The sequence below is a fragment of the Pseudomonas sp. YQ_5 genome (assembly GCF_043103305.1).
Taxonomy (GTDB): Bacteria; Pseudomonadota; Gammaproteobacteria; order Pseudomonadales; family Pseudomonadaceae; genus Aquipseudomonas; species Aquipseudomonas putida_Y.
The window spans coordinates 1-113,829 of record NZ_JBICJS010000097.1 but is presented as its reverse complement, the minus strand read 5'-3'; the positions used below and the strand labels follow the sequence as shown (position 1 = coordinate 113,829).

General features: G+C 63.1%; 101 protein-coding genes and 2 pseudogenes (1 of these 103 only partly in view). 36 read left to right on the top strand and 67 right to left on the bottom strand.

Translation table 11 applies throughout. The features are described from left to right. The 6 genes and pseudogenes from ACF8EA_RS23370 to ACF8EA_RS23345 all read right to left on the bottom strand — a co-directional run. Positions 1–110, bottom strand: the beginning of a protein-coding gene (locus ACF8EA_RS23370) for a DUF6691 family protein (RefSeq protein WP_392523430.1). It extends 310 nt beyond the left edge of the window; 110 of the gene's 420 nt are visible here — the first part of the coding sequence; the start codon lies at positions 108–110; its stop codon lies beyond the left edge, outside the window. Further along, positions 107–547 carry a YeeE/YedE family protein gene (locus ACF8EA_RS23365; protein ID WP_392523428.1) on the bottom strand — a complete coding sequence of 147 codons (441 nt, stop codon included), beginning with the start codon at positions 545–547 and terminating at the stop codon, positions 107–109. The genes ACF8EA_RS23370 and ACF8EA_RS23365 overlap by 4 nt, the downstream gene beginning before the upstream one ends. Further along, positions 544–760, bottom strand: a pseudogene (locus ACF8EA_RS23360) (ArsR/SmtB family transcription factor); the annotation flags it as partial. The gene ACF8EA_RS23365 and the pseudogene ACF8EA_RS23360, both read right to left, overlap by 4 nt. Position 761: 1 nt before the next feature. Beyond that, positions 762–1,565, bottom strand: coding sequence for a sulfite exporter TauE/SafE family protein (locus ACF8EA_RS23355; RefSeq protein WP_392523427.1), 804 nt, complete (start codon positions 1,563–1,565; stop codon positions 762–764). A 27-nt stretch (positions 1,566–1,592) separates the two neighbouring features. Continuing rightward, positions 1,593–3,263, bottom strand: coding sequence for a TIGR01244 family sulfur transferase (locus tag ACF8EA_RS23350; RefSeq protein WP_392523426.1), 1,671 nt, complete (start codon positions 3,261–3,263; stop codon positions 1,593–1,595). 51 nt (positions 3,264–3,314) lie between these two features. Beyond that, entirely contained in the window at positions 3,315–4,193 is an 879-nt protein-coding gene (locus tag ACF8EA_RS23345; protein WP_014753621.1) for an MBL fold metallo-hydrolase, read from the bottom strand. A gap of 235 nt (positions 4,194–4,428) precedes the next feature. Here ACF8EA_RS23345 and ACF8EA_RS23340 point away from each other — a divergent pair, with 235 nt between their 5' ends. From ACF8EA_RS23340 to ACF8EA_RS23310, 7 genes and pseudogenes are all read left to right on the top strand, one after another. Beyond that, a complete protein-coding gene (locus ACF8EA_RS23340; protein WP_392523424.1) occupies positions 4,429–5,754 on the top strand; it encodes a sigma-54 interaction domain-containing protein in 1,326 nt (441 codons plus the stop codon). Positions 5,755–5,821: 67 nt separating this feature from the next. Beyond that, the gene (gene cydP / locus ACF8EA_RS23335; RefSeq protein WP_392523423.1) at positions 5,822–6,112 is read left to right on the top strand and encodes a cytochrome oxidase putative small subunit CydP; all 291 of its coding nucleotides are present in this window, start codon (positions 5,822–5,824) and stop codon (positions 6,110–6,112) included. Continuing rightward, positions 6,109–7,680, top strand: coding sequence for a cytochrome ubiquinol oxidase subunit I (locus ACF8EA_RS23330; RefSeq protein ID WP_014753617.1), 1,572 nt, complete (start codon positions 6,109–6,111; stop codon positions 7,678–7,680). The genes cydP and ACF8EA_RS23330 overlap by 4 nt, the downstream gene beginning before the upstream one ends. Next, complete coding sequence (gene cydB, locus ACF8EA_RS23325) at positions 7,673–8,809, top strand: cytochrome d ubiquinol oxidase subunit II (protein ID WP_014753616.1); 1,137 nt, start codon at positions 7,673–7,675, stop codon at positions 8,807–8,809. Before ACF8EA_RS23330 ends, cydB begins: the two co-directional genes overlap by 8 nt. 22 nt (positions 8,810–8,831) lie before the next feature. Continuing rightward, a complete protein-coding gene (cydX, locus tag ACF8EA_RS23320; RefSeq protein ID WP_014753615.1) occupies positions 8,832–8,954 on the top strand; it encodes a cytochrome bd-I oxidase subunit CydX in 123 nt (40 codons plus the stop codon). Further along, complete coding sequence (locus tag ACF8EA_RS23315) at positions 8,951–9,238, top strand: cyd operon YbgE family protein (protein WP_392523421.1); 288 nt, start codon at positions 8,951–8,953, stop codon at positions 9,236–9,238. The genes cydX and ACF8EA_RS23315 overlap by 4 nt, the downstream gene beginning before the upstream one ends. A 51-nt stretch (positions 9,239–9,289) precedes the next feature. Beyond that, positions 9,290–9,523: pseudogene (locus tag ACF8EA_RS23310) on the top strand (transposase); the annotation flags it as partial. Positions 9,524–9,583: 60 nt separating this feature from the next. On the opposite strand, the gene rnhA reads toward ACF8EA_RS23310, so the two are convergent. Further along, on the bottom strand, positions 9,584–10,066 hold the full coding sequence (gene rnhA / locus ACF8EA_RS23305; protein WP_392523420.1) for a ribonuclease HI: 483 nt from the start codon (positions 10,064–10,066) through the stop codon (positions 9,584–9,586). A gap of 13 nt (positions 10,067–10,079) precedes the next feature. Beyond that, positions 10,080–10,853 (bottom strand): class I SAM-dependent methyltransferase, encoded by a 774-nt coding sequence (locus ACF8EA_RS23300; RefSeq protein ID WP_392523417.1) that lies wholly within the window; start codon positions 10,851–10,853, stop codon positions 10,080–10,082. Positions 10,854–10,938: 85 nt separating this feature from the next. Here ACF8EA_RS23300 and gloB point away from each other — a divergent pair, with 85 nt between their 5' ends. From gloB to ACF8EA_RS23255, 9 genes are all read left to right on the top strand, one after another. After that, positions 10,939–11,718: a hydroxyacylglutathione hydrolase gene (gene gloB, locus ACF8EA_RS23295; RefSeq protein WP_084852343.1), complete on the top strand. Its 780-nt coding sequence runs from the start codon at positions 10,939–10,941 to the stop codon at positions 11,716–11,718. Positions 11,719–11,818: 100 nt separating this feature from the next. Continuing rightward, a complete protein-coding gene (locus tag ACF8EA_RS23290) occupies positions 11,819–13,249 on the top strand; it encodes a lytic transglycosylase domain-containing protein (RefSeq protein ID WP_021783277.1) in 1,431 nt (476 codons plus the stop codon). A gap of 219 nt (positions 13,250–13,468) precedes the next feature. Beyond that, positions 13,469–15,298 (top strand): extracellular solute-binding protein, encoded by a 1,830-nt coding sequence (locus ACF8EA_RS23285; RefSeq protein ID WP_252458635.1) that lies wholly within the window; start codon positions 13,469–13,471, stop codon positions 15,296–15,298. Then, positions 15,295–17,130, top strand: coding sequence for an extracellular solute-binding protein (locus ACF8EA_RS23280; RefSeq protein WP_021783279.1), 1,836 nt, complete (start codon positions 15,295–15,297; stop codon positions 17,128–17,130). The genes ACF8EA_RS23285 and ACF8EA_RS23280 overlap by 4 nt, the downstream gene beginning before the upstream one ends. A 1-nt stretch (position 17,131) precedes the next feature. Beyond that, entirely contained in the window at positions 17,132–18,205 is a 1,074-nt protein-coding gene (locus ACF8EA_RS23275) for a microcin C ABC transporter permease YejB (protein ID WP_021783280.1), read from the top strand. A 1-nt stretch (position 18,206) separates the two neighbouring features. Then, positions 18,207–19,226 carry an ABC transporter permease gene (locus ACF8EA_RS23270; protein WP_021783281.1) on the top strand — a complete coding sequence of 340 codons (1,020 nt, stop codon included), beginning with the start codon at positions 18,207–18,209 and terminating at the stop codon, positions 19,224–19,226. Position 19,227: 1 nt separating this feature from the next. Next, positions 19,228–20,835 carry an ABC transporter ATP-binding protein gene (locus ACF8EA_RS23265; RefSeq protein WP_392523416.1) on the top strand — a complete coding sequence of 536 codons (1,608 nt, stop codon included), beginning with the start codon at positions 19,228–19,230 and terminating at the stop codon, positions 20,833–20,835. 413 nt (positions 20,836–21,248) lie between these two features. Next, positions 21,249–24,179, top strand: coding sequence for an aminotransferase (locus ACF8EA_RS23260; protein WP_392523415.1), 2,931 nt, complete (start codon positions 21,249–21,251; stop codon positions 24,177–24,179). Between the two features lie 401 nt (positions 24,180–24,580). After that, a complete protein-coding gene (locus ACF8EA_RS23255; RefSeq protein WP_021785494.1) occupies positions 24,581–25,486 on the top strand; it encodes a LysR family transcriptional regulator in 906 nt (301 codons plus the stop codon). 58 nt (positions 25,487–25,544) lie between these two features. Here ACF8EA_RS23255 and ACF8EA_RS23250 read toward each other — a convergent pair whose 3' ends face one another. From ACF8EA_RS23250 to ACF8EA_RS23185, 14 genes are all read right to left on the bottom strand, one after another. Beyond that, entirely contained in the window at positions 25,545–26,240 is a 696-nt protein-coding gene (locus ACF8EA_RS23250) for a response regulator (RefSeq protein ID WP_021785493.1), read from the bottom strand. Continuing rightward, positions 26,237–28,891, bottom strand: a complete 2,655-nt coding sequence (locus ACF8EA_RS23245; protein WP_392523413.1) for a DUF4118 domain-containing protein — start codon at positions 28,889–28,891, stop codon at positions 26,237–26,239. Before ACF8EA_RS23245 ends, ACF8EA_RS23250 begins: the two co-directional genes overlap by 4 nt. Positions 28,892–29,039: 148 nt before the next feature. Further along, positions 29,040–29,597: a potassium-transporting ATPase subunit KdpC gene (gene kdpC / locus ACF8EA_RS23240; RefSeq protein WP_392523411.1), complete on the bottom strand. Its 558-nt coding sequence runs from the start codon at positions 29,595–29,597 to the stop codon at positions 29,040–29,042. A 10-nt stretch (positions 29,598–29,607) separates the two neighbouring features. Next, on the bottom strand, positions 29,608–31,662 hold the full coding sequence (gene kdpB, locus ACF8EA_RS23235; RefSeq protein ID WP_101196443.1) for a potassium-transporting ATPase subunit KdpB: 2,055 nt from the start codon (positions 31,660–31,662) through the stop codon (positions 29,608–29,610). A gap of 9 nt (positions 31,663–31,671) precedes the next feature. Continuing rightward, the gene (gene kdpA / locus ACF8EA_RS23230; RefSeq protein WP_392523409.1) at positions 31,672–33,366 is read right to left on the bottom strand and encodes a potassium-transporting ATPase subunit KdpA; all 1,695 of its coding nucleotides are present in this window, start codon (positions 33,364–33,366) and stop codon (positions 31,672–31,674) included. A 9-nt stretch (positions 33,367–33,375) separates the two neighbouring features. Next, a complete protein-coding gene (kdpF, locus tag ACF8EA_RS23225; protein ID WP_003251485.1) occupies positions 33,376–33,465 on the bottom strand; it encodes a K(+)-transporting ATPase subunit F in 90 nt (29 codons plus the stop codon). Between the two features lie 239 nt (positions 33,466–33,704). Continuing rightward, positions 33,705–34,757, bottom strand: coding sequence for an AI-2E family transporter (locus ACF8EA_RS23220; protein ID WP_021785488.1), 1,053 nt, complete (start codon positions 34,755–34,757; stop codon positions 33,705–33,707). A 12-nt stretch (positions 34,758–34,769) separates the two neighbouring features. After that, complete coding sequence (locus ACF8EA_RS23215; protein WP_021785487.1) at positions 34,770–35,564, bottom strand: DUF4892 domain-containing protein; 795 nt, start codon at positions 35,562–35,564, stop codon at positions 34,770–34,772. A 109-nt stretch (positions 35,565–35,673) separates the two neighbouring features. Beyond that, entirely contained in the window at positions 35,674–36,528 is an 855-nt protein-coding gene (locus ACF8EA_RS23210; RefSeq protein ID WP_176682187.1) for an alpha/beta hydrolase, read from the bottom strand. Continuing rightward, entirely contained in the window at positions 36,525–37,313 is a 789-nt protein-coding gene (locus tag ACF8EA_RS23205) for an alpha/beta fold hydrolase (RefSeq protein WP_392523407.1), read from the bottom strand. Before ACF8EA_RS23205 ends, ACF8EA_RS23210 begins: the two co-directional genes overlap by 4 nt. A 92-nt stretch (positions 37,314–37,405) precedes the next feature. After that, positions 37,406–37,780 (bottom strand): hypothetical protein, encoded by a 375-nt coding sequence (locus ACF8EA_RS23200; RefSeq protein WP_325951013.1) that lies wholly within the window; start codon positions 37,778–37,780, stop codon positions 37,406–37,408. Positions 37,781–37,942: 162 nt separating this feature from the next. After that, positions 37,943–38,401 carry a phosphohistidine phosphatase SixA gene (gene sixA / locus ACF8EA_RS23195; protein ID WP_392523405.1) on the bottom strand — a complete coding sequence of 153 codons (459 nt, stop codon included), beginning with the start codon at positions 38,399–38,401 and terminating at the stop codon, positions 37,943–37,945. Further along, entirely contained in the window at positions 38,398–38,745 is a 348-nt protein-coding gene (locus ACF8EA_RS23190) for a DUF4389 domain-containing protein (protein WP_252459068.1), read from the bottom strand. The genes sixA and ACF8EA_RS23190 overlap by 4 nt, the downstream gene beginning before the upstream one ends. A 36-nt stretch (positions 38,746–38,781) precedes the next feature. Next, a complete protein-coding gene (locus tag ACF8EA_RS23185; protein ID WP_325950587.1) occupies positions 38,782–39,807 on the bottom strand; it encodes an NAD(P)H-dependent glycerol-3-phosphate dehydrogenase in 1,026 nt (341 codons plus the stop codon). A 274-nt stretch (positions 39,808–40,081) separates the two neighbouring features. On the opposite strand from ACF8EA_RS23185, the gene ACF8EA_RS23180 reads away from it, so the two are divergent. The 5 genes from ACF8EA_RS23180 (at position 40,082) to fabB (ending at position 46,969) form a co-directional block, all read left to right on the top strand. Next, entirely contained in the window at positions 40,082–42,196 is a 2,115-nt protein-coding gene (locus ACF8EA_RS23180) for a TonB-dependent receptor domain-containing protein (protein WP_323601569.1), read from the top strand. Continuing rightward, positions 42,196–43,086: an ABC transporter substrate-binding protein gene (locus ACF8EA_RS23175; RefSeq protein WP_330509119.1), complete on the top strand. Its 891-nt coding sequence runs from the start codon at positions 42,196–42,198 to the stop codon at positions 43,084–43,086. The genes ACF8EA_RS23180 and ACF8EA_RS23175 overlap by 1 nt, the downstream gene beginning before the upstream one ends. After that, positions 43,083–45,014, top strand: coding sequence for an ATP-binding protein (locus ACF8EA_RS23170; protein ID WP_084850704.1), 1,932 nt, complete (start codon positions 43,083–43,085; stop codon positions 45,012–45,014). Before ACF8EA_RS23175 ends, ACF8EA_RS23170 begins: the two co-directional genes overlap by 4 nt. A 207-nt stretch (positions 45,015–45,221) precedes the next feature. Beyond that, the gene (gene fabA / locus ACF8EA_RS23165) at positions 45,222–45,737 is read left to right on the top strand and encodes a 3-hydroxyacyl-[acyl-carrier-protein] dehydratase FabA (RefSeq protein WP_003251509.1); all 516 of its coding nucleotides are present in this window, start codon (positions 45,222–45,224) and stop codon (positions 45,735–45,737) included. A gap of 11 nt (positions 45,738–45,748) precedes the next feature. Continuing rightward, entirely contained in the window at positions 45,749–46,969 is a 1,221-nt protein-coding gene (gene fabB, locus ACF8EA_RS23160; protein WP_021785478.1) for a beta-ketoacyl-ACP synthase I, read from the top strand. Positions 46,970–47,050: 81 nt separating this feature from the next. On the opposite strand, the gene ACF8EA_RS23155 is transcribed toward fabB, so the two are convergent. After that, positions 47,051–48,058, bottom strand: a complete 1,008-nt coding sequence (locus ACF8EA_RS23155) for an amidohydrolase family protein (RefSeq protein WP_392523402.1) — start codon at positions 48,056–48,058, stop codon at positions 47,051–47,053. Positions 48,059–48,174: 116 nt separating this feature from the next. Here ACF8EA_RS23155 and ACF8EA_RS23150 point away from each other — a divergent pair, with 116 nt between their 5' ends. After that, positions 48,175–49,038, top strand: a complete 864-nt coding sequence (locus ACF8EA_RS23150) for a pirin family protein (RefSeq protein WP_319298483.1) — start codon at positions 48,175–48,177, stop codon at positions 49,036–49,038. A gap of 29 nt (positions 49,039–49,067) precedes the next feature. Here ACF8EA_RS23150 and ACF8EA_RS23145 read toward each other — a convergent pair whose 3' ends face one another. From ACF8EA_RS23145 to ACF8EA_RS23065, 17 genes are all read right to left on the bottom strand, one after another. Further along, complete coding sequence (locus tag ACF8EA_RS23145; protein ID WP_392523401.1) at positions 49,068–49,793, bottom strand: dienelactone hydrolase family protein; 726 nt, start codon at positions 49,791–49,793, stop codon at positions 49,068–49,070. A gap of 305 nt (positions 49,794–50,098) precedes the next feature. After that, on the bottom strand, positions 50,099–50,341 hold the full coding sequence (locus ACF8EA_RS23140; RefSeq protein ID WP_392523399.1) for a DUF2274 domain-containing protein: 243 nt from the start codon (positions 50,339–50,341) through the stop codon (positions 50,099–50,101). Next, a complete protein-coding gene (locus tag ACF8EA_RS23135; protein ID WP_392523397.1) occupies positions 50,338–51,621 on the bottom strand; it encodes a TrbI/VirB10 family protein in 1,284 nt (427 codons plus the stop codon). Before ACF8EA_RS23135 ends, ACF8EA_RS23140 begins: the two co-directional genes overlap by 4 nt. Positions 51,622–51,623: 2 nt before the next feature. Then, complete coding sequence (trbG, locus tag ACF8EA_RS23130) at positions 51,624–52,628, bottom strand: P-type conjugative transfer protein TrbG (protein WP_392523395.1); 1,005 nt, start codon at positions 52,626–52,628, stop codon at positions 51,624–51,626. Further along, a complete protein-coding gene (trbF, locus tag ACF8EA_RS23125; RefSeq protein WP_031692087.1) occupies positions 52,625–53,329 on the bottom strand; it encodes a conjugal transfer protein TrbF in 705 nt (234 codons plus the stop codon). Before trbF ends, trbG begins: the two co-directional genes overlap by 4 nt. 24 nt (positions 53,330–53,353) lie before the next feature. After that, entirely contained in the window at positions 53,354–54,748 is a 1,395-nt protein-coding gene (gene trbL, locus ACF8EA_RS23120) for a P-type conjugative transfer protein TrbL (RefSeq protein WP_392523394.1), read from the bottom strand. Then, positions 54,745–55,035: a hypothetical protein gene (locus tag ACF8EA_RS23115; protein WP_392523393.1), complete on the bottom strand. Its 291-nt coding sequence runs from the start codon at positions 55,033–55,035 to the stop codon at positions 54,745–54,747. The genes trbL and ACF8EA_RS23115 overlap by 4 nt, the downstream gene beginning before the upstream one ends. Positions 55,036–55,046: 11 nt before the next feature. Continuing rightward, on the bottom strand, positions 55,047–55,775 hold the full coding sequence (trbJ, locus tag ACF8EA_RS23110; RefSeq protein WP_392523392.1) for a P-type conjugative transfer protein TrbJ: 729 nt from the start codon (positions 55,773–55,775) through the stop codon (positions 55,047–55,049). Beyond that, a complete protein-coding gene (gene trbE / locus ACF8EA_RS23105) occupies positions 55,772–58,219 on the bottom strand; it encodes a conjugal transfer protein TrbE (RefSeq protein WP_392523390.1) in 2,448 nt (815 codons plus the stop codon). The genes trbJ and trbE overlap by 4 nt, the downstream gene beginning before the upstream one ends. 12 nt (positions 58,220–58,231) lie before the next feature. Next, positions 58,232–58,504 (bottom strand): VirB3 family type IV secretion system protein, encoded by a 273-nt coding sequence (locus ACF8EA_RS23100; protein ID WP_392523388.1) that lies wholly within the window; start codon positions 58,502–58,504, stop codon positions 58,232–58,234. Then, positions 58,501–58,902 carry a TrbC/VirB2 family protein gene (locus tag ACF8EA_RS23095; protein ID WP_392523387.1) on the bottom strand — a complete coding sequence of 134 codons (402 nt, stop codon included), beginning with the start codon at positions 58,900–58,902 and terminating at the stop codon, positions 58,501–58,503. Before ACF8EA_RS23095 ends, ACF8EA_RS23100 begins: the two co-directional genes overlap by 4 nt. Then, the gene (gene trbB / locus ACF8EA_RS23090) at positions 58,899–59,945 is read right to left on the bottom strand and encodes a P-type conjugative transfer ATPase TrbB (protein ID WP_392523386.1); all 1,047 of its coding nucleotides are present in this window, start codon (positions 59,943–59,945) and stop codon (positions 58,899–58,901) included. The genes ACF8EA_RS23095 and trbB overlap by 4 nt, the downstream gene beginning before the upstream one ends. Beyond that, a complete protein-coding gene (locus tag ACF8EA_RS23085) occupies positions 59,942–60,418 on the bottom strand; it encodes a CopG family transcriptional regulator (protein WP_392523384.1) in 477 nt (158 codons plus the stop codon). The genes trbB and ACF8EA_RS23085 overlap by 4 nt, the downstream gene beginning before the upstream one ends. Further along, entirely contained in the window at positions 60,415–62,412 is a 1,998-nt protein-coding gene (locus ACF8EA_RS23080) for a conjugal transfer protein TraG (RefSeq protein WP_392523383.1), read from the bottom strand. The genes ACF8EA_RS23085 and ACF8EA_RS23080 overlap by 4 nt, the downstream gene beginning before the upstream one ends. Positions 62,413–62,647: 235 nt before the next feature. Then, on the bottom strand, positions 62,648–62,914 hold the full coding sequence (locus tag ACF8EA_RS23075; protein ID WP_392523381.1) for an EexN family lipoprotein: 267 nt from the start codon (positions 62,912–62,914) through the stop codon (positions 62,648–62,650). Further along, positions 62,911–63,855, bottom strand: coding sequence for a LysR family transcriptional regulator (locus ACF8EA_RS23070; RefSeq protein WP_115759654.1), 945 nt, complete (start codon positions 63,853–63,855; stop codon positions 62,911–62,913). The genes ACF8EA_RS23075 and ACF8EA_RS23070 overlap by 4 nt, the downstream gene beginning before the upstream one ends. Before the next feature lie 58 nt (positions 63,856–63,913). Next, entirely contained in the window at positions 63,914–64,324 is a 411-nt protein-coding gene (locus ACF8EA_RS23065) for a hypothetical protein (protein WP_115759655.1), read from the bottom strand. Positions 64,325–64,549: 225 nt separating this feature from the next. On the opposite strand from ACF8EA_RS23065, the gene ACF8EA_RS23060 reads away from it, so the two are divergent. Both ACF8EA_RS23060 and ACF8EA_RS23055 read left to right on the top strand, forming a co-directional pair. Further along, complete coding sequence (locus ACF8EA_RS23060) at positions 64,550–65,401, top strand: helix-turn-helix transcriptional regulator (protein ID WP_115759656.1); 852 nt, start codon at positions 64,550–64,552, stop codon at positions 65,399–65,401. A gap of 128 nt (positions 65,402–65,529) precedes the next feature. Continuing rightward, entirely contained in the window at positions 65,530–66,324 is a 795-nt protein-coding gene (locus tag ACF8EA_RS23055) for an SDR family NAD(P)-dependent oxidoreductase (protein WP_392523380.1), read from the top strand. 44 nt (positions 66,325–66,368) lie between these two features. Here the strand turns inward: ACF8EA_RS23055 and ACF8EA_RS23050 are convergent, their stop codons facing one another. The 4 genes from ACF8EA_RS23050 to ACF8EA_RS23035 form a co-directional block, all read right to left on the bottom strand. After that, entirely contained in the window at positions 66,369–66,938 is a 570-nt protein-coding gene (locus ACF8EA_RS23050; RefSeq protein ID WP_392523379.1) for a Fur family transcriptional regulator, read from the bottom strand. A 122-nt stretch (positions 66,939–67,060) separates the two neighbouring features. Further along, positions 67,061–68,530 (bottom strand): efflux transporter outer membrane subunit, encoded by a 1,470-nt coding sequence (locus tag ACF8EA_RS23045; RefSeq protein ID WP_392523377.1) that lies wholly within the window; start codon positions 68,528–68,530, stop codon positions 67,061–67,063. After that, on the bottom strand, positions 68,517–71,609 hold the full coding sequence (locus ACF8EA_RS23040; protein ID WP_392523376.1) for an efflux RND transporter permease subunit: 3,093 nt from the start codon (positions 71,607–71,609) through the stop codon (positions 68,517–68,519). Before ACF8EA_RS23040 ends, ACF8EA_RS23045 begins: the two co-directional genes overlap by 14 nt. A 12-nt stretch (positions 71,610–71,621) precedes the next feature. Then, a complete protein-coding gene (locus ACF8EA_RS23035; RefSeq protein ID WP_392523375.1) occupies positions 71,622–72,767 on the bottom strand; it encodes an efflux RND transporter periplasmic adaptor subunit in 1,146 nt (381 codons plus the stop codon). A gap of 352 nt (positions 72,768–73,119) precedes the next feature. Here ACF8EA_RS23035 and fhuE point away from each other — a divergent pair, with 352 nt between their 5' ends. From fhuE to ACF8EA_RS23020, 3 genes are all read left to right on the top strand, one after another. Then, entirely contained in the window at positions 73,120–75,435 is a 2,316-nt protein-coding gene (gene fhuE, locus ACF8EA_RS23030; protein WP_392523373.1) for a ferric-rhodotorulic acid/ferric-coprogen receptor FhuE, read from the top strand. A 111-nt stretch (positions 75,436–75,546) separates the two neighbouring features. Next, positions 75,547–75,960 (top strand): hypothetical protein, encoded by a 414-nt coding sequence (locus ACF8EA_RS23025; protein ID WP_392523371.1) that lies wholly within the window; start codon positions 75,547–75,549, stop codon positions 75,958–75,960. Beyond that, the gene (locus tag ACF8EA_RS23020; RefSeq protein WP_392523370.1) at positions 75,947–76,348 is read left to right on the top strand and encodes a hypothetical protein; all 402 of its coding nucleotides are present in this window, start codon (positions 75,947–75,949) and stop codon (positions 76,346–76,348) included. The genes ACF8EA_RS23025 and ACF8EA_RS23020 overlap by 14 nt, the downstream gene beginning before the upstream one ends. On the opposite strand, the gene ACF8EA_RS23015 is transcribed toward ACF8EA_RS23020, so the two are convergent. The 9 genes from ACF8EA_RS23015 to ACF8EA_RS22975 form a co-directional block, all read right to left on the bottom strand. Then, the gene (locus tag ACF8EA_RS23015) at positions 76,337–78,331 is read right to left on the bottom strand and encodes a relaxase/mobilization nuclease domain-containing protein (protein ID WP_392523368.1); all 1,995 of its coding nucleotides are present in this window, start codon (positions 78,329–78,331) and stop codon (positions 76,337–76,339) included. The two genes, ACF8EA_RS23020 and ACF8EA_RS23015, sit on opposite strands and share 12 nt — an antisense overlap. 448 nt (positions 78,332–78,779) lie before the next feature. Then, positions 78,780–79,367 carry a S26 family signal peptidase gene (locus tag ACF8EA_RS23010; RefSeq protein WP_392523367.1) on the bottom strand — a complete coding sequence of 196 codons (588 nt, stop codon included), beginning with the start codon at positions 79,365–79,367 and terminating at the stop codon, positions 78,780–78,782. Then, positions 79,364–79,921, bottom strand: coding sequence for a DUF2840 domain-containing protein (locus ACF8EA_RS23005; protein ID WP_392523365.1), 558 nt, complete (start codon positions 79,919–79,921; stop codon positions 79,364–79,366). The genes ACF8EA_RS23010 and ACF8EA_RS23005 overlap by 4 nt, the downstream gene beginning before the upstream one ends. After that, positions 79,918–80,187 carry a chromosome partitioning protein ParB gene (locus ACF8EA_RS23000; protein WP_105807197.1) on the bottom strand — a complete coding sequence of 90 codons (270 nt, stop codon included), beginning with the start codon at positions 80,185–80,187 and terminating at the stop codon, positions 79,918–79,920. The genes ACF8EA_RS23005 and ACF8EA_RS23000 overlap by 4 nt, the downstream gene beginning before the upstream one ends. Beyond that, positions 80,184–80,822 carry a ParA family partition ATPase gene (parA, locus tag ACF8EA_RS22995; protein ID WP_392523363.1) on the bottom strand — a complete coding sequence of 213 codons (639 nt, stop codon included), beginning with the start codon at positions 80,820–80,822 and terminating at the stop codon, positions 80,184–80,186. Before parA ends, ACF8EA_RS23000 begins: the two co-directional genes overlap by 4 nt. A gap of 265 nt (positions 80,823–81,087) precedes the next feature. Next, complete coding sequence (locus ACF8EA_RS22990) at positions 81,088–81,933, bottom strand: replication initiator protein A (RefSeq protein ID WP_174818321.1); 846 nt, start codon at positions 81,931–81,933, stop codon at positions 81,088–81,090. Between the two features lie 26 nt (positions 81,934–81,959). Then, complete coding sequence (locus ACF8EA_RS22985; protein WP_043291169.1) at positions 81,960–82,241, bottom strand: AlpA family transcriptional regulator; 282 nt, start codon at positions 82,239–82,241, stop codon at positions 81,960–81,962. Between the two features lie 123 nt (positions 82,242–82,364). After that, positions 82,365–83,135, bottom strand: coding sequence for a DUF2285 domain-containing protein (locus tag ACF8EA_RS22980; protein ID WP_392523360.1), 771 nt, complete (start codon positions 83,133–83,135; stop codon positions 82,365–82,367). Positions 83,136–83,504: 369 nt separating this feature from the next. Further along, entirely contained in the window at positions 83,505–83,855 is a 351-nt protein-coding gene (locus tag ACF8EA_RS22975; protein ID WP_392523434.1) for a DUF2958 domain-containing protein, read from the bottom strand. Between the two features lie 319 nt (positions 83,856–84,174). Between ACF8EA_RS22975 and ACF8EA_RS22970 the strand changes: the two genes are divergently transcribed. Continuing rightward, a complete protein-coding gene (locus tag ACF8EA_RS22970; RefSeq protein WP_392523358.1) occupies positions 84,175–84,468 on the top strand; it encodes a helix-turn-helix domain-containing protein in 294 nt (97 codons plus the stop codon). A 307-nt stretch (positions 84,469–84,775) separates the two neighbouring features. Here the strand turns inward: ACF8EA_RS22970 and ACF8EA_RS22965 are convergent, their stop codons facing one another. The 4 genes from ACF8EA_RS22965 to ACF8EA_RS22950 all read right to left on the bottom strand — a co-directional run bounded on the left by ACF8EA_RS22965 (position 84,776) and on the right by ACF8EA_RS22950 (position 89,122). After that, positions 84,776–85,090 (bottom strand): DUF736 domain-containing protein, encoded by a 315-nt coding sequence (locus tag ACF8EA_RS22965; RefSeq protein WP_392523356.1) that lies wholly within the window; start codon positions 85,088–85,090, stop codon positions 84,776–84,778. A gap of 772 nt (positions 85,091–85,862) precedes the next feature. Then, on the bottom strand, positions 85,863–86,075 hold the full coding sequence (locus tag ACF8EA_RS22960) for a hypothetical protein (protein WP_392523354.1): 213 nt from the start codon (positions 86,073–86,075) through the stop codon (positions 85,863–85,865). 63 nt (positions 86,076–86,138) lie between these two features. Further along, complete coding sequence (locus ACF8EA_RS22955; protein ID WP_392523353.1) at positions 86,139–88,214, bottom strand: ParB N-terminal domain-containing protein; 2,076 nt, start codon at positions 88,212–88,214, stop codon at positions 86,139–86,141. Between the two features lie 80 nt (positions 88,215–88,294). Further along, entirely contained in the window at positions 88,295–89,122 is an 828-nt protein-coding gene (locus ACF8EA_RS22950; protein ID WP_392523351.1) for a DUF932 domain-containing protein, read from the bottom strand. 669 nt (positions 89,123–89,791) lie between these two features. On the opposite strand from ACF8EA_RS22950, the gene ACF8EA_RS22945 reads away from it, so the two are divergent. Further along, positions 89,792–92,464 (top strand): AAA family ATPase, encoded by a 2,673-nt coding sequence (locus ACF8EA_RS22945; protein ID WP_392523349.1) that lies wholly within the window; start codon positions 89,792–89,794, stop codon positions 92,462–92,464. 282 nt (positions 92,465–92,746) lie between these two features. Here the strand turns inward: ACF8EA_RS22945 and ACF8EA_RS22940 are convergent, their stop codons facing one another. From ACF8EA_RS22940 to ACF8EA_RS22895, 10 genes are all read right to left on the bottom strand, one after another. Beyond that, a complete protein-coding gene (locus ACF8EA_RS22940; protein WP_392523347.1) occupies positions 92,747–94,624 on the bottom strand; it encodes an AAA family ATPase in 1,878 nt (625 codons plus the stop codon). After that, positions 94,621–95,115: an ABC-three component system middle component 2 gene (locus tag ACF8EA_RS22935; RefSeq protein ID WP_392523345.1), complete on the bottom strand. Its 495-nt coding sequence runs from the start codon at positions 95,113–95,115 to the stop codon at positions 94,621–94,623. The genes ACF8EA_RS22940 and ACF8EA_RS22935 overlap by 4 nt, the downstream gene beginning before the upstream one ends. After that, positions 95,112–96,200: an ABC-three component system protein gene (locus tag ACF8EA_RS22930; protein ID WP_392523343.1), complete on the bottom strand. Its 1,089-nt coding sequence runs from the start codon at positions 96,198–96,200 to the stop codon at positions 95,112–95,114. The genes ACF8EA_RS22935 and ACF8EA_RS22930 overlap by 4 nt, the downstream gene beginning before the upstream one ends. Then, entirely contained in the window at positions 96,197–97,192 is a 996-nt protein-coding gene (locus ACF8EA_RS22925) for a restriction endonuclease (RefSeq protein ID WP_392523342.1), read from the bottom strand. The genes ACF8EA_RS22930 and ACF8EA_RS22925 overlap by 4 nt, the downstream gene beginning before the upstream one ends. Before the next feature lie 57 nt (positions 97,193–97,249). Beyond that, entirely contained in the window at positions 97,250–97,588 is a 339-nt protein-coding gene (locus ACF8EA_RS22920; protein WP_392523341.1) for a HigA family addiction module antitoxin, read from the bottom strand. Positions 97,589–97,837: 249 nt separating this feature from the next. Further along, complete coding sequence (locus ACF8EA_RS22915; protein ID WP_392523339.1) at positions 97,838–98,896, bottom strand: YhcG family protein; 1,059 nt, start codon at positions 98,894–98,896, stop codon at positions 97,838–97,840. After that, positions 98,893–100,095 (bottom strand): tyrosine-type recombinase/integrase, encoded by a 1,203-nt coding sequence (locus ACF8EA_RS22910; RefSeq protein ID WP_392523337.1) that lies wholly within the window; start codon positions 100,093–100,095, stop codon positions 98,893–98,895. Before ACF8EA_RS22910 ends, ACF8EA_RS22915 begins: the two co-directional genes overlap by 4 nt. A 215-nt stretch (positions 100,096–100,310) precedes the next feature. Further along, entirely contained in the window at positions 100,311–102,218 is a 1,908-nt protein-coding gene (gene htpG / locus ACF8EA_RS22905; RefSeq protein ID WP_392523335.1) for a molecular chaperone HtpG, read from the bottom strand. 69 nt (positions 102,219–102,287) lie between these two features. Continuing rightward, entirely contained in the window at positions 102,288–102,770 is a 483-nt protein-coding gene (locus ACF8EA_RS22900; RefSeq protein WP_003251519.1) for a PaaI family thioesterase, read from the bottom strand. After that, positions 102,767–103,243 (bottom strand): PaaI family thioesterase, encoded by a 477-nt coding sequence (locus ACF8EA_RS22895; protein WP_021785473.1) that lies wholly within the window; start codon positions 103,241–103,243, stop codon positions 102,767–102,769. The genes ACF8EA_RS22900 and ACF8EA_RS22895 overlap by 4 nt, the downstream gene beginning before the upstream one ends. Positions 103,244–103,397: 154 nt before the next feature. Here ACF8EA_RS22895 and ACF8EA_RS22890 point away from each other — a divergent pair, with 154 nt between their 5' ends. From ACF8EA_RS22890 to ACF8EA_RS22860, 7 genes are all read left to right on the top strand, one after another. Continuing rightward, on the top strand, positions 103,398–103,709 hold the full coding sequence (locus tag ACF8EA_RS22890; protein WP_338444742.1) for a hypothetical protein: 312 nt from the start codon (positions 103,398–103,400) through the stop codon (positions 103,707–103,709). Between the two features lie 204 nt (positions 103,710–103,913). After that, positions 103,914–105,077 (top strand): efflux RND transporter periplasmic adaptor subunit, encoded by a 1,164-nt coding sequence (locus ACF8EA_RS22885; RefSeq protein ID WP_392523333.1) that lies wholly within the window; start codon positions 103,914–103,916, stop codon positions 105,075–105,077. Continuing rightward, the gene (locus ACF8EA_RS22880) at positions 105,078–107,048 is read left to right on the top strand and encodes a MacB family efflux pump subunit (RefSeq protein ID WP_392523331.1); all 1,971 of its coding nucleotides are present in this window, start codon (positions 105,078–105,080) and stop codon (positions 107,046–107,048) included. Then, complete coding sequence (locus ACF8EA_RS22875) at positions 107,045–108,484, top strand: efflux transporter outer membrane subunit (RefSeq protein WP_392523329.1); 1,440 nt, start codon at positions 107,045–107,047, stop codon at positions 108,482–108,484. Before ACF8EA_RS22880 ends, ACF8EA_RS22875 begins: the two co-directional genes overlap by 4 nt. A gap of 76 nt (positions 108,485–108,560) precedes the next feature. Further along, entirely contained in the window at positions 108,561–109,580 is a 1,020-nt protein-coding gene (locus tag ACF8EA_RS22870) for a GNAT family N-acetyltransferase (protein WP_392523328.1), read from the top strand. Between the two features lie 22 nt (positions 109,581–109,602). After that, positions 109,603–111,252, top strand: a complete 1,650-nt coding sequence (locus ACF8EA_RS22865) for a cyclic peptide export ABC transporter (RefSeq protein WP_028698285.1) — start codon at positions 109,603–109,605, stop codon at positions 111,250–111,252. Positions 111,253–111,416: 164 nt separating this feature from the next. Beyond that, positions 111,417–113,829 (top strand): condensation domain-containing protein (locus ACF8EA_RS22860; protein ID WP_392523326.1); only part of this gene is annotated, 2,413 nt, incomplete at its 3' end.

Below are 113,829 nucleotides of genomic sequence, written 5' to 3'. Positions count from 1 at the left end.
GCACCGGTTAAATCCAGGAAAGCCAGGACCTTGCTAGGGTTGGCCATGCCTGCCAGAAGCAGACCCAAGCCGAACAGCAGGCCAGCAATGAATGCGGTCAGTTTGATCATACCCCCCCCAAAAAAAGATGACGAAGAACAAACACTGTGGCAAAACCACTGAACATGAAACAAACAGTGGCGACCATCGATCGCGGCGAAAGGCGCGAGATGCCGCACACCCCATGGCCACTGGTGCAACCTGAACCATATCGTGTGCCGATGCCCACCAATACACCGGCGACGCTCAGCCCGAACCAGCCACCTTGGAACTCAATCTGCGGCAGCGTGGCGAACAAGCCCCATAGAAGCGGCGCGATGAGCAACCCCAGGAGAAAAAGAGCTTTCTCACTCACCCCCTCGCTCCCACGCTGTAAAAGACTGCCAATCAGACCGCTGATGCCTGCGATACGCCCGTTGGCTACGGCGAATAGACTGGCCGCCAAGCCTATCAATGCGCCGCCTGCAAGGGATGACCAGGGAGTGAAGTTGAGCCAGTCGATATTCATGGAGTTTCTCCGGCGCAAAATTGTTGATACAGGGTTAGGATGACTGCCAATGCTGGGGGACTGCTCATACGATAGAACACCTGCTTTGCGTCACGGTGAGTCTCCACCAGGCCTTCGCAGCAAAGCACAGCCAGCCGTTGAGAAAGTCGGTTACTGTATCCCCAGCAGTGACGCCAGATCGCTGACATTACGCTCACCTCGGGATAATGGGCATCTACCGAATAGCTTTTACCAGCAAGGCCACCGCAACCACTGCAGATACGATGGCAAACCCTTTTTGTAAGTTTGGCCCCGACAGCTTGGCAGCGACCAAGCGCCCGCAGATCATGCCGGCTAATGCTCCAATGGAAAATGGGATGGCAACTGCCCACTGCAAATGCCCAGTTGCCGAGCTTGCAGCAACGCCGGAAATTGAAACCAGCGCAATAACGGCTAGAGACGTTGCAAGCACTGACTGTGCTGTCAAATTGGTGTATCGCTGGAGCGCCGGCACCATCACAAAGCCGCCGCCCACGCCGAGCAAGCCAGAGAGCCCACCCGCGACAATGCCGGAAACGGTGAGTGCCCATGCACACGGCCTCGTCCAGTTAAGCTTTCCTCGGTTCACGTCCAACTGACAAGGCGGTGGTCTGGATGTGACGGGGGGCTTCGACTCCGAGGAGCATGCGAGCGATCGTTGATAGACCCGGAACGCAACGTACATCAGCACGATGGCAAACATGATCGTCAACGGACGGTTAGGCGTGCGCTGCGCCAGCCAGAGACCAAGTGGAGAACAGACGATCCCCGCACCTGCAATTAAAAGTGCCGCTTTATAGCGGACGGTGCCATTTTTGAGTCCCATCACGGCACCCAGGGTCGCGGCTAAACCGACAGCCAGTAAACCAATTGGCCCAGCCTCCGCCATGCTCAACCCCACTCCAAACACCAGCAATGGAACAGCCAGTATTCCTCCGCCTGCGCCGGTCAGCGCCAGAATAACGCCAACAGTAAGCCCGAGCAGTAAGACGATGATCATCTCAGTCTCCTTGCTTTCAGATCTGATTCACAGGTCAGCCAACTCGGGTTTCGCCATCCACTCACGGCCCTTGAGCATTCCCTTCCAGTACAGGGGAGGAAGAAGTCGCTCCTTGAGCAGCCATGCCAGCCTCGATGGCCGGGTACCGTCAATCAGCCAGGACGGGAAGCTGGGAGCGACCTTTCCACCATAGGTGAACTCAGCCAATACGATCTTGCCGCGCTCAACCGTCAGCGGGCAGGAGCCATAACCGTCGTAATGGGCGCCACCTTTCGCTTTGCCCATTGCAGCCAACACATTGTGGGCAACGACTGGCGCCTGCTTGCGGGCTGCTGCAGCGGTTTTTGCGTTGTTGGAGTTGGCGGCGTCTCCCAGCGCGTGAATATTTACCCAGGTTTTATGGCGCAGAGTGGCGGGGTCGACATCAATCCAACCAGCCGCGTCAGCTAGAGGGCTGACCCGAACGAAATCCGGCGCAATCTGCGGTGGCACTACATGAAGCAGATCGAAGTCTCGAGTAACAAGATGGGCGCTGCCATCCGGGTTGACGCAGCTGAACGTCGCAGTCCGTGCAGGCCCATTCACGCTGGTGAGGGTGTTGCCGAAATTCAGATCGATACCATAGGCCTTGATGTATTCCATCAGTGCGGGCACGTAGTCGGGAACGCCGAACAGCACCGCGCCGGCGCTGCAAAACTCGATCTCGACTTTGTCCAATACACCGGAACGTTTCCAGTGATCAGCAGAGAGGTACATGGCTTTTTGCGGCGCCCCGGCACATTTGATCGGCATGGGCGGTTGCGTGAAAATGGCTCGGCCACCCCGCAGTTGCTGCACCAGTTCCCACGTATAGGGGGCAAGCTGATACAGGTAGTTTGAAGTCACGCCGTTGCGGCCAAGGGTGTCCGACAAACCTTCGATTGCATGCCAATTGAGCTTGAGGCCAGGGCACACGATCAGTTGCTCGTATTTGACGACCCTGCACCCTTCAAGAACGACGGCATTTCTCTCGGGTTCGAAAGCGGCGACCGCCGACTTGATCCAATGCACACCGCGAGGGATGGTCGAGGCCATCGTGCGGGCAGTTTGTGGCGCATCGAAGACACCACCGCCGACAAGTGTCCAGCCAGGCTGGTAGTAGTGCACATCGGCCGGGTCGATGATGGCAACGTCGAGTCCAGGTTCTCGTGCAAGCAAACTGGAAGCAGCCGCGATACCTGCCGCACCGCCTCCGATGATGACCACGGCATGCTGCGCCTCGGCCAGTTCGACCGGCGTGCGCCCCTGATTCGCGATCCGGCGAATGACGCCTTTCATATCGAACCCGGCTTTTTTGGCCGTCTCAACGATGTATGGCAGGGGTTGTCGACCCGCTTGTGACAGTGCCCACATCGTTGTCGAGCGCATACCGGAACGGCAATAGGCCAATACCGGTTTTGGAAGCGTTTCAAAGAGCTTGCCGAAGGCAATACCTTGCTCATCGGTCACTTTGCCTGATTCAGCAGGAAGGTAGTGCGCCTCAATACCGATCGCTTGGGCCGAACGTTTGATTTCGGCAAACAAGGGCTGATCGCTGCCTTCACCATCGGGCCGGTTACATATAATGGCGCGAAAACCAGCTTCTTTCAGTTCAGCCAATTGGTCGGGAAAAATTTGCTCTGATACAAACAGTCCAGGCACAAGGCAACGAATGTCCATGAGGGTCTCCGTTATAGGTATGTTTCTTATCGGTTGTTCGGGGATGCAACGTCAGGCGACGTTGAGCGGGATTTTCAGGTAACGCGTCCCGTTCGATTCGGGCTCAGGAAAGTGCCCGGCTCGCATGTTTACCTGAACCGATGGCAGGATCAGAGTAGGCATGTCCATCGAGGCATCTCGCTTTGTGCGCATCGCCACAAACTCCTCCTCACTGATCCCGTTACGCACATGAACGTTGTGCGCGCGTTGGTCTGCAACGGTACTGACGAATTGCACCTCGCGGCCCCCCGGCTGATAGTCGTGGCACATATAGAGCAACGTATTGGCCGGCAGGCTCAGCACCTTGTTGATTGACTGGAACAGCGTGCGCGCGTTTCCACCGGGAAAGTCACAGCGTGCAGTACCGTAGTCGGGCATAAACAAGGTATCGCCAACAAATGCGGCCGTTTCGGTGCCGTCGCTGATCACATAAGTCATACAGGCCGGCGTATGGCCGGGTGTATGGAGAGCCTGGCATTGCAGCGTGCCGATGGTGAACGGTTCGTCATTGACGAACAGGTGATCGAACTGACTTCCGTCACGGGGCATCTCGCCAGCGGTATTGAACAGCGTGCCAAACACCTCCTGCACCGTCGAAATCTGGCTGCCGATCCCTATTTTCCCGCCAAGTTTCTCCTTCAGGTATGGTGCTGCCGTCAGGTGGTCTGCGTGGACGTGAGTCTCGAGAATCCAGTCGACCCTCGCACTGAGTTCTTTCACCCTTGCAATCAATTTGTCGGCAGAGGTTGTGCCGGTATGGCCGGACTTAGGGTCGTAGTCCAGTACGCTATCGATCAACGCGCAGTGGCGGGTCGCCTCATCCAACACAAGATAACTGACGGTATTGGTAGCAGGATCGAAGAATCCTTCGACGTGAAGTTTCACACTCATTGGCCTGTCTCCTTAGGGGCTTTTACCAAGCCGCTCACACTGAAGACTGACATAGCAATAAGCCTGCCAGACTCAAACAGAGCCAAGATATGGTCATATCTACTTGATTTTATTGATTTTATTTTTCAGTACGGTTTTGTTTTTTCTGTATTCACCTGGATTCACTGCCATTGGCAGTGCCTGTTGACAGAGGTGGCAGTGCCAGAACAGGATGAATGGACTGTCAGGAGCCACGATGAAGACTTACTTGCCCACCCCGACCCACCCACTCCCGCTCTCGGATCAAGTGCAATCACTGGTTTCGTTCCTTGAGCACGAACCACAGCCGATGATCGTGCTTGATCCGAACTACAACATCCTGGCTGCCAACACGGCCTATCAGCGGCAGTTTGGCAGCGCTGACAAGCCCTTTATCGGCCATAAGTGCTATCAAGTCTCACACCACTACGACGTTCCTTGTGATCAGGCGGGCGAGAACTGCCCGATGAAAAAAGCGCAGGAAATGCGCGGACCGGATCGTGTCCTGCACATTCACCACACGCCTCGCGGCCCGGAGCACGTCGACGTCGAACTACGCCCGATTCTGGACGACCACGGTGTTATCACTGCCTATGTGGAGCGTCTCACGCAGGTTCGCAGCGCCTCAGCGCGCCCCAGCAACGAAGGCCTGGTTGGCCGCTCACCGGCCTTTAACCTTGCCCTGTCGGAACTGCAGCGGGTGGCCCCATCCATGCTGCCGGTACTGCTACTGGGCGAGTCCGGTACGGGCAAAGAGCTGTTCGCCCGCGCCGTACATGAAAACAGCGATCGAGCCACGGGGCCCTTCGTCGTCGTCGATTGCTCGGGATTGCCCGAAACGCTGTTTGAGAGCGAACTATTCGGCCATGAAAAAGGGGCATTCACCGGGGCCACCACGCGCAAGCCCGGACTGGTTGAAACGGCCCAGGGCGGCACCTTGTTTCTCGATGAGATTGGTGACGTTCCACTCGCCATGCAGGTGAAACTGCTGCGCCTGATCGAATCGGGCACCTATCGCCGTGTCGGCAGTGTCGAGACCCTTCACGCCAACTTCAGGTTAATTGCCGCGACCCACAAACCCCTTGAAAAGATGATGGAGAACGGAGAATTCAGGCAGGACCTGTACTACCGCATCAGCGCCTTTCCCATTCAGTTGCCCCCCTTGCGCAACCGGGTTGAAGACATTGGTTTGCTTGCGAATTCATTTCTACAACGTGCCAGTACCGGCAAGCGCCGGCTGACAATAGAGGCGGAGGCTCTGACACAACTACAGCGGCACTCCTGGCCCGGCAATATCCGCGAATTACGCAATGTGCTGGAAAGAGCCAGTCTGTTCGCTGACGATGGAGTGATCCGCTCCACACATTTGCCCCAGGCATCGGTGGCGATATCGCCTCAGCCCCCCGCCTCAACGCCTTTCGACGGCAGCTCGCTGGCGCAGATACTGGCCACCTTCAAAGGTACCCGCAGTGAACTGGCCAGGCACATGGGTATTAGCGAACGCACGCTGTACAGACGACTGAAAGAGCAAGGTTTGGCCTGATCAATCGCCCTCACGCCCCACGACTGCCAACGACTGCCAATCGCTGCCACCCTGGCAGGTTGGCAGCGTGCTCACCCGGCAAGGCCTGCCGCACCCGCCAGAAATCACCACTAAGCCACTGTTTTTAAAAGATAAAAAAGCAAAACAACCCCTTGGCATGCCGTGTGCATATTGGCAAGTCATGACCATTTCCGACAAACGACTTCGACGCCATCTGCTCACGGCAGTAGTGATCAAACTACTGGTGCTGACAGTGCTGTGGTGGCTGTTCATCCGGGATTCGCACGTCAGTGTCGACCCGAACATTATCGGCAACCGTTTCGGAGTACCCACCTTGACTCAAGGGGCAAGCAAGTGATTTCAGAACACCTGGTAGATTTGTCTCGGCTGCAATTCGCAGCCACTGCGCTTTACCACTTTCTTTTCGTACCGCTCACGGTTGGCATGGTGTGGCTGTTGGTCATCATGGAAAGCGTCTATGTGATGACCGGCAACGTCATCTGGAAAGACATGACGCGTTTTTGGGGCAAGCTGTTCGGCATCAACTTCGCCCTGGGGGTGACAACCGGTATCACCCTGGAATTTCAGTTCGGTACCAACTGGGCGTATTACTCGCACTACGTGGGCGATATCTTCGGTGCGCCGCTGGCCATTGAAGGCCTGATGGCGTTCTTCCTTGAGTCGACCATGATCGGTCTGTTCTTCTTTGGCTGGGATCGCCTGAAGAAAGAGCACCACTTGCTGGTCACGCTGCTGATGGCCATCGGTACCAACCTGTCGGCACTGTGGATTCTGATCGCCAATGGCTGGATGCAGAACCCGGTGGGTTCAGAGTTCAGTTACATCACCATGCGCATGGAGATGGTCGATTTCTGGGCAGTGGTGTTCAACCCGGTGGCCCAGGCCAAGTTTGTCCACACGGTGTCCGCCGGTTATGTCACCGGTTCGATGTTCGTGTTGTCAATTTCCAGCTGGTACCTGCTCAAGCGTCGTGATGTCGAGTTCGCCAAGCGCAGTTTTCGGGTGGCGGCGGCTTTCGGCCTGGCCTCGGTGCTCAGCGTCATCGTGCTGGGGGATGAGTCGGGGTACACGGTGGGTGAGGCGCAGCAAACCAAGCTGGCGGCCATGGAAGCCATGTGGGAAACCAAACCCGCACCGGCAGGCTTAACCTTGCTGGCCAGCATAAATGAAGCCGAGTCCAGAAATAACTGGGAAGTCGACGTGCCATGGGTAATGGGCTTGATCGGCACGCGCTCGGTCAGCAAGCAGATCCCGGGCATTCATGACATCAAAGAGAAAAACCGCGAGCGCATTCTGCGTGGCATTACTGCCGTCAATGCGCTTGAAGCCCTGCGGGCCGATCGCACCGACAAGGCGGCGTTCGACACCTTCGAAGCCTACAAGACGGACCTGGGCTTTGGCCTGCTGCTGAAAAAGTACGTCGAGGATGTCAACCAGGCCACACCGGCGATTATCGACAAGGCAGTGAACGATACCGTACCGCGCGTGACGCCGATGTTCTGGGGATTCCGGATCATGGTCGCCCTTGGTTTTGCCATGCTCCTGCTGTTCGGGGTGGCCTTCTGGAGCACCTTGCAATCGGCCTGTACACGCCGCCGCTGGCTGCTGCGCTGGGCACTCTGCATGCTGCCTGCGCCCTGGATTGCCTGCGAGCTGGGCTGGTTCGTCGCTGAATACGGCCGTCAACCCTGGACCATCTATGGCGTACTGCCCACCCACATGAGCGTCTCCACCCTGAGCATCAATAACCTCTATGGCTCGCTGGCTGGATTCGTGGCTTTCTACACCGTGCTGCTGGTGGTTGAAATGTTCCTGATGGTCAAGTTCGCCCGTCAAGGGCCCGGCAGCCTCAGAACCGGCCGTTATGCTCACGATGCCAACCTGAAGGAACTCCACCATGCTTGATTACGTCACCCTGAAAATTATCTGGTGGGCACTGGTCGGCGTACTGCTGATCGGCTTCGCCATCATGGACGGTCATGACATGGGGGTCGGCACCTTGCTGCCCTTTGTAGGCCGCTCGGACCTGGAACGACGCGTAGCGATCAACACCGTAGGGCCGCACTGGGACGGCAACCAAGTGTGGTTCATCACTGCCGGCGGCGCACTGTTCGCCGCGTGGCCGGTGGTGTATGCCACCGCGTTCAGCGGGTTTTACTGGGCGATGATTCTGGTCCTGTGGGCCTTGTTCTTCCGCCCGGTGGGCTTCGACTATCGCAGCAAGATCCACAATGCCAAATGGCGCAGCATCTGGGATTGGGGCCTGTTCGTCGGCGGGGCCGTGCCGCCGCTGGTGTTCGGGATCGCCTTCGGCAACCTGCTGCAAGGCGTACCGTTCCACTTCAATGACATGCTGGTATCGACGTACACCGGGAGTTTCTGGCAACTGCTGAACCCCTTCGCACTGCTGACCGGTGTGGTGAGCAGTGCAATGATCACCTTGCAAGGCAGTACCTACCTGGCGCACCGCACTGAAGGCGTGATCCAGGCCCGTGCCATCAAGGGCGGGGTCGGCGCAGCGCTGGTGCTGCTGTGCACATTTATCATTGCTGGCGTGTGGTTGCAGTCGATCGAAGGCTATCGCATTACCTCGGTAGTGGACATCGCCGGGCTGCCGGACATTCTCAACAAGACCGTGGTACGCGAAGCCGGGGCCTGGATGGCCAACTATGGCCATTATCCTGCGTTGTGGCTGCTGCCCGCGCTGGGCATGGCCGGCGCCGTCGGTGCCACGCTGTTGCTGCTGATGCGTCGTACACTCGCCGCGTTTGTCGCCTCGTCGCTGGCGGTGGTCGGGGTGATCAGCACCGCCGGTGTGTCCATGTTCCCGTTCGTCATGCCGTCATCAACCGTGCCGGCGGCCAGCCTGACCGTGTGGGACAGCGTGTCCAGCCATCTGAGCCTGGCAATCATGTTCTGGGCAACGTTGATTTTCATGCCGCTGATCGTGATCTACACCTCGTGGGCCTATCGCGTCATGCGCGGCAAGGTCACCGTGGCACAGATCAAAGCCAACGAACATTCTGCCTACTAAGGCCCTCAGAGGAGCAAGGACCATGTGGTATTTCGCCTGGATGCTGGGAGTCGGTTTTGCCTTACTGCTGGCCATACTGAATGCGATGTGGGGCGAGACCGAAGCCGGTCGTGCCCAGAGCGACCGTGACGAGGCACAGCCATGATGACGCGGGTCGCCGACGCCTCGGCGTCCTCACGCCTCCACCCGCTGAGCCTGCTTATCGCAATCGCGATCATGCTCGTGTGTACGCTCTATCCGCCGCTGATGGCGTCCCCGGACGGGAAAGCTGATCACGGGCTGGCAACGGCCTTGTTCGTGGCAATGAGTGTTGCCTTCGTCAGGGGCGTGGGCTTCGTGCCGCGAGCGCGCGCGTGGCGCTGGCTGTTCTCGGGCTGGACCTGCTGTGTCGCGCTAGCACTGGCTTGCTGGGTAAAGTTTATTAATTGAGGGCTGGTGACATGTCTGCGAGCGTTTCCTGGCCGAGATGGAGCAGGTGGTGCCATGGAGGAGACGCTGTACGACATCACTTCGATGCGCCAGTTTGCGCGACTGAGGCTCAGCGTTCCTGTCCCAGAAGACACGACAATCATGAATTTTCGGCACCTGCCGGAAAAGAATCAGCTGACGTCGGGCATTCTGGAAACCATCAACAATCACCCGCGAGACAAAAGCCTGTCGTTGCGCCAGGGCACGATTGTCGACACAGCGATGCAAGATCGGGCAACTGCTACCGTATCAGTGGGGTGGGTACCTGCCTGACTCACGCAAAGTGAGTTGAGCGTGCCCTCACCATTACCCCTGGAACGCTGAATGACTACCAGAGCGAACCCCGGACTGGGCGCGCACCTCATCGACCCCACGATTGGCCAACTGGTCGGCGCGTTCGTTGCCAGGGTGGCCAATATGGCCGCGCACCCACTTCCAGGTCACCTTGTGGCGGTTGACCTGCTCATCGAGCTGCTGCCACAGGTCGGCGTTCTTCACCGGCTCCTTGGCCGCCGTCTTCCAGCCGCGCTTCTTCCAGTTGACCATCCACTCGTTGATACCCTTCATCACGTATTGCGAGTCGGTGGTCAGCACCACTTCGCATTCGCGCTTCAGCGCCATCAGCCCCTGGATGGCAGCCATCAGTTCCATGCGGTTGTTGGTGGTTTCGCGTTCACCACCCCACAGTTCCTTTTCGACGCCCTTGTAGATCATCAGGACGCCCCAGCCACCCGGGCCGGGGTTGCCCTTGCAGGCGCCATCGGTAAACATTTCGATGCTTTCGCTCATGTACCACTCATGTTCAGTGCTTTTCGGTATCAGGGTTGGCCGCCGTGCGATTGACCTTGGCCAGCGGCAGCGGCAGTAGCTTGCCCATTGGCTCGCGGCGTTCCGGTCGCAATGGCCGCAGGCCCACCACCATCTTGCGCGCCACCAGCAGGTACACCCCGCCACCGAAGCCCTGCCAGCCGCCGGCCAGTCGTTCCCAGCCTTCAAGGCGTTGCTGCCAGGCCGGTGAGGCAAGCGGCGGACGATAGCACCCGAAGCGGCGTTTCTCCAGCGCGAAGCCCAGCAGGTTGAGCCAGTCGCCCACCCGTGACGGCGAGATGCAGCGCGCCTTGCGCAGAGCATCGTGACTGAAGAAATGGCGCATGCCCCAGCTGCTCCACGGGTTGATCCCCACGATCAGCAGGTGCCCGCCCGGGCGCACGGCACTGGCGGCCTCGCGCAGCAGGCCATGGGGCGACAGACAGAAGTCCAGCCCATGCTGCAGCACCACCACATCGGCAGCGTGCTCGCTCAACGGCCAGGCCTGCTCTTCGCAGACAATCTCCACCCCCGGCAACGGCGCACCAAGGCGCACGTTACGCTGCACCTGGGGGGCTCTGGGCGGTGGCTCGGCGCAAGGCCCGTAATGTACGAGATAACCGCCAAAGAAGCGCCCGAGCTCTTCTTCCAGCAGTTTGTCCTCCTCCATGAGCATCAGTTGGCCGAGTGGGCCATTGAACCACTCACGGGCCAGGCTGATCAGCTCGACCCAGTCCGGGTCGGCCTGAGCAAAGGCTTGGTCGGTCATTGCGCTCTCCCTCGAAGGTTCTCCCACCGCGCCATCGCGGCTAAGATGCCCTCATGTGCCACGCTAGGCGAATCGGATCCGCACCATGATACAGATCGATGCTCTCCCCGCTTTCTCCGACAACTACATCTGGTTGTTACAGGATACTGCCAAACGCCGTTGTGCGGTGGTCGACCCGGGCGATGCCGGCCCGGTGGAACGCTGGCTGGCTGCCAACCCCGAGTGGGTGCTGAGCGACATCCTAGTCACCCACCACCACAATGACCACGTCGGCGGGGTGGAACGGCTCAGGCAATTGACCGGTGCACGGGTCTGTGGCCCGGCCAACGAGCGCATTCCCGGCCGCGACCTGGCACTGGACGAAGGCGACAGGGTCGACGTGCTGGGTGTGACATTCCAGGTACTGGCAGTACCCGGCCACACCCTGGGGCATATCGCCTTCTTCAGCGACCAGCCAGCAACGCCCGTCCTGTTCAGTGGCGACACCCTGTTCGCCGCCGGTTGCGGACGCATGTTCGAGGGTACACCCGAACAGATGCAGCCCGCCCTCGCCCGCCTGGCGGCCCTGCCAGCGCAAACAGAAGTGTACTGCGCCCATGAATACACCCTCAGCAACCTGCGCTTCGCCAAAGCTGTAGAGCCGAGCAACCCGCACGTTCAGCAACGGTTTGAGGACGTTACCCGTTTACGCGCCGAAAATCGCATCAGCCTGCCCTCAACGATTGGCCTGGAGCGCCTGACCAACCCCTTTCTGCGTACCTCTGAAACATTAGTTAAACAAAAAGCAGACGAATGGAAGGGACATTCAAACACCTCGCATGTCGCTGTTTTTGCTGCCTTGAGGTCTTGGAAGGACAGCTTCTGATAACCGCAAGATATATCGCAAGTGAGGGTCAAAGGTTGACCGGGGCCGGAGCGGTTTCTAGAATCGCCGAAATTTTTCGCCCGGATACCTGTGTCAGCCGATGTCTTCCCGTAGCCGCAGAACCTCTCATTCCGTCGCCCTGACGCGCCTGGCCCAAATCAGTGCGCTGGCCTTGGCAGCCACGCTGGTGGGCTGCCAGAGCACCCGTCAGCTCGACGAATCCGATAGCGTTCGCGCGCACAACTACCAGGCGCGGATCAAACACAAACCTTCCCCGCTGCTGGTCAAACCGGCCGAGCAGGCACCGCAGGATGTCTGGGAGCGCATGCGCCAGGGCTTCGCCCTGCAGGACAGCATCGATGTCAACCCACGCATCGAGCAGCAGCGTTTGTGGTTCGCCAGCAACCCGTCCTTCATAGAAAGCGCCGGGGAACGTGGCAGCCTCTATCTGCACTACATCGTCGAACGCCTTGAAGAACGCGACATGCCGCTGGAGCTGGCCCTGCTGCCCGCCATCGAAAGCGCCTACAACCCCATGGCCTACTCACGCGCCAGCGCTGCCGGCATGTGGCAGTTCATGCCGGCTACCGGTCGTCACTTCAACCTGCGCCAGACCAATTTCTATGACGGCCGCCGCGATGTCACCGCGTCGACCAACGCCGCGCTGGATTACCTGACCCGCCTGCACGACATGTTCAACGGCGACTGGCTGTTGGCCCTGGCGGCCTACAATGCCGGCGAAGGCACCGTCAGCCGAGCCATCGAGCGCAACGAAAAGCTCGGCCTGCCGACCGACTACTGGAACCTGCCGCTGCCACAGGAAACCCGCGACTACGTGCCCAAGTTGCTGGCGCTGTCGCAGGTGGTGTCCACGCCAGAAGCCTATGGCATCAATCTCACCCCGATCGCCAACGAACCGTACTTCGAAGCGGTGGCGATCAAAGATCGCCTGGACCTTACCCGGGTCGCGGCCTTCGCCAACATCGACGAGGACGAGCTGATCCAGCTCAACCCGGCATTCAAGAAGCGCATGACCGTCGATGGCCCGAAACAGCTGCTGGTGCCCACCGCCAAGGCGCAGTTGCTCAGTGCCAGCCTGTCCAACCTCAACCCCGAGCAGCTGGTCAGCCTGCAACCACCGAAAGCAGCGTTTGCCCGAGCTGTGGCTGAAGCCAAGGCACCGGTGGCGGCACGCAGCTACCGGGTCAAGCGTGGCGATAACCTGAGCGTCATCGCCAGGGCCAACCGCGTATCGGTCAAGGACATCAAGCGCTGGAACCGCTTGTCCGGCAACAGTCTGCGCGCTGGCCAGGTTCTGGCCCTGCGTGGTGGCAGTGCTCCGAGCGCCGCCGGCAACCGGGTCGCAGCATCCGGAAAGCGCTCCACCAAATACAAGGTGCGCAAGGGCGACTCCCTGTACCTGGTGGCCAAGCGCTTCAATGTGGAAATGAAGCACCTCAAGCGCTGGAACCCACGCAGCGGCCACGCCCTCAAGCCAGGCCAGACACTGACCGTCTACGTCGGGCATTGAGTCGTTACAGGGGCTGCTTTGCAGCCATTCGCGGGCACGCCCGCTCCCACAGGTTTTTCACAGCCCTGAAAGCCAGTGCCGTACCTGTGGGAGCGGGCGTGCCCGCGAATGGGCCTGAAAACCCAGCCACTGGAAAACCCCAGCCCCTCTCTTTTTCCAATCCCACCAAGCTGTTACTGTACTCGATCAAAGCCCAACGCCTCTGGATCGGATGCCGACTTGATACGTCCCCTCCTGCTGTCACTCAGCCTGGCCTTGAGCTTTCCCGCAGCCGCGATGGTGAGCGAAAGCCACGGATACGCGCAGTTCGGCACGCTCAAGTACCCAGCCACCTTCACCCACTTCGACTGGGTCAACCCGCAAGCGCCCAAGGGCGGCACATTGCGGGCCATGGCTTTTGGCACCTTCGACACACTCAACCCCTACACCTTCAAGGGGTCGAGCCCGATTACCACGCCCAACTTCCAGCAGTACGGCATCAGCGAGCTGAACGAGCCACTGATGGTAGGCACCGGCCAATACGACCCGTCTGGTGACGAGCCGACCTCCAGCTACGGCCTGATCGCCCGCTCGGTGGAATACAGCGAGGACCGCAGCTGGGTGGTGTTCAACCTGCGCCCGGAGGCCCGCTGGCATGACGGCCAGCCGATCACCTCGGCTGACGTGGCCTTCTCCTACCGCACGCTGCTCAAGGATGGCCACCCGATCTACCGCACCAACCTGCAGGAAGTGCAGCGGGTAGATATCCTCGGCCCGCTACGCATCCGCTTCGTGTTCAAACGCGCCGGCAACCCGCTGCTGATTCTGCGTCTGGGCGAAATGCCTGTGCTGCCTAAACACTACTGGCAGAAGCGCGACTTCAAGGCCACCACCTTCGAGCCCCCGTTGGGCAGCGGCCCCTACCGCATCACCCAGGTACAACCCGGGCGACGCCTGGTGTTCGAACGGGTGAAGAACTACTGGGGCAAAGACCTGGCGGTCAACCGTGGCAAGTACAATTTCAATCGGGTGGAATACGAGTTCTATCGCGACGCCACGGTGGCCTTCGAAGCATTCAAGGCCGGCGAGTTCGACATCTATATCGAGCACCAGGCAAAAAACTGGGCCAACGGTTACAACTTCCCTGCCGTGCGCCGGGGTGAAGTGATCAAGGCACAAATCCCGCACAGCATCCCCACGCAAACACAGGGCCTGTTCATGAACAGCCGCCGGGCCGCGTTCAGCGACCCGCGGGTACGCCAGGCACTGGGGCTGATGCTGGACTTCGAGTGGACCAACCGCGCGCTGTTCAGCAGCGCCTACCGCCGCTCGACCAGCTACTACCCCAACAGCGAGTTCGCCGCCAGCGGCCTGCCCACCGGCAAGGAGTGGCTGCTGCTGGCGCCGTTCCGTGACCAGTTGCCCGCCAAGCTGTTCAGCGAACCCTACAAGGTCAGCCACACCGATGGCCGGGGTATCAGCCGCCAGACCCTGCGCCAGGCCCTGGGCCTGCTCGCCGAGGCCGGCTGGAAGCTGCACGGCCAGCGCCTGGTCAACAGCAAGGGCCAGCAATTACGCATGGAACTGCTGCTGGTAAACCCCAACCTTGAACGCATCCTGCAACCTTATGTCGAAAACCTGTCCAGCATCGGCATCGATGCGCGCTTGCGTACCGTGGACCGCGCCCAGTACAAACAACGCCTGGACCAGTTCGATTTCGACATGATTCTGATGACACTGAACCAGACCCTGAGCCCCGGCCTCGAACAGTGGCTTTACTTCCATTCCAGCCAGGCCGCGACAAAGGGCAGCAAGAACTATGCTGGGGTCAAGGACCCGGTAGTCGACCACCTGCTCGACACCCTGCTCGCCGCCCGTACCCGCGATGACCAGGTCGCCGCTGCCCGCGCCCTGGACCGCGTGCTTTCATGGCACTACTACATGATCCCCAACTGGTACCTCGACAACCATCGCCTGGCCTACCGCAACCGGTTCGCCTTCGTCACCACGCCGCCCTACACCCTTGGGCTGAACAGCTGGTGGATCAAGACTTCGGAGAAAGCCCAATGACGCCAACGCACCGTCTGCGCCGGCTGGCAGGCAGCCTGTTGCTCGCCTGCCTGAGCCTTCCCGCGCTGGCCGCACCGCAGCACGCGCTCACCCTTTACGATGAGCCACCCAAGTACCCCGCCGACTTCAAGCACTTCGACTACGTCAACCCGGATGCGCCCAAGGGGGGCACCTTCCGCCAGTCCAGCTTCGGCGGCTTCGACAGCCTCAACCCGTTCATCAACAAAGGCGTGGCGGCCGAGAACATCGGCATTATCTACGACACCCTGATGCGCCAGAGCCAGGATGAACCGTTCACCGAATATGGCCTGGTTGCCGGCAAGATCGAAAAGGCCCCGGACAACAGCTGGGTGCGCTTCTACCTGCGCCCCGAAGCGCGTTTTCATGACGGCCACCCCATGCGCGCCGACGACGTGGTGTTCACGTTCAACGCCCTGATCAAGGACGGCGCCCCGCTGTACCGCCAGTACTACGCCGACGTTGCCGAAGTGGTTGCCGAAGACCCGCTGAAGGTGCTGTTCAAGTTCAAGCACACCAACAACCGCGAACTGCCGCTGATTCTCGGCCAGTTGCCGGTATTGCCCAAGCACTGGTACGAAAACCGCGAATTCAACCGCGGCAACCTGGAGATCCCGCTGGGCAGCGGCCCGTACAAGGTCGCCAAGGTCAAGGCCGGGCGCTCGGTGCGCTACGAGCGGGTCAAGGACTACTGGGCCAAGGACCTGCCGATCAACCGGGGCTTCTACAACTTCGATGTCATGACCTTCGACTCCTACCGCGACACCACCGTCGCCCTTCAAGCACTCAAGGCCGGGGCGTTCGACTATGCCCTGGAAGTCAGCGCAAAGAACTGGGCCACCGCCTACGACGTGCCCGCCGTGCGCGAGGGTCGCCTGATCAAGGAGGAGCTGCCCAACGGCAACCCCACCGGCATGCAGGGTTTCATCTTCAACATCCGCCGCCCGGTGTTCCAGGATGTTCGCGTGCGCCAGGCACTGAGCCTGCTGCTGGACTACGAGTGGACCAACAAACAGCTGTTCAACGGCGCCTATACCCGCACCAGCAGCTACTTCGACAACTCGGAAATGGCCGCCCACGGACTGCCCAGCCCCAACGAGCTCAAAATCCTCGAACCACTGCGCGGCAAAGTGCCCGAGCAAGTGTTTACCGAGGTCTTCCACAACCCGGTCAGTGACGGCAGCGGCATGATCCGCGAGCAACAGCGCCAGGCCTACAAGTTGTTGCAGGACGCGGGCTGGAAAATCGTCGACGACAAGATGGTCGACGCCCAAGGCAAGCCGGTAAGCATCGAATTCCTGCTGGCGCAGACCGAGTTCGAGCGCATCCTGCTGCCCTTCAAACGCAACCTTGCCGACCTCGGTATCGAGCTGAACATCCGCCGGGTCGACGTTTCGCAATACATCACCCGCCTGCGTTCTCGGGACTACGACATGATCGTCGGCGGTTATCCGCAGTCCAATTCGCCGGGCAACGAACAGCGCGAGTTCTGGTCCAGTGCCGCCGCCGACAACCCCGGCAGCCGCAACTTCATAGGCCTGCGCGACCCGGCCATTGACCAGTTGGTGGAACAGCTGATCAACGCCGACTCGCGCCAGAGCCTGATCGACCACTGCCGCGCCCTCGACCGCGTGTTGCTGTGGGGCTACTACGTGATCCCCAACTGGCACATCAAGACCTGGCGTGTGGCCTACTGGAACCACATCGGCCACCCGAACGTGTCGCCCAAGTACGACATCGGCATCGACACCTGGTGGATCAAGCCCGAGGTAACTCCGGCGGTCAGCGAAGACCCTGTGGACGAGGCCAACTGAGATGCTGGCCTACATCCTGCGCCGCCTGCTGCTGATCATTCCGACCCTGTTCGGCATCCTCATCATCAACTTCATCATCGTCCAGGCCGCCCCCGGTGGCCCGGTCGAGCAGATGATCGCCAAGCTCGAAGGCTTCGAAGGCGCCACCAGCCGCATTGCAGGTGGCGGCGCCGAGGTTTCCGTGGCCGGCTCCAACTACCGCGGCGCCCAGGGCCTGGACCCGGCGCTGATCGCTGAAATCGAGCGCATGTACGGCTTCGACAAGTCGCCACCCGAACGCTTGTGGATCATGATCAAGAACTACGCCCGGCTGGACTTCGGCGACAGTTTCTTCCGCGATGCCAAGGTGATCGACCTGATCGCCGAGAAGATGCCGGTTTCGATCTCGCTGGGGCTGTGGAGCACGCTGATCATGTACCTGGTGTCGATCCCGCTGGGGATCGCCAAGGCCGTGCGCCACGGCAGCCACTTCGACGTGTGGACCAGCTCGGCGATCATCGTCGGCTACGCCATCCCGGCGTTCCTGTTCGCCATCCTGCTGATCGTGCTGTTCGCCGGTGGCAGCTACTTCGACTGGTTCCCCCTGCGTGGCCTCACCTCCAACAACTTCGACGAACTGAGCACCACCGGCAAGGTGCTGGACTACTTCTGGCACCTGGTACTGCCGATCACCGCACTGGTCATCGGTAACTTCGCCACCATGACCCTGCTGACCAAGAACAGCTTCCTCGACGAGATCAACAAACAGTACGTGGTCACCGCCAAGGCCAAGGGCCTGAGCCGATCACGGGTGCTGTACGGCCACGTGTTCCGCAACGCCATGCTGCTGGTGATCGCCGGCTTCCCTTCGGCGTTCATCGGCATCTTCTTCACCGGCTCCTTGCTGATCGAGGTGATCTTCAGCCTCGACGGCCTGGGCCTGATGAGTTTCGAAGCGGCCATCAACCGCGACTACCCGGTGGTCTTCGGTACCCTGTTCATCTTCACCCTGCTAGGGCTGGTGGTGAAACTGATCGGCGACCTGACCTACACCCTGGTCGATCCACGCATCGACTTTGCCAGCCGGGAGCACTGACATGGCCTTGTCCCCCCTCAACCGCCGGCGCTTCGAGCGTTTCAAGGCCAACCGCCGTGGCTGGTGGTCACTGTGGCTGTTCCTGATTCTGTTCGGGCTGAGCCTGGGCGCCGAGCTGATCGCCAACGACAAACCGATCGCCGTACGTTACGACGGCGAATGGTACTTCCCGGCGTTCAAGCGCTACCCGGAAACCACCTTCGGCGGCGAATTCCCGCTGGAAGCCAACTACAAGAGCCCCTACATCCGCGAGCTGCTGGCGAAGAAAGACAGCTTTGTGCTGTGGGCGCCCATCCCGTTCAGCTACCAGAGCATCAACTATGACCTGCGTGTCCCCGCCCCTGCCCCACCTTCGGCGGACAACTGGCTGGGCACCGACGACCAGGGCCGCGACGTGCTGGCACGGGTGATCTACGGCTTCCGCATTTCGGTTCTGTTTGCCCTCACCTTGACCGTGGCCAGCTCCATCATCGGCGTCATCGCCGGCGCCCTGCAGGGGTTCTACGGTGGCTGGGTCGACCTGACCGGGCAACGCTTTCTGGAAATCTGGTCCGGCCTGCCTGTGCTGTACCTGCTGATCATCCTGGCCAGCTTCGTGCAGCCCAACTTCTGGTGGCTGCTGGGCATCATGTTGCTGTTCTCGTGGATGAGCCTGGTGGACGTGGTACGCGCCGAGTTCCTGCGCGGACGCAACCTGGAATACGTGCGCGCCGCTCGCGCGCTGGGCATGCGCAACGGGGCGATCATGTACCGGCACATCCTGCCTAATGCCATGATCTCGACCATGACCTTCATGCCGTTCATTCTCACCGGCGCCATCGGCACCCTCACCGCCCTGGACTTCCTCGGCTTCGGCCTGCCTGCCGGTTCGCCCTCGCTGGGCGAACTGGTGGCGCAGGGCAAGTCCAACCTGCAGGCCCCGTGGCTGGGTATCAGCGCCTTTGCCGTGCTGGCGCTGATGCTGAGCTTGCTGGTGTTCATCGGCGAATCCGCCCGCGATGCCTTCGACCCGAGGAAGTGACATGAGTGAACAGAACCTGATCGAAGTGCGGGACCTGGCCGTGGAGTTCGTGACCGGGGACCAGGTCAACCGGGTGGTGGGCGGCGTCAGCTTCGATATCCGCAAAGGCGAGACACTGGCTCTGGTGGGCGAAAGTGGCTCGGGTAAATCGGTCACCGCACACTCGATTTTGCGCCTGCTGCCCTACCCCCTGGCCCGCCACCCCAGCGGCAGCATCCACTACGAAGGCAAGGACTTGCTGCAGCAGAACGAGAAGACCCTGCAACGCATTCGCGGTAACCGCATTGCGATGATCTTCCAGGAGCCGATGACCTCGCTCAACCCGCTGCATTGCATCGAGAAGCAGATCAACGAAATCCTCCTGCTGCACAAGGGCCTGACCGGCAAGGAAGCGACTGCGCGCACGCTGGAGCTGCTGGATATGGTCGGCATTCCCGAGCCGCACAAGCGCCTCAAGGCCCTGCCCCACGAATTGTCGGGCGGGCAGCGCCAGCGGGTAATGATCGCCATGGCGCTGGCCAACGAGCCCGAGCTGCTGATTGCCGACGAGCCGACCACGGCGCTGGATGTGACCGTGCAGTTGAAGATCCTCGAACTGCTCAAGGAACTGCAGGCGCGGCTGGGCATGGCCCTGTTGCTGATCAGCCATGACCTGAACCTGGTACGACGCATCGCCCATCGTGTGTGTGTGATGCAGCACGGGCAGATCGTGGAGCAGGCCGAATGCGCCACGCTGTTCAGCGCCCCGCAGCACCACTACACGCAGATGCTCATCAATGCCGAGCCCAGCGGGCTGCCGGCGCACAACCCGGTGGGCGCGCCGTTGCTGGAGGTGGATGAGCTCAAGGTCTGGTTCCCGATCAAGAAGGGGTTTCTGCAGCGCACGGTCGATCATGTGAAGGCGGTGGACGGGGTCAACTTCAGCTTGCCCCAGGGCCAGACGCTGGGCATTGTTGGCGAATCCGGGTCGGGCAAGTCCACATTGGGCCTGGCCATCTTGCGGCTGATCTCCAGCCAAGGCGGCATTCGCTTTCATGGGCAGAACCTCGAAGGGCTTAACCAGAAAGCGGTGCGCCCCCTGCGGCGCGAGATGCAGGTAGTTTTCCAGGACCCGTTTGGCAGCCTGAGCCCGCGCATGTGCGTGGCGGACATTGTGGGTGAAGGGTTGCGCATTCACGGCATTGGCACCGCGCAGGAACAGGAAGCGGCGATTATCGCGGCCCTGGAAGAAGTAGGCCTGGACCCGCGCACGCGGCATCGCTACCCCCATGAGTTCTCTGGTGGGCAGCGCCAGCGCATTGCCATTGCCCGGGCGCTGGTGTTGAAGCCAGCACTGATTCTGCTGGATGAGCCCACGTCGGCACTGGACCGCACCGTGCAGCGGCAGGTAGTGGAATTGCTGCGTAACCTGCAGCAAAAGTACAACCTGACGTACCTGTTCATCAGCCATGACCTGGCGGTGGTCAAGGCGCTGAGCCACCAGTTGATGGTGATCAAGCATGGGCAGGTGGTGGAGCAAGGGGATGCGCAGGCGATCTTCCATGCGCCGCAGCATCCGTATACCCGGCAGTTGCTGGAGGCGGCGTTTTTGGAGGTTGAGGGTTCGTAGGGAATGGGTGGGTGTTCGCCTTGATTCTTGCGGCGTTGCGTAGATCGAGCGCCGCCCGCGCGGCGCATCGCGAGCAAGCTCGCTCCTACATTTGTTTCGGGCCAGTATCGCCTGTGCCTGCGCGCGCGCGACCGCCTTGTTTGTTCCCCACGATGTCGAGTTGAGCGCCAAGGGGACGCGCGCGTCTGCCTCAGGAATAATTGGCCCGAAACAAATGTAGGAGCGAGCTTGCTCGCGATGCGCCGCGCGGGCGGCGCTCGATCTACGCAACACCACAAAAACCAAGGCAGGCGCCTTGCCGCCCTGACGCAATACAGCAGTGATCAATTTTTCTGACAATAATCGTCTTCCATCATCAGCCGGATCGGGCATAAATTCTCCACCGTCACCTCCCAGTACCGACGGTAGAGCCCATGTCCAGCCCCCAACACCAGCCCGCTTCCCCCGCCCTGGCCACCCTGATCCAGCGCTCCGGCCTGCCCAGCCCAACGCTGAGCGAAGCCCAGGCACACGCTGTGCTGCAGGCCCACTACGGCCTTGCCGGCAACCTGTCGCTACTGGGCAGCCAGCAAGACCTGAACTTTCGCGTGGTCACGCCGCAAGGTGGCTATGTGCTGAAGGCCTGCCACGGCAGCTATGCCCAGCTGGAGCTTGAAGCCCAGCACGCCGCCCTGGCCTTCCTGCGCGATCAAGGCTTGCCGGTACCCGCCGTGCGCTCAGCCCACAACGGCATGGGGCTGCTGGAACTGGACATCGACGCGCAACCACTGCGCCTGCGCCTGCTCGATTACATCGAAGGCCAACCGCTGACCCGCCTCAAGCACATGGAGCCACGCCTGATGGCCGAGCTGGGCGGGCTCTGTGCAAAGCTGGACAAGGCGCTTGCCCATTTCGACCACCCAGGCCTTGCGCGCACCTTGCAATGGGACCCGCAGCATGCCGGGGCACTGATCGATCACCTGCTACCGGTGCTGCAGGACAGTGGGCTACGCGCCCGCATCGAACACGCCACGCGACAGGCCAACGAGCGCCTGATGCCGCTGGTCGATCAACTGCCCAGTCAGGCCGTGCACCTGGACATCACCGACGACAACACCGTGTGGGCCCGTGATGCCCAGCGTCAGTGGCAACTGCAAGGCGTGATCGATTTTGGCGACCTGCTGCGCACCTGGCGTATCGCCGACCTGTCGGTGACCTGCGCTGCGCTGTTGCACCACGCCGAGGGCGACCCGCTGCGCATCCTCCCAGCCGTGCAGGCCTACCAGGCGCTCAACCCGCTGACCGAGGCCGAACTGCGCGCCCTGTGGCCGCTGGTACTGAACCGCGCTGCCGTACTGGTGCTGAGCAGCGAACAACAGCTAGCCGTCGACCCGGGCAACCAGTACACCCGCGACAACATTGCCCACGAATGGGAAATTTTCGACACGGCCACCGCCGTGCCTTTCGCCCTGATGGAGGCGGCCATTCTGCAGGCTGCGGGCCTGCAACCCGCGGCGCCGGACTTGAACGGCTGCGCCCCCCTGCTCCCCGAGCTGGCCGGGCAGGCTGTCACACGGGTGGACCTGGGGGTACTCAGCGAACACTTCGAGGCCGGTAACTGGGAACAACCCGGTTACGACCAGCAACTGCTGACCTCGCAAGCCGCACCGGCCTGCAGCCTGCACGGGCAATATCGCCTGTCGCAAACCCATATCGACCGCCCCGAAGAGCCAGCCACCTGCGCCCTTGGCGTCGAGTTGCATGTGCCCAACGGCAGCCCTGTGCAAGCGCCAGCAGCCGGCACCTGGCAGCGTCATGGCGACGGCCGTGGCTGTCTGCGCACCGTGCACTGGGCTTTGTGGCTGCAAGGCCTGGAAGACGCACCGGCAGACGGCCAGGCCGTGGAAAAAGGCCAGCCCCTGGGCAGCAGCGGCAGTATCCTCAGCGTACAACTGTGCCTGGATAACAGCATCCAGCCCCCCTTCTTCGCCACGCCGTCACAGGCTGCTGCGTGGCTGGCCCTGTGCCCGTCGCCAGCCACATTATTGGGTTTCGATTGCGATGCCGAGCCGCTACCTGATCCGCAAGCCCTGCTGGCCCGCCGCGATGCCAGCTTCGCCCGCTCGCAGAAGCACTACTACGCGCAACCGCCGCACATTGAGCGCGGCTGGCGCAACTACCTGATCGACATGCAGGGCCGTTCCTACCTGGACATGCTCAACAACGTCGCGGTGCTGGGCCATGGCCACCCACGCATGGTTGCCGAGTCGGCGCGGCAGTGGTCACTGCTGAACACCAACTCGCGCTTCCATTACGCGGCGATCACCGAGTTCTCCGAACGCCTGCTGGACCTGGCCCCCGAAGGTTTCGACCGAGTGTTCATGGTCAACAGCGGCACCGAGGCCAACGACCTGGCGATTCGCCTGGCCTGGGCCTACAGCGGCGGGCGCGACCTGCTCAGCGTGCTGGAGGCCTACCACGGCTGGTCAGTGGCTACCGATGCCATCTCCACGTCGATCGCCGACAACCCGCAAGCCCTGGAAACCCGCCCGGACTGGGTACACCCGGTCGAAGCACCGAACACCTTCCGCGGTCGTTTCCGCGGGGCCGACAGCGCCGCCGACTACCTGCAAGACGTCGACGCCAAGCTGGCAGACCTCGACGCCCGTGGCCGTCAGCTGGCGGGCATCATCTGCGAGCCGGTGTACGGCAATGCCGGCGGTATCTCGCTGCCCGCAGGCTACCTGCGCGACGCCTATGCCAAGGTCCGCGCCCGCGGCGGGGTGTGCATCGCCGACGAAGTGCAGGTGGGTTATGGCCGCCTGGGCGAGTACTTCTGGGGCTTCGAGGAACAGGGCGTGGTTCCGGACATCATTACCATGGCCAAGGGCATGGGTAACGGCCAGCCACTGGGCGTGGTCATCACCCGTCGCGAAATCGCCGAGGCGCTGGAGGCCGAGGGCTACTTCTTTTCCTCGGCCGGTGGCAGCCCGGTCAGTTGCCGCATCGGCATGGCGGTGCTGGATGTCATGCGGGAGGAAGGCCTGTGGGACAACGCCCGCGACACCGGGCGCTACTTCAAGGCACGCTTGCAGGCGCTGGTCGACAAGCATCCGCTGGCCGGTGCGGCGCATGGTTCGGGCTTCTACCTGGGGCTGGAGCTGGTGCGCGACCGCGACACCCTGGAGCCGGCCACCGAAGAGACCATGCTGCTGTGCGACCGGCTGCGGGATCTGGGTATCTTCATGCAGCCAACTGGCGACTACCTGAACATCCTCAAGATCAAACCGCCGATGTGTACCAGCCGGGCCAGCGTGGATTACTTTGTTGATTGTATTGACCGGGTGCTGGGTGAAGGGCTGTAGGGTTTTGGGTGGGGGTGTTGGGCTTTAGAGGTTCAGCGCCTGGGAGATCGAGCGCCGCCCGCGCGGCGCATCGCGAGCTTCGCTCGCTCCTACGTTTGTTTCGGGCCAATCATTCCTGGGGAATCTGCGCGCGAACGCCTTGGGGCGTGGCTTGCTATCGCGTCGTACAAACAAAACGGTCGCGCGCGCCTGCCACTGGCGTTACTGGCCAGAAACAAACGTAGGAGCGAGCGCAGCTCGCGATGCGCCGCGCGGGCGGCGCTCGATCTCACAGGCGACGCACCTCTACCGCCATACAGGCGGCGTTCGATCTCACAAACACCGAATACTTCAAACCCTACCCTTCGCAATCCCATCCATTACTATTCGCTCACAACGCCCCAACATCAGGTTCACCGAACATGGCCTTCTCCAGCGACTCCCTGGCAATTTTCCTCGCAGTGCTGGACGCCGGCTCGTTCTCCGCCGCCGCCCGCAAGCTGGGCCGTGTGCCTTCAGCCGTGAGCATGGCGATCGCCCAGCTTGAGGCCGAGCTGGACCTGCCGCTGTTCGACCGGGCCACGCGCAAGGCCCTGCCCACCAGCGCGGCCCTGGCCCTTGAACCCCAGGCCAGGCAGGTGATCTGCCAGCTCAACCTGCTCGACGCCCAGGCCCTGCAACTGCACCAAGGCCTGGAAAAACGCCTGACCATCGCCATGGCGCCCGAGTTGCAGACCGGCCCCTGGAACCAACCGCTGGAAATCCTCGCCCAGGCATTTCCCAGCCTGGAAGTCGAGGTACGTTCGGCCACCCAGACCGAGGCCATTCGCCTGCTGCATGACGGCAGTGTGCAATTGGCCCTGGTGTTCGAACGGCCCGGCATCGACGAGCGCGAGTCATTCCTCGAAGCCGGCAGCCAACTGCTGGTGGCCGTAGCGTCACCGCGCCATCCGGCCGGGCAGAACAGCGGTACGCCACTGCCGGAGGAGGCCTTTGCCGAACAACGGCAGATCATCGTGGCCTCGGGCAAGGCCACCGGATCGGACCCGCGCATGGTCCTGTCCCGGCGCATCTGGCTGACCGACAGCTACCTGGCCACGCTGGATCTGGTGCAGTCCGGGCTGGGCTGGGCCTACCTGCCGCAGCCATTGGTTGAACCGCTGATTGCCTCGGGCGCACTCGCCGAGGTGCGCTTCGACAATATGGCCAGCCGCCTGCGCTTGTGGGTAGACATTATCTGGATCAAGTCGCGCCCGTTGGGCCTGGGCGCGCGGCGCTACCTGGAAGTCATGCGCCAGCTGTTCGAGAAGGAACCACCCAGGGCCTGATATCCCTTGTGCGAGACCCTGCCCAGCAGGCGCCCGACGAACCCTTTGGGCTGTGGGATTATGCTGTCGGCGCTACCAACCTGTACCCAACCCCCGCCTCGGTAATGATGAACCGCGGCGCCGTGGGGTCATCGCCCAGTTTCTGTCGCAGATGCCCGACCACGATCCGCAGGTAGTGGGTATCCTCCGCATGGGTAGGCCCCCAGATATCCTTGAGCAGCTGCTGCTGGGTAATCACCCGCCCGGGGTGCCCGGCCAACAGCGCCAGCAACGCATACTCCTTGCGCGTCAATGCCACCTCCACACCATCGAGCGTCACCCGCCGGAAGGCAAAATCCACCGTCAGCGGCCCAAAGCAGGCCGCCACTTCCGAGCCGCCAGCTTGTGGCACCTGGCGCAGCAAAGCCCGCACGCGCGCGAGAAACTCCTGGATACCGAACGGCTTGGTCACATAGTCATTGGCGCCACCATCCAGCGCATCGACCTTCTGCACTTCACTGGCACGCACCGACAACACCATCACCGGCACTGCACTCCATTCACGCAATTCACGCAGTACCTGCTGGCCGTCCATGTCCGGCAGCCCCAGGTCGAGCACCACCAGGTCCGGCTTGCCCAGTGCCGCCTGGGCCAACCCTTCGGCACCGGTGGCGGCCTCCAGCACCTTGTAGCCTTGCGAGGCCAGGCTGATACGCAGGAACTTGCGGATCTGCGGTTCATCGTCGATGACCAACAGGGTGGCGGACTGGCTCATGGGGTTTCGCTTTCGGCTTCAGGTTGAGGAGGCAGCGGCAAGCATAAAGTGATGCTGGTGCCTTGGCCATCAATGCCTTCGCCCACCAGAATCTGCCCGCCATGGGCACCGATCATGCCCTGGCAGATAGCCAGGCCCAGCCCGGTACCCTGCCCACCGCGGTCACCACGGGCGGCGGTATAGAACATGTCGAAGATCTTCTCGCGGTCGGCCACGGGAATGCCGGGGCCCTGGTCGCTGACGGTCAGGCGCAACTGGTCGTCATGCACGGCCACCTGCAGCTCAAGCCGACCATTGGCCGGCGAAAAGCGTGCGGCGTTTTCCAGCACGTTGACCAGCGCCTGCTCGATCAACGCCGCATGCACGAACAGCAATGGCAGCTCGGCCGGCACGTCCGTGTGCACACGCAGCGGCGCCAGCACCACCCGCAAGCGGTTGAGCGCACTGCCGACGATATCCGCCGGGGCCACCCAGTCGCGGGCCAGCTTGAGGCCGCCATGGCCCAGGCGGGTCATGTCCAGCAGGTTCTGGATGTAGCGATCAAGACGCTCGGCCTCGTTGCGGGTGCCCTCCAGCAGCTCGCGGCGGTCTTCAGCCGGGATCGCATCGCCCAACGCCAGCAGGCTGTCGATGCTGCCACGCATGGCGGTCAACGGCGTGCGCAAGTCATGGGATACGGAGGCCAGCAGAGCACTGCGCAGTTGCTCGGTTTCGCCGTGCAGGCGTGCGGCTTCCAACTGTTCAGCCAAGCGTGCGCGGGCCAGGGCCTGGGCCAAGGGCTGGCCAAGAGCAGTGAGCAGGCGCCTGCGTGGGTCGCTGAGCGGCCGCCCGGTGCGCGGGCGCACGCCCAGCAACGCCAGAGGCTGCTCGTCCACCGCCAACGGCCACCACCACCAGCGGCCATCGGGCAGGGTATCGCTGCCGTGGCCAGCGGCCTGCACGTGCTGCCAGGCCCAATCGGCAGCAGCCCGTTCGGTGTCGCTGAAAGTGTGGGCTTCCCCACTGGCCACTTGCAACTGGCCTTCGGCGTTGCGCTCCAGCAAGCACACCTGGGTGTCCTGCCAGCCGTCCAGGTGCTGGCCGGCAGCCTTGAATATGGCTTGGCGGTCGGTGGCTACCGTCAACCGGCGAGACAGGTCGAGCAACTGGCTGGTCTGCGCCTGGGTCTCGCGCAGCGCCTGCAACTGGCGACGCTGACGCGCGGCCAGGTTGCCGGTAAGCGCAGCCATCAACAGAAAAAACACCAGTGTCAGCACGTCTTCTTCGCGCTGGATGGTGAACGAGAAGTTGGGCGGTATGAACAGGAAGTCATAGACCAGGAACGACAGCGCGGCGCAAGCCAGCGCAGGTCCCAGGCTACTGCGCACCGCCACCAGCAACACCGCCGCCAGGAACACCAGCGAGATATTGGGCAATGCGAGCACGCTGGACACCGCCCAGGCCAGACCCGCAGCCATCACGGTGGCCAGCAGCGCCAGCAGGTAATGACGCCACACCCACACCCGCCGCACCGCCGAACGCGGCGCTGGCGGCTGCACATCACGGTCCAGCACGTTGATTTCCAGGCCATGACTCTCGCGCAGCAGCCGCGCCGCCACACCGGTGCCGAACAAACGCCTGCGCAGGCGGTCACGGGACTGCCCGACCAGCACCAGGCTGGCCCGCCGCTCGACAGCATGCTGGATCAGCGTACGGGCCACTTCGCCAGCACGCAGCAGCACCACCTCCCCGCCCAGTCGCTCGGCCAGTTGCTGCGCGGCTTGCAAACGATGCCGTGCGGTTTCGTCACGCAGGCGGCCGTTGTCCACATGCACCAGGCTCCAGGGCAGGTGGCGGCGCTGGGCCACGCGGCTGGCATGGCGCACCAGGCGTTCGGCCTGGTCGTCACCGTCTATGCCCACCAGCAACCGGCCGCGCAAGGCCGGCGCTTCCTGGCCGCGCTGACGATAGCCGTGGGCCAGGTCGGCATCGACCTGAGCAGCGGCGGTCTGCATGGCCAGCTCGCGCAGGGCGGTGAGGTTGGTTTGCGAAAAGAACGCATCAATGGCCGCCCGAGCCTGCTCGGGCACGTACACCTTGCCTTCACGCAGGCGTTCAAGCAGCTCTCGCGGTGGCAGGTCGATCAGCACCAGCTCGAAGGCTTCCTGCAGCACCCAGTCCGGCAGGGTCTCGCGCACTTGCACGCCGGTAATGTCGCGGACCTTGTCGTTGAGGCTTTCCAGGTGCTGGACGTTGACCGTCGTGAATACATCAATGCCAGCGGCCAACAGTTCCTGTACGTCCTGCCAACGCTTGGCGTGGCGGCTGCCGGGGGCGTTCGTGTGGGCCAGTTCGTCCACCAGGGCCAAGGCCGGCGCGGCCCGCAGCAGGCCGTCGAGGTCCATTTCCTCGAGGGTGACACCGCGATACTGGCTGCGCAGCAGAGGTTGCTGTTGAAGGCCCGCGAGCAGCACCTCGGTTTCAGCGCGGCCGTGGGTTTCGACAACGCCGGCCAGCACCTTCACGCCCTGGCGTTGCTGGGCGTGGGCGGCCTGGAGCATGGCGAAGGTCTTGCCGACGCCAGGGGCGGCGCCGAGGAACACCTTCAGCCGGCCCCGGCCATTTCGCGGGAGGTTGGCCAACAGCGCATCGGCGCGGGTGGAGTCACTCATGTTTCATCCTTTGCTTTTTCCAGCAGTCGGCCAATTCAGGGAAAGCCCCCATAACTGTAGAAGCGGGTCCACCCGCGAATACGTCAGTGGCACCACCACCGCATTCGCGGGTGAACCCGCTCCTACAGGCTTCCTGCCAGCGCTTCGATTACCTGACAATGGCGAGCTTTTCCAAGGCCTGGTTCAACGCCAGCACATTGACCACCGGCGGGCCGATCAATGGGTGGAGGGTGGCCTGTTCCAGCAAGGCTTGCAAGCGCTCGACCGGCAGCTGCCGTGCCGCCGCCACCCGCGGGATCTGATAGGCCAAGGCCTCAGGTGGCAAGTGCGGGTCCAGGCCGCTGCCCGAGGTGGTCAGCAGCGCCTGCGGCACTGGCCCCTGCTGCGCCTGATACAACGTGGCCGCATCGCCCTTTACCCGCTCAGCCAGCGCCGGGTTGCTCGGCGACAGGTTGCTGGCGCCGCTGGCCACGGTCCCGTAGGCACCTGCCGAAGGCCGCGAGTGGAACCAGCCATCGCCCTGGAAGTCCTGGGCGATCAATGCCGAACCCCGCACCTGCCCTTGCGCATCGCGCACCAGGCTACCGTTGGCCTGGTTCGGGAAAGCGACCTGAGCAATACCGGTCACCGCCAGCGGATACAGGGCGCCGGTCACCAGGGTCATCAACAAAGCCAAGCTCAATGCCGGGCGCAGATAAGCAGTCATGGTGGCCTCCTCAGACCAGGTTCAGGGCATTGAGCAGCAGGTCGATCAGCTTGATCCCGGCAAACGGCACCACAATGCCACCCAGCCCGTAGATCAGCAGGTTGCGCCGCAACAGGTGCGCCGCACTGACCGCCTGCACGCGCACGCCACGCAGCGCCAGCGGGATCAGCACGATGATGATCAGCGCGTTGAACACAATGGCCGACAGGATCGCGCTCTGCGGGCTGGCCAGTTGCATCAGGTTGAGCACACCCAGTTGCGGGTAGATGGCAGCGAACAGCGCCGGCAGGATGGCGAAGTATTTGGCCACGTCGTTGGCAATGGAGAACGTTGTCAACGCACCGCGGGTGACCAGCAACTCCTTGCCGACCTGGACTACGTCCAGCAGCTTGGTCGGGTCGCTGTCCAGGTCGACCATGTTGGCGGCCTCCCGCGCAGCCTGAGTGCCGTCGTTCATGGCCATGCCTACGTCAGCCTGGGCCAGTGCCGGGGCGTCGTTGGCACCGTCGCCGCACATGGCAACCAGGCGGCCTTCATTCTGCTCCTGGCGAATGCGCGCCAGCTTCTTCTCGGGCGTGGCCTCGGCCAGCACGTCATCGACCCCCGCTTCGGCGGCGATGGCGGCCGCAGTCAAAGGGTTGTCGCCGGTTACCATGACCGTGCGAATGCCCAGCTTGCGCAGCTCGGCGAAGCGCTCGCGGATACCAGGCTTGACCACGTCCTTGAGGTGGATCACGCCAAGCAAGCGCTTGTCGACGCACACCAGCAACGGTGTGCCGCCACTCTGCGCAATGCGTTCGACTTCGCGGGCCAGCGCCGCCGGCATTTCCAGGCGTTGCATACCGACGAATGCCAGCACCGCATCGACGGCGCCCTTGCGGTAGCGGTGCTGCTGGAAGTCGATGCCCGACAGGCGTGTCTCGGCACTGAAGGCCACCGCTTCGAACTGCCCGGCAGGCGGCTCGACAAAGTCGTGCAACTGGCGCAGGTACTCGACAATCGACTTGCCTTCGGCGGTGTCGTCGGCCAGCGAAGCCAGCAAGGCGCCCTCCCCCAGTTCCTTGGTGGTAATGCCCGGTGCCGCATGCAGTGCGCTGCAGCGGCGGTTGCCGAAGGTGATGGTGCCGGTCTTGTCGAGCATCAGTGTATGCACGTCCCCGGCCGCCTCGACGGCGCGTCCCGAGCGGGCAATGACATTCAGCCGTACCAGCCTGTCCATGCCGGCGATGCCGATGGCCGACAGCAGGCCGCCGATGGTGGTGGGAATCAGCGTCACCAGCAGCGCGGCCAGGAAGATCAGCGGCAGGCTGCCACCCACGAAGTGGGCGAACGGCTGCAAGGTCACCACCACGATCAGGAAAATCAGGGTCAGGCCGATCAGCAGGATGTCGAGGGCGATTTCGTTCGGGGTCTTTTGCCGCTTGGCACCTTCGACCAGGGCGATCATGCGGTCCAGGGTCGACTCGCCCGGGTTGCTGGTGATGCGGATAAGCAGCCAGTCGGAGACCAGCCGCGTGTTGCCGGTCACCGCCGAGCGGTCGCCACCTGATTCGCGTATTACCGGCGCGGACTCACCGGTAATGGCGGCCTCGTTGACGGCCGCAATGCCTTCAAGTACCTCGCCGTCGCCGGGGATCATTTCGCCGGCGACCACGCGTACCACATCATCCTTGCGCAATGCGCTGGCAGCCACCGTCTCGTAGCTGCCATCACGCTGGCGACGCTGAGCGGTCAGGCCCTGGCTGCCGGCCTTGAGGCTGTCGGCGCGGGCCTTGCCCCGGCCCTCGGCCAACGCCTCGGCGAAGTTGGCAAACAACACGGTGAACCACAGCCATAGGGCGATCTGCACCGCAACGCCGGTGCTCACACCGCCGCCGGGCGCAAAGCACAGCACGGTGGTCAGTACTGCGGTCAGGGCCACCACCAGCATTACCGGTGAGCGCTTGAGCTGACGCGGGTCGAGCTTGACGAACGCCTGCACCAGCGCCGGGCGCCACAGCGCGGCGAAGCGGGTCTGGTCCTTGGCGCTGTGCCGGCTATTCACTTCAGGAATGGGCATGTTCATGATCGGTCCTCAAAAACCCAGGCTAAGGTGTTCGGCGATTGGCCCAAGGGCCAGGGACGGCAGGAAGGTCAGGCCACCGACCAGCAGGATGGTCACCAGCAGCAAGCCGGTGAACAGCGGGCCGTGGGTGGGGAAGCTGTTCTGCCCCAGCGGCGCGCTTTTTTTCGCCGCCAGGCTGCCGGCCAACGCCAGTATCGGCAGGATGTAGCCGAAGCGGCCGATGAGCATGGCCACGCCGATCATCAGGTTGTGATACACGGTGTTGGCACCAAAGCCGGCAAAGGCCGAGCCGTTGTTGGCCGAGCCCGAGGTATAGGCGTACAGCAACTGGCTGAAACCATGCGCCCCCGGGTTGGTGACCGCCGCGGCCGGGCCGGGCAAGCTGGCGGCGATGGCGCCAAGTACCAGCACACCGACCGGCATCACCAGCAGCGTTGCCACCAACAGTTGCACCTCTCGCGCCTGCAGTTTCTTGCCCAGGTATTCCGGCGTGCGACCAATCATCAGCCCGGCCAGAAATACCGCGATCAGCACGAACAGCAACATGCCGTACAGCCCGGCGCCAACACCGCCGAAGATCACCTCGCCGACCATCATGTTGACCATCGCCACCATGCCGGTCAGCGGGTTCAGGCTGTCGTGCATGGCGTTGACCGAACCGTTGGAGGCAGCGGTGGTGGTGACCGCCCACAGCACCGAACCAGTGGTGCCGAAGCGGCTTTCCTTGCCCTCCAGGGGGGCGGTCTGCTGCACCTGGGCGCTTTCCAGCGCTGGGTTCGGCTGGTGCTCGGACCACAATGCCGTGCTGCCTCCGATCAGGAACAGGGCAAGCATGCAGGCGAGGATGGCGCGGCTCTGGCGCAGGTCCTTCACGTAGTGACCGAAGGTGAACACCAAAGCCACCGGAATGAGGATGATCGACGCCACCTCGAACAGGTTGCTCCAGGCCGTAGGGTTTTCGAACGGGTGCGACGAGTTGACGCCGAAGAAGCCGCCGCCATTGGTACCCAGCTGCTTGATGGCGATCTGGCTGGCGGCCGGCCCTAACGGAATGGTCTGATCGCCACCTTGCAAGGTCAGCGCGTGGGCGTAGTCGGCAAAGGTCTGCGGTACGCCCTGCCAGACCAGCAGCAGCGCCAGCAGCACGCACAGCGGCAACAGGCCATAGAGGGTGGCACGGGTCATGTCGACCCAGAAGTTGCCCAGCGTCGTCGCACTGCGCCGGGCGATACCGCGGCACAGGGCAACCAGCACGGCCAGGCCGGTGGCAGGGCTGACAAAGTTCTGCACGGTCAGGCCAAGCATCTGGCTCAGGTAGCTGACCGACGCCTCACCGCTATAGGCCTGCCAGTTGGTATTGGTAACGAAACTGACGGCGGTGTTGAACGCCAGTGACCATTCCTGGCCAGGCAGGTGCTGTGGGTTGAGTGGCAGGTAGCCCTGCAACAGCAGCACGCTGAACAGCAGCAGGAAGCCGACCAGGTTGAACGCCAGCAGGGCCAGAGCGTATTGCCGCCAGTCCTGCTCCTGGTTGGCGTTCACACCTGCCAACCGGTAACAGCCCTGCTCGACCGGGCCCAGCACAGGCGTCAGCCAGGTACGCTGGCCCTCCATGACCTTGAAGAAGAACCGCCCAAGCCAGGGTGCCGGTAGCAGCACAATGGCGAAGAATGCCAGGAGCAAGGCGAAATCGTAACTGTGCATGGCCGCTCCCTAGCTGCGATCGGCGCGCAGCAGCGCCACCAGCAGATAAAACGCCAATGCCACTGCCAGCAGCAGTGACAGCCCGTCGAGCATGTTCATATGTGGTTCTCCCCGTGTTACGGCTTGGGCCGCTTTAGGGAAATTGTCCGAGGGAGGGGCGTAAAGGGGCGAGAGCGGGGTGTGGGGGTGGGTATAAAGAATGCGTAAAATCAGCGTTGTGGTCTGCCTGTAACGGCCTCTTCGCGGGCACGCCCGCTCTCCCACAGGCACTGCACAGCCTTCAAGGCCTGTGTGGTACCTGTGGGAGCGGGCAAGCCCGCGAAAGGGCCGTTACAGGCTTATTGTTGTGGCGGCTGCTGAGCCGCGTTACGGCTCCAGTCCAGCAACAGGCTGTAGCCGACCGCCAGCAAGGTCGGCCCGATGAACAGGCCAATGAAGCCAAAGGCAAGCAAGCCACCGAACACGCCCAGCAGCACGATCACCAGCGGCAGGTTGCCGCCACGGCTGATCAGGTAAGGCTTGAGCACGTTGTCCACGCCACTGATTACGAAGGTGCCCCAGACGCCCAGGAACACTGCCATGCCGTATTCGCCCTTCCACACCAGCCAAGCGGTGGCCGGGATCCAGGCCAGCGGCGGCCCCATGGGGATGAGGCTGAGCATGAAGGTCACCAACCCCAGCACGATCGCCCCGGGCACCCCCGCGATCAGGAAGCCGATCAGCGCCAGGATGGCCTGCGCGGCCGCCGTGCCGATCACCCCGTTGACCACCCGCTGCACGGTAGCGGCTACCAGCTCGAGGTAATACTCGGCGCGCTCGCCCATCAGCCGGTGCAGCAAGCGCAGCACGAATGCCGCCAAGCGTGGCCCGTCGCGGTAGAAGAAGAACACGAACACCAGGCTCAGGGTCAGTTCCAGCACGCCGCTGCCAATCTGTGCGCTGCGAGCCAGCAACCAGTTACCCACCTGCCCAAAGTAAGGCTTGATCGAGGCAAGCAAGGCTGCACCTTGCTGGTCAAGCGATTGCCAACCGTTGACCAGGCGCTCGCCAACGAAGGGTATGCCGCCCAGCCAGGCCGGCGCATCGGGCAGGCCGTCGACCTGCACATCACGCACAAACGCCGTAGCATCGCGAATGTGATCGGCCAGGTTGAACCCCAGCCACACCAGCGGCAGTGCCACAATCAGGATCCAGGCCGTGGTCAGCAGGCCCGCTGCCAGCGTCTCACGCCCCCCCAACAGGCGCGTGAGGAAGCGCATCAACGGCCAGCTGGCAAAGGCCAGGATGGCCCCCCACAGCAATGCCGATATGAACGGTGCCATCACCCACAGGCCAGCACCGAGCAACGCCACCAGCAGAATCTGGACCAGCAGGCGATCATTGTTAATCATGATGGTGCTCGTTCAACGGATCAGTTCAAGGTGCAGGCCGTCTGCAGGCGCACTGCCGACTTCAAGGCGGCGGCTGCGCACCCCGGCCTTGACCAGCGCCTCGCGCCAGGCCTCAGCCTGGGCGCCACTGAGGCTGACGCGCAAGCTGCTGTCGAGGTTCAGGCTGCGGGCCAGCAGGTTTACCCAGGTGTCTTGCGGCGCTGCAAGGTCCGGGTAGTCGAGCTTGCCGGTGTCGAGCATTTCGCGCAGCACCGTGGCAGCGGTTGGCAGCAGCTCGCCCAGCGGGCTGTCTGCGATAAACTCTTCCACATGCAGGTAGGCACGGCGGTTGCCACGGGTAACGCTGTACAGCGCGACCAGGGTGTCGGCCTCTTCTGCCGAGCGGCGTAGCAGAATGAACGCCTGCTGCTCATCGCCACCGTTGAGGCGGGCATTGGCGAATACATCATTGGCCCACAGGCTGGCCTCACCGCAATCACGCCCCTGGCACCAGAACAACGGGTAGCCACCGTCGCGTACAAGTGCTTCGCGGGCACTGGTGAAGGCCTCACGGGCAGTACGCTCGACGGGCAATTCGTAGGTCACCGAGCTGACCTGACCGCGGCTCTCGACCTTGTCATCGACCCGCAGGCGGCCACTGATCTTGCGCAACGGGCCCATCGGGTAGACCCGCTCCTGCTCGACGGCCGGGCGTTGATCGACCACCTTGGCGTCCTGCGGTACCGGCAGGCTACCAGCCCACAATACGGGGCTGGCGAGCACCAGGCAGGCTGCCAGGGCAGTGCGAATGGAAACAGGCGCGCTCATTGGCGAACCAGGCGGCGCTCAGCGCCGAATTGAAGCTCCAGGATGTCTGGCAGTTGCATGGTTGTCTCCCTGTTCAACCCGCCAAGCCTCGACACTTGTCCGGTGCAAGTCAAGCAAAGCCAAAGAAGCGATTGATACAGTCTGCGACAAGGACTGCGCCCTGCGCATCGTTCAGGTGCAGGTGATGGCCGCCGGGCAGCGTCACCTGTTCAAAGGGTAGCTGCTCCAGCAACCCCGTGTGGCGTGCCAGCATGCCGTCGGCAGCCACCACCAACAGCGCCGGGCAACTCACCCGCCGCACATAGGCCATGGCCTGGGCCTCGCTCAGGCGCACCGGCGAGGGCAGGGTCAAGCGGCTGTCGCTGCGCCAGCTGTAGCCACCGGGCACCGGCATCAGGCCACGCTGGGCCAGCAGCTCGGCCGCCTCACGGCTGACCGCGACCATGCCTTTCATTCGGGCTTGCACACCGGCTTCCAATGTCGCGTACACCGACTTGCGTTTGCCATCCAGCCGCAACTGGGCTTGCAGTGCCATCCCTAAGCGCTCGCCGGCGTCCTGCTCGGCGCCGGTCGGCGGGATGACGCCGTCGATCAACGCCAGGTGACTGACCCGATCGGGCAATGCCCCGGCCAGTTGTACCGAAATGATCGCGCCCAACGAATGCCCCAGCAGGGCGAAACGCTGCCAGCCCAGTTGCTCGGCCACTCGCAGCACGTCATGGGCATAGTCGGCCAGGGCATAACCGGCGCCGAGCGGGCGGTGCTCCGAATAGCCATGGCCGGCCAGGTCCAGGGCGACGATGCGCAGCCCTTTCAGTTGCGGAGCCAGGCGGGCAAAGCTGTTGGCGTTGTCCAGCCAGCCATGCAGGGCAATCACCGGCAGCCCGTCTTCGGGGCCGAACAGGTGTGCAGCCAGTTCGATATGGCCCAGGCTCAGGCGAATCTCCTCAACGTGCGCGCTCATGCCTGGCTCCAGCGGTCGAACAGGCCCTTGATCAGGCTGGCAGTGTCGGTCGGGCGCTCCAGCGGGAACATGTGCCCACCCGGTACACTGTGGTATTCACCTTTGGGCATGCCACGCACAGCCAAGGTGTGGTGGCGACGGATGACGTTGCTACGGTTGCCGCGCACCATGGCCAGCGGCACCTGCAACTGGCGCGCGGGGGCGGGGCTTGTATGCGGGATGCTGCGGTAGATGCTGATTTCGGTCGCAGGATCGAAGCGCAACTGTAGCCCCTGCTCCGCCGCCTGCAGGCCATGTTCCAAATAAGCGTCGAGGCAATCGGGATCGAAATGGCGGAACAGTGACTTGCCCGCGAAATAGTCCCGGGCGCTGTCGCGGTCGTTGAAGGTTTCGCGACGCCCCAGGGTGCGCCCTGCCGGTGTGATGCGGTCGATGAAACCAAAGCGCTTGGCTGTGCGCAGCAGCCACTGATCCGCGCGGGTGAGCACCGGAGAGTCGAGCATTACCAGCCCCCGGTAGTACTCGGGGCAGCGTAATGCCGCGTGCAGGTGCAACACCCCACCCAGCGAATGGCCAACGCCCCAGACTGGCTGGTCCTGCTGCGCCAGGTGATGCAACAGTTCATCGACCAGGCTTTGCCAGTTTTCGTCCACGGGAAAGCGCGGGTCATGTGCATGTTGGGCCAGGTGCTGCACCTGATAGTCCGGCGCCAGCGCTGCAAACAGCTTGCCATAGGTGGCCGATGGAAAACCGTTGGCATGGGCGAAGAAGATCTGCTGCGACATGGCGCCTGGTCCAGAGCGGAGTGATGGCCCATTGTCGGCATCAGCGGGCGGTTCGGCAATGTCCATAAAGGTCATCGGCGAGGGGGATCAGGTCATGCCGAGCGGTCGAAACTGCTCAGCGACCGCCGCAGGCAAGCCTGCATGTAGGCCACTTGGCTCTCCAGCGCCTCGCGGGCCAGACGCTGGCCCTGGTAGTCCAGTTGCAGGCGGCGCAAGGCCAGACAACTGGTTTGCAGCAGGTGCGAGACCCGCAGGCAGGCGTCCTGCAGTGTACGCAAGTCCTGTTCGCATTGTTGCCTCGCCGTGGGCTCCAGCCTGGGGTTGTCGCTCACCTTGCGCATCAGGTGGTAGAACCTGGCATCGGCCGATTCGCGCAGCAGGCTGTATTGGGCGAAATCCAGCGAAGTACCTTGGTCAACCTGTTCCAGGGTGGGTTGCAGGTCCAAGGAGCGCAACAGCTCCAGCATTTCACCCCTCATTCGCCGCTCCCTGATATTTGCCGTGGGGCAACGCTAGCAAGCGATGGTGAAGCGCGACAACTGACAAAAATGCCAGTTGCCTTATCGATCATTACCCACGCCAGCATTCAGACCCGGGCGAGACAGCGGCCTGCACAAGCCATCGCAAGTTCAAGCGGGTGAGTGGATGGCCCGAAGCGTCATCAGCCCGGCCAGCGGCCAGTCACCTTCCAGCTCCGCCAGGCTGGCAGTGCTCATGGCCGCCGGCTGTTGCTTGTGACCGTGCTCCAGCGCACCTACCAGGGTACCCACCAGCGGCTGATGGCTGACCAGCAGTACATGCTCAAGCCCCAGGCGCTCGATTTCGCCGATGACCTGCTGCACATCCCCCTCAGGCGTCAGCCAAGGCACGGTGCGCACTGGCTCGGCGAAGCCCAGGGTTTCATGTACCAGCGTGGCTGTCTGCTGGGCGCGTACGTAAGGGCTGGCGAAAATCGCCTGCAATGGCTGCCCGATCAGGCGAGCAGCACTGTGCAGCACCTGCTCGCGACCATGGGCCGTCAGCCGGCGCTCGGCGTCTGTATTGGCCCGCGGCTCAGCTTCACCGTGGCGCAGTACCCACAGCTTCACAGCTTGGGTTCCTCGTCACGCACCGGGTGGGGTGCCGGCGCCACGGCGTGCGCGGCTTCGCCTTCCGGCGCACGCGGGGCAGGCCAGTCAGCGAACGGCCATGGCTTCTGGTCGCTGTGGAAACTGCCGAAGCGGCCGATCTGTGCCAGGTACTGGCTCAGGCTGTCGCCGAAGTTCATGAGACTGGCGCTGGGTGCCCCATACACCAGTCGGTAGATCAGCTGTACCAGCACCAGGCCACCCAGCAGCACCTCGGCCAGTTGCCATACCACCAGGAACACCAGCATCCACAGCACCCGCAGGATGATCGACTCGCGCTGGGCGCGTTCGGGCGTATCGTTCATGTGTTGCTCCTTGCTCGTGTCAGAGCCGCAAAGGGCTCAGTTGAAACCGCTGATGGAAATGAAATCGACATCGGTCTTGGGCTCGGCGCGCATCAGGTGCTCGATCACCTGGTTCAGCGTGCGGCCTTCGAACAGGATGGCATGCAGGCCAGCGACCAGCGGCATGTACACCTGCACTTGCTGGGCTTTGCTCTTGAGCACCTTGAGCGTGTTGACACCCTCGGCCACTTCGCCCAGGCGGTTGACCGCCTCTTCCAGGCTTTGGCCCTGACCCAGTGCGTAGCCAACCTGATAGTTGCGGCTCTTGGGCGAGGAGCAGGTGACGATCAGGTCACCGACACCGGCCAGGCCGAGGAAGGTCATGGGGTTGGCGCCCTGGCTGACGGCGAAGCGGGTCATCTCGGCCAAGGCCCGGGTAATCAACATGCTCTTGGTGTTCTCGCCCATCCCCAAGGCCACCGCCATGCCGGCGATGATCGCGTAGACGTTCTTCAGTGCCCCGCCCAGTTCGACGCCGAAACGGTCGGCACTGGCGTAGACGCGGAAGGTGCGCCCATGCAGCACGGCCTGTACCTGCTGGCACAGTTTTTCGTGCTCACTGGCCACCACTGTGGCAGTCAGTGCATGTTCGGCGATTTCGCGCGCCAGGTTAGGCCCCGACAAAACGCCGATGCGCGCCTCGGGGGCGATTTCTTCGAGGATCTGGCTCATCAGCTTGAAGCTTTGCGCTTCGATGCCCTTGGTCAGGCTGACCAGGCCTTTGCCGCGCAGCAGTTCGGCATGGGGTGCCAATACGCTGCGCAAGGCACTCGATGGCAGGGCAACAAAGATCAGCTCACTGGCCTGCAGGGTGGCCAGCAGGTCGTTGACCGGCTCAACCCCATCGTGCAAGCGGATGCCCTTGAGGTAGCGCGGATTCTCGCGATTCACACGCATTGCCTCGGCCTGCGCCGGATCGCGCATCCATTGGCGCACCGGCACACCGTTTTCCGCCAGCAGGTTCGCCACGGCGGTGCCGAAGCTGCCGCCGCCCAGAACCGCAACAGGTTGCTGTTCAGTCATATCCAATCCATTAAAGCCAAAAGTTAGTGGCGACCCCGCCATTATACGGCTCGCCTGCCATGCGCCAAGGCTAGCAACGCAGATGACACTGTCATGGCCACATTGCAACAAATGCAGGAGCGAGCTTGCTCGCGATGCGCCGCGCGGGCGGCGTTCGATTTCCGCCCCCGTGAAAGCGTCAAGACAGGCACGCTGCAAAACCGCTGCAGATCACTGGAAAATACGCCAAGGTCAGTTACCATGCCTGTTTCAATCCTGAAACAAAGGCAGCCCCGTGTTCCCTGGCACGCCCCCTTACCCGCGCCTGCTGTTATTGACCGCCCTGCTTGGCGGTCAGGCCATGGCCGACGACCTGTTCATCGACAATACCGATCTGCCACAGGTTCTGACCGCCACACGCCTGAAACAATCCCCCGCCGCTGTACCGGGCAGCATGACCGTACTCGACAGCGAACTGATTCGCGCCAGCGGTGCCCGTGACATCCCCGAACTGCTGCGCCTGGTACCGGGCATGATGATCGGCTACGGTGCCGGTAATCAACCCACGGTCAACTACCACGGCAGCAACGTCAACGACGCACGGCGCATGCAGGTACTGATCGATGGCCGCTCGGTCTACCGCGCAGGCCTGGCCACGGTGGACTGGAGCGACATCCCTTTGGCCATGGAGGATATCGAGCGCATCGAGGTATTCCGCGGCCCGAACACAGTCAGCTATGGCGCCAACGCATTGATGGCGGTGGTCAACATCCTCACCCGCCACCCCGCTGACAGCCATGGTACGCGGCTGAAAGTGACGCGCGGCCAGGACGGCATCAACGACTTCTATGCCAGCCACGGCTTCGGTTGGGACGGCGGCGACATGCGCCTGTCGCTGTCAGGCCAACAGGACGACGGCTTCGATGAGAACCAGTTCGGCCAGGACTACCGCGACAGCCGCCGCCTTACCCGCCTCAACCTCAGCGCCAACCACAACCTGGCGGTCGACCAGACCCTGGAGTGGCAACTGGCGGCCAAGGAAGGCAGCAATCAGCGGCCCTACACCTACCAGCCAGTGTTCCAGAAGTACGAGTCCGGGAACAATGCCGACGTCAACGCCAAGGACTATGCGGGCTCGTTGCGCTGGACCAAAGACTTCAGCGCCGAACACAGCCTTTATATCCAGGGCTCAGCCCAGCATTTCGATCGCCAGCAAGTGTGGCGCGCCTGTGATGCCTTGCAGTCGTTCAGCCCCGAACTGACCCAGCTGTGGCAGTTGAACCCCGACTTTGCCGAAAAAGTGGCGCGCGGGGTTGCCTTGGGCAACCTGCCCACGACCAGCGACCCGGTGCTGAGTGCGCTCTCCGACAAAGTGCAGGCGCAATGGAAGGCCGGTGGCAGCCAGCCGGTCTGCGGCGATGTGGACCAGAGCACCCGTGAAACCCGCTATGACCTGGAAATCCAGGACACCCTGAGCCTGACCGACAGCCTGCGTCTGCTCAGTGGCATGAACTACCGCTATGACCGCGCCGACTCGCAGACCTACTTCAACGGCAGCATCGACGACCAGACCTGGCGTCTGTTCGGCCAGCTGGAATGGCGGGCCGACGAGCACTGGATACTGCAAGGTGGGGCCATGTTCGAAGACTCGCGCCTGTCTGGCAGTTCGCTGACCCCGCGCGTCGCGGTCAACTACCTGATCACCCCGCGCCACGGCCTGCGTGCGGTGTACTCCGAAGCGGTGCGCTCGCCCGACATGTTCGAGAACAACGTCAACTGGAGTTACACGGTCAAGAACCTGACCCCTAATGCATTCGGGCTGCAAAACGGTGAGTACTTCGTCAAGACCCGTGGCCCTGGCGACCTTGAACAGGAGCGCATGCGCTCGCGCGAGCTAGGCTACAACGGCTACTTCAGCGACATCGACCTGAGCCTGGATGTGAAGCTGTTCTACGACGAGATCACCGGCATGATCAGCGAGCCTCTGAGGAACAACCAGTACATCGCCAGCAACGCCAACAAGGCCCGTTTCAGCGGCAGCGAGGCGCAGATGGACTGGCGTCCCACCCTGCGCGACCGCCTGCGCCTGACCTATGCCTACGTCGATGCCTGGGCCAGCAACCCCGACGACCGCCGCCTCAGCGCCCGCAACAGCGGCTCGGCCGGGTGGATGCGCGAATGGGGTGCCGGTTGGTCGAGCGCGCTGTTCTACTACGGCGACGATGCCCTTAACCAGTACCGCTACGAGCGTCTGGACCTGCGCCTGGCAAAACGCTTTCGGGTGTATGGCAGTAACCTGGAGCTGGCGGCGCTGTGGCAGCAGCGCCTGGACGATGAACCGACCACGGCCGTGCAGAACCGCTACGACAGCCGTCACCGCCTGAGCGTGAGCGCGGAGCTGGAGTTCTGATGGCCCTGCTGCTGCGCTTGTTGCTGCTGTGCCTGTGGCCGTTGGGGCCTTTGTCCGCCAGCGAAATCCTGCTGGTGGGGGCTGAGGACCAGCCCGGTATCCGCAGCTTCATCGCCGCACTGGAAAGCCGCCGACCGCACGATCACGTGCAGTTTCAGATCACCGCCAACCTGCCACGCCCAGGCAAGCTCAAAGCCGACCAACGCCTGATCCTGCTCGACAGCGCAGCACTGGAATGGCGCCTGGGGGAAACCGCCGGCCCGCCGGCACTGGTCATGCGGGTCAGCCGGGTACAGGCTGAACAGCGCCTGGGAAAGTCGCGCCCCGCGTTCCTCACACTTTTGTGGAGCGACGCACCGTTGGGACGGCAACTGCGCCTGATACGCTACTTGTTGCCGCAGGCCAGGCGCATTGGCGTGTTGTACGGCGAGCACAGCAGTTTCCTGCTGGACGAACTGCGCCATGCTGCACGGCCGCTAGGCCTGGAGATCGTTGCCCAGGACTGGTCCGATCCGCGTGATAACCGCCCCCTGCAGCATCTGCTGGGCAACAGCGATGTCCTACTGGGCCTGGACGACCCTGACTTGTACAACTCCAAGACTGCAAAGAATCTGCTGTTGAGCAGTTATGGCCGGCAGATGGCGCTGATCGGCCCGAACGCCGGCTTCGTTCGCGCCGGCGCCCTGGCCAGTACCTACAGCGACCAGGACGACTGGTTGTGGGTGCTTGACCAGTTGCTCGATCAGCCGCCGACGCGCTGGCCGCGCAGCCTGTACCCCATGCGCTACGGCGTCAGTGGCAACCAGCAGGTGGCCCGTGCCCTGGGTCTGGAACCGATCGATCAGAACGCCGCCGCCAAGGCCCTGGCCGAGGGAGAACCTACCCCATGAGCAAACGCTTGAGCTGGGACATTCATACCCGCACGCAGATCATCAGCCTCGGCCCCGCCCTGTTACTGACCTTGCTCTTGATCAGCTTCTTTACCTTCGTACGCATCCAGGACCTGCGCCAGGAACTCAACCACACCGGGCAACTGATCGCCAACCAGTTGGCACCGGCGTCGGAGTACGGGGTGATTTCGGGCAACAACGAAGTGCTTGAAGGGCTGATGCGCGCCACCCTCAGCATCCCGCACGTGCGCTTTCTGGAAGTGCAGGACAGCCGCAACCACATCCTGGTGTACGTCGAGCAGTCCGACGAAAGCGCCAACCGCGCGCAACAGGTCGAGGTGTTCCAGGCGCCCATTCGCCTGCAACAAATCCGCCTGGACAACGACTTCCTGCAACAGGGCAAAACCACCCTCCCGGCCATCGGTGACGACTACCTGGGCCGGGTGATTGTCGGCATGTCCGATGACGCCTTCAGTCAGCGCCAGCAGGAAATCGTGATCAAGGCCGGGATCCTGGCGCTGTTCGCCCTGCTGTTCACCTTTTTGCTGGCACGCCGCCTGGCCCTGAGCCTGGCCAAGCCGATCAGCGACATGGGCCACGCGGTCAAGGCTATTCAGCAAGGCGAGTACAACACCCCCCTGCCGGTAGTCGACGACAGCGAGCTGGGCCACTTGGCCCGCCACATCAACAACCTGGCCAGCGCCCTGGAGCAGGCCAGTGATGAACAGAAGCAGGCCATTGCCGAACTGATCCAGGCGCGCGAGGAGGCCGAACAAGCCAACCGCGCCAAATCAGATTTCCTGGCGATGATGAGCCATGAGTTGCGCACGCCGATGAATGGCGTGCTGGGCATGCTGCAACTGCTGGAAACTACACCGCTGAGCAGTGAACAGGCCGATTACACGGCAGTGGCCAGCGAGTCCACCGGGCATTTGCTTAAGGTGATCAACGACATCCTCGATTTTTCGCGCATCGAACGCGCCGCGTTGCAACTGGAACACATCGACTTCAACCTCGGCGAGCTGATCACCAGCAGTGTCCAGTCGTTCCAGCACAGCGCCCAGCAACGCGGCCTGGGCCTGCACCTGCAACTGCCGGCCGGTATCGAGCAGTTGCAGGTGAACGGCGACCCCACGCGCATCCGCCAGATCCTGCTTAACCTGGTGGGCAACGCCCTGAAGTTCACCGAACGTGGCCAAGTGCAAGTCGAGGCACGCTGGCAGGTGCTCGACCGGCAGCTGATCTGGCTGACCTGCAGCGTGCGCGACACCGGCATCGGCATCGACAGCGATCGCCTGGAAATGATGTTCGTCGCCTTCCAGCAGGCCGACAGCTCGATTTCCCGTCGTTACGGCGGCACCGGGCTGGGGTTGTCGATCGCTCGTACCTTGGCCGAGCGCATGGGCGGCAAGCTACGCGGTGAAAGCCGCGAGGGCCTGGGTTCGACCTTCACCCTGGAGATGCCGCTAGCCCTCGCCACCCCTGCCCCCATTCCGCGGACGCCGCCAACAACTGCACAAACGACGGTACCGGACAATGATAAGGTACTGCTGGTGGAGGACAATCCGGTCAACCGGAGTGTCGTAGAAGCCATGCTGCGCAGTCTGGGGGTGCCAGTATGCACGGCCGAGGATGGCCTCGAAGCCGTCGAACTGGTCGGCCGCCAGCGCTTTGCTGCCGTGCTGATGGATTGCCGCCTGCCGCACCTGGACGGCTATGAAGCCACCCGACGCATCCGCCAGTTGCCCAACGGCAAGGGGCTACCGATCATCGCCCTGACCGCCAACGCCCTGCAGGGCGACCGTGAACGTTGCATGGCCGCCGGTATGGACGATTATCTCAGCAAACCCTTGCGCCGCACCGAATTGCAGCGGGTGCTGCAGCACTGGTTACCCGGTCAGACAACCGCGACTGGCGATAAATGCTAAATTGCGGCAGTCTTAAACACTGGACAGGACCTTCATCGGACCTGAAAATAGACGTTTCAGTGCACACCTGTACTTCTTTCACCAGGTGCGCTGTGACTTTCACCACAACGCAATAGTCTACCTGTAGGCTGCCGCCTCGAAGCGCTTGGTTTTCGAGCCGGCCGGGAAGATTCATCCCCTGCCGCAGGGGGTTATTGAGGAGCTCGCATGACCAAACAACACGCCTTTACTCGGGAAGACCTGCTGCGCTGCAGTCGCGGTGAGCTGTTCGGCCCAGGTAATGCGCAACTGCCCGCGCCGAACATGCTGATGGTCGATCGCATCACCCATATCAGCGAAGAAGGCGGCAAGTACGGCAAAGGTGAGTTGGTCGCCGAGCTGGATATCAACCCGGACCTGTGGTTCTTCGCCTGCCATTTCGAAGGCGATCCGGTAATGCCGGGCTGCCTGGGCCTCGACGCCATGTGGCAGCTGGTTGGCTTCTTCCTCGGCTGGCAGGGCCTGCCGGGCCGTGGCCGCGCCCTGGGTTCGGGCGAGGTGAAATTCTTTGGCCAGGTACTGCCTGAAGCCAAGAAAGTCACGTACAACATTCACATCAAGCGCGTCCTGAAAGGCAAGCTGAACATGGCCATCGCCGATGGCTCGGTCAGCGTCGACGGCCGCGAGATCTACACTGCCGAAGGCCTGCGGGTCGGCGTGTTCACCTCCACTGACAATTTCTAAGGGTTATTCGCATGCGCCGCGTCGTTATCACTGGTCTGGGCATCGTATCGTGCCTGGGCAATGACAAAGCTACCGTCACCGAAAACCTGCGCAACAGCCGTCCGGGTATCCGTTTCAACCCGGAATACAAGGAAATGGGGCTGCGTAGCCAGGTTTCCGGGTCCATCGACCTCAACCTCGAAGAACTGATCGACCGCAAGGTTTACCGCTTCGTCGGCCACGCGGCTGCCTACGCCTACCTGGCCATGCAGGACGCGATCAAGGACTCCGGCCTGACCGAAGAGCAGGTTTCCAACCCGCGTACCGGCCTGGTGGCCGGCTCCGGCGGCGCCTCGACCCTGAACCAGATGGAAGCGCTGGACACCCTGCGTGAGAAGGGCGTCAAGCGCGTCGGCCCATACCGGGTAACCCGTACCATGGGCAGCACCGTGTCGGCATGCCTGGCCACCCCGTTCAAGATCAAGGGCATCAACTACTCGATCTCGTCGGCCTGCGCCACCTCGGCTCACTGCATCGGTACCGCACTGGAGCAGATCCAGTGGGGCAAGCAGGACATCGTCTTCGCCGGCGGTGGTGAAGAAGAGCACTGGAGCCAGTCGTTCCTGTTCGATGCCATGGGCGCCCTGTCGACCAAGCGCAACGAAACCCCGGAACTGGCCTCGCGCGCCTACGACGCTGACCGCGATGGCTTCGTCATCGCTGGCGGTGGCGGCATGGTCGTGGTCGAGGAACTGGAACACGCCCTGGCCCGCGGCGCCAAGATCTACGCCGAAATCGTTGGCTACGGTGCAACTTCCGACGGCTACGACATGGTTGCTCCTAGCGGCGAAGGCGCCATCCGCTGCATGCAGCAGGCGCTGTCCACCGTCGACACCCCGATCGACTACCTGAACACCCACGGTACCTCGACCCCGGTCGGTGACGTGGCCGAGATCAAGGGCGTGCGTGCCGTGTTCGGCGACAAGGCTCCGAAGATCAGCTCTACCAAGAGCCTGTCGGGTCACTCGCTGGGCGCTGCCGGCGTGCACGAGGCGATCTACTGCCTGCTGATGATGGAAAACAACTTCATCGCCGGCTCTGCCAACATCGACGAGCTGGACCCGGAAGTCGCCGACTTGCCAATCCTGCGTAAAACCGAAGAAAACGCCAAGATCGACACGGTCATGAGCAACAGCTTCGGCTTTGGCGGCACCAACGCCACCCTGGTGCTCAAGCGCTGGGAAGGCAAGTAAGACGCTGCTGCTGTAAATGAAAACGCCCCGACTGGTTCGGGGCGTTTTTGTTTGTGTTGCCCGCGAAGAGGCCGTCACAGGCTAATGGCGCGCCTTGGGCAGCACCGCCAGAAAGTTCTCACGGGCCACCTTGTGCGCTACCGCCTCCGGCAAGGCATCCAGAAACGGTTTGAACCCGTGCATCTGCTCCCCCAGGCTGCCAAACCGCCCTACCACATCCGAACCCAGCATGAACCGCTCCGGGAAGCGCTCGACCAATGCCAGCCATTCCTCGCGCGGCTTGCCCTTCTCGTTCAGCAGATAAGGCTGCAGCACACTCCACGACAAATCGACATACAGGTTCGGATAGTCCTCCAGCAATCGCGTCAGCACTGGCAGCAGAAAGTCCATCTGCGTCTGGTGGCGGTGTATCTCCATGCTGCTGCCCGCGTGCGCCCAGATGAATCGCGTATGCGGGTGATTGCGCAGCGGCTCTTCGATCTCCGCCAGGTACAGCGGGTTGCGCTCGCGCTTGGAAGTAAGGTTGGAATGCAGGAGCACGGGCAGGTCGCGCTCGGCCGCCAGGTGGTAGATACGCGTCATGGCTTCATTGTTGGCACGTGGCGTGTCGCCACTGGTCAGCGCTGTCAGGTCATCATGGCGGGTGAACACCTCGCCGATGCCCTGCCACAGCCCTGGGTACATATCGAGCATGCGCTCGATATGACTGACAGCGTTCTTGTCCACCGGGTTGAAACCGCTCAAAAACGGGTGAAAACGTTTGCGCTGCTCGATCGGCAGCTGCTGCAGAGCCGCAGCCACGTAGGTGTCGGTGGCGCTGTACCAGTAGGCATCAGCGTCATCACCGGCGTAGTAGCGCGGGCGTTTGGGTTCGTCTTCGTGCCATTTTTTGGCCACTGGTATTCCGGAAATCATCGACTGCTCGATACCCGCAGCATCCATGGCCTCAAGCAGGGCCGGCATGCCTTCGCTTTCCTGGAAAAAGTCCACGTAATGCAAATGGGCATCGCTGTAGCGGTAGTCGCGTGCCTGGGCCGCCTGGCTTAGACAGGCAGACAACATCACGCAGGCCAGCGCTCTGGCAATCATGGGCAGGTTCCTTCTCCGAGTATGAAAACAATAGACCGGCCGGCCAACGCGACGGTTCAGCCACGGCAGGCAAACCGTTATGCTTGAAGCACTGTCACCTCGCCTGGAGCCGTCCCATGAGCAGCCCCCTGGTCATTCACCCCCGTGCCGAATCGGTCGAGGGCCAGCCGATCCTGCGCCCGCTGCCATCGGCCCAGTGCCGCAGCGTTGGCCCGTTCGTGTTTTTCGACCACATGCTCGAAACCGACTACGCCCCGGGGCATGGCATGGACATCCGCCAGCACCCGCATATCGGCCTGTCCACCCTGACCTACCTGTTCGAAGGGGCAATCCAGCACAAGGACAGCCTGGGTTCGGACCAACACGTGCTGCCCGGCGATGTCAGCTGGATGACGGCTGGCAGCGGCGTGGCCCACGTTGAGCGCACGCCTGCGGACGCCCTGGCCCATGGCTCACGTCTGCACGGCCTGCAGGTATGGCTGGCGTCGCCGCGTGAGCATGAACAAGGGCCGGCGAGCTACAGCCATCACCCTGCGGCGAGCCTGCCGGTCAGCGACAGCCTGGGGGTGCGTATCTGCATGATTGCCGGCAGCGGGTTTTGCCTGACGTCCCCGGTACCGGTGCTGTCCCCCACCCTGTATGCCCATGTCCGGATGCAGCCGGCGACTACCCTGCTGGTGCCAGAAGAGCCTGCGCAGCGTGCGCTGTACCTGCTCGACGGTGAGCTGATGATGAATGACGAGGACGTGGCGCCGTGCAGCCTGGTGGTGCTTCCGGAGGGCGAAGCGGTGACGTTGTATGCTGAAGGTGAGTGTCAGCTGGTGCTGATAGGTGGCGCACCGCTGGATGGGCCGCGGCGGATGAACTGGAATTTCGTGGCCAGCGACCCGGAACTGATCGAGCAGGCAAGGGCCAGGTGGGCTGCCGGGGATTGGCCTGTGGTGCCGGGGGAAACTTCGAGGATCGAGTTGCCTCGGTGATGGGGGCCGTTTTGCGGCCCCGTGCACGATCAGCGCTGGAACACTTCAGTCAGCAGGTTATGCATTGAGCGGAACGCCCGCTCCGAGGTCCGCCGGTCATACTGCATCTTGCCAGGTACATTGGCACTCGGGTCGGTGAACGAGTGCACCGCGCCGCCGTAACTGAGCAACTGCCAGTCCACCTTGGCTGCGTTCATCTCGTCTTCGAATGCGGGCAGTTGCTCTTTAGGCACCAATGGGTCGGAGGCACCGTGCAACACCAGCACCGAGCCCTTGATGCGCTTGGCATCTTCAGGGTTCGGCGTGTCCAGGGTCCCGTGGAACGACACTGCCGCGCGCAGATCGGCGCCGCTACGGGCCAGTTCCAGGGCGCAGCAGCCACCGAAGCAGAAGCCGAAGGTGGCCACCTTGCCAGGCTCCAGCAGCGCCTTCGACTGCCCCAGCAATTGCGCCAAGGCTTCCTGCATGCGCTTGCGCAGTTCACCACGGTCGTCCTTCAACGGCATCATCGCCGCGCCAGCCTCGTCGGCATTGGACGGGCGCACCGATTGCCCGTACAGGTCGGCGATCAGCACCACATAGCCCTTCTCGGCCACTTCTTTGGCGATGCGCTCGGCACCTTCACCAATGCCCATCCAGTTCGGCGCCATCACCAGCCCTGGGCGGCCCAGCGCACCCGGCTCATAGACCAGGCGGCTTTCGTAGGTTTTGCCGGACAGGTGATAAACCAGTGATTCGACGATTACTTTGCTCATCAAGCACTCCTTTGGCACTCGTCATAAAAAATGTCCGCTGTCAAGTCTTTGATGCTGGCAGGCAGCGGCGCGAAAGGTCTTACGGGGCAACAGGTTAGGCCAGATTTCGGCCATCGTGTGCTCTTGCTGCTTTTCTGGCTAGGTGCCGCATAGGCGCTTCGCTGTAGCAAGCCCAAGGACGGCACAGCGGGCAAGGTCGCACTGTCATCATAGCCGTGGCTTGTCGCAAGCGGCCTCTCAAAACCAAAGCGCAGCCGGTGGGCTGCGCTTTCGTTTCCTGGCGGATGGTGGATGCGACAGCATCGTCAACTCGGCTTCGGCGGCGGCACCTTGCTCGTCCCTCCCTTCCTGAATCCCCGATCGCCGGCGATAAACGCCTCCAGCATATGCGGGATCAGGGTCACGGCATCGACCGCCTCTCCATACGCCTGCGCATGCAGCGCGGCGTAGTGGTCGAGGTCGGCTTTCAGGCTGGCCGGGCAGGAAAAGGTCAGTTTCGTGGATTCCATTTTCGGTAGCGGCCCGAGCCGCAGCTTGCGCGTCGTCATCGTGAAGTCCCCTTGTTGAAGAACAACGGCTGGTAGGGCCGCAGCACCAAGTCGCGGTTGGCGATGATGCGAACCGGCAGGCCCGGCCGCTCGGTCAGCGTCGGCTGGATGTTCATGTTGCGCCGGGTCATCTCCTGGCCGACCTGATTGATGCTGTCCTGCGCGCTGTCGCGCCCGGCGATGATGATGCGATCGCCGTCTTGGCGGTTCTCCGGCGCGGCCAGCTCGGCGCCGACGCCCAGCAGCGTAGTCAACGCTGCGCCGGCGAAGATGCGGCCCCAGTGGTAGTCCACGTCGTCTTCCAGACCGGCATAGCCAGCCGGGTCGGCTCCGACCAGGTTGTCGAGCGTGAGCGAAGACGTGTCGGGCAGGATGATCCGGTTCCACACCACCTGCACGCGGCTCTGCCCGTAGCTCACCTGGCTGTTGTATTTGCCCAGGATGCGGGAACCCTGCGGGATCAGCAGGAAGCGCCCGGTAGCCGTGTCATAGACCGGCTCCGTCACCGTGGCGATCACATCGCCCGGCAAATCCGACTTGATGCCCGTCACCAGCGCAGCGGCGATGACCGTCCCGGCCATCACCTGATACGGCGAAGCCGGCAGCGTCAGGTTGCCGGAATTACGAGTTTCCGTGGTTCCGGCTTTCTGGAATGCCTCTTTCTGGTCTTGCCGGTTCTGTACCGCCGTCGGGTCGGCAGGCTGCGCCGCCGTTGAGGCTGGCCCGGCCGCCATCGGGTCGAACGCCGCATTGGCGGCGAAGCCCGGCGCGGCGGCGGCCTGCGACTGCGCCACCGGCGCGGCCTTCTGCGTGCCAGAGCGGAAGAACACGGACGATGCCGCAGCCGCTTCGGCTTCCTTGCGGAGCGCATCGTTCGAGTCGTGGCCGGGGGCCGCATAGGCGGCCGTCACCGGCTGCTGCGACTTGACGATGGCCGGGCCAAGATCGCCCGGCAGCGGCGGCCCCAGCTCGGGCACCGTGGGCGGCAAGGCTGGCGGCAGTTTGGAGTAGTCTGCCGGCAGCGCATCCAGCCCTTCCGACTTGGAGACGCGATCGACGTTGTAAAGCTCGGTCTGCTCGCCAGCACCACGCCGCTGCGGTTGCAGCGACCACATCAGCGCGCCGAGCACGGCGACCGACAGGCCGCCGGCGAGGATGGCCAGCGTGCGCCGGTTCAGGCGCGTGACCGGGCGCGGCTGGGCGCGCAGCGCCACCGCCTCGGGCGCGATCTTGCCCGCCGCCTGCGGCGCGGCGAGGTCGGGAGTGTCGTCTTGGCTCATTGTCAGTTCCTCCGCGCCACGCCGTCGGTGCGCTCGATCCGCACCACATCGCCACCATCGCCACCCAGGCGCAGTTCGGCCGCACCAAAGAGGCGATCCACGATGTAGTACGGCGAACGGAAACGGTAGTTCACCAGTTGCCCGTCGCCCTGCGCGCCGATGACGAACAAGGGGGGCAACTCGCCTTGGGCGATACCCGGCGGGAACTGGATATAGACCTTCTCGCCATCATCGAAGGCCCGCTGTGGCTTCCACGGCGGATTGCTGCCGCTGATCGCGTAGCGGAAGCGGATCTTCTCCAACGCCAGGCCGGTATCGACCGGCGCGGCGGCGCTGGCCGCCTGAGACTGGCGCTGCAAGGCCAGCATCCGGTCTTTGGGGTAATCCCAGGACACCGAGGCCATCCATGCCTTTTCCGTTGAGGTCAGTTCCAGCAAGTACGTCCGCCGGCTGGTGGTGATGACCAGATTGGTTTTCAGGCCCGAGCGGGTGGGCTTGACCAGCACATTGACGCGCAGCGCCTCGCCGCTGCCGCTGGACGTGTCGCCGACGATCCAGCGCACGGTATCGCCAGCGGCGACCGTCACGAGTTCCTCGCCGGGCTGGAGCGAAACCACGGTCACGCGCCCCGGCGCGGCATAGACCTGATACAACGCGCCGTCGCTATAAGGCCACACCTGAATCGCGTTGACGTAGCCTTCGCGGGTCGGCGCGATACGCGCATCGGCATTGGCGCGCGAGACGCGCACCTTCTCGTCGGCTGGCTCCGGCGCGGGCGTGGCCTCGTCCAGCTTCGGCAGCGGCTTCAACTGTGCCGGCAGCGCCAGCGGCTCGGGCACGGCGACGACTTCGACCGGTTTGGGCGGCTCGGGCAGCGGCTGCGCCTGCACCGGCTCATCGAGCGAGATGGACGGCGGCGGCTTGCCCTGCGAGGCGCAGCCCAGCAATGACGACGTGGTGGCCGCGAACATCAGCACGAAAGCGTAAAAGCGAAAAGGCACGTTCATGGTTTGGCTCCTTCGGAAGAATCCAGTTCGCGGCTCCACGACAGGCCGTTGACGTAGATCCCCAGCGGGTTCTTGCGCAGGCGCTGTTCGGTGCGCGGGGTTTGCAGGACGGTAGAAAGCACGGCGTTCCAGCGTTCGGTGCCAGCGGGCGCGCCATTGACGAACCGCTGTTCCGTCCAGCGGACGTTGAACGAGGCATCGCTCGCGCGCGTGACGCTGGTGATTTGCACGGTCACCGACTCGCGGCCGACACGGGCGAACGGATCGTTCTTGCTCGCGTAGTCGTTGAGCACGGCCGCGCCCTTGTCGGTGGTGTAGTCGTACGCATCAAGCCAGTTCTGCCGCACCACGATGGGGTCGATGGACAGCGAGCGCACCAGCGTCACGAAGCGCGCCAGGTGATGCGCGATCTGCGCATCGGCAGGTCGGTACGGCGTGGCGGCCTCGCCCACGGTACGCACTTGGCCGGATTGATCGACTTCGATGACGTAGGGGGTCACGATGGACTGCGCCGAGCGCCACACCAAACCGCCGGCCATCAGCAGCGCGAGCGTGAGGCAGCCGAAGGCCATCAGCCGCCAGTTCTTCGCCTGCACGCGGGCCGAGCCGATACGCTCGTCCCATACCTGGGCGGCAGCTTGATACGGAGTGGCAGGCTGCGGCGTATCGGCATAGCGCACCTGCGGTCGTTTGAATCGCATGGTCAGTTCTCCTTGTGAATTGCTTTAGTCGTCGGACCCGCGCAGGCTCGGGCCTTGCCCGGAGCCGCCGCCATCGCCGCCGCGCAACGTGTGTGCGGCAGTGGTCGCGGCATGGGTGATCTGCTGGCGGCGTTGCATCCGCTTGGCCCAGGCGGGCTGCTCTTGTCTCTGCGAGCTGGCGGCGCCATCGGCGGATTCGCCTGCGGCCGCCTGGCCGGAGTCAGCCGCACCGGACGCAGCGCCGCCACCGACCTCTGTACCGTTCCATCCAGCGCGGAAAGAGCCGGTCATCTTTTGCGCAGCGCCGGACGCGCCGGATGCGGCGCTGCGCCCGGCAGCCTGCGCGCCGGTCTTGGCGACATTGCCCAAGCCGGCCATTGCGCCCTTGGCCCCGCCGCCCGCAGCGGCGGAACCGGCCTGGAATGCCGACTTGGCGCTACCGGCCGCCGAGGTGGCGACACGCGCACCGGCGCCGGCCAGCTTCGCGGCTGCCGGTGCCATGCGTGCCCCGGCCATGACCGCACCGCCCACGCCGGTCGCGGCGGCACCGATGGCAACGGCCGTGCCAGCGGCACCAACAGCGGCACCCGCCATCGCGCCTGCGCCAAGCTGCGGCGCACCGGACACCAGACCCGTGGCGATACCCGGCCCATAGATACCCAGCGCCAGCAGCGCGAGCGAGGCCAGCATCACGACAAGGGCGTGGTCGATGGAGGGTTCGTCGGGATGAACCTGGAACTCTGCGAACAGGCCCGAGCCAATGCCCACGATGACGGCCAGCACCAAAACCTTGATGCCCGACGACACCACGTTGCCGAGCACCTTTTCGGCGAGAAACGAGGTCTTGTTCCAAAGTGCGAACGGCACCAGCACGAAGCCGGCGAGCGTGGTTAGCTTGAACTCGATCAGCGTGATGAAAAGCTGGATCGCCAGCACGAAGAAACACAAGATGACGGTGAACCAGGCTAGGAACATCACCACGATGGGGTCGATATTCACGAAGACTTCGGGGAAGCCCGCCATGTCGCCGATCTGGTCGAGGATCGGCGCCCCGGCGTCGATGCCGGTCTTAGCCAGCCGCCCCGGTTGCAGGAAGTTCTCCATCGTCATGGTCGAGCCTGTGGCCGTCAGGCCCAGCCCGGCAAACGAGCGGAAGACGATGCCGGCCAGCCAGTTGAAGTTGCCGATGATGTAGGCGAAGGCACCGACGTAGAGCACCTTGCGCAGCAGCTTGGCGATCACGTCCTCGCCCTGGCCGGTGGCGTGGCTCATGGCCCAATACAGGCCGGCGATGGTCATGTCGATGACGATGAGCGTGGCCGTCAGGAACGCCACTTCGCCTTGCAGCAAGCCGAAACCGGAGTCGATGTAGCGCGAGAACGTATCGAGGAAGCGGTCGATGATGGTCACGTCGTTCATGGCGCGTCCTCTCCGGTGGGTTCATCGAAGCTCGCCGGAATCGGCGGCAGCTCGGCCAGCGTCCGGTATTCGTCCGGCCCGGCCTGGCCGGAGAAGAAGCGCTGCCGGAAGGCTTCGGCGGCGGCGCGGCAGTCGTCTTCGCCGACGGCCTGCCGGTCGGCCGCGCACTGCGCGCGCAACGCCTTGAGCTGCACGGGATCTGCAGCCAAGGCGTCGGGCAGGCTCTCGGCCGACTGCTGGCCGCAAGCGGTCAGCAGTACGGCCAGCAGGACGGGAGCGCATCGCATGGCAGCCTCCGTCAGTTGTTGTAGAAATTGATGGACTGCGGCGTGTACGGCGTGCCGCTGCCAAGGAAGCGCCGCCGCACTTCGCGGGCGCGCTCGGTGGCCGCCGCCTGCCGCGCCAGTTCCAGCGAGGCCGCGCGGTCTTGCGTGATCTGGAGCTGCTGGGACTGGATCGACTGCTTGGCCTGCAAGGCCAGAAGCTGGTTGGTCGCCTGCTGCGCCTGCAAGGCGCCGGTGGCCGATTGGCTCTGGCTGACCAGATCGGCCAGCGCGCTTTCGTCTTGGGCCAGGTTCTGCGACACCTGTGCCTGCATCCGCATCGCGGTATGCAAACCATCGAGCGTGTTCTTCCAGCGTTCGCGGGCGTCTTGCGCCATGCGGTCGCCGCTGATGGTCGCGGCGTACTGCTCCGGGTAAAGACGGGCGAACGTGGCATCCATGCTTTGCACGTCGTAGGCCAGTCCTTGCGCCTCGGCGATCAGGCGCTCGGTGGTGGCGAGCGTCGAGCGCAGGCGGTTGACGATGTTGAAATCGAGGCTCGCCAGATTGCGGGCCTGGTTTATCAACATCTGCGCCTCGTTCTGAAGCTGGTTGATCTGGTTATTGATCTGCTCCATCGTGCGGATGGCGGTCAGCGTGTTCTGCACGAGGTTCGTGGGATCGACCACAACCCATTGCGCCTGGACAGTGGAAACGGTGCAGAGCATGGCCGCGACGGTGGCGGCGAGAAGACGCTTCTTCATGGCAGGTTCTCTTTTGGTTGGGAAAGGAAGGTGGCGGCCTTCGGCGAGGACGGCAGCAGGTCGGCGGCCCAGTCGAGGCCGCGATGGCGGAGCCACGCGCCGGCGAAGCCGGGAGCGCCGGCCTGCGTCAATACGCGGTCAATGTCGCGTTGGTCTTGCGGTGTGGATGCGCCCGCGAAGGCGAGCGCGGCCGGCCCCAGGTCGAGGTCGAACAGGCGATTGCCGAGGCGTGATTGGTAGTAGTAGTCGCGCTTGGGCTGCGCGGTGGCGACGATTTCGATTTGCCGGCTGTTGAGGCCGAAGCCCTCGTAGATCGTGCGAATCTGCGGTTCGGTCGCCTGCGGGTTGGGTAAAAAAATCCGACTCGGGCAGCTCTCGATGATCGCGGGCGCAATGCTCGAATCCTTGATATCCGCGAGCGACTGCGTGGCGAAGATCACCGACACGTTTTTCTTGCGAAGCGTCTTCAACCATTGGCGAATGCGCGCGGCGAAAGACGGCTCATCGAGGAACAGCCACGCCTCATCCAGAATCAGCAGCGTGGGCGCACCGTCAAACCGTTCATCGAAGCGTGCGAACAGGTAGCGCAGCACCGCCTGTACGGCGGCGGGGCTTTGCATCAGTTCTTCCATCTCGAAGCCCTGCACGTCACCGAATCCGAGACGATCAGTGTCCGCGTCCAGCAGCTTGCCGTGCGCGCCGCCGAGCACGTAGGGCGCGAGTGCCTGTCTCAGCGCGTTCGATTGCAGCAGTACCGAGAACCCGGTCAACGTGCGCTGCTCGACCGGAGCACCGGCCAAGCTGCCCAGCGCCGACCAGATGACCGCCTTCTCGTCCGGGCCGACCGTCACGCCCTCATGCAGCAGGCGGCCTTCCACCCATTCCCCCGCCCAGGAGCGATAGCTTTCCCGGTCGATGCGCGCGAGCGGCTGGAAGGCAATGCCGCCATCGGCACCCAAGTCGTAATGCTCGCCGCCCAGGCCCAGGATGGTGGCGCGCATCGAGCGGCCCATGTCGAAGGCGAACACGCGCGAGCCGCGATAGCGGCGGAATTGCTGCACCAGAATGGCAAGCAACACCGACTTGCCCATGCCAGTCGGGCCGGCGACCAGCGTGTGCCCCACGTCGCCGATGTGCGTCACCAGCCGGAACGGCGTGGCGCCATCGGTGCGGGTAACGATCAACGGCGGGCCGTCCAGGTGGTCGTTCTTCTCCGGCCCGGCCCATACGGCGGACAGCGGCATCATGTGCGCCAGGTTCAGCGTCGAGACGATGGGCTGGCGCACGTTGGCGTAAGCGTTGCCGGGGATGGACGACAGCCACGCATCCACGGCGTTCAGCGTTTCGGGGGTGGTCACGAAACCCCGACCCTGGATGACGCGCTCCACCATGCGCAGCTTTTCGTCGGCCGCGGCCGGATCGGCATCGAGCACCGTCACCGTTGCAGTGAAGTGACCGAAGGCCACCTGATCGCCACCCAGCTCCTGCATCGCGGCGTCCGCGTCGGCCGCCTTGTTGCTCGCATCGGTATCCAACAGCGGGCTTTCCTGCTGGAAGATGGTTTCGCGTAGCAGCGCCACCACGTTCTTGCGCTTGGCGAACCACTGGCGGCGCAGGCGGCCCAGCTCCTTTTCCGCCTCGGCCTTGTCCATGCAAAGGAAGCGCGTGCTCCAGCGATAGGCAAAGCCCAAGCGGTTGAGGTCGTCCAGCAGACCCGGCCAGGTCGAGGTCGGAAAGCCGCGCACCGACACCACGCGCAGGTGCTGGTCACCCAGGGTGGGCGCTAGGCCGCCGACCAGCGCGGAGTCGGCCAGCAGCGCGTCGATATGGAACGGCACTTCGGGTACGCCCATGCGGTAGCGCCGCGTGGACACCGTGGCGTGCAGGTAGGTCAGCGTCTCGGCGTCATCGAGCCAGGCGATTTCCGGCATCACGCCATCGAGCAAGTCGAAGACACGATCGGTTTCCGCCACGAAGGCATCGAGCCGGCCGTGCCAGTCCACGCCGTCGCCCGGCGAGTTCTCATAGAGCAGCTTGGCCGCGCGGGCGCGGGATTCCTCCGGCGGCAAGTAAGCCAGCGTCAGGTGATAGCCGCTCTCGAAGTGATGCCCCGATTCCTCGAAGGCGGCGCGGCGTTCCTCGTCCACGAGCCAGGACAGCGGTTCGGGAAAGTCGGAGTGTGGGTAGTCCGCCGCCGGCCGGCGCTCGGCCTCAATGAACAAGGCCCAGCCCGATCCCAGGCGGCGCAGCGCGTTGTTGAGCCGTGCCGACGTGGCGATCAGTTCGCCCTGCGTGGCGCTGTCGAGGTCAGGCCCGCGAAAGCGCGCCGTGCGCTGGAAACTGCCGTCCTTGTTCAAGACGACGCCCGGCGCGATCAGGCCGGCCCAGGGCAACCAATCGGCGAGCAAGGCCGGGCGCTGGCGGTATTCGGCAAGGTTCAGCATGGCGGCGTCCCCCTACACGTCCAGCAGCGGTTTGTGCTTGATGTGCCGGGCGAAGACCTGCATGAACTGCGGATCGACGCGCGCGCCCCACACCGCCAGCGAATGGCCGACGATCCAGAGCACCACACCGGGAATCCACAATTGCAGGCCCAGCCCGACGGCGGCGGCCAGCGTGCCGTTGGCGATCGCCACGGTACGCGGCGCACCGCCCAGCAGGATCGGCTCGGTCAGCGAGCGATGCAGCGGCACCTCGAAGCCCGCCGTGAAGGCATCCGGGGCACTCATACGACGGCCCCGCCGGAGAACGAGAAGAACGACAGGAAGAACGAGGACGCGGCGAACGCGATGGACAGACCGAAAACGATCTGGATCAGCTTGCGGAAGCCACCGCTGGTATCGCCGAAGGCCAGCGCCAGGCCAGTGGAAATGATGATGATGACCGCGACGATGCGCGCCACCGGCCCCTGGATGGATTCGAGGATGGAGGTCAGCGGGCCTTCCCACGGCATCGAGGAACCGGCGGCCTGCGCGGTGCCGGCCGTCATCAGCATGACGGCGGCCAGCAGCATGACGGCGGCCAGCAGCAGGCCGTGCTGCGCCGGCGCGGCCAGGCGCCGCAGGCGCGCGAAGGCCGAAGCCGGATTTACGGAAATGCGGAAAGCATGAATGTGCATCTGCGTCATGGCAGTTCTCCAGAGGGTTCAGGGGACGGGGAAGGAACTGGCGGCAGCTCGGGAAACGGCGTTTCCAGCGCATCCGCCATGCGATAGCCCACGCCGTCGAATCCGACGACGCGGGCGATGCTTTCGACGTGGCGCTTGCGGCCACGCCCGGCGATGTGGATGACAACGTTGATGGCCTCGGCGATCAACGCGCGCGGCGGATTCACTGCCACTTCAAGAATCAGTTGCTCCAGGCGCAGCAGCGCGCCCAAGGCGGAACCGGCGTGAATCGTGGCGATGCCACCGGGGTGGCCGGTGCCCCACACCTTGATGAGATCCAGCGCCTCGCCGCCGCGCACCTCACCGACGATCACGCGGTCGGGGCGCAGGCGCATCGTGGCGCGCACCAGTTCCTGCATCGACACCACGCCTGCGCGCGTGCGCAGCGGCACATGGTCGCGGGCGGCGCATTGCAGCTCGATGGTGTCTTCGAGCACGAGTACGCGGTCGCCCGTGGCCGCGATTTCCGCGAGCAAGGCATTGGCGAGCGTGGTCTTGCCGGTGCTTGTACCGCCAGCGATCAGGATGTTCTGGCGCTCGCGCACGGCGCGGCGCAGGAAGTCCGCCTGGCCGGCAGTCAGAATGCCGTCGGCCACATAGCGATCCAGGCCGATGATGCTCACGGCCCGCTTACGCAGCGCGAAGGCTGGCCCCGGTGCGGCAGGCGGCAAGATGCCCTCGAAGCGTTCGCCCGTCTCGGGCAACTCGGCGGTCAAGAGCGGTTGGCCGCGATGGACTTCCGCGCCGACGTGGGCCGCGACAAGACGAATGATGCGTTCGCCATCGGCCTCGGACAGTTCCACGCCCAGCGGCGCGCGGCCCGACGACAACCGATCGACCCATAGGGTGCGATCAGGGTTGAGCATGATTTCCACCACGTCAGGATCGGCGAGTGCGGCGGCGATGACCGGCCCCATTGCCGTGCGCAGCATCTGGATGCGGCGATCTAACGAAGCCGTGGCGGATGACAGCGGCTCGGGCGGGATTTGCGGAACGGCGCTCATGAGGCAGGTTCCGCAGTGCGTGCATGCGCTTCAGCCAGCGCCGCCGCGTCATCCATCCGCATCGGATCGGGATGCAGTTCTTCCACCACGTCGCGCACCAGGCTCCGACCGCGCAGCAGATGCCTGCTGAGCTGTTCGATGAATTGCTCGAAACGCGCCTTGCCCTGGGCACGGGCCAAGTCTTGATGCGCCTCGGGCACCGGCGTGCTGACGGTCAGGAAGTAGCGGATGAACAGCGCCAGCGTCTCGATCTGGATGTTCTGGTCGCGCTCCAGTCGTTCGGCCTGCCGCGACAGGCGATCCAGTCGCTTGGCGATAGCGGCCTCGCGCTGGTCGCCCGCGTCCGGCGACAGCCAGGACGCCAGCGCCGCCGCGACGATGCTGGATTTCGAGACGCCTTTCTTGGCGGCCAGTTCTTCCAGCCGCTTGGCATGCTCGTGTTGGATAAAAAGATTGAGGCGGTATTGGCTCATAAGTCGATTCCGTCGTTGGGGTCGAGAGAGGCCAGCCGCGCCGTGCGCTGCATGGCCGGGTCGAGCTGGCCGGGAAGCGGCAGCGGCAGGTCGTCGTCGTCATCGAGCAGCGCCAGGTCATCGGGCGCATCGAGCTCGGGGTCGTAAGCGACGGATTCGGAGAGTTCGGGTTGGCGGCGCGGGCCGCCGTCATCGGTGCCGCCCAGGGCATCGGCGGAGGCCGTGGCTGATGCGGCGGGCACGACGGGGATCGCCAGGCCGCTCCAGTCGTCGGCGCGGGCCGGTGGCACGTCCGCGTACTGCCCAGCCACCAGCGCGGGTGGTGGCAGCACGCGCTGCTTGAAATTGGCGTCGGCGTAGTAGCGCAGCTTCTTCGCCTTGATCGGTGCCACGCTGGAGACCATCACCACGGATTCATCGGGCGGGAGTTGCATCACCTCGCCCGGCGTCAGCAGCGGCCGGGCCGTCTCCTGCCGAGACACCATGAGATGCCCGAGCCACGGCGCGAGCCGGTGGCCGGCGTAGTTGCGCTGCGCGCGCAGTTCGGTCGCGGTGCCCAGCGTTTCGGAAATGCGCTTGGCGGTGCGCTCGTCGTTGGTGGCGAACGTCACCCGGACATGGCAGTTGTCCAGAATCGAATGGTTCTGGCCGTAGGCTTTGTCGATCTGGTTGAGCGACTGCGCGATGAGGAAGCTGCGGATGCCGTAGCCGGCCATGAAGGCAAGCGCCGTCTCGAAGAAGTCGAGCCGGCCTAGCGCCGGAAACTCATCGAGCATCAGCAACAGCTTGTGGCGGCGTTCGATGCCGTCGCTGCCATCGAGCGATTCGGTGAGGCGTCGCCCGATCTGGTTGAGGATCAGGCGAATGAGCGGTTTGGTGCGGCTTATGTCCGAAGGCGGCACCACCAGATACAGCGACACAGGCGATTCGGACGCGATCAGGTCGGCGATGCGCCAGTCGCAGCGCGACGTGACTTCGGCCACCGTGGGGTCGCGGTACAAGCCCAAGAAGCTCATCGCGGTGGAGAGCACTCCCGACCGCTCGTTGTCCGACTTGTTGAGCACTTCACGCGCGGCGGACGCGACAACCGGGTGCGGTGCATCGCTCAGGTGCTTCGTCGTCATCATCCGATGCAGCGTCAGCTCGAATGGGCACGCAGGGTCGCTGAGGAAGTTGGCGACGCCGCGTAGCGTCTTGTCTTCGCCCGCATAGAGCACATGCAGGATGGCGCCGACCAGCAGCGCATGGCTGGTCTTCTCCCAGTGATTGCGCTTCTCCAGCGCCCCTTCGGGATCGACCAGAATGTCCGCGATGTTCTGCACGTCGCGCACTTCATGCGCGCCGCGTCGTACTTCCAGCAGCGGGTTGTACGCAGCCGACTTCGCATCGGTGGGGTTGAACAGCAGGCAATGCGAGAAGCGCGAGCGCCAGCCGGCGGTGATCTGCCAGTTCTCGCCCTTGATGTCGTGGATCACTGCCGATGCAGGCCAGGACAGCAAGGTCGGCACGACCAGGCCCACGCCCTTGCCCGAGCGCGTGGGTGCGAAGGTCAGGACGTGTTCCGGGCCTTCATGGCGCAAGTACTGTCCGTCATGCAGGCCGAGCAAGACGCCGGCAGACTGCATCAGCCCGGCCTTGCGAATGACGGCGGTGTTGGCCCAGCGTGCCGAGCCGTAGGTCGTGACCAGACGCGATTGCCGCGAGCGCCACACCGACATGACGATGGCAACCACCACGGCCACCAGACCGCTGCTGCCGGCGATGGCGCCGCCAATGTCGAAGACATGCGGCGCGTAGGCATCGAAGAAGAACCACCACTCGAACAGCCGCCAAGGGTGATAGACCGGCGTGCCGAAGAAGTCGAACCAGGGCGAGCCAAGGCGTAGTTGGTAGGCCAGTGCGGCGGCTGTCCATTGCGTTGCACTCCACACACCGGCGATCACGATGCTGAAAACAACCGCGATCTGCCCGAACAGCACGCCCTGAGCTTGCATTGACTGGCCTCCGATTTCCTATGCGCTGATTCCTCGTTCACACGCGGCACAAGGACGTGCTGCATGACGCGAGGATCAGTGCCGGATCGGTGCCGGTCAAAGACCGTTATCGGGAGAAAGCTCTAGAAAAAAGAAAGAATTCGCGCGGCGTCGAGCCAAAGAAAAACGCCGCAAGCGAAGGCGCATTGCGGCGTGTATGGCGAGAAAACGGAGTATGTTGTTGAATCGACCGCGATCAGAACTTAGGCGGCTCCTTCGGCGGTGTGTATGGGGTCTTGCCATCGCCGTAGAACCGCTTGCGCGTAGCCTCGGCGACTCGATTGCACAGCACGTCGCCAAGCCTGGCGCGATCAGTCTTGCACTGCGGGCGCAACTCTTTCAGCCGCTCGGGATTGGATGCCAGCTCCTCAACGGTCGGCACCACGTCTTTCTTTTCCTGCGTTTCGGATGGGCCGCAGGCAGTCAATGCCACGGCCAGCAGGACCGGAATGGATTTCTTCATGATTCGGGTTCCTCCGGGGTGTCGGCATCAAGGCCCGGCGTGGTTCTGCTGCTTTCGGGTGATTCGATGGCCTGCACGCGGTCGATGAAGCGGGCGAGCATTTCCGAAGGCTCGCCTTCCGGGCGCAGCAGGTAGGTCGTCAGCAACGGTGAACGGCCTGTCAGTGGCCGTGCCACTACGCCAGGTTCCTGGCTGGCCAGGATGTGCGCGCAGCCCGTCACCCCCAGGGCGATGCCTGCGGACACCAACGCCATCATCAGGTCGCAAGACGCCACCCGTTCGGCCACCAGCGGTTCCATGTCCACACGGCGCAGCACGCGGTCAACCTGCCGTGCATGTCCTTCGCACGCCTGCGGATCACATAGCACTAGCGGATAGCGCAGCAGTTCTTCCAGGGGGATGCGCTTGTGGGCCAGGAGGGGATGCCGCGCCGGAACGGCTACCATCAGCGGGTCACTCCATACCGGCTCGGCAATGAGGCCATCGCCGACTTCATCGGCGCGAGCAAAGCCCACGTCGTACAGATCACCATGCAGCCCTTTGATCTGCTGCGACAGCGGCACCTCGAAGAAGCGGATTTCCACCTCGGGTTCTTCCTGCCGGCAGAGCGCCAGCAAGGTAGGTAAGCGCGACGGCGTGATGCCGTCCGACAGGGCAATGCGCAATTGGCTGTGGAAGCCATTGGCCGCGGCCTTCACGCTGTCGCGGGCCTGTTGCAAGGCCGAGAAGACGCGCGGCACATGCTCAAAGAACAGCTTGCCCGCACGAGTCAGGCGCGTGCTGCGCGTGGTACGTGCGAACAGCACCACGCCCAGATCTTCTTCCAGTTCCTTGATCGCCCGTGACAGGGGCGATTGCTCGACGTGCAGTTTCTCCGCTGCGCGGGCGAAGTGCAGTTCTTCCGCTACAGCCATGAAACAACGGAGGTGGCGTAATTCCATTGTTATCACCTCTTTCGGAGCAACTCCCAGCTTTAGCACTCGTGGAAGTTAGTCGGGCCTAAAGTGCCCGTGTCTCTGCTTGTTCGCTTGGCAACAATGTCTGCGCCAAGGCCAGCGCCTCGTCCTTGGTGGCAACCATGAGCATGGGATAGCCCCAGAACTTCTCATACACCAAGGCGAACGCTTTAGTCGCCAGCCGCTTGGCGGTATTCGGCTCGATGTAGATCCCAGCCTTGACGAGGGCCCGCAATTCGCTCTTGTGGCGTTTCATCCAAAGCGAGGTTTGCTTCATTTCTTCCGGCGAATGTTCGTGATCGCCTTTATCAAGTCCCTCGTCGTTGAGCAGAACAAAGACTTTCTTGCGTGCGAGCAATGCCTCGAACTCGGCAAAAGGTGAAGCTTCGGGATCGGTGCCCGGCGCGTTCAGTCGCATCCAGACTAGAGGGAACTGCGTGGCGTCAATCTGCATGCCAATACTCCTTCGGAACATAACGAGAAATTGCCGGCGGCCATGCCTCGTTAGAAAAATGGGCCTCTCCCAGGTCAGGACGAGCCATGCTCCGAGCGAGCAGAACGGCCAGCATGGTCAATTGCACGATACCTACGGAATGACTGGACGTCATTGCACAAGTTGGCCATAATATATTTCAATTAGGCCAACTCCTCGTCTTCGATCCGAGGTTCAGCACTCACCATGTCGAGCATTGCCATCACCGATCTGACTGTGACCAGGGACGTCGATAACGTTCCTCGGCCCGTTGTCGCCCTGAGTGCCACGTCGGTAACAAAGGACTGGGAGCATGCGAAGCATCAGCATCGCAAGGCGCAACTGCTTTACTCCGTTCGCGGCATCCTCAATTGCGAAATCGAAGATGGCGTCTGGATCGTGCCACCGCAGTGTGCTGTATGGATACCGGGAGACTTGCCCCACTCGGCCCGGGGATCGGGTGAAACGGAATGTTATTGCCTGTTCGTGGAGCCTGATGCCGCACCGGATCTTCCGAAAACCTGCTGCACGATTTCGGTATCCCCGCTGTTACGCGAGTTGCTTCTAAAGGCGGCAGGTTTTCCCGAGCTGTACGCGCTGGAGAGCCGGGAAGAACGGCTGATTGCCGCCCTGCTGGATGAGTTGGTGGCGGCTCCGGTGGAAGACCTGCATTTGCCGATGCCGCGCGATCCGCGATTGCGTCGGCTCGCGGAAATGCTGTTGGCCGATCCCACCGATAAAACCTCGAAGGGCGATTGGGCTATCCGCATTGGCATGAGCGAGCGAAGCATGAGCCGGCTCCTGCTGCACGAAATCGGGATGAGCTTCGGACGTTGGCGCCGGCAGCTGCATGTGATCCTTGCGCTTCAACGCCTGACCAAGGGCGAAAGCGTGCAGGCGGTGGCGTTGGAGCTGGGTTACGAAAATGCCAGTGGATTCGTCACCATGTTCCGCAAGGCGGTAGGCAAGCCGCCAGCACGATACCTCTCCGACCGAACGACCAGTGCTGAGTCTGCCCCCGTACCCGGCATCATGCTTCCCGATCAAGTCTCACCTTGACTGGATCGTGCGGCTACCCAACGCGCAAAGTTGTCTGGATTGAGTAACGCTTTGACCCAGTATCGCTATCAAGACTTCCGAAAAGGCCGATAGATTGGAGGCTTAGTAGGAAAAATTGGAGTTAGATCATGGATTTCGGACTAAAAGGTAGGCGGGCACTGGTGACTGGCTCAACAGCAGGCATCGGGCTGGCCACCGCCCGCGCATTGGCAGCAGAGGGAGCCTCTGTCACGGTAAATGGCCGAACCCAGGCTCGCGTCGATAGCGCAGTGGATGCGCTGAAACGCGAACTTCCCGGCGCAATCATTACCGGGATTGTCGCCGACCTGAGCCGTAGCGAAGGCTGTGAGTTTCTGACAGGGGAACTTCCAGACATCGACGTTCTGGTCAACAACCTAGGCATCTTCGAGCCCAAACCATTCGAGCAGATTCCAGACGCGGACTGGATTCGTTTCTTCGAGACGAATGTGTTAAGTGGAGTCCGCCTATCGCGCCATTACGTGCAGGGAATGCGGGCGCGCAACTGGGGGCGCATCGTGTTCGTATCGAGCGAGTCGGCCTTGCAGATTCCCGCCGAAATGATCCATTACGGCATGACCAAGACCGCGCAACTTGCCATTTCACGCGGGCTTGCAGAGACGCTCGCGGGCACCGGCGTCACGGTCAACAGCGTGCTTCCCGGCCCGACTGCCTCCGAGGGCGTTGGCGGCTTTGTTGCCGAATTGGCTGCAAGCCGCGGCGTTGATGCCGCAGCCGTGGAGCGTGAGTTCTTCGCAACGGCCCGCCCATCTTCGGTGCTTCAACGTTTTTCGACGCCGGATGAGGTTGCCGCGATGATTGCCTATGTCTGTAGCGCGCGCGCATCTGCAACGACAGGCGCCGCGCTTCGCGTTGATGGTGGCGTGGTGCGGGCAATCGCATAAGGGGTGAGTCCCTTTCGGATCAGGCGGTCTTGGTTTAAAACTGGCTACCGCCTCCCCTTGCGTAACTGCTGACATCCCGTACATGTCATGGTGATGGTAAAAACTGGTTCCTTATCGAGATCGAAGCCTTCCTTACTTGCCAGCAACCGAAGATGCTCGCGCAATGCCAAGTCTTCAAGGAAAACCAACCGCGCGCCACAATGGCAGCGCATGGTGTCGTTGTGAAGGTTCTTCCTGTCCGGTTTGAGGGCATAGAGCGCGCGGCCTTGCGCGCCTTCCGTGCGAACCAGCAGCCCAGCAGTCCATAAATCATTCAGCGCACGGTAGATCGAGGCCGGTGTGAGGCTCTCGAACTGGGGGCTGAGGATGCGATACATCTGGCTGGCGTCGAGGCAGCGAGGCACCGCCTCCTCTAGTGCGTTAAGGACACTGGTACGTGCGATCGTTGGCCGCAAATGGCTCGCCTCCAATCGTTGTTCATAGGATGACTTTGCGCCGGCGGTTATGGGGCTGGCTATGGCGGCATGCTTCATGCGTTTGGATGACGGCCTGTTCTTGCTGCCGAATGAGGTAATCAAATCAATAATTCGAGAAGGCTCGTCGTGTGGCGCCATATCCGTTTCCTTCGCTATGCCGGTTTCCCAGTTGTTCGTGACAACATGGAAGCGACGTGGCTAATGGTTGGTCGGACGCAGGCACGATGGCGAAGCCACCACCGCGCCGGTGTCCCTAGGGATTACTGCGTACTGGCTTGCTCCCAGCCGCCGCCGAGCGCCTTGAACACACTGACCCGTGTGGAGCCAACTCGTTGGTCAGCAGCGGCCACCTGCGATTTCGCGTTAATCAGGCTGGTCTGCGCCACGATCACGTCGAGGTAGCTGATGGAGCCGGCGTGATAACGCTGGTCAGCCAACCGAAAGGCGTTCTCGGCACGGTTTCGCGCTTCGATCAACGCCTCGCGTTGCTGCATCGCCGCGCCGTAGGCGCTCAACGATTGCTCGGACTCTTTCAGGGCATTGAGCACAGTGCCATCAAAGCTGGCCAACGATGCCGCGTTTTGTGCCTTTGCCTGTGCGATACGGCTGCGCGCGACCATCGTGTTGGGGAAGCTCCAGGAGATCAGCGGGCCCAACGAGAAGGACCAGGTGCGATTGCCTTTCAGGTAGTCGTTGCGCAGGTAGTTGCCCGAGGCGCCCAGCGTGACGCGCGGATAGAGGTCGGCAACGGCCACGCCGATGCGGGCGGTATCGGCAGCCAGTTGGCGTTCGGCCTGACGCACGTCCGGGCGGCGGCGCAGCAGCGCAGTGCCATCACCAATCGGCAGCGCCCCCGCGATCTCCGGTGCCTGCGTGCATACGCGCGCCGATTCAGGCACTTCCGACGGCGTGCGGCCCATCAGCGCGGCCAACTCAAACAACGCGGCATCCCGCTGACCCTGCAACGGCGGCAAGGCGGCCTGGGCCTGTGCCAGCGTGACACCAGCCCGTTCCACATCCAGACGCGACGCCGAGCCGGCGTGTTCCTGGCGGCTGATCAGATCCAGGCTGCGCTGAGCCAATTCAATGGACGAGTGCGCGACGTCGATGGATTCGCCATAGGTGCAGGCGTCCACATATGCGCGTGTTGTCTCGGCGACGACGACGACCTTCGCGGCATCATGGGCGGCGGCGACCGCATCGGTGTCGTCGCGTGCAGCTTCGATATCGCGCCTGACTCGGCCGAACAGGTCGAGTTCGTAGGAGACGTCGAGGCCACCGCTGTAGCTCCATTGTGTGGGCGCCTGGCCGGTGCCCGTCCACGTGGTCTGGTCGCGGCCATAGCCCGCGCCCGCCGATACGTTGGTCGAGGGAAATAGGCCACCGCGCGCTTCCTTGTAGATGGCCCGTGCGCGGTCGAGGTTGGCCAGCGTCACGCGCAGGTTAGTATTGGCCGACAGGGCTTCCTGCACCAGATTGTCGAGCGCGGGATCGTCATACAGCTTCCACCAGCCCGCCGGCAGCGATGCGGCGGCGTCCGTGGTAGCCGGCTTGCTGACAAAGGGGCCGGCCGCGGTTTCCGGCAAAGCCGGGGCGTGATAGTCGGGGCCGCTGGCGCAACCTGCGGTGATCACGGCAACGGCAATGGCCATGAAGGCAGCGCGCCGAGAGGGAAACACGGCCGGACGCGAAGCAGTAGTCATGGCAGCAATCGGTTCAAAGGACGACATCGGGAGCCTCCGCGGTAGCGAGTTCACGGGCGCGAGGGCTTTCCGCTGCCGCACGGTGATCCTTGGCGACAAAGCTGTAGATGGTGGGCAGCACGAACAGCGTGAAGAAGGTGCCGATCATCATGCCCATCACCACCACGATGCCGATGGAGAAGCGACTGGCCGAACCTGCGCCGTCGGCGAACAGCAACGGCACCAGGCCTGCAACCATAGCGGCAGTGGTCATCAGGACGGGGCGCATACGCACTGCTGCGGCTTTCTCGATGGCCTCGATGCGACTCAAGTTTTCGTGATGCTGGATGTGGTTTGCGAACGTGACCATCAGGATGCCGTGCTTGGAGATCAGGCCGATAAGTGTGACCAGTCCGATCTGTGTGTAGATATTGAGCGTGGCAAAACCCAGCCACAGCGGCACCAAGGCACCGCAGACCGCCAGCGGCACCGTCACCAGGATCACCAGCGGATCGCGCAGGCTCTCGAACTGCGCCGCCAGCACCAGGAAGATCACCACCAGCGCGAAGCAGAAAGACACCAGCAAGCGGTTGCCTTCCTGGACGAATTGGCGGCTGTCGCTGAGCCAGTCCACGCTGGTGCCGGGTGGCAGCGGCTGCGATTGCAGGAACTTCACGGCCTCGCCCATGCTTACGCCCGGTGCCGGCAGCATTTCCAGCGTGGCGGAGTTCATCTGGCCGAACTGGGTGAGCTGGTTGGCCTGCGGACGCATCTCGACGCGGGTCACGGTTGAGAGCGGCACCAGCGCGCCGGAAGTCGCCTTGACGTAGAAGCGTCCGAGGTCTTCCGGCGTCATGCGTTCGCCACCGCGCACCTGCGGGATCACGTCGTAGGAGCGGTCGTGGAAGTTGAAGCGATTGACGTAGTTCTCGCCGACCAGCACCGCCAGCGTATCGGCGACGGACTGCATGGTCACGCCCATTTCGCTGGCCCTCGCATTGTCGATGGTGATATGCGCCTGCGGGCTGTCGTAGGACAGGTCGTTCTGCACGTAGAGGAACAACCCGCTGGCATAGGCGGCCGTCTTGATCTTCTCGCCGGTCTCGTACAGCGTCTGGAACTCATCGGGCGAGCGCAGCACCATTTGCACGGGTAGACCGCCGCTGGAACCCGGCAATGGAGGCATCTGCACGGCCGTGACGGTTTCTCCGTCGATGGCGGCGCCCGCAGCCTGGATCTGACCTTGGATTTCGGTGGCCGAACGCTTGCGCTCGGACCAGTCCTTCAGGATCGCACCGCCGAGCATCTGGTTCTGGCCGCCAGCAATGCCGGCGATATGCATGAAGCTGCTGTCGAACTCAGGGATCGACTCGAATATCTTCTCGATCTGCTCGGCATAGCGGGTGGTGTAGCCCACTCCCGCATACTGCGGCGCCTTGGTGACGGCCAGTACGATGCCCTGGTCTTCCATTGGTGCCAGTTCGTGGCGCGTGCCATTGAACAGCACCACGATGGCCGCCAATACCACCGCACCCACCAGCAGAACCGCGCCGCGCGCGGCCAGCGTGCGTGCCAGCAGGCGTCCGTAGAAAGCGGTCAGCCCTTGCATGGTGTGCTCGACACGTTTGGCCAGTCGTCCCTCGCCCTGCGCCGAACTCAACAGCATCGAACTCATGACCGGCGAGAGTGTCAGTGCGACCACGCCCGAGACGATGACCGAGCCAGCCAGCGTGAAGGCGAACTCCTTGAACAGTGCGCCGGTCAGCCCCCCCATCATGCCGATGGGAGCGTAGACGGCCGCCAGCGTAATGGTCATGGCAATCACCGGCCCGACGATCTCGCGCGCACCCAGCAGGGCTGCACGCACCGGCGTGTAGCCTTCCTCGATGTGGCGATGAATGTTCTCCACCACCACGATGGCATCATCGACCACCAAGCCGATCGCCAGCACCATCGCCAGCAGCGTCAGCAGGTTGATCGAGAAGCCGCAGGCCAGCATCAGCGCGGCGGTGCCAACCAGCGACAGCGGGATGGTGACCACCGGAATGATGACCGCGCGGAAGGTGCCAAGGAACAGGAAGATCACCACGATGACGATCACGATCGCTTCGACCAGCGTGTGCTTGACCTCCTCGATGGAGGCGTTGACGAAGGTTGCGATGTCGTAGTTGGGCGAGACCTTCAGTCCAGGCGGCGCCATTTCGCGGATCTTGGGAATCAGTTCCTTGGCCTGCTTGACGATGTCGATCGGGTTGCCGTCGGGCGCGGGCTGGATGCCGATGAAGATCGCCGGCTTGCCGGTAGCGAACGCGGCGTTGTCGTAGTTCTGGCCACCAATCTCCACCGTGGCCACGTCGGACAGCCGCACCAGACCACCCTCGGGGTTGGACTTGATGACCATCTGGCGAAAGTCATCGACGCCGCGCAGGTCGGTGGCGGCACTGATGTTGGTGACGGTCAGCGAACTCTTGAGCTGGCCCGGCGCGGCCTGCACGTTGTTGGCTCGCAGCGCGGCCGCAATCTCTCCGGCCGACAAACCGCGCGCGGCCAGCCTTACCGGATCGATCCAGATACGCATGGCCAGCGTCTGCCCGCCCATGATGTCTGCCGAAGCGACGCCGGGAATGCCGGTGAACAGCGGCTGCGCCACGCGGGTGGCGAAGTCTGTCACCTGCGGGATCGACAGCGTGTCGCTGTAGAAGGCGACGTACTGCACGGCGGTGCCGCCTTCGGTGGACTTGCTGATGACCGGATCGGTCACGCCAGTCGGCAACTGGTACTTGACTTGCTGCACCTTGGCGAGGATTTCGGTCATCGCGCGATCGGCATTGGCGTTGAGCACCAGCCGCGCCTTGATCTCGCTCTTGCCCTGCGTGGTGGTCGAACTGAGGTACTCGATGCCGCTGGCCGTGGCGATGGACTGCGCGATCGGTGTGGTCACGAAGCCTTGCATCACTTCCTGGGTCGCGCCTGGCAAGGTGGTGCTCACGCTGATGGTGGCGTTTTCGAGATAGGGGTACTGCCGCACGGGCAGCATGAACACGGCGGTGGCACCCATCAGCAGGATCAACAGGCTGACCACCAGTGCCAGGATGGGGCGGCGGATGAAAATGTCGGTGAAATGCATCGTGCCGTCTCCCTAGCGTGCGCTGGCGGTAGATGCGACCGCCGGGGCGGCACGCAGCACTGCGGCGGCAGGAGCGGCCGCGTTGATCTTCACCGTCGCGCCGGGCGGTAGCCGGTTCTGGCCCGCTGTCACCACGATGTCGCCGGGCTTGACGCCATGCGTCACTAGGACTTCCTCGCCGAGCCGGCGGCCGGTGATGACTGGTACCGCAACCGCCTTGCCGATCCCTTCCGCATTGATCTCTTGCACGAGCACGACGCTGTCGCCGGAGGCTGATGTCTGGATCGCCGTCAGCGGCAACGCAATGGCATCGGTCGTGGCGGGCAACGCCAGCTTCGCCGTCGAATACATGCCGGACTTCAGTAGCCGGTCGGCATTGGGCAGCAGTGCCTGGACGGCCACGTTGCGGGTTTCGCCGTCTATGCGTGGCTCGATGGTGCTGACCTTCGCGTTGAACACTTGGCCCGGCGCCGCATCCACCGTCACCTGCACCGACGCGCTCGGCGTCAGCTTGGGCAAATCCTGCTGGGGCAGCGTGAAGTTGACGTAGAGCGGATCGAGCTGGGTCAGCGTGGCGATCGCATCGCCGGCGTTGAGGTACTGGCCGGGGTTGATGCGCCGGATGCCGATCTGGCCGGAGAACGGCGCACGGACGGCCTTCTGCTGGATACGCGCGTCGAGTTGCCGAACCGCAGCGACCGCCTGGGCGGCCTCCGCCTTGCGTTGTTCGAGCAGTTCACGTGGCTCGGCGCCGGTAGGGGCCAGCTCTTGCGAACGCCGGAGCTGCAATTGTGCAAAGTCGGCCTTGGCCGCCGCAGCGGCACGATCCGCCTGTTCGGGGGCGTCGTAAAGCTGAACTAGCACAGTCCCTTCCTTCACGAACTGGCCCGCGTCGAAATTGATGGCGGTCACGCGCCCTGACGTGTCGGGGGCCAGCAGCACTTCGCGCACGGCTTGCAAACTGCCAACGGCCTGCAACTCCTCGGACACGCCGCGAGGCTCTGCACGGATTGTCGAGACGGGCATCGGCGGCATGGCCTGATGGTCTGCGCCGCTGCTGCGAGTGGTGCGCCAGGCATACAGCAGGCCAAAAACCACAACGAGGCCAATGACGCTGATGACAATGGGTTTTGCACGGGAGGTAACGGCGGCGCTCATGCATTCCTCCCGACGACAACGGGGATTGGGGTGGCGCGTGACCGGCTGTGCGGGGCCGATCCACCAAGGCAAAGTGAGTGCATAGGGGGAATTTCCTCGGGAAGAACGGGGTACTCGTTCGGCCGGCCAAGCACGCTGGATTGGGGCATGACAGACCACGATGAAGCGCAGCCTATCCGCGTGAGCACACTTCTACATTGCGAAAGCAAGTCAATTTATTTCGCAATACGGCCAAAAGCATTGAGGCAAGTGTATTTGGCCCAATCGAATAACAATCTGGCTTAATTTCACCATCATGCTCATGCAGCTCTATTGTTAAATAAAGCATGTAAACGCAAATGAGTATTGTTTGATGTCCGATCTCACGACTACTGGAAAGCTCCGTTGGCAAATTGATATGCGCGCAATGCCCGCCGTCTATCTTCATGTGGATGGGCCTTGCAAGGGCGTCATGAGGAGCGCGCCTCTCACTATGCTGGGCACGGCAGTTGCGGCGGCAATTTTCATTAGCGCGCAGGGAGCATTCGCCGCCGAGCCAACGCAGATCCAAAACAAGGACGGGGAAAAAACGTCTCAGGAGGCGATGACCCTACCGGCGGTAACCGTGACGGGTAAGGAAGATACGGCGACGACCGAGGGGACAGGTTCTTACACCACCAGCGAGACGCTGGCGGCCACCCGCCTACCGCTGTCGCTGCGGGAAACACCGCAGTCGGTGACGGTCATCACGCGCCAGCGCATGGACGACCAGCAATTGAATTCGGTGCAGGACGTGCTGGAGAACACCACGGGCGTCACGTCATACCAGTCCGACAGCGAGAGAACGAGTTTCTATTCGCGCGGCTTCCTGATCAACAACATTCAATACGACGGCATACCCACTGTCGTCGGCGACATCATCAACGGTAGCGGCATCGGCTCTCTCGACACTGCGTTCTATGATCGTGTCGAGGTCGTGCGCGGCGCCACCGGCTTGCTGACCGGCACCGGCAACCCCTCGGCCGCGATCAACTTGGTGCGCAAACGGCCGACCCGCGAATTCTCGGCGGCCGCTTCGCTCGGCGCGGGGAGTTGGGACACCTATCGGGGCATGGCCGACGTCTCGACGCCCTTGACCGAGGACGGTCGCATCCGCGCGCGCCTGGTGGGGACGTACCAGGATGGACACTCGTACATCGACGGCTACAAGCCGGAGAGGAAGGCGTTCTACGGCATCATCGAGGCGGATCTGACCCCGGACACGACGGTGAGCCTGGGCTACGACTACCAGGACATCACGCCGAAGGGCTCCACCTGGGGCGGCTTGCCGCTATGGTTCAGCGACGGCACGCAGGCGGAGTATTCGCGTTCCAAGACCTACGCGCAGGACTGGAGCTATTGGGACAACACGCTCAAGACGGCCTTTGCCGAGATCGAGCACCGCTTCGATAACGGCTGGAAGGTTCGGGCCGTCGCCAACCAGTACCGCACCGAATACGATGCCGAGCTGCTCGGCCTGGTCGGCTACCCCGACCGCGCCACGGGACTGGGTACCTACCCCTATGGGGCCTATCCGGTGGCGTTGGCCGCGGAAGGGCGCAGCCGTCAAAACGCCTTCGATGTGATGGCCAGCGGCCCCTTTGAACTGCTGGGCCGTCAACATGATCTGGTGGTGGGGGCGACGAGTTCGCGTCGCACGGCCAGCAAGGAGGAAGTCTCGCCTTTTTATCCAGGCTTTGTGCCGGTCAATGTCTATGACCTGAGCGCTGCCTATCCCCGGCCCGACTTCGATGCCATGACGTCCATCCCGACGCGCACCAGGATCAAGCAGAGTGGCGTCTACAGCGCGGCCCGGTTTTCGCTGGCCGATCCTCTGAAGCTCATCGTCGGCGGCCGCTTCAGCAACTATGAAATTGACGAGAGCGTCAGCGGGACGCCTTTCCACTACAAGAGGACCAGCGAATTCACCCCGTATGCCGGGTTGATCTACGACATCGACAAGACCTACTCGGCCTACATCAGCTACACCGGCATCTTCAACCCGCAGACCGACTATCGGGACAGCAACGGCAACGTGCTCACGCCGTCCAAGGGGAAAACCAAGGAAATCGGCCTGAAAGGCGAGTACCTCGACGGACGTCTGAATGCGTCGGTCGCCTTGTTCGAGACCGAGCTGGACAACGCCGCCCAGATCGTCGCCGGAACCTATACGCCAGGCGGCGCGCAGGCCTACAAAGGCGTCGATGGCACGAAGTCGCGCGGGATCGAACTGGACTTGCAGGGTGAGCTGGCGCGTGGCTGGAGCATCTACGCAGGCATCGCTCACTTCACTGCGAAAGATGGCGATGACGTCCGCTTGAATTCGCAAATACCGCGCACCACGGCCCAGCTTTTCACCACCTACCAGTTGCCGGGAGAGTGGAACAAATTGACGCTGGGCGGCGGCGTCAAATGGCAAAGCCGCATCTACCAGGCCCCCAACACTGGCACCAGCTCGTTGGGCGGGGAGCAGAGTTCTTATGCCTTGGTGTCACTGGTGGGGCGTTACGCCATCACGAAGAAGATCAATGTGGCAGTCAACGTCAACAACTTGTTCGACAAAAAGTACGCGCTTCAGAAGGGGGACTTCGACACCGTGAGTTATGGCGCACCGCGCAACATGATGGTGACGCTGAACTACAAGCTGTGAACCCGCGTGCCGCAGGTTCCGAATCCCGCAAACGTTCAGCCATTGACTATTGAGAAAGCTCCTATGTCACTTCAGCCATCCAACCCACTACACCCAGTCCAAGACCTGGCCATGGATAACCGGAACAAGGTCGCTTTGTTCTGGTTAACGACAGCCGTTGGTGCCGTGCTTTTTGTGACGCTCCAGTCGTTCTCCTACGTCAACGACTATGTGAGAGCGCACGGCGCGACACCGGCGATCACGTTCGAGGCCGGCGCACTGTGGATGTTTTCCGCGTTCTATGGTGCCTGGATCGTCACGGTACTTCTCGCATTGATCGGAACCCGCACGGCCCAGTGGATTGCAATGATTCTCGGCGGCCTGCTCGTCGTCCTGAATACCCTCGCGGGGGTCTTCGACGGGCTGCGCGATGGCGGGCACATTGTCTTCTCGGCGCTGTTCTTCATCGCGCTACCCGGAGTGTGCGCCATTGTGGCCACCTGGCGTCACATCAAACGCAAAGGAGCCGGTCATGTCGATGAATAGTTCTAACTTTCCTTTCGTCTGGATGACTCTTTCGCAAGAACCAGGACACGACGCGCAGAAGGACTTCGATGAATTCGAGGCCAATTTGAGGCGCGGTGAACCATTCGTGCTCCTGAGCGATGCCGCACCGGCCGAAGGCCATGAGCACACGCCGGAAGAAAAGAAACGCACTTCACTGTGGATGAAAAAGCATAAGGTCGAATTGCGTAAGCTGGTTCTGGCTATGATTCTGGTCGAATCCAACTCGGCAAAACGTCTAGGTTTCAAGGCATTTTCGGTCGTTTTTGCCAAGTTCTGGGGCTACCCTCTACTTCTTGCTTCTTCGCGTGAGCAGGCAATGGAGATCGCAAGAGAACTGCTCCCAATGGAGGGGAAGTCATCCCACTGATGGCCCACGCTGCCGTCCGATCTCCCATGAAACTCCGCCGCCGCGCACTGTCGCGGCGAGCTGCTGCCCTAACCGCTGTTCGATCATCGGCTTCCACGGCACCAGCGAAAACCCCATGCCGTCATCGAGCGTCGCGTAGCGCCCGCTGGCGAGCATGACCGAGCGCCGGTAGATGCCAGCCACGCGCTGCCCGTCCGCCACCGGGCGATGCTCCAGGCCGGTGGCGGCGGCAATTTCCTTGGCGGCCTGCGCCAGTTCCCGATTGCGCAGCGTGCCCAGCAGGTTCCGGGCGAGGATGACGCGCTGCCCGCGTCGTTCGGCCAGCCCCTGTTCGGCCAGGAAGTCGGCACGCTGTTGCAGGGTGTTCTTGACCTCGCCGCCAAAGCCCAGGTCGCCCAGCCCTCGGCCTCCGCCGATCAGTTGCTGGTCGAGCCAAGTGGCCCCGATCACGCGGGCCTGCCGCTCGATGGGAAGGTGCGATTTCAGTTCTACCGCCACGCCGCCCAGGCGCTGGGCGTCGTACTGGCGGCCACGCTCGGCCAGGTTGTCCGGCACCTTCCATAAGCCATCGGCCACGCGCTCGACGATGCCGGCCCGGCGCAGGGCTTCCAGTCGGCGGACGTGGGCCGCGACAACCTCCTGCGGGTCACGTCCGGTCTTGGCCCGGCCCTGCTCGATCGCCAGGTGATGGTCGGTGCGGTACAGACCATCGCTCGCCAGCGCGGCGATGTTCTTGTCGGCCGCCCGCACCTCGGCGGAACCGCGTACCTCCACCACGGCTCCGGTGGGATAGTTCGCCAGCTCGTCGCGGGCGTTCAAGGCAATGTAGTGGGCCTTGCCGTCAATGCCGTCGATGACCAGATAGCCGCGGTCGTGCAGCTCGTCGGCCAGCCCCTTGGCAGCGACGCGGCCGACGATGGTGCGGCCGTCGTCGCCCGGCTCGAACACCGCCAACTCGCGCGGCTGGCCGCTCATGGCCCGCTGCATGGTGCGGATGATGTCGCCGCGCTCGCCCAGGGCGCGCAAGGTCTTCTCCGCGTCCGCATGGATGGCCCAGGTGCCGGGCTGCACCTCGTCGGCCAAACCCAGGCGCTGCAAGCGTTGCAGGCGACCGATCAGCAACAGGCGCTGGCGTTGCAGCCGAGGTTCGTTGAAGCGTTCGATCTGCACCCGGCCATCCTCGCCGGCCTCGCGTTGCAGCGTGCGGTCAAGGCTCGTCCACCGCTCTTGCTCCACCTCGCGCTGCAAGGTCTGCTGGATCTCTAGTTCGGTGCGCGGCCCCAGCCATTCCGTCGCCAGTTCGGCGGCCCGATGGCGGAAGCCGTGGGCGATGTAGTCGCCCGCGATGATGAGGTCTTTGCCAGTGTCGTCGCGCCCGCGCACGATCAGGTGGGTGTGCGGGTTGTCGGTGTTCCAGTGATCGACCGCCACCCAATCGAGCCGCGTGCCCAGGTCGGCTTCCATGCGGTTCATCAGGTGCCGGGTGTAGGTGCGCAGGTCGTCCAGCTCGGCCCCGCCCTCGGGCGAGACGATGAAGCGGAAATGGTGCCGGTCGTCAGCGCTGCGCTCCTTGAACGCATCGAGGTCGGCTTCGTCGGTCTGCGGCCCGTAGGCCCGGCCCGGCTCGCCATCACGGCCGGCGCCGTCGCGCTCGATGTAGCGCAGGTGCTTGGCGAGCGACTGTGGGCTGGCGTTGCGCTGATTGACCAGCAAGGTCTTGATGGTCACGCGCCGCGACATGGGCGTGAGATTCGCGCCCGCGAAACGCGCCGCCGTGTGGCCGCGCCCCAGGCGCGAGCCGGGCCGCTGGCCTGCGCGTGCGCCGCTGCCATTGCCTGCGGAATGGCGCATCGAGGACTTGCCGCCGCTGGCCTTACCGGCCTGCTTGAGCACCTTGGAAACGAAGCTCTGGCCCTGGCCCTTGCCCCGGTTCTTCGGGGCGCTGGGGCGCACGCGGAAATCGTCGTCTCGGCGGTCGGTCATGGCTGCGCTCCCTGCAAGCTACGGCGTGTCCTGTCGTGCGAAGCACGCGGACATGCCTGCATTGGCGCGGGCCTCGCGCCCCACGCGGCACGGCGGCGAAGCCGCTCCGTGCCGCGCCACCCCCACGTGCAGACAGGCTTTCGACGCGGCCCGGTGCCGCGTCCTTTTGTCTTGCCTTCCGCCTTTGCCCTTCGCTGTCGCTCAGGGCAAAGGCGGCCCGGCGGCGCTGCTGCACCCGCAGCCAGCCCGCCGGCGAACCCGGCGACGGCCATAGGCCGGGCGCGTTCGAGGCAAGACGCCTGCACGTTGGACGGCTGAGCCGGATGTTGCGCGAAGTGCGGCGCGGATGCGCTCGCACTGCACGCGCGACGACACGGCAGCAGCAGCCGGAACGACACGCCCGATGGCACGATGAGATGCACGGCAACGTGTAGCGAATCGATGGCCATCATGGGCGTGCCTCCAGCCAAACGGGATGCGCAACGCCGATCACAGTGGATGCGCTGACCGGGCCGAAATACCGGCTGTCGAAAGACGCCGGATTGGTCACGCTCAACAGGAATAGCTCGCTCGGTTCGAGGCGCCTGCAAAGCTGCAAGGATGGCAACGGCCGGCCCAGTCGGTCGGCAGGCAGCACGGCGGCCGAAGGCACGCCGTCGATGCGTACCTGACCAGCGCCGATGCAAACGTGTTGCGGTGCGACTGCGCCCACACGTTTGAGCAGCGGAACATGCGTCGGCAGGTAGCCGCGCTGCGCAGCCAGTGCGGCGGCCTCGGCCGGAAGCGGCACCAGCACGATGCTGCCCACGGACAACGGACGTGGCAGCGAGGCGATGCGCGGGTCGAACGGTTCGATGCGATACCAGCCGACCGCCACGCTGTCGGATGGGTTGTACGTCAGGCGCGGCAGCGGCGACACGAAAGCCGCCCAGGCCAGCGCAGCGAAGCCGCAGGCGGTCAGGCCCGCCAGCACGATGCGAGCGCGCAGGCGCGAGGGAGGACGCGGCGCGGGGCCGGTCGTAGAAATGCTGGTCATGGGAATGTCCTTCCGGCCAGCCAAGCGGCGTGCCGTTCAATGCTGTATTCAGGCAGCGGCAAGCGAGCCGCGAGCCGGTTGCCCAGCGTGCGCCAGTACGCGGGCGAGACGGCAGACGGGGCGATGCCCAGCGCCTCGATGGCGTCGATGCGTTCCAGCACGGCGCGCACGCTGGCGTCGCCCTCGGCGTGCAGCAGCAGGCGTGCACCGGGCCGCACGCCGGGGATGCGCTGCAAGGCATCCAGCGGCGTGCCAGCCTGCATCACCATGATCTGCCAGCGGATCGTGCCGTAGTCGTTGGCCTGCCAGCGCACGCGGCAGAACATTGCACGCGGCAGGAACACCGCGCAGCGCCGCCAGCGGTCGAGCTGGAGCGTGCGCGCCGGTTCGCCGAAGCGCAGGTAGAGCTTGAAGCGCGGTTCGATGTAGGCCAGCGATACGCGCGTCAGTGGCACGTTGCCGGCCTGGCCGGCGAGTACCGCGAGCGACGGCGCAGCCGGAGGCGATACGGCAGCCGTGGCCGTGTTCGCGGCGGGTGCAGAGGATGCGTTCATGGCGTGTTCTCCGTGCGGATCTCGGGAAACTCCCGTTCCAGCAAAGCGCGCAGCAGTTCGGCCACGGTCACGCCCCGCGTGAAGGCCGACACCTTGATGCGCGCCCGCATTGCGGGCGTCACGTCGAGGGTCAGGCGCGCGGTGTAGAGGTCGCCCTTGTTGAGCGCATCGGCGTCGCCCTGGCGAATCCACGCCTCGGCGTGCGGGTTCGCGGGCGGCCGTGCGCCGATGCCGACGCGCTTGCTGCGTGGTGGCTTCGCGGTCATGTCGGCCACCGCAGCAGTTCATCCACCAGCGCGGCGATCTCGCGCGCGGCGGCGCTGTCAGGCTCCGTCTCGCGGGCGAGCCGGCCAGCGGCCACGCTGTCGGCGAAGACGATGCGCTGCCGCACCTCGGCGCGCAGCGCCGGCAGCGGCTGTTCGGCCAGCGACTGACGCGCCTCCCGACCGATCACCGTGGTGCTGACGCGGCGGTTGATGACGAAGGCCGCGCGCAGCGCAGGCCGGAACACCTGGGCTTCGCGGATCAGCGCCACCATCTCGGCGCTGGCCCAGAGGTCGTAGGGGCTGGGCTGCACCGGGATCAGCACGCGCTCGGCCGCCAGCAGCGCGGAGCGCGCCAAGGCGGCGATGCGCGGCGGCCCGTCGATGATGACGTGATCTGCGCGGCGGGCCAGTTCGGGCGCTTCCTGGTGCAGTGTTTCGCGGGCCAGGCCCACGGCGCTGAACAGCCGGGGCAAGCCCTGCTGGCTTCTGCGTTGCGTCCAGTCCAGTGATGAACCTTGCGGGTCGGCATCCAGCAGGATGACCGACTGCCCGCGCATCGCCAGTTCGCCCGCGATGTGCGTGGCGAGCGTGGTCTTGCCGACGCCGCCTTTTTGGTTGAGCAGCGCCACGATCATTGCGTGGCCCTCCGTGCTGGAAAGCCAGGCTTTGCCTGCCGTGCGAAACGCTGTTCGACGTGCCTTTCGGCAGTTGTCCACCGAAACGGCGTGCTTCTACTAAAAGTTAGAGATTTATAGTTAGGTAAGTTAGAGGGGATGCAAACCCGCGCCGTTATTGGCTTTCCGGCGTTTTCGTACTCCTGATAGCACGATAGGCGTACTCCTGATAGCACGATACCCGGTACTCCTGATAGCACGAGGCCGTCCACAGGCTTTACCGTAGTTATCCCCGTGCCGTGGGCGGCACGGGCCGGAAGGTCAGCAGCTCCAATCCTTCGTCCGGCATCGCCTCGATGCCGAGGACGTAGCCGGGCAGCGACTGCCGCGCCACCAAGGCGCGCAGGTCGTAGGCGAAGTCCGAGAAGCGTGCCGCGCTGCCGGACTTGCGGTGCAGGTGCCGGAAATCGAACTGCCAGCCGTCCGGCTGCTTGCCGCCGTGCTTGCGCACGAGGCGGTACAGCCAGCGTTCGATGCCGCCTTTGAGGCGGAAGTACGCGGGGTCGATGGTCAGCACCAGGGCGGCGTCCACCACGCCGGCATAGAACCAGTCCGGCAGGATCAATTCGAGGCCCAGCGGCACGCCGCTGGCGTCGGCCAGTTCCTTCCACTCGTTGATCCACGAGAAGCGATGCAAGCGCCTTCCCGTGGTTTCGCGGATGGACGTGGCCACGCTGGTCGATTGCAGGCGATCCAGCGCGGCTTTCAGGCGCAGGTAGTCGTTGAGGGATGTTCCTCGTCCAATAAAGCGCAGGATCTCGTAGGGCGTGGCGCGTATCCAGCGCGACGGGCGAATGCCCGCGTCGCGCGCTTCCACGATCTGCGAGGCGGCCCAAATCAACACGTCGGCATCCCAGATGGTGGCGATGCCATGCTCGGCCGTGCCCTCCACCCGGATGGTGATGCCGCCCGCTCGGAAGTCGATCGGCGCGGTGCGCCGCGACTTGGCGAGCGAGAAGAACGGAAAGGCCATCAAGTCCTGGCTGTCGCGCGGCGCCATGTCGCCCGGCAGCGCGCGGAACAGGTCGAGCTGTTCGCGCTGCGGCAAGGCTTGCCCTGGCGGGCTGGACATGGCGATGGCCACCGGCGATGCGCCGATCAGCGCGCACGGCTGTCGGCCGAATGGTTCTCGGCGTATTCGGGATCGGACGTGGCCTCGTAGCTGCGCGCATCGGCCCAGGCATCGAGGTCGCTCACGGCGTACATGACGCGCCGGCCGAACTTGCGGAACTTCGGGCCACCACCGATCACGCGCTGCTTCTCCAGCGTGCGAGGGCTGAGGCGCAGATACTCGGCGGCCTCGTCGTTGGTCAGGTAGCGTTGGGGCTGCGCGGGCGCAGCGACAGCAGCGGCGGCAGGCCGCAAGGGAGCAGGTCGCATGGGATGTACCTCCATCAAGCCCGGCCACACCACGCGGCCGGATAGAGGCACTTTCAAGAAAGCTAGGCTTCTTGCTAAGGGACGTTCTTCAAGGGACGCGAAACGTCCCCCCTCTTATCTCCGCTAGTGCAGCGGGAACGGCGGAAGCTGTGCCAGGCGGCGGTAGCCGCCGCGCATCAGCGCATTGCCACGGCGCACCAGCCGCCGCACGCGGGCACGCAAGGCACTGTCCTTGTGCCAGTCGGCCGCGACGGCATCCGCGCCGAACAGCCCTTCGGCCACTTCGCGCAAGGACGCGCCCGCCAGGGTCGCGTCGAGCGCCTGCAAGGTGTGCAGTTCCAGCAGGGCGGCCGGTGCAGGCCGGGAGCGGGCCGCCGCCGCAGGCGCGGCAGCCATCGCCACGGCCAGGGCGTCCAGCTCGGCCGCGAGCGTGCGATAGCGCGCGCAAGGCGTGGCGCAGGCGCGGGTGGCGTAGAGGTAGGCCATACCGTCTTCCATCCCTGGCCCGAGGGCGAGCCGCAGGCAGCAGCCCGGCCAGTGCGACACCAGCACCAGGCGCTTGCCGTCGTGGATCAGGCGCTTTCGGCCTGGGACGCGCCAGAACTCGAAGGCATAGGCATCGGGTGGCGGGTCGGCATCGGGGTAAAGCTGCACCACGGCATCGTGGTCGGGGAACCAGGCCGGATGCGCGTCGCGCGCATCCAGGGCCGGGTCTTCCAGCAGTCGCAGGCCCCAAGCCTGCGCCGAGTCAGGCCTGCGGCGACGGCGCAACCAGTCGCGCCGGTAGTCGGGATTCCTGCGCAGGTACTCCCAAGCCAGCGCGGGGCCATCGAGATGCAGCGTGTAGAGATACGCTGCGGTCGGATACCAGTGTGCAGCGCTCGAATCAGCCATGACGCAACCTCCTGTCGATCAGCAGGAACGTCGCTATGGATTTCGGCTTGCGGGAGCTACCGTTTCAACATCAAACTGCCATTAATATCTGGGTAAGCTGTAACTTGTGGTGTCAAGACCGATTCGCTCCGGTGCATTGCCAAAATCGTCTGAATACGACGGCTGCACCGCCGGAAAATGGTGCGCAGCACTGGTCACCGTGCCGCAGCCCGCGCCAAAGATCGTGACTGTTTCCAGCACAGTCGCACCGCTTCGGTGCAAGAGTGTGGATTGAGACCCGCACGGTCTCGACTAAGACCGAAATAGTCACAATGCGCCCCGGCTGGGCGGGGTGCGCCTACCTGTCGCGGCAGGCCGCGCAGGGTTCGGTCAGTCCGTGATCGCGCCGTTCTCCTGGGCCAGCCGGACATACTCCGACAGCGGGCGCGCCGCCCGGAAATACCGATCCCGTCGCACCGGCAGCTTGCGCGGGCCGACGATGCCGGCCAGGTCGGACAGCTTGACCGTACCCAGCGCCGGCATCCCGATGCCGAGGTCGATCAGGCCGTAAGCCGTGTCGCCATCCGCAGGATCGAGCGACACCAGCAGCCAGGTCGCGTGCGCGTCCGGGGTGAACAGCCGCACCACGGGCAGCAGGTCGAGGTGCTGGCCGGCAGCGCGTGCCGCGCCGTGGGCCAGCAGCCGGGCGCGTTCATCGGCGGTGACAAGCGGCAGGGTCATGGTCGGAATCCCCACGAAACCGAGGATGCGCGGATGCGCTTTTGTGCCGAAGCGCAGACCCGCCGAACCGTATCCGTGCATCCGTGCGAAAGCACCGATACGCAAACCATCGCATCCGTAGAAGAACGGAAACGCACAAGCGGAATTGTAGAAAGCCGGAAAGACACGGATGCGATTCCCCGGTTCTGTCGGAATCCGCATCTGCGGATTTCCGTAAAAGCACGAAAGCGGGCCTTTCAGCCACGATTGAACACTTTAGATTGTAGCTCTATAGGGCGCAATGGGATGTCATCTTGGTTTTTACAGGGAAACCAAGTTGGTGGCAGCGAAACACTCACTGGCGACGGCCATACGGACGGTCAGGAAAGCGCGCGGCTTGAGCCAGGAAGCGTTCTCCGACGTGTCCAGCCGAACCTATATGAGTTCGCTGGAACGCGACTTGAAAAGTCCGACCATGCACAAGCTGATGGAGTTGTGCGAGGTCATGGAAGTGCATCCGCTCACGCTGCTGACGCTGGCCTATGCCGGCGACAGCACGCGCAAGACCGATCAGCTTCTGGCGCAGGTGCGGCAGGAGCTGGAGGCCGTATTGAAAGAGCGCGACGCGCCGTAGGCGTATCGCGCGGATTGCCCTGCAAGCGAGGGCGCGCAGCACCGCAGGCGCGAAGGCGTGAGGGATTGAAGCCGCATGGCCGTGACAGCGTGCCGGCACGGGGCACCGCCCGAAAGCCCGGCGGCGCGTGCAGCGCCGACACGCCATCCTGTGCATGCTGTCACGGGCTTCGAGCCATCCGGCCGTCACCGATGCAATACCGGCCTTCGACGTACCAGACGTGGAGTGATTGCCAACACCTCGTGCGTGCGGTGCTGCGATCAGCAGCATCACGCCCCGCCGGAAGGCGGGGCGCTGCGGGCGGCCGTCAGGCCGCCTGGGGCTTGCTGCGCGACCAGATCAGGTCGTGCGTGCCGTCCTCGCCTTCGATCAGGCGGGCATAGACCGTCGCCGGGAACGAAGGATCGTCGAGGGTCATGGACACGTAGGTTCGTTCGGCCTTGCTGACTTTCTGCCACCCCGCGCCGATGTCGTGGCCCGCCGCCTGCACGCGGAAGTCGGGGGCGCTTTCGTTGTCGCCCTTGTCGTTGGGAACCAGCTTGACCTTGACGTTCAAGGTCAGGGTGCGGAGCGTGCCGGTGAAGCCGTCTTTCTCTGCGGTGAAGGTGCCGATGTTAGCCATGATGATTTCTCCTGCGGGTTAACCAAGGTCGCGCCCATCGCGTCCTTGTTGTGATCCGTCCGGCGGGGGATGGGCTGGCCGCACCGCTTGCGGTCGAAACGTAGTGGAGAACCTGGAAGCGAAAAGAATTTGTCCCGCGAGGAATGCGCGCAGCGCAGGGGAAATTGTTTTCGCTGGAAGGTTGCGGCCATGAAGCCCAAGGCGCAGCCGTGCCACCGCCAGGATTCACAACGAGACAAGGACGCAGGGGCCGACCATCCCGCCAAGGAGAGATGGCCGACTCGGCCCCGCATGACGGCTGCACCGGCTTGTGCCCTGACGCGGGCCAGGTCAATGCCCCAATGACCGAGTGGAAGCGCCCCTGCCGCAGCCTTGGGCGGTGGGCTTGAGGCGTGGTGTGGAAGCTCCATAGCGAGGCCGGGCGGCGTGTCCGTGAACCGTCCTTCGTGACGTGGTTGCGCTGAACCGCCAGCGTCGAGGACGGCACGCTTTCGTGCAACCTGTCGCAGCAGGCCACGGCGTAGCAGCCCGCGCCCTGCCCATTGCGGCAGGGCGCTATCCGGATCACGGCGTGTAGTGCCCCCACATTGCTGGCCTTGGCCGTTTCTCGCGTGCAGACCCGCATGCACGCGGCCACACCGCCGTCTGGTCGAAGGCGGCGGCGTGGCGATTTAGGCTTTTGGGCTTTGATACCGGGCGCGGCCACTGCCGCGCCCGGATTTTTGACCACCAGCCCCAGGCCGGAACGGTCTGGGGCTGGTGCGATTGGGGGTTATTCCTTCGTCTCGACAATCCACCACACGGCACGCGGCAAGGCGCGCCCTGTGATGGGGTGCAAGTCGGTCAGGTCGGCGCGGGCCGTCCAGCCGCGAGGCGGACGATAGTCGCGCACGTCGCCGCCGCCGTGCCAGCGGCGGGCGCGCACCGTGCCGGGGGCATAGACCGCCGCCATGTGCGGGCGGGCAATTGGGGTCGGGCTGTTCATGGGAAGGCTCCGGGCTTGCCAAAGCGCCCCGGCCGAAACCGGGGCGCATGGCGGTGGCGAAGGTCACGCGTCCAGCGCGTGAGGCTGCGTCTCGTCGTCGGCGTCGATGGCGTCCGGCTCGTCATCGGCCACAGCCTGCGGCTCGTCCTGTGCCGGGGCGTCCTCCACGCCTTCGGCCTTGAACACGGCGGGCATCCAGCCGGTGCCGTCCGCCAGCCGTTCGGCTTCGCTGGCAATGTCGCCTTTCTTCAACTTCGCCAGCCGGGTGACGTTCGGCGGTGCAAACTGCCCCACGGCTTCCAGAATCGCGGCCTTCGGCACATGCCGGAAATACCCCTCTGCGGTCGGCTTCCACCATGCCGCCATGTCCAGCCCCACAGCCTGCGCCAGTTCCGCGCCGGGCTGGCGCTGCGTGGCGCGGAGCGTCACCACGTCCACCGTGGAAGCCACGCACACGGCCAACAGCCGCACCAGTTCGTCTTGCGGCTTCGCCAGCAGCACGGCGAACAGTTCGGCGCTGTCCTGCGGCAACGCTTCGCCCGCCACCTGTTGCAGTTCGCGCAGCGCCACGGCGGCGGGCGATTCGGGCCAGTCCGGGGCCATGCCTTCCAGCCGGTCTTGCACTTTCAGGCTCACGCCCAGCGGCAAGTCGTGGCCGTAGTGGCGTTCCTGCAAAACGCTCTGCACCATGCCATGCACTACGGCAGCCAGCGCGGCTTGCGGATGCCGGGCCACCTCGATTTGCAGCGCGGCGGTGCGGTGGGCGCTCAACCGCTGCGCCAGCCGGTCGGACATGGCGGCGGTCTTGGGCGCATCGTCGGCTTCTCCGTCCTCGCCTTCGTCGTAGTTCCCGACTTCGCCTTCGCTGCCGAAACCCTGCCGCAGCCGTTCCAGCGTGCGCAGCGCCTTCGCCTCGGCCTCTCGCAGCAGGCCGCGATGAATCACGGCTTCGCCGTTGCGGTCGATGGTGGCGATGGCACCGGCTGCGGCCTTCACGTTCGCGCCGTAGTCCAGCAAGCCATCTTCCAGCGCCTGCAACTGCTCGCCCAGGGCTTCGCCGTCCTCCTGCAAGGCATCGGCCTTTTCCTCGTCGTCGGCGTCCAGCGCGGCATCCACCGCCTCGGCCAGTTCGTGCAGCTTGGCTTGCAGCTTCTCGATGCGTGCGGCTTCGCGCTTGTTCGGTTCGCGGCGTTCCCTCGGGGCGCGTTGGAAGGCGTGCAGGTCGGCATGGGTCGTGCCGGGCGTGGCATCCACCCATGCCCATCCCTCGGCCTTCACCTCTGCGGCAATGCCTGCCAGCTTGTCTTGCGCCAGCCGTTCCAGCAGCGCGGCATCGGTCAGATACACGCCCGCATCGCCTTCCGCGAACAGGTCACGGCGGATGCCGCCGCCTGCGGCGTAGTAGGTGTCCAGCCCGACGAAGCGCACCAGCGGATGCCGGTAGGCGTCGATTTCGCGTTCGGTCAGACGGTCGCGTAGCGCGGACGGCTGGCGCTGCCACGTCGGCGCATCGTAGAAGGCGCTTTCCTGTGCAGCGTGGTCGTCGGTGATGGCAAGGGCCATCAACTGATCGAGCGCGACGGCATCGGCGCGGTAGTCGGTCAGCAGACGCGGCGACACGTTGGCGAGTTTCAGGCGGCGTTGCACCACCAGCGGCGTGACGCTGAAATCCGCCGCTATGTCCTCGATGCTGCGGCCCTCCATCACCAGCGCGGCGAATGCCTCGAACTGGTCGGCGGGGTGCATCGCTTCGCGCTGTACGTTCTCGGTGAGGCTGGCCGTGCGGGCGGTGCCATCGGCCACCAGCAGGCAAGGCACTTCCCATTCCTTGCTGATGCGGTGTTTCTTCGCCAGCAGCTTCAACCCGGCGAGGCGTCGTCCACCGGCCACCACCTCGTAATGCTCGCCATCAGCGGCGGCAATCACAATGAGGTTTTGCAGCAGGCCGACACGCTGGATGCTGGCGGCGAGTTCGGGAATCGACATGCGCGGGGTCTTGCGCACGTTGCGGCCAGCGGGACGCGACACCAGCCGCGACAGCGGAACCAGAATCAGGTTTTTCGTGGGGTCGGCGGCTTCCAGCGCGGGGGCTTGGATGGCGCGGGCTTCGGTTTGGGAAACTTGGGTATTGGCGTTCATGGTGATAACTCCTATCGGTTCAGGGATGCAGCAGCGAAGAAAGCGACAAGGGCTACTGCCTGCCCCTGCCGCGTGGGGATTCAGGCTTTCAACTGGCGCATGCCATCGGCCAGCAGCCAGAGGGCGCGATTCAGTCGGATGTTTTGGTCGATGCCCTGCACCGGGCGGGTTTGCTGGCGGCGCCCGTTGGCGCTGCGTCCATGCAGGCCGCCTTGGGTCAGGTTTTCTTGCGTGCGGTTGAACACGCTCCACAAGTCCGGGCGGCGGTCGTCGAACCGGCGCGGCATCAGGATTTGCGTTTCCGTGACGGGTGCGGGCTTGTTCGGGTCGTCGTACTTGAGGGACAGCGCGGCGCGGGCGAACACTTCAGATTCGCCATCGTCCAAGGTGATGCCGCGCATGGCATCGCGGGATTCCGTCACCCGGTCGAAGCCGCGCAACACCTCATAAGCGCCCTCGATGACGGAACCGGCCACGTCGCCTTTGTGGGGCACGCGTACATCGGCCACGGTGTCGCCGCAGACAAGGCCATTGCTGCACACGAACCGGAACATGCCAGCCAGCATCTGGTAACTGCTGGTGCCGTCATGCGAGTTCAGAAGCACAATTTCATTGGCTTCCGCGCCGTTGATCTGGCTCGCGTGTCGCAGGCGCAGCATGTGTTTGGTGTAGTCGCGGCGGTCGTCGTGCCGCACGCGGGTCTGCGCTGCCATGAAGGGTTCAAACCCCTCCTTGCGCAGTTCCGCCAGCACGGCGGCGGTGGGGATATAGGCGTACCGCTCGGAGCGGCTTTCATGCGGGGCGTCCGCGAATATGGACGGGGCCACGCGGCGGATTTGATCGTCGGACAGCGGGTAATCGCTGCGCAGCGACGGGGAACGGGAAGCGAATCGGGATGCGAGTTGCATTGCATTTCTCCTGACGAAAAGGGTTTGCTGTTCAAACCGCACACCGGATTCCTAGATTCGGAAGCCCAGCCTTTCGGCTGTTCGGTGCGGTCGGCACGAAGAACCCGGTTGGCCTCGTTGCCGCCGTCTTTCCTGAGTTCATCGCCCGCGGCCAAAGGAGCGCGCGGACGGGGGCCGTCAAGGAGGCAAGCGCAGGGTTGGTGCGGCCCGCAGGCGCAGCCGAGGACACGGCCCTGCGCGCCTTGACGGCACACGGGAGCGGGCTACGGTCGCGGGTAAGGTGATGAAGTCAGGGGAGACGGCTGGACAGGCAACGGCCGTCCCTTTGTGCCGACCGCACGCAAGCGAAGCGCGCAGGCCCGGATCGAGGAATCCGGGCCGGAGGCGTCAGCCGAGCGGAGCGAGGGAACGATGGAAGCCCGTCAGGGGCGAGACTCGCGCAGCGAGGCTCGATGCGAAGCACGACAGCGCGACCGGCCGTGCACTGCGGCCGGAGACGCCCGATTTTGAGCTATTGTCTTGGGAGGGCCATTTCCATGCTCGCTGTTGTCGGTCGGCTGCGGCTTGTATCACGGTCATTTTCGACCGGGCAGCACGTCACGCGTCATCCCGTGCGCAGCGCGGCAAGTGCCACGTAGGGATAAGAACAACACATGTCATGGAGGGGGTATGGCAACGGCAAGACAGGACTTTGAGCGATTTGTCGCGTGGCTTTATCAGGAGGACAAGCAGGCACCGGAGGACGTCCGACGCCTGGCCCTTCTGGCCATGGGGCATTTCGATGCGTTAGCCGGGACGTCTCGCCAGCGCAACCAGCGCTCGGTCTATCTGGCTGGACTGATTCGGGAAAGACTGGCGCAAGTCGTTGACGCACCGCCGGAGGTCCGGGTCAATGCCGTCGCCGCAGCATGGCCCTGGGCTCGATTGCGCCATCTCACGCTTGGGCCTTTTCGGGGCTTTCGCAACCCCGAGCCATTCGATCTCCAGAAGCAAATCATCCTTTTCTATGGGCCGAACGGCAGTGGCAAGACCAGCCTTTGCGAAGGACTGGAATATGCGCTGCTTGGGGATGTCGAAGAAGCGGGAGCCAAGCGAATCGCCGCGCGGACCTATCTTGCCAACGACCATGCTCGGCGCTTTGCGCCACCGGTTCTGAAAGCCACGGATTATCAGCACCAGGAAATGGATGTGGTCGCTAATGCGGACACGTATCGATTCTGCTTCGTTGAAAAGAACCGGATCGATGCGTTTTCTCGAATTGCCGCCCGTCCCAACAACCAGCGAGCGGAGCTGATCGCCACCTTGTTTGGCATGGACCAGTTCAATGACTTTGTCGGCCACTTCAATGAGAGCATTGACGGCCAACTGGTCCTTTCCGCAGCCAAGCAGCTCGTGCTGACGGGGCGTCGTACAGCGCTGGGTGCCGATAAGGCGGCCGTCGATGGCGAAGCCGCTGCGCGCCAGCGCTTGCGGGATGAAGAAGTCTCGCTGGCGACGTCTTATGCGGAAGGTACCGACTACGCAGGTCTCAAGCAGTTGATTGGCAGCGCCGAAGCACCGGGGCGGTTGCAGGAGCTGGACGACCTGCTCAATGCCGTTCCACCGGCCCTCATCGGCGCTCGACGCCAGGCGCTCGTGGATGCATTCGCAAAGGCACATCAATGCCAGGAGAGCCTAGCCGTGCTCACTGCGGAGTTGCAGGTCCAGGGCGATCAAGTGTCTTTCAAGGAGCTGTACGACGCGGTGCTCGCGCTACAGAAGACAACCGGTGATCGCTGCCCCGCCTGCGACACCCCGCTACAAGGAGCCGTTCACGTTGTCGCTAATCCCTACGAAAAAGCGACGGGCGGGCTGGCCCAATTGCATGCCTTGGGGGAGTTGCAACAACGACAAGGCGATGCCCAACGCGCCCTCACGCAGGCATCGCGCGACCTGCGGCAGTCGCTGACGCCGCTGGCGACCTTCGTTGACGCGCAGCCGGAGCAGGAGCAGGCCAGTGTGGCTGGGCAATTCCTTTCGGGTCTGGCCGCCGAACCGCAAGGCATTTGGTGGGCTGCACTCTACCCGCCACCCGCAGTTGAAGATGCCGGAGCTAACGTTCTCGAACAGGTGCTGGCCGTTGTCGATCGTATTGAAGCCCAGGATGCGACATCGCGACAGGTGCAACAGGACCGTGCTCCGCTCGTTGCCGAAAGGCAGCGCTTGCTCGACTTTCAATTGAAGGTACAGGCGCAAGATCAAAAGGATGCCGCACTGACGGCGGCGCTCAAGGAAGCGAACGCACGCATCGCGGCGTTCGATACGGACAACGCGGAGCTGATTGCCCAAGTCGCGCAGGAACAGCAGGCGATCGCACGTGACACCCCCTTTAAGGCTACCTACGACCGTTTCCTGGAAGAGCTGAAAGCGTACCGGGAACAGCTCCCGGGACAACTTCTTGCCGGCCTCAACGATACGGCTCTAACGCTCTACAACGAATTCAACCAGAGCGATCTCGACGCGGACAAACTCGCGAGTCTGCATCTTCCCTTGACGGGGGAAGACAAGATTGAAATCGCGTTTCGAGGCAATCCCGCGCGCAGGGTGGATGCCCTGCATGTGTTGAGCGAAGGGCATATTCGCTGTCTCGGACTGGCCATCCTGCTGGCGAAGGCCAAGAGCATGGACAGCCCGTTGATCGTGTTTGATGATGCAATCAATGCCATTGATCATGACCATCGCCGAGGGATTCGCGAGGCAATTTTTGAAAGCGATCACTTCGTCCGGACACAGATCATCGTGACGTGTCACAGCAATGAGTTCATCAAGGACATCCAGCAGCATCTGCCAGCGCAGCGACGCCAGGACTGTCAGGTGTATCTGCTCCGGCACCATACCGGCGACTATCAGCCACGGGTATCCGGAAACGTCGAGACCCGCAACTACATTGCCAAGGCCCGCACTGCACGTAATGCTCTCAATGATCGCGATGCTTTAGGTGCGTCACGACAGGCTCTGGAGATGCTCTCCAACAAGGCATGGCAGTGGTTGGGCTACCACGATATGGGGCTGCTGACCGTGCCGCTGGCCGGTGTCGGCGCCGAGCCCGCATTGCGAAATTTATGCGAGGCTCTCCATAAGAGGCTAAGAGACGCGCGCACGTTCGAACATGCCAACAAGGAGCCGCTCATTGAGGCCTATGGCCGCATCCTCGGCATCCCAGCGGTCAATCAGGTGTGGATGTACCTCAATAAGGGAACACATGAAGAGGCGGACCGTGACGACTTCGACGGCGAGCATGTGGAGTCGGTGGTGCAGACCCTGGAGCAGATCGACCTTCTGGATCTCAGGCGTCCGCGATAGAACGCTTCTTGGCTCCTCTGGATTCGAGTAGGCGCCGCGTATTCTCCAGTTCCTTTTGTACAAGCTCGGCATCCGACAGCACCGTCCAGTAGTTCGCCGCCACGACCTCGCTGGGCGAGCCCTCCAGCGCATACCGCGCGAAGGCATGCCCCACCCTTGACCGACCACAATCGCATGTCAGCCGCCGGCAATGTCGTGACGTAACGAAATGTGTTGCAGGCAATCCGGTGCAGAACGCATGCGCCGTGAGAACTGTTGTTGTCTTTGCGCTCCCGCGTGCAATTACTGCACAGCGTCCGTCAGAAAGGGGAACAGGCCGTACCGACCGTGATGCGGATTCTTGCCGAACATGAGTGACTGTTCGCGCCTCCTGATTGCCTCCGGCGGGTCAGTGTTCTCGACCACGATGACTTGTGTGTCGACGGGCAGCGCTTCGAGGTAAGCGTAGAACTGCTCCTGAAGGTCGGTTCCGGTCAAGTCGTCCTCGGTTCCATCTGGTTCTCGATATGCCAGCAACGGAGAGTCGAGAACGACGAATCCAGTGTGTGGTGTCTGCCGCGAGCGACAGAAAGCCAGCAGCCCGAGAGTAAACGCTGCATGTGTGATGGCACGAAGGCCCTTGCCAAAAGCACTGCGTGACTTTCCTGCAATAACGAGGTCGCGCGTCTTGGAATCAAAATACACGTCCCCGGCCTCGGGAAAATGCCAACCGGCCAAAATTCCCTCAACAGTTTTGGCAAAGCTGTGGGTCACGGTGGTGGGGATGTCTACGTTGGCAAGCGCACCGGCCTTGTCGTCCTCGGCACCCTTCTCAAGATCAGCGCGGCGGCGCTCCATGTCTTGCACGGTAGCGTAGAGCCCAAGGGCCTCGCGTACCTCCGCGCGTTTGTCAGCGAAATCGGAATAGGACTTGCGAAGACTCGAAAGTTTCGGTGCGATCAATTCTTCAACCGCCCCGGATATTGATTCCAGCTCCTGAACAACGACAGGTATCCTACGGTCGAAACTGGCACCCTCACGCTCAAGACTCTGAACTGTGGCTGCGAGTTCGGCGCGCAAAACTCCGATCTTGGCGATTTCCTTCTGTGCCGCTTGGACAACAGCATCAATGTCCCCATTGCACTCAGCATCGGCGCGATGGGATTCCGGCGCGGCACCGCAGAGAGGGCACTGCCCTGAACCCAGCACATTGAATAGCGTTCCACCTTCTTCGATAGCGCGTAACCGTTCGATGTCGGATGCGTAGTGCCTGTCGAGAAGGCTGAACCGCTCAAGCATCGACCCGACCTCGGCGCGTCGCTCGCGGCCTTCCTCAAGTTTTTTGCGCAGTTCACGCCGTTTCCCCGCGGCCTCTTGGAACTCAGCTTCAGTAGTATTTACTTGGGCTGTCTGCTGGCGCAGCGATGCATCAATCTTCTCTAGCTGCTCCTCCAATTCCTTTGGACTTTTGGTCAGCTCCTTGAGTCGCTCACGGTAATCGCCAAGAAGCTGATCAAGGAGTTGCAACTGCGCCTCACGCGACAGCTCTTCCGGCTCGCCCTTTGTGCTGGCAACCAACGCAGAGTCATCCGCTCCGGTCAGAAGTAACTTGAATGTCGCAAGATTCGGCGTGTTGGCGGTTGGATTTCCATCAAAAAGTGGGGAGCTTTGTTGCGTGATTTCCGTCTCATCAACAATCATCAGGCGTGCGATGTTGCGAAAGCTCAGGCTATTGGTTTCGTTCCGAGAATTCCTGCGGACCCGCTTGCCACCAAGGCCGCACAGGCCTAGCAAGAAAGAAGATAGGTTGGTGTCGTTCCTCTCGTTATGCTTGTCATCAAGTTGCTTGTACGGAACATCGGCCTCAGGTGGCGTCTCATGCAAGTCGTCATAAAGTCGGAAGCCGCCGCCGTCCATGCTGCGCCAGAGCGTGAAAGCCCTTTCATCAAATGTCTCAATCCCCAGAAGAACGAGGTCATAACCGACACGCTCCGGGATATCGCGCAAAGGCAGCTTGCCTCCGAGCATGAAGTCGATGGCTTCAACGATGAACGATTTTCCAGTGTTTGACGCACCGTAGAGAACGTTCAATCCCGGGCCGAAGGTGACGCTTGATGGTTGTTTCTGAGGACCGAAGAAGCCTAAAAAACGCAAACGGAATCCGGGAGTTTCTATCGTCATGCCTCACCCCCCAGGCTCCGTTCCACTTGCTGAAACTCCTCTACCCATTTATCGAAGAAGCGGCGCATAACACCTTTAAATTGCTCGTCCGTAAGATCGCCAAGGGCATCGACAAGCCAGGCAGCTCGATCCTTCAGCGCCAGCAGATAGCTGGACGAAACTGATGTCAGGAAAGTTGCAGCGCTTTCGCCCGCGCCATACTTGATGCCATCAGCCGTCACTTCGCGCTGCACTAGATCACGGGTCATCATCAAAAGCAGGGATTTCTCCACCAGCTTGCGGCGCACGAGCATTTCAGTTGAGTGCATCGGCGTCGGCGGGTGCAAGTTGTCCGGGCCATCAATGTCACCTGTATGGACAAGAAGGTAATCAAGGGCAACAAGCCGCTGAAGATCATACGTTTGCGGATATGCGGCGCCGAGAATCGAGACTGCACGGATGCCGGCTTCTAGCGGGCCATTGAAGGTGATCGGCTTGCGCTGCTGGTTCATGGTCGTGTCCACCGAATGCGCTCCTCGTTCACGAGTTGGTGGCAGATTCCATCTCGATCCTTGGGTTTCGTGCAAGTGATAAGGGCATTCGCTGTTATCTGCATGTCGCGGGCCGCTTTGGTGACGGCGCAGACCTTCTCATAGCCGTCGGCATGGGTCGCATCGTGAGTGTCGATAACGCCATCGTGAATATCGTCCAACAAAGACTCGAAGGTACCGGGCGGCACGCTGTCGCGCGCAAAAACGCGCAGCGACTCTGCCTCATAGAACGCTTCGCGCTGCCGGCGGAAGTGATCCTTGAGCTTTGGCACAGACAGAGCCGATGGGTCGGTCAGGGTCGTTCCCGTGTGTTCGCCGTATGCGCCGAGCAACTGTGTCACATAGCGACTCTCCGCGACAGAGACCTCTTGGGGCGGCTTTTCGGAAGACGGTCGCGTTGGCAGACCACCACCAAAGCGAGCAACGTGAACTGGCGTGGTGCGGTGATCACCAACAAGTTGAAGCGCGGTCTTGGCGTCAAAGATAGAGAAGTCGAAGGCGTCCACATAGGCTCGGAGCTTCGCGTCGAGAAGCACCTCCTGCGTGCTTGTGATCGCGTCTTTCACGTGTTTGTCCCAATTCGCAATCAGTTCATCGCGCAGCTTTTCGGCATTCGAGAAGAGGCGACTGAGCGATGTGCCAGAGCCACGTGGTGAAACAAAGTAGTAGCGGCGAGGAATTGTGTATTCACTGTTGTGCGAGTGCCAGATGACCTTGCCAAACTCAGCCCAGACATCACTGGGCCTAATGGCATGGTCGTAGTGCTTGCACTGGTAGTTGTCCCACACACCCTGGAGGCGTTTATCGTCAACGAACCCGGCAACGTCGATACCCATGTCGCCGGCACCCGAAAAACGCTGGACATGCTTGTAGTTCGCCGTGAGGCAGTAGTAGGCCCATTCCTCAACGAATCCTTCCCATTCGTCCGCCGAATAAGTCAACAGCCGTTGCTGCGGCGGGATGACGGGGCCATTCGCGACTTGCGCGGCCGTGACAGCAGTTGCGGGGCTCGATGGCTTGTTGATGTCCTTCCAGTTCGCTGTCATGTCACACTTTGCCCCTGGCCATCATAAGGACTGAAATACGGGTTCTTGTGTATCTGCGCCGCCTGAACCTTCTTCGTGAAGAACTCTGCAAGATCATCCTGTTTCTCAAGCAAACTCACGATCTCCTGAAGCGTCGAGAGAACCAAGACCTTGTGTTGCAGGAACTCACGCACGGTATGGATGGCCGGTTCTGTGTAGTCGCTGGCGGAAATGAAGATGCCTCGGACCTCGGCGCGCGACATGAGGCGAACGAGATGCTCCGAAATCTCTGGCTTGCCCACGGGATTTCGATACCACTTCATTTCAACGAAGTACAGCACGCCGCCAAGCTCGATCACTCCGTCGATCTGTTCAACAATCCCCTCCCCAGCATTGCCCACCAAGTGGAAGGCTTTGTGGATGAGAACGCCATAGGCCTGAAAGAGATTGTTAAGCGCGGTCTCCAGCATCTTGCCGCGCTCCTGTGCTGTCGTCGAAGCGCCAAAGAGTGCATACAAGCCCTGCTTGGCAGTCTCGATTCTGGAATCGCGCTGCCGCTTTTCGGTGGCAATCCGTTGTGTTTCGGCGAGGCGTGCTTGCCGCTCTTCTTCGCGGGCGTTGTTCATGCGTGTGAAGGCGTCCTTTTGGTTGACGACTTCGCGGATGCTCGCGACAAGCCCCTTAGCCTTTAGCTGGTCGCTGGGCCAGCACGAGTCGAAGCTTGCAAATTCCACAACACGACGCAGTACCTCACGCCGCTCGCGGAGAGCGGATTCACCCTTCGCATTGAGACGTTCAAGCACTGTACGAACCATTTCGTATTTATTGACATCCTTCGGCACCACCTTCAAGCGAGTGGCAATATCGGATGTCACGTTTTCAGGCACGCCTGCGCCTCGGAAAAACACAAGAACATCCGGCTTCGAGCGATTGAGCAGCGGCACGACATCCACCAGAAGATTGAATAGCTCCGGCGGATAGTGGAATGTGATGTCTGCCGATCCATCGGTCATGTCATATGCCCTCCAGGGCATGCCCATCAACATGAGGGAAGGCTTTGTTCTTTCCTGTCATGAGTCCTTCCCTACGCAGTTTTTCACCCGCTTGATGGTCTTATCACCTGGAACTGACGGCCCAGTAGGGAGCAATTTGATAGATTGCCCCGACTCAGCCTCTGCATGCTCTAGGTCGCAGTGCGCTTGCAAGTTCATCCAGAACTGCGGGGATTCCCCGAACCAGTGAGCAAGCCGTAGCGCCGAGTCGCCAGTGACCCCGCGCTTACCATTAATGATCTGAGTGATCCTATTGGCGGGGACACGGAGCTGACGCGCCAGCTCCGTCGGCGACACGCCAATGACTTCAAGCCGTTCGGCGAGAATCTCGCCCGGATGATGCGCTGCGGTGGTCATATTGCGCCCCAGAATGATGAACCCCCGCACCCCCAATGCACTGGTCGGTATCGAACCAATCAATTGACGATGTACGTCAATCGTACATTACTTCTGCTTACGTAGTGGGCATTGGAGAAACGGGCAGCACGCGCGAACCCGAGGAGCCGGAAGGCGTGGAGGATTGGAACCGAATCGCCGTGATCGGCAGAAGCAGCGGGCAGTACTGGGGGTGCGACGGCGGCGCGCCGGGAAGCTCAAATATTGCGGTCAGTCCTTCTTGCGCTGCTCGATCTGCAATTGCGCCCGCTGGGTCGCTTGATGCAGCCGATCCACCAGTACCGCACGCGGCGGCAAGGTAGTCAGGTATTCGGCAACGTGGATGCCGGATTTGTCCAGTTCCAGCAGTTCGATCTGTTCGGACTTCTTGCCAGTGCAGAGGATGATCCCCAGCGGCGAGGCTTCCTCGGGCTCCCGTTCGTGCTTGTCGAGCCAGCGCAAATACAGCTCCATCTGCCCTTTGTAGGCCGCCTTGAACTCGCCCACCTTTAACTCCACCGCCACCAACCGGCGTAGCCTGCGGTTGTAGAACAGTAGATCGAGGTAGAAATCCTCGCTGTCGATCTGGATGCGCTTCTGCCTCGCGACGAAGGTGAAGCCTGCGCCCAGTTCCAGCAGGAAGGATTCCATTTCCCGGATGATCGCCGCCTCCAAGTCACCTTCCTGCCAGGTATCCCGTAACCCCAGGAAGTCGAGGATGTACGGGTCGCGCATGACCAGGGCCGGCGACATGCGCTGCGCATCGCGCAGGGTTGCCAACTCCTGCGCTATCGTCTCGCCCGGCTTCTTGGACAGCGCCGTGCGCTCGTACAGCATCGAGTCGATGCGATTACGCAGCGTCCGCACGCTCCAGCGCTCGGCACCAGCCATTTGCGCGTAGTAATCGCGCTGCATCGGCTCCTTGAGTGCCAGCAGCAGGACGAAGTGGGACCAGCTCAATTGTCGCGACAGCGTCGCGACAATTAGTTCATCCGGGAACGTAGTAGCGAACTTGACCATCCGACGCAGGTTTTTCTCTCCAAACCCGCGCCCGTAGTCGCGGGCAAGCTGCTCGGCCAGGGTCGGCAGGATTTCTTCGCCGTACCCGGCCCGCTGCCCGGCCAGCACCTCCGTATGGATGCGCTGGCCGATACGCCAGAACAGCAGGGTCAGCTCCGCATTGACCGTTGAGGCAACGCGCTGGCGCGACGCTTCGATCAGTGCCCGAATGTCGCCCAGCAGCGTCGGTGGCGCTGCGGGCGAAGGAGTGGATACCTTGCGCCTGTTCATGCCGTCGCCTCCGCAGGGTGCCGCTTGGCGCCGATGATCGTCTTGCGCCGATTCGCCACCAACTCGGCCGCCCTGCGTACGGGATCGTCCTCGGTATGGACGTAGCGCATGAACATTACGACGGTCTTGTGTGCCGTCAGAGCCATGCCGACCTTGACCGGGATGCCCGAATTGGCAATGTCCGTGGCCGAGCGATGGCGGATGCCATGCGTACCCACATGCGTCGCACCGGCCGCCTTGAGCGCACGGCTCCAGCCGCCGTAATACTCGCCCGTGGTCAAGTGTTGCCCAGGATGGCGAGGGGACGGCAGCACATAGGGATTGTCCTTCTGCCGTGGGGCGGTCGAAAGCAGCCGATAGGCTTCCTCGCTTATGGGCTTGGACATGCCGCCGGTCTTGCTGTCGGGCCACACCACACGACGGTTCTCCAGATCGACCCATTGCCATTCGAGCGTGACTATCTCGGAGCGGCGGCCGGCAAACTCGAACTGGAGCCGGATTGCCAGCGGGACGACGTAGTTCTCCAGCGCTTCGGCCTCGATCTTGTCGAGCTGCCGGAACAATTTGCCCATGTCCTCGTCGCTGATGAGGTGGGTGGACTTACCTGCAGGAAACATCGGGACATGGCGGCACGGATTAGTGCCGTCAGGTCGATAGCCCCACACTTCGGCCATGTTGAACATCTTGCGCAAGACACTGAAGACCTTGTTCGCCTCGGTCTGCTTGTAAGAGAGCTTTTCCATCAAGTTCGCAATGTCGGGCCGCTTCACGTCTTGAACCTTCTTGCGGCCCAGCAGCGGGACGATGTTGCGGTCAATGACGCCTTGGTAGCCGACCTGGGTGCTGGGCTTGTTGCGCTTCTTGGAGTAGTTCTCCATGAACTTCTCGCACAATTCTTCGATGGTAGGTGCCTTGCGTGCCTCGGCTTTGGCGGCGGCCGGGTCGCCACCCCGGCGTACCTGGGCAAGCCATTCCTGGGCGAGCGAACGCGCTTGTTCAACGGTCAATTCGCCGTACTGACCCAAAGCGGGCTTGCGGCGCTCCCCGGCGTTCGTCCGGTACTGGAGCATGAACACCTTGCGGCCCGACGGGGTAATCTTGCACAAGAAGCCGGGCACCAGAGTGTCCCGGAGTTCGACAGCCTGCGCCTGGGGTTGTGCCGCATCAACAGCGGACTTGGTGAGCTTGATCTTTGCCATGATGACTCCTCGGAAAGACCCGGTTTCCAGGAGCCTTGTAGGGGCCAGCAGCAGGAAAGTCGGGTCAAGTTTCGGAAAGCACCGGCATATGTTGAACTCGCCTAAGTTATTGATAAACCTGCTGTATCGGGCTGCGGCGTAGTCCAGCGAATTTCGGTGCTGGAGTCATCGTGAAATAAAAAAGCCCGCCGAAGCGGGCTTTGCTGTGCATCAACTCAAGCAGACAGCTCGACCAGTAGCTTGTTCAGGCGACGAACGTACGCTGCCGGGTCCTTCAGGCTGTCACCGGCCGCCAGGGCTGCCTGATCGAACAGGATATGCGACAGCTCGGCGAAGCGGTCTTCGCTCTGCTCGTTGTCCAGCTTCTCGATCAGCGGGTGGCTCGGGTTGAATTCGAAGATCGGCTTCGACTCCGGCACTTTCTGCCCGCTGGCCTCGAGGATCTGGCGCATCTGCAGGCCCAGGTCCTGCTCGCCAATGGCGAGGATTGCCGGCGAGTCGGTCAGGCGGTGCGAGACACGCACTTCGGCGACGCTGTCACCCAGCGCACCTTTAAGGCGCTCGACCAGGCCTTCCTTGTCTTTTGCCACTTCTTCCTGGGCTTTCTTGTCTTCTTCCGAATCCAGCTTGCCCAGGTCCAGGTCGCCACGGGCAACGTCTACGAAGGCCTTGCCGTCGAATTCGTTGAGGTAGCTCATCAGCCACTCGTCAATGCGGTCAGTCAGCAGCAGCACTTCGATGCCTTTCTTGCGGAAGACTTCCAGGTGCGGGCTGTTCTTGACCTGCGCGTACGACTCGCCGGTGAGGTAATAGATCTTATCCTGACCTTCCTTGGCACGGGCCAGGTAGTCGGCCAGGGCGACGCTCTGCTCGCCGCTGTCGTCCTGGGTGGACGCAAAGCGCAGCAGGCCGGCGATTTTCTCCTTGTTGGCGAAGTCTTCGGCCGGGCCCTCTTTCAGCACCTGACCGAAGTTTTTCCAGAAGCCCTTGTACTGCTCGGGTTCGTTCTTCGCCAGCTTCTCCAGCATGTCCAGCACGCGCTTGGTCAGCGCGGTCTTCATCGAATCGATGATCGGATCTTTCTGCAGGATTTCACGCGACACGTTCAGCGACAGGTCGTTGGAATCGACCACACCCTTGATGAAGCGCAGGTACAACGGCAGGAACGACTCGGCCTGGTCCATGATGAACACACGCTGCACGTATAGCTTCAGGCCGCGCGGTGCTTCGCGCTGGTACAGGTCGAACGGCGCACGGGCCGGCACGTACAGCAGCGAGTTGTATTCGAGCTTGCCTTCGACCTTGTTGTGGCTCCAGGCCAGCGGGTTTTCGAAGTCATGGCCAATGTGCTTGTAGAACTCCTGGTACTCCTCGTCCTTCACCTCGGTGCGCGAACGGGTCCACAGGGCGCTGGCGCGGTTGACGGTTTCCCACTCTTCGGCCGGCTGTTCTTCACCTTCGGCGGCGGCGGCCTGCTCTTTCGGCAGTTGAATCGGCAGGGCGATGTGGTCGGAGTACTTCTTGACCACGTTGCGCAGGCGCCAGCCATCGGCGAACTCCTGCTCGTCCTTCTTCAGGTGCAGGACGATACGGGTACCGCGCTGTGGTTTGTCGATGGTGGCGACTTCGAATTCGCCCTCGCCTTTCGACGACCAGTGCACACCTTCGGCCGCTGGCTGACCAGCACGGCGGCTGTACACGTCAACCTTGTCGGCAACGATGAACGCAGAGTAGAAGCCCACGCCGAACTGACCGATCAGGTGCGAGTCTTTCTTCTGGTCACCGGTGAGGTTCTTCATGAAGTCGGCAGTGCCGGACTTGGCGATGGTGCCCAGGTGGGCAATGACGTCTTCGCGGCTCATGCCGATGCCGTTGTCCTCGAGGGTCACGGTGCCGGCGTCCTTGTCGAAGCTCAGGCGAATCTTCAGGTCAGTATCGCCCTCGAACAGCTCTGGCTTGGCCAGGGCTTCGAAACGCAGCTTGTCGGCGGCGTCGGAAGCGTTGGAAATCAGCTCCCGCAGGAAGATTTCCTTGTTCGAGTACAGCGAGTGAATCATGAGGTGCAGCAGTTGCTTCACCTCGGTCTGGAAGCCCAACGTTTCCTTTTGTGTTTCCACAGTCATGGTCTTCGAAACTCCGATCTGATGGCGGTGGCGCCTGGCGGCCGGTTCGGCCAGCGTTAACGGCGGATGTCATGCAGATGGGGGCTGCCCGGATGATTTCAAGGGCTTTTCCGGTTCGATCTTGAAATGCGCACGGGCCGTGGCAATCGGCGACTGTCTGTCGCCCTGCCAGGCGGTGATGGCCACGTTGGTCACCCGCCGGCCCTGGCGCCACAACTGGCACTGGGCGTAGGTATCGCGAAAATGCCCGGCGCGCAGGTAGTCGATGGAAAAGTCGATGATCTTCGGAATGCTTGCGCTCTCGCTGTAGATCAGCAGGTACAACGCTGCCGACAGTTCCATGAAGCCGGCGATCACGCCGCCATGGATGGCCGGTAGCAGCGGGTTGCCGATATTGTCCGGGCTGGCCGGCAAGCGGAACAACACGTCATCGCCCTGACGCTCGCATTCGATGCCGATCAGCCCGGCATAGGGAATCAGCGCCAGCAATGGTCGATAGTCGCCTACCGCATGGGCGGCGTTGAGCTGCTGACGCACCGCGTGCGGAATCATGCGTCGCCCTCCTTCAGGCTGTCGCCGAAACGGATGCCGCCCTTGATGTCCTGGCCCAGGCGCATGAACGTGCCGACCACTTGGCAAATGGGCTGGTCGGGGTCGTCCTGGTAGGCGGTGCCACGGGTGAAGATCACGTCGCGGGTTACACGGTAGCACTGGGCGTGGCCGTAAATGTCCTTGCCCGCCTCAGCCGGGTGCATGTAGTCGATGCGCAGGTCCAACGTCGGGCACACTTCGAAGCGCGGCAGCACACACAACGTGGCCATCCCACAAGTGGTGTCCATCAGCGTGGTCAGTGCACCGCCGTGCACGGCACCGGTTTGCGGGTTGCCGACAATGGCCGGCGACCATGGCAGGACCAAGGTCATGCCGTCGCCATCGGCCTGCGCCACGCGCATCTGCAACAACTGACAATGTTTTAACGCCGAGAGAAAGCGCTCGGCCATTGCCATCAAGGTTGAATCGCTCATTGGCTGTTTCCACCGGCCGCAGGGCAGCGGCATGAATTCGTTTAAAAGTCTATATAGAACCGGACGTTATATATCTGTATTCTTTGTTGAACTTATTCCGCGTAGTGGCACTCGAAGGAACAAGTCACTTATTCCACCAAGGAGAAACATCCCCATGCGTAAACCTTTTGCTTTTGCTCTGATGCTGGCCGCTGCCATGGGCCTGGCTGCTTGCGATAAAGCGAGCGAAGACAAAGCCCAAGACGCACAGCAACACGCCGAGCAAGCCCAGGAAAAAATGGGTGAAGCTCAGGATAAGATGAACGAAGCAGCCAAGGAAAACGCTGAAGCTGCCAAAGATCAGGCCGAAGCCGAGCAAAAGGCTGCCGAAGAAGCCGCTCCGGCTACTCCGGCACCAGAAGCAGCTCCGACTACTCCGGCGCCAGATGCTGCTCCAGCTACTCCGGCAGAACCTGCCAAGCAGTAACTCGAGCGAACAGAAAAACCCGACAACTGTCGGGTTTTTTTGTGTTTGCAAGTTGCAGCTTAATCGTTTAACCCGATAGTTCACTCGCCTTCGGCAACTATCAGCCCCGTCCCGTGCCGCGCAGTAAATTTTGCGGGCTGCTTCTCGTTCAAAGTACAACCCCGCGACGTGTCTCGGAGGAATTTACTTTGGCCGGAACCCTGCATGAAACGTCCCCTCTTGGCCCGTCGGGCCGTGATCACCTTATTTGGTCTGGCAACACTGCTGGCCGTGAGTGCCTGGCAGATCATGCCGCCCAGCCACAACGGCCTGAATACCGTCACTGTCAGCCGGGGTGATATCGAGAGCAGCGTTACCGCCATCGGCACCTTGCAGCCACGCCGCTATGTAGACGTCGGCGCCCAGGCATCCGGGCAAATCCGTGCCATCAAGGTCGAGGTCGGCGACACGGTGCAAGAAGGCCAGTTGCTGGTCGAGATCGACCCGTCCACGCAACAGGCCAAGCTGGACGCGGGGCGCTACTCGATCGAGAACCTGCAGGCACAGCTGCAAGAACAACGTGCCCAGCATGAGCTGGCCCGGCAGAAGGCCCGGCGCCAGCAGAGCCTGGCGGCGGGCGGTGCCACGCGCGAAGAGGATGTGCAAACGGCGCGCGCCGAACTCAAGGCCACCCAGGCGCGCATCGACATGATCCAGGCGCAGATTCGCCAGGCCCAGGCCAGCCTGCGCAGCGACCAGGCCGAACTGGGTTACACACGCATCTATGCCCCCATGAGTGGCACCGTGGTCGCACTGGATGCCCGCGAGGGGCAGACGCTAAACGCCCAGCAGCAGACCCCGCTGATCCTGCGCATCGCCAAATTGTCACCGATGACGGTCTGGGCTGAAGTGTCGGAAGCGGACATTGGTCATGTCAAACCCGGCATGCACGCCTATTTCACCACGCTCAGCGGTGGCACCCGGCGCTGGAACAGCACTGTACGGCAGATCCTGCCGGTGCCGCCCAAGCCGCTGGAGCACGCCAACCAGGGCAGCGGCAGCCCGGCCAGCAAAAGCAATGGCCGCGTGGTGTTGTATACGGTCTTGCTGGACGTCGATAACGCCGACGGCGCCCTGATGGCGGAAATGACCACCCAGGTATTCTTCGTCGCTGACCGTGCGCACAATGTGCTGACCGCCCCGATTTCTGCGCTGAACCCAGGCAAGCAACCCGATCGCAGGCTGGCACAGGTACTGACGAAACACGGCGCCATCGAGAATCGCGAAGTGCGCACCGGCATCAGCGACCGGCTGCGCGTGCAGATTCTCGAAGGGCTGGAAGAAGGTGACCACCTGCTGATCAGCCCCTTGCTCAGTGCGGGAGGGTAAATGCCAGTCCCACTGATCGAGCTGCGCGATATCCGCAAATGCTATGGCGGCGTCGATACACCGCGAATCGAGGTGTTGCGCGGCATCAACCTGAGCATTCACGCCGGTGAATTCGTCGCCATTGTCGGTACCTCTGGCTCAGGCAAGTCTACGCTGATGAACATCCTCGGCTGCCTGGACCGCCCCTCCAGTGGCGACTACCTGTTCGCGGGTGAACAGGTGGCCAGCCTGGACAGTGACGCACTCGCCTGGCTGCGGCGTGAAGCCTTCGGTTTCGTGTTCCAGGGCTATCACCTGATTGCCTCCGGCACCGCCCAGGAGAATGTCGAAATGCCGGCAATCTATGCCGGTATGCCCGCCGCCGAGCGCCACGCGCGCGCCCATGCCCTGCTCACCCGCCTGGGCCTGGCCGAACGCACCGGTAATCGCCCGCACCAGTTGTCCGGCGGTCAGCAGCAACGCGTATCTATAGCCCGCGCGCTGATGAACGGTGGCCACATCATTCTGGCAGACGAACCCACTGGCGCCCTCGACAGCCGCAGCGGTACCGAAGTCATGGCCCTGCTCGACGAACTGGCCAGCCAGGGCCATGTGGTGATCCTCATCACCCACGACCGGGAAGTCGCCGCACGAGCCAAGCGCATCATCGAAATCCGCGATGGCCAGATCATCAGCGACCAGGCCCAGCCTGAGCCACTGCCCGCTTCGCCGCCCAAGAGCGAGGTGCTGCAGGCCGTCGACCTGCGACAGCGCCTGAACGAAGGCAGCGAGCACAACGGCGCCTGGAAAGGTGAACTGCTGGACGCCGTCAAGGCGGCATGGAGGGTGATGTGGATCAACCGCTTCCGCACCGCACTGACGTTGCTGGGCATCATCATCGGCGTGGCGTCGGTGGTGGTCATGCTGGCCGTGGGTGAAGGCAGCAAGCGCCAGGTCATGGCGCAAATGGGCGCTTTCGGCTCCAACATCATCTACCTCAATGGCAAGCCACCCGCCCCCAGGGCGCCGGAAGGCATCATCACCCTGGACGACACCCGCGCCATCGCCACCCTGCCCCAGGTGCGCATGATCATGCCCGTCAATGGCGGCAAAGCCGGTGTGCGCTATGGCAACCAGGACCTGAAGCTCTATGTAGGAGGCTCCAACACCTACTTCCCGCAGATATTCAACTGGCCAGTGGCGCAGGGTAGTTTCTTCACCGAGGCCGACGAAGCCGCCGGCGCGGCAGTGGCGGTGATTGGCGAAAAGACCCGGGAAAAACTGTTTGCCGACCGCAACCCGGTGGGCCAGTACATACTCATCGAGAACGCACCGTTCCAGGTCATCGGGGTACTGGCCGGCAAGGGCGCCAGTTCTGGCGACCAGGATGCCGACGCCCGGGTGATGGTGCCCTACACCACGGCCAGCGTGCGCCTGTTCGGCAACCAGGCCCCGGAATATGTGGTGATCGCCGCTGCAGATGCGCGCCAGGTGAAACAGACCGAGCAGGTCATCGACCAGTTGCTGCTGAAACTGCACAGCGGCGTAACCGACTTCGAACTGACCAACAATGCGGCCATGATCCAGGCCGAAGCCAGGACGCAGAACGCGCTGTCGCTGATGCTGGGCGCCATTGCCGCCATTTCGCTGCTGGTGGGCGGCATCGGGGTGATGAACATCATGCTGATGACCGTACGCGAGCGCACCCGGGAAATTGGTATCCGCATGGCCACCGGCGCGCGCCAGCGCGACATCTTGCGCCAGTTCCTCACCGAAGCCGTGATGCTGACCATGGTCGGCGGCGTCAGCGGCATCGCCCTGGCATTGCTGATCGGCGGTGCCCTGAGCCTGGCCCAGGTCGCCGTCGCCTTCTCGCTGCCCGCCGCCATTGGCGCCTTCGCCTGCGCCGTGGTCACCGGTATCGCATTCGGCTTCATGCCCGCCCGCAAGGCGGCCCGGCTCGATCCGGTGGCCGCCCTTACCAGCGTATGAGTACCCCAACGTTGATCAAACCCTTGCCCCTGCTCGGCGCCTGCCTGCTGCTGAGCGCCTGCGCCACCCCTGCAACGCCGCCACAACACGGCGTGCATGCCCCGGCCCGCTGGCAGGCGGCCACGCCCGAGGCCCCACCACGCCACTTGACCGGCTGGTGGCAGTCGTTCGGCAGCCCGGCACTGAACCAACTGGTGGAGCAAGCCCGCACCGACAGTTTCGAAGTCGGCGCGGCCATGGCCCGGGTTCGCCAGGCACAGGCCGATGCAGTCATTGCCGGCGCCCCCTTGCTGCCCGAGGTCACCGGGGCCGCCAATGCCAACCGCGAGCGCCTGCAGCACGGCAACGGCTACAGCCAACTGAATTCCAGCCCGACCCAGCGCACCACTCATTACCTGGATGTGGCCCTGAAGGCCAGCTATGAGGTGGACTTCTGGGGCGGCAACGCGGCAGCGCGCAAGAGTGCCCTGCACGGCCTGCAAGCCAGTGAGTTCGACCGCGCGACCGTTGAACTGACCTTGCTCGGCAAGGTTGCCGACAGTTACATGCAGGCGCTGGCCTTCCAGCAACAGGGGCATATCGCTGACCTCAACCTGATCAACGCGGAGCATGTCCTGCAACTGGTACAAACCCGCTTCGATGCAGGCTCGGCCACGGCACTGGAACTGGCCCAGCAACAAAGCCTGGTCGCCTCCCAGCAACGGCAACGTCCTCTTTACCAGCAACAAGCCCGGGAGGCCCTGATTACCCTGGCAACCCTGATCGGGCAGCCGGTGCAGAACCTGCAACTGGGCAACACGCGCTTTGAACAGCTCAAGTGGCCCTCGATCAATGCGGGCCTGCCCAGCGAACTGATCAGCCGACGGCCGGACATCGCCAATGCCGAGGCCAAGCTGGCGGCGGCTCAGGCCAATGTGCGCGTAGCCCGTGCGGCGATGCTGCCCAAACTCAACCTGACGCTGATCGTCGGCAGCGGCAACGATCATTTCCCGGACGTCTTGCGCAACCCTTTCACCAGCCTCGCCGCAGGCCTGATCACGCCGGTGTTCGACAACGGCCGCCTGCGCGCTGAGCGCGACAAGGCGGTGGCAACCCAGGAGGAACTGCTGCAGAACTACCGCGGCGCCATCCTGGCCGGTTTCGGCGATGTGGAAAAGGCCCTCAATACCCTGGACGGTATCGACCGGCAACTGCATTGGCAGGCCATCGAACTGCAACAGGCGCGCAAAGCCTTCGACATCGCCGAAAGCCGCTACCAGGCGGGCGCCGAGGACCTGCTGACCGTCCTGCAAACCCAACGCACCCTGTACCAGGCTCAGGACGAGGATGTGCAACTGCGCCTCAAGCGGGTCATGGGCAGCATCGCCCTGTACAAGGCCCTGGGCGGCGGCTGGCAGGTCGCTGGCGCTGAACCGGGTGCCGCACCTGGCGCTTAAACATCGGCAGGTGCGGTTCGTCTTTATCCATGGACAGCACCCGACAAGTCGCACTCGCCCCCTCACAGGAAGCCCTATGAACGCACCCTCTTTCAACCTGAACCTGGCCGATGGCCGCAAAGCCAGTGCCCAGGATGAAACGCCAGAGAGCGGTAGCCTGCGCCTCGACAGCAGCGCCGCCATCCCCTACCGGGAGGTCGACAACCGCATCGTCTTCGAGCAACTTCCGCCAGCATTTCCGGCCAGCGCGATGCTGGCGGTACTGGCGACCCGTTTCTGCCACCGCAAACAATGCGACGAGATGCATGTGCAGGTCCCTGGCGACCGGGAATTTGCCGTGCGTGCCGTACGTGAAGGCATTTTCGATCACTGGCAGGTCGACGACCAAGGCAGGCTTACCCTGCGCTGCACCCGCCAGACCTTCTGGCAGCAACCCCTGCCATGGCTGCGTGAGCCGGCCAGCGTGCACACGGCACCGCGTTATTGCTTCAGCGGCGAGAAACGCCACCCGCAACGCCCGCCCAAACCGGCGGGCGAAGTCTATCGACGCCATCTGCCGAAGCTGAACGCCACCTTTTCACTGCGCACCATCGACCCGGTGAAGGACCTTGCAGCCTTCAACCGCTGGATGAACCTGGAGCAAGTCGCGTTCTTCTGGGAGCAGACCGGCACTCCGGAAGAACATGCGCAATACATTCGCGAAATGCTCGACGACCCGCGCGTACACCCGCTGATCGGCTGCTTCGATGACGAACCCTTCGCCTACTTCGAGGTGTACTGGTGCAAGGAAGACCGCATCGCCCCCTACTACGACGTCGCCGATTACGACCGTGGCTGGCATGTGGTGATCGGCGAGCCCAAGCACCAGGGCATCGGCAAACTGCGCGGCTGGTTCCGCTCGCTGATGCATTACATGTTCCTCGATGACCCACGCACCCAGCGGATTCTCGGCGAGCCGCGCATCGACCATACGCGCCAGATCGACTTCCTCAAGTCCCAGGGGTTCGGCCACCTGAAGGACATTCAACTGGCCCACAAGAAAGCCGCCCTGCTGCGTCTGGAGCGTGAAGCCTTCTTTGATGACCACGTCCTTTGATCCGCCTGGAGAAGACTTCCCCATGATTCGCAAACCGCTCAGCGCGCCCCGCGAGCTTGCCCAATTGCTCAAGCCGTTCTGGCCCATCGTGCTGGTGTCCATACTGTTGGGTATCCTCGGCGGCTTCAGCGTCACGACGCTGCTGGCCACCATCAACCGCGCCCTCAACAGCGAAGCAGGGCTGACCCATGCCGTGCTGTGGTTGTTTGCCGGCCTCTGCGTGCTGACCTTGCTCAGCAGCATCTTCTCCGACATGGGCACCAATTTCGTTGGCCAGAAGATCATTGCCAAACTGCGCAAGGAGCTGGGCGAAAAAGTGCTTTCGGCGCCCATCGAGCAGATCGAGCGCTATCGCAGCCACCGCCTGATCCCGGTGCTGACCCACGATATCGATACCATCAGCGATTTCTCGTTCGCCTTCGCCCCCCTGACCATTTCGCTGACGGTGACGCTGGGCTGCATGGGCTACCTGGCAACGTTGTCCGGCCCGCTGTTCCTGCTGATGCTGCTGGCATTGGGCGCCGGCATCACCGCCCAGGTCATCGCCCGCACGCGCGGCATCAAGGGGTTCAACACCGCCCGCGAGGCCGAGGACGATCTGCAGAAGCATTACAACGCAATTGCCCAGGGCGCCAAGGAGCTGCGCATACACCGGCCGCGCCGGTATCGCATGTTCACCCGACACATCCAGGGGATCAGCGAGCGGATCAGCGCCATCCAGATCAAGGCAGTCAACACCTACATCCTGGCCAAGACGTTCGGCTCGACGCTGTTCTTCATCGTCATCGGCCTGGCCCTGGCCTTGCAGAGCACCTGGACAAGCGTCGATCAGGCGGCAATGACCGGCTTCGTGCTGGTGCTGCTGTACATGAAAGGCCCACTGGACCATCTGGTCAGCGTACTGCCGCTGGTCAGCAAGGCACAGGTGGCATTCCAGCGCATTGCCGAGCTGTCAGAGCAGTTTTCCTCGCCCGAACCTGACCTGCTGCTCGACGGCAAAGGCGCTCCCCGCCAGGCCATCGACAGCCTGGAGCTGCGCAATGTGCAGTACGCATTTCCGGCAGTCGAGGGCAGCACGCCGTTTCGCCTGGGCCCGGTGAACCTCACGATCAACCAGGGCGACATCGTGTTCATCGTCGGCGAGAACGGTTGTGGCAAGACCACGCTGATCAAGCTGCTGCTTGGCCTGTATGCGCCGCACAGTGGTGACATCCTGCTGGATGGTCAGCCGGTCTCGGTGCTTGACCGGGATGACTACCGACAACTGTTCACCACCATTTTCGCCGACTACTACCTGTTCGACGACGTGGTCCAGGGCGACCAGCAGATTCCCGACGATGCTACCCAATACCTGCAACGCCTGGAGATCGCGCACAAGGTCAGCGTACGCGACGGCGCCTTCACCACCACCGACCTGTCCACCGGGCAACGCAAGCGCCTGGCACTGATCAGCGCCTGGCTGGAGCAGCGCCCGGTGCTGGTGTTCGACGAGTGGGCAGCCGATCAGGACCCAACCTTCCGCCGCATCTTCTACACAGAGCTGCTGCCGGACCTCAAGCGCCTGGGCAAGACCATCATTGTCATCTCCCACGATGACCGCTACTTCGATATTGCCGACCAGCTGGTACACATGGACAGCGGCAAGGTCCGCACCGCAGCCCAGCCGGCCTGACCGGCTGCATCCCTCGCCCCAGCCAGGCCGTCGGCCGCCCTGGCCGGGGCCTGCCCACCCGCCCCGCCCCTGCGCCTGCCGGTAAATTTGCCGTGCGGCGGCTCGTTTACTGGCCATACACCTCTCCAGAGGACAGCGGCCATTCCCCGGCGAGGCCGGCCCCCATGCTGCTGTCCTTCGACTCGACTGCCACAGGGACCGCCATGCACGAATCACTGGATGCCGACTCGCTCGCTGAAGACTTGCTGGACGACGCCTTGCTCGCCCTCCTCCAGGATGAGCCGTCCGAACCCGACCGGATAGCACCACGCGAGCGCGCCGGGCCAGCCCCCCTCTCATTCGCCCAGCAGCGCCTGTGGTACCTGCAGCAGTTCAACCCGCAGAGCGCGGCGTACAACCTGCCACGGGCACTGTCACTGAAGGGTGAACTGCATGGCCAGCACCTGGCCATGGCCTTGCAGGCGGTGGTCGACCGCCATGACATCCTGCGCAGCAGGTTCGCCGAGGTCGAGGGCATACCGCAGCAGTTCGTCGAAGCCGACGCACGCCTCGAAATGCCCTGCGAAGACCTGACCGCCATGCCCGACACGCAACGCCCTCATGCATTGCAGCGGCTCATCGAAGCGGATGCGCTGGCACCGTTCGACCTCGGCAAGGCGCCCCTGATCCGGGCCCGGCTGGTGAAAGTACAAGGTGACGAGCATGTGTTGCTGCTGAACATGCACCACATCGTTTCCGACGCCTGGTCCAATCCGATCCTGCTGCAGGACCTGCTGCGCGCCTATTCGCAGGCAGCCGCCCAGGGAGCCTGCAAGCTGCAACGGCCCGCCATCCAGTATGCCGATTACGCCATCTGGCAACGCCAGGCTTACCTGCAAAGCGATGCGTGCAAAGCCTCTGCCCACTACTGGCATAGCCGGCTGGGTGACGAACTGCAGCCGTTGATGTTGCCGGGTGACGTCGACCCGCGCTGCGCTGGTGTGCCACCTGAGGGCACCAGTGCCCGCTACCATGGCCTGCAGCTGGACGCCGAGGTGTTCCGGGCCCTGCAGCAGCTCAGCCGGCAGCAAGGCGTGCAACCCTTCGTCATCGCCCTGGCCGCCTGGCAGGTGCTGCTGGGCCGCTACAGCGGCCAGCGGCAATTCACCCTCGGCGTGCCGAGCGCCGGGCGCAACCGCAGCGAAACCCAGCAGCTGGTAGGGTTCTTCGTCAGCACCCAGATCTACCGCGCCGAACTCGACCCGCAGCAATCCGTGCAGACCCTGCTGCAAAACCTGCGCGAGCAGTCTATTGCGGCCCTGAGCCACAGCGACTACCCGATGGAGCTGTACCTGGAGACGCTGCAGCACAACGGCCAGGTGCTACCCACCCAGTTGTTCCAGGCCCTGTTCAACTGGCGCGTGGCCGGGACTGCCAGCGGCCCGCTGGCCCTGGGCCCATTGCAGCTGGACTTCCTCGACACCGCCAGCGCCCAGGCCAAATGCCTGGTCGGCATCGACCTTGAATACGCAGCCGATGGCCTTGGCTTCAGCCTGGAATACGACTGCAGCCAGTTCAGCCACGCCACCGTGCAACGCATGGCCCGGCACTGGCAGAACCTGCTGCTGGCCATGGCCCGGGGGCCCGAGCAACGGCTGGGCGAGCTCGACATGCTGGGCACCCTGGAGCAGCAAGCCACCTTCGCCCAGTGGAACCCGGCCCCCGCCGAGCACCCGGCCGACCAGGCCCTGCACAGCCGGATCGAGGCCCAGGTGCAGCGCACCCCCGATGCCATTGCTGTCACCTGCGAGGGCCAGGCCCTGAGCTATGCCCAGCTCAACCAGCGCGCCAACGCCCTGGCCCGGCGCCTGGTCGACGACGGGGTCGGGCCCGACGTGCTGGTCGGCCTGGCTGCCGAGCGCTCGCTGGACATGGTCGTCGGCATCTTCGCCATCCTCAAGGCCGGCGGTGCCTACGTGCCGCTGGACCCGGCCTACCCGGCCGACCGTTTGGCCTACATGATCGAAGACAGCGGCCTGCAGCGCCTGCTGGCCCAGCCCCAGGTGCTGGCCAGCCTGCCGGTGCCGGCAGGCGTGCGCGTGCTCAGCCTGGAAAGCAACGATGACAGCACCCAGGCCGACCCGCTGGCCTGCTCGCCGGTCACGGTCAGCCCGGACAACCTCGCCTACGTGATCTACACCTCCGGTTCCACCGGCAACCCCAAGGGCGTACTGCTGCCGCAGCGCAACGTGCTGCGCCTGTTCACGGCCACCGACGCCGACTTCCGCTTCGCCAGCGACGACGTGTGGAGCCTGTTCCACTCCTATGCCTTCGACTTCTCGGTGTGGGAAATCTTCGGGGCCCTGCTGCATGGCGGGCGCCTGGTGATCGTGCCGCAGCACACCAGCCGCTCGCCCGAGGCCTTCTACCAGTTGCTGGCCGATGAACAGGTCACGGTGCTGAACCAGACCCCGTCGGCGTTCAAGCAACTGATGGCGGTGGCCACCACGGCCGAGCCGCAGCGGCCGCTGGCACTGCGCAGCGTGGTGTTCGGGGGCGAGGCGCTGGACGTCAACAGCCTGGCACCGTGGTTCGAAC

Bases quoted from the DNA above. Each gene is read 5' to 3' on its own strand.
- ACF8EA_RS23365 (WP_392523428.1), bottom strand. From the start codon at position 547: ATGAATATCGACTGGCTCAACTTCACTCCCTGGTCATCCCTTGCAGGC.
- ACF8EA_RS23355 (WP_392523427.1), bottom strand. From the start codon at position 1,565: ATGATCATCGTCTTACTGCTCGGGCTTACTGTTGGCGTTATTCTGGCG.
- ACF8EA_RS23350 (WP_392523426.1), bottom strand. From the start codon at position 3,263: ATGGACATTCGTTGCCTTGTGCCTGGACTGTTTGTATCAGAGCAAATT.
- ACF8EA_RS23345 (WP_014753621.1), bottom strand. From the start codon at position 4,193: ATGAGTGTGAAACTTCACGTCGAAGGATTCTTCGATCCTGCTACCAAT.
- ACF8EA_RS23340 (WP_392523424.1), top strand. From the start codon at position 4,429: ATGAAGACTTACTTGCCCACCCCGACCCACCCACTCCCGCTCTCGGAT.
- cydB (WP_014753616.1), top strand. From the start codon at position 7,673: ATGCTTGATTACGTCACCCTGAAAATTATCTGGTGGGCACTGGTCGGC.
- cydX (WP_014753615.1), top strand. From the start codon at position 8,832: ATGTGGTATTTCGCCTGGATGCTGGGAGTCGGTTTTGCCTTACTGCTG.
- ACF8EA_RS23315 (WP_392523421.1), top strand. From the start codon at position 8,951: ATGATGACGCGGGTCGCCGACGCCTCGGCGTCCTCACGCCTCCACCCG.
- rnhA (WP_392523420.1), bottom strand. From the start codon at position 10,066: ATGAGCGAAAGCATCGAAATGTTTACCGATGGCGCCTGCAAGGGCAAC.
- ACF8EA_RS23300 (WP_392523417.1), bottom strand. From the start codon at position 10,853: ATGACCGACCAAGCCTTTGCTCAGGCCGACCCGGACTGGGTCGAGCTG.
- gloB (WP_084852343.1), top strand. From the start codon at position 10,939: ATGATACAGATCGATGCTCTCCCCGCTTTCTCCGACAACTACATCTGG.
- ACF8EA_RS23290 (WP_021783277.1), top strand. From the start codon at position 11,819: ATGTCTTCCCGTAGCCGCAGAACCTCTCATTCCGTCGCCCTGACGCGC.
- ACF8EA_RS23280 (WP_021783279.1), top strand. From the start codon at position 15,295: ATGACGCCAACGCACCGTCTGCGCCGGCTGGCAGGCAGCCTGTTGCTC.
- ACF8EA_RS23275 (WP_021783280.1), top strand. From the start codon at position 17,132: ATGCTGGCCTACATCCTGCGCCGCCTGCTGCTGATCATTCCGACCCTG.
- ACF8EA_RS23270 (WP_021783281.1), top strand. From the start codon at position 18,207: ATGGCCTTGTCCCCCCTCAACCGCCGGCGCTTCGAGCGTTTCAAGGCC.
- ACF8EA_RS23265 (WP_392523416.1), top strand. From the start codon at position 19,228: ATGAGTGAACAGAACCTGATCGAAGTGCGGGACCTGGCCGTGGAGTTC.
- ACF8EA_RS23260 (WP_392523415.1), top strand. From the start codon at position 21,249: ATGTCCAGCCCCCAACACCAGCCCGCTTCCCCCGCCCTGGCCACCCTG.
- ACF8EA_RS23255 (WP_021785494.1), top strand. From the start codon at position 24,581: ATGGCCTTCTCCAGCGACTCCCTGGCAATTTTCCTCGCAGTGCTGGAC.
- ACF8EA_RS23250 (WP_021785493.1), bottom strand. From the start codon at position 26,240: ATGAGCCAGTCCGCCACCCTGTTGGTCATCGACGATGAACCGCAGATC.
- ACF8EA_RS23245 (WP_392523413.1), bottom strand. From the start codon at position 28,891: ATGAGTGACTCCACCCGCGCCGATGCGCTGTTGGCCAACCTCCCGCGA.
- kdpC (WP_392523411.1), bottom strand. From the start codon at position 29,597: ATGACTGCTTATCTGCGCCCGGCATTGAGCTTGGCTTTGTTGATGACC.
- kdpB (WP_101196443.1), bottom strand. From the start codon at position 31,662: ATGAACATGCCCATTCCTGAAGTGAATAGCCGGCACAGCGCCAAGGAC.
- kdpA (WP_392523409.1), bottom strand. From the start codon at position 33,366: ATGCACAGTTACGATTTCGCCTTGCTCCTGGCATTCTTCGCCATTGTG.
- kdpF (WP_003251485.1), bottom strand. From the start codon at position 33,465: ATGAACATGCTCGACGGGCTGTCACTGCTGCTGGCAGTGGCATTGGCG.
- ACF8EA_RS23220 (WP_021785488.1), bottom strand. From the start codon at position 34,757: ATGATTAACAATGATCGCCTGCTGGTCCAGATTCTGCTGGTGGCGTTG.
- ACF8EA_RS23215 (WP_021785487.1), bottom strand. From the start codon at position 35,564: ATGAGCGCGCCTGTTTCCATTCGCACTGCCCTGGCAGCCTGCCTGGTG.
- ACF8EA_RS23210 (WP_176682187.1), bottom strand. From the start codon at position 36,528: ATGAGCGCGCACGTTGAGGAGATTCGCCTGAGCCTGGGCCATATCGAA.
- ACF8EA_RS23205 (WP_392523407.1), bottom strand. From the start codon at position 37,313: ATGTCGCAGCAGATCTTCTTCGCCCATGCCAACGGTTTTCCATCGGCC.
- ACF8EA_RS23200 (WP_325951013.1), bottom strand. From the start codon at position 37,780: ATGCTGGAGCTGTTGCGCTCCTTGGACCTGCAACCCACCCTGGAACAG.
- ACF8EA_RS23190 (WP_252459068.1), bottom strand. From the start codon at position 38,745: ATGAACGATACGCCCGAACGCGCCCAGCGCGAGTCGATCATCCTGCGG.
- ACF8EA_RS23185 (WP_325950587.1), bottom strand. From the start codon at position 39,807: ATGACTGAACAGCAACCTGTTGCGGTTCTGGGCGGCGGCAGCTTCGGC.
- ACF8EA_RS23175 (WP_330509119.1), top strand. From the start codon at position 42,196: ATGGCCCTGCTGCTGCGCTTGTTGCTGCTGTGCCTGTGGCCGTTGGGG.
- ACF8EA_RS23170 (WP_084850704.1), top strand. From the start codon at position 43,083: ATGAGCAAACGCTTGAGCTGGGACATTCATACCCGCACGCAGATCATC.
- fabA (WP_003251509.1), top strand. From the start codon at position 45,222: ATGACCAAACAACACGCCTTTACTCGGGAAGACCTGCTGCGCTGCAGT.
- fabB (WP_021785478.1), top strand. From the start codon at position 45,749: ATGCGCCGCGTCGTTATCACTGGTCTGGGCATCGTATCGTGCCTGGGC.
- ACF8EA_RS23155 (WP_392523402.1), bottom strand. From the start codon at position 48,058: ATGATTGCCAGAGCGCTGGCCTGCGTGATGTTGTCTGCCTGTCTAAGC.
- ACF8EA_RS23150 (WP_319298483.1), top strand. From the start codon at position 48,175: ATGAGCAGCCCCCTGGTCATTCACCCCCGTGCCGAATCGGTCGAGGGC.
- ACF8EA_RS23145 (WP_392523401.1), bottom strand. From the start codon at position 49,793: ATGAGCAAAGTAATCGTCGAATCACTGGTTTATCACCTGTCCGGCAAA.
- ACF8EA_RS23140 (WP_392523399.1), bottom strand. From the start codon at position 50,341: ATGACGACGCGCAAGCTGCGGCTCGGGCCGCTACCGAAAATGGAATCC.
- ACF8EA_RS23135 (WP_392523397.1), bottom strand. From the start codon at position 51,621: ATGAGCCAAGACGACACTCCCGACCTCGCCGCGCCGCAGGCGGCGGGC.
- trbG (WP_392523395.1), bottom strand. From the start codon at position 52,628: ATGAACGTGCCTTTTCGCTTTTACGCTTTCGTGCTGATGTTCGCGGCC.
- trbF (WP_031692087.1), bottom strand. From the start codon at position 53,329: ATGCGATTCAAACGACCGCAGGTGCGCTATGCCGATACGCCGCAGCCT.
- trbL (WP_392523394.1), bottom strand. From the start codon at position 54,748: ATGAACGACGTGACCATCATCGACCGCTTCCTCGATACGTTCTCGCGC.
- ACF8EA_RS23115 (WP_392523393.1), bottom strand. From the start codon at position 55,035: ATGCGATGCGCTCCCGTCCTGCTGGCCGTACTGCTGACCGCTTGCGGC.
- trbJ (WP_392523392.1), bottom strand. From the start codon at position 55,775: ATGAAGAAGCGTCTTCTCGCCGCCACCGTCGCGGCCATGCTCTGCACC.
- trbE (WP_392523390.1), bottom strand. From the start codon at position 58,219: ATGCTGAACCTTGCCGAATACCGCCAGCGCCCGGCCTTGCTCGCCGAT.
- ACF8EA_RS23100 (WP_392523388.1), bottom strand. From the start codon at position 58,504: ATGAGTGCCCCGGATGCCTTCACGGCGGGCTTCGAGGTGCCGCTGCAT.
- ACF8EA_RS23095 (WP_392523387.1), bottom strand. From the start codon at position 58,902: ATGACGCAGATGCACATTCATGCTTTCCGCATTTCCGTAAATCCGGCT.
- trbB (WP_392523386.1), bottom strand. From the start codon at position 59,945: ATGAGCGCCGTTCCGCAAATCCCGCCCGAGCCGCTGTCATCCGCCACG.
- ACF8EA_RS23085 (WP_392523384.1), bottom strand. From the start codon at position 60,418: ATGAGCCAATACCGCCTCAATCTTTTTATCCAACACGAGCATGCCAAG.
- ACF8EA_RS23080 (WP_392523383.1), bottom strand. From the start codon at position 62,412: ATGCAAGCTCAGGGCGTGCTGTTCGGGCAGATCGCGGTTGTTTTCAGC.
- ACF8EA_RS23075 (WP_392523381.1), bottom strand. From the start codon at position 62,914: ATGAAGAAATCCATTCCGGTCCTGCTGGCCGTGGCATTGACTGCCTGC.
- ACF8EA_RS23070 (WP_115759654.1), bottom strand. From the start codon at position 63,855: ATGGAATTACGCCACCTCCGTTGTTTCATGGCTGTAGCGGAAGAACTG.
- ACF8EA_RS23065 (WP_115759655.1), bottom strand. From the start codon at position 64,324: ATGCAGATTGACGCCACGCAGTTCCCTCTAGTCTGGATGCGACTGAAC.
- ACF8EA_RS23060 (WP_115759656.1), top strand. From the start codon at position 64,550: ATGTCGAGCATTGCCATCACCGATCTGACTGTGACCAGGGACGTCGAT.
- ACF8EA_RS23055 (WP_392523380.1), top strand. From the start codon at position 65,530: ATGGATTTCGGACTAAAAGGTAGGCGGGCACTGGTGACTGGCTCAACA.
- ACF8EA_RS23050 (WP_392523379.1), bottom strand. From the start codon at position 66,938: ATGGCGCCACACGACGAGCCTTCTCGAATTATTGATTTGATTACCTCA.
- ACF8EA_RS23045 (WP_392523377.1), bottom strand. From the start codon at position 68,530: ATGTCGTCCTTTGAACCGATTGCTGCCATGACTACTGCTTCGCGTCCG.
- ACF8EA_RS23040 (WP_392523376.1), bottom strand. From the start codon at position 71,609: ATGCATTTCACCGACATTTTCATCCGCCGCCCCATCCTGGCACTGGTG.
- ACF8EA_RS23035 (WP_392523375.1), bottom strand. From the start codon at position 72,767: ATGAGCGCCGCCGTTACCTCCCGTGCAAAACCCATTGTCATCAGCGTC.
- fhuE (WP_392523373.1), top strand. From the start codon at position 73,120: ATGTCCGATCTCACGACTACTGGAAAGCTCCGTTGGCAAATTGATATG.
- ACF8EA_RS23025 (WP_392523371.1), top strand. From the start codon at position 75,547: ATGGATAACCGGAACAAGGTCGCTTTGTTCTGGTTAACGACAGCCGTT.
- ACF8EA_RS23020 (WP_392523370.1), top strand. From the start codon at position 75,947: ATGTCGATGAATAGTTCTAACTTTCCTTTCGTCTGGATGACTCTTTCG.
- ACF8EA_RS23015 (WP_392523368.1), bottom strand. From the start codon at position 78,331: ATGACCGACCGCCGAGACGACGATTTCCGCGTGCGCCCCAGCGCCCCG.
- ACF8EA_RS23010 (WP_392523367.1), bottom strand. From the start codon at position 79,367: ATGACCAGCATTTCTACGACCGGCCCCGCGCCGCGTCCTCCCTCGCGC.
- ACF8EA_RS23005 (WP_392523365.1), bottom strand. From the start codon at position 79,921: ATGAACGCATCCTCTGCACCCGCCGCGAACACGGCCACGGCTGCCGTA.
- ACF8EA_RS23000 (WP_105807197.1), bottom strand. From the start codon at position 80,187: ATGACCGCGAAGCCACCACGCAGCAAGCGCGTCGGCATCGGCGCACGG.
- parA (WP_392523363.1), bottom strand. From the start codon at position 80,822: ATGATCGTGGCGCTGCTCAACCAAAAAGGCGGCGTCGGCAAGACCACG.
- ACF8EA_RS22990 (WP_174818321.1), bottom strand. From the start codon at position 81,933: ATGTCCAGCCCGCCAGGGCAAGCCTTGCCGCAGCGCGAACAGCTCGAC.
- ACF8EA_RS22985 (WP_043291169.1), bottom strand. From the start codon at position 82,241: ATGCGACCTGCTCCCTTGCGGCCTGCCGCCGCTGCTGTCGCTGCGCCC.
- ACF8EA_RS22980 (WP_392523360.1), bottom strand. From the start codon at position 83,135: ATGGCTGATTCGAGCGCTGCACACTGGTATCCGACCGCAGCGTATCTC.
- ACF8EA_RS22975 (WP_392523434.1), bottom strand. From the start codon at position 83,855: ATGACCCTGCCGCTTGTCACCGCCGATGAACGCGCCCGGCTGCTGGCC.
- ACF8EA_RS22965 (WP_392523356.1), bottom strand. From the start codon at position 85,090: ATGGCTAACATCGGCACCTTCACCGCAGAGAAAGACGGCTTCACCGGC.
- ACF8EA_RS22960 (WP_392523354.1), bottom strand. From the start codon at position 86,075: ATGAACAGCCCGACCCCAATTGCCCGCCCGCACATGGCGGCGGTCTAT.
- ACF8EA_RS22955 (WP_392523353.1), bottom strand. From the start codon at position 88,214: ATGAACGCCAATACCCAAGTTTCCCAAACCGAAGCCCGCGCCATCCAA.
- ACF8EA_RS22950 (WP_392523351.1), bottom strand. From the start codon at position 89,122: ATGCAACTCGCATCCCGATTCGCTTCCCGTTCCCCGTCGCTGCGCAGC.
- ACF8EA_RS22945 (WP_392523349.1), top strand. From the start codon at position 89,792: ATGGCAACGGCAAGACAGGACTTTGAGCGATTTGTCGCGTGGCTTTAT.
- ACF8EA_RS22940 (WP_392523347.1), bottom strand. From the start codon at position 94,624: ATGACGATAGAAACTCCCGGATTCCGTTTGCGTTTTTTAGGCTTCTTC.
- ACF8EA_RS22935 (WP_392523345.1), bottom strand. From the start codon at position 95,115: ATGAACCAGCAGCGCAAGCCGATCACCTTCAATGGCCCGCTAGAAGCC.
- ACF8EA_RS22930 (WP_392523343.1), bottom strand. From the start codon at position 96,200: ATGACAGCGAACTGGAAGGACATCAACAAGCCATCGAGCCCCGCAACT.
- ACF8EA_RS22925 (WP_392523342.1), bottom strand. From the start codon at position 97,192: ATGACCGATGGATCGGCAGACATCACATTCCACTATCCGCCGGAGCTA.
- ACF8EA_RS22920 (WP_392523341.1), bottom strand. From the start codon at position 97,588: ATGACCACCGCAGCGCATCATCCGGGCGAGATTCTCGCCGAACGGCTT.
- ACF8EA_RS22915 (WP_392523339.1), bottom strand. From the start codon at position 98,896: ATGAACAGGCGCAAGGTATCCACTCCTTCGCCCGCAGCGCCACCGACG.
- ACF8EA_RS22910 (WP_392523337.1), bottom strand. From the start codon at position 100,095: ATGGCAAAGATCAAGCTCACCAAGTCCGCTGTTGATGCGGCACAACCC.
- htpG (WP_392523335.1), bottom strand. From the start codon at position 102,218: ATGACTGTGGAAACACAAAAGGAAACGTTGGGCTTCCAGACCGAGGTG.
- ACF8EA_RS22900 (WP_003251519.1), bottom strand. From the start codon at position 102,770: ATGATTCCGCACGCGGTGCGTCAGCAGCTCAACGCCGCCCATGCGGTA.
- ACF8EA_RS22895 (WP_021785473.1), bottom strand. From the start codon at position 103,243: ATGAGCGATTCAACCTTGATGGCAATGGCCGAGCGCTTTCTCTCGGCG.
- ACF8EA_RS22890 (WP_338444742.1), top strand. From the start codon at position 103,398: ATGCGTAAACCTTTTGCTTTTGCTCTGATGCTGGCCGCTGCCATGGGC.
- ACF8EA_RS22885 (WP_392523333.1), top strand. From the start codon at position 103,914: ATGAAACGTCCCCTCTTGGCCCGTCGGGCCGTGATCACCTTATTTGGT.
- ACF8EA_RS22880 (WP_392523331.1), top strand. From the start codon at position 105,078: ATGCCAGTCCCACTGATCGAGCTGCGCGATATCCGCAAATGCTATGGC.
- ACF8EA_RS22875 (WP_392523329.1), top strand. From the start codon at position 107,045: ATGAGTACCCCAACGTTGATCAAACCCTTGCCCCTGCTCGGCGCCTGC.
- ACF8EA_RS22870 (WP_392523328.1), top strand. From the start codon at position 108,561: ATGAACGCACCCTCTTTCAACCTGAACCTGGCCGATGGCCGCAAAGCC.
- ACF8EA_RS22865 (WP_028698285.1), top strand. From the start codon at position 109,603: ATGATTCGCAAACCGCTCAGCGCGCCCCGCGAGCTTGCCCAATTGCTC.